A 110052-nucleotide genomic window follows, 5' to 3' on the forward strand; every position below is an offset into this window, starting at 1 on the left:
GGATGCGCGAACAGGACCGGCAGCTTTTCGTTCAGGCGGCTATTCCCGTTCTGGCTGAATTGATGCACCGTGAAGGGGCGGTGGCGATACTGGACCGCAGCAGCGTGTTCCTGTCCTTCGACCTGCTGGACGTGACGGATCGAGCCATACGCACGGTGGATGAAAAGCTGGGCGACGGTGCCACCATCTTCGAGCGTCCTGCCGCAGAACCCGGCACGCCCTGACGCTTGCTGCGGACGGAAGGCCTTGCTAACAAAAAACACGACATCTGAAGGAACGGGAATGACCGAAACCACAGTACCCACCGAAGCCGATATCCAGCTGATCCAGCGGATCATCCCGCATCGGTATCCGTTCCTGCTGGTGGACAAGGTGCGCGACATCGTTCCGATGAAATCTGCCGTCGGCATCAAGAACGTCACCTTTAACGAACCGCAGTTTACGGGGCACTTCCCGTCGATGCCGGTTTTCCCGGGCGTGCAGATCGTGGAAGCGATGGCGCAAACGGCAGCCGTTATGGTTGGCGTGTCCATGGGCCTCCAGGACAAGAACATGCTGGTTTACTTCATGGGCATCGATGCGTGCAAGTTCCGCCGCAAGGTGGGTCCGGGCGATCAGCTTGTGATGACCGTGACGACCAAGCGCGGCGGCGGCAAGGTCTGGAAATTCGCAGCCCGAGGCGAGGTTGACGGCGAACTGGCCGCCGAGGCCGAATTCAGCGCGATGATGGACTTCCCGAAAGGATAAGGCATGGCCATTCACCCCTCTGCGATCATCGAACCCGGTGCGAAGCTGGGGCAGGATTGCGAGATCGGCCCCTTTGTCGTGATCGGTCCGGACGTGACCCTGGGTGACCGGGTCGTGGTCCGCAGCCACGCCGTCGTGACAGGCTGGACAGAGGTTGGGGATGACACGGTCATCTTTCCCTTCGCTGTGGTTGGCGAGGTTCCGCAGGACCTGAAGTTCCGGGGCGAAAAGACGCGCCTGATCATCGGCAAGCGCAACCGCATCCGCGAAGGCGCGACCATGAACCTTGGGACCGAGGGCGGCGGCGGAATAACACGCGTCGGCGATGACTGCCTGTTCATGACAGGCAGCCATGTCGGCCATGACGCACAGGTCGGCAACCGCGTGATCCTGGCGAACCAGGTGGCCGTGGCAGGCCATTGCGTTCTTGGCGATGACGTGATCGTTGGCGGTCTTTCGGGCATTCACCAATGGGTGCGCGTTGGGCGCGGTGCGATCATCGGCGCCGTTACCATGGTGACCAACGACGTTCTGCCGCACGGTCTTGTTCAGGGTCCGCGGGGGGAACTTGACGGCCTGAATCTTGTCGGCCTCAAGCGGCGCGGTGTTGTCCGCAGCGAGATCACGGCGCTTCGGGCAGGATACCAGATGCTGGCGCAGGGCGAAGGAACGTTCCTTGACCGCGCCCGCCGGCTGCATGACGAAACCGAAAGCGATCATGTACGCGAGATGACGGACTTCATCCTTGCCGCGTCCGATCGTTCATTCCTGACCCCGAAATGAGCGTGACCGCCATCATAGCCGGCTCCGGCCGATTGCCGTCGCTGCTTGCCTCTGCGCTGGATAATCCCGTGGTTGCGGCAATGGACGGCTTCATGCCCGAGGGGGTGGAGCCGCAGGTGATCTTCCGGCTGGAACGGCTTGCCCCGCTGATGCGAGATCTGGCGGATCGCGGGGTGGAACGTGTGATCTTCGCAGGGGCTGTTCGCCGCCCGGCGCTGGACCCGTCGCTGTTCGATCCGGTTACGGCTGCGCTTGTTCCGCGCATTCTTGCGGCGATGAAGGGGGGGGATGACGGGCTGCTGCGCACCGTGATCGAGGTGTTCGAGGAAGCGGGCTTCACAGTCATCGGGGTTGAGGATATCGCCCCGCATCTGGTGCCCGCAGCCGGCGTGATCGGCGGGGATCCGTCGGATCGTGATCGCGCGGATGCAGGGCGTGCGGCGGATATCGTGCAGGCGCTTGGCCGCGTCGATGTCGGGCAAGGGGCCGTCGTTGCCGATGGGCTTTGCCTTGCGGTGGAAGCGTTGCCGGGAACCGATGCGATGCTGGACTGGGTGGCGATGACGCGGCAGGGCCGCGGCGGCGTGTTCTTCAAGGCCCCGAAGCCGGGACAGGACCGGCGTGTGGATCTTCCGGCCCTTGGCATCGGCACTGTTCATCGGGCGGCGAAAGCAGGTTTGTCCTGCATCGCATGGGAAGCGGGCGGCGTCATCCTTCTGGACAAGGAAAGCATGATCCGCGAGGCCGCCGCCGCAGGTATCACCCTTTGGGCAAGGGCGTCGTGAAGCTTTTCCTCATAGCGGGCGAGCCTTCGGGCGATCGCCTTGGCGCCGCACTCATGGCGGGGATGAAAATCCTTGTTCCGGACGTGCGGTTCGAGGGCGTTGGCGGGCCGCTGATGCATGCGGAGGGCCTCGAAAGCCTGTTCCCCATGGATGAACTTTCGGTCATGGGAATCGCCGAGGTTCTGCCGCGCTATGCCGCGCTGAAACGCCGGATCCGCCAATGCGCCGATGCCGTGATCGAGGGGGAGCCGACGGCGATGATCGGCATCGACTCCCCTGATTTCAACCTGCGCGTGGCGCGATTGGTGAAGCTGGCACGGCCTGAACAGAGGACGGTTCATTACGTTGCCCCTTCCGTCTGGGCATGGCGGCCGAAGCGGGCGGCGAAGATGGCGAAGTGGATCGACCACGTTCTTGCCCTTCTGCCGTTCGAACCGCCCTATATGACTGCCGCAGGCATGACCTGTGATTTCGTGGGCCATCCGGTCGTGGCAGAGCCCCGTGCGCCCCGCAGCGAAACACGCGCGTTCCGCGAGAATATCGGCCGCCACCCCATGCTTCTTGCGCTGCCAGGGTCGCGGCGCAGCGAGGTGCAGCGCCTTGCCCCGGTGATCGGCGAGGTTCTGGCGCGGGTGCGGGATGTGCATCCGAATGCCGGCGTCTTGTTGCCGACAGTCCCGTCGGTTGCCGATCTGGTGCATGACCTGACGCAGGATTGGCCGATCCGCCCGCAGATCATCCAGGATCCTTCGGGCAAGCGTATTGCGTTTCAGGCCGCGGATGTGGCGATTGCAGCCTCTGGCACCGTGTCGTTGGAACTGGCTGCGAACCGTGTGCCGATGGTGATCGCGTATGACATGTCGCCGCTCAGCATGTGGTTGATGCGACGCATGGCGCTGATCGACACGGTGACGCTGGTCAACCTTGTGTCCGATACCCGCGTCGTACCAGAGTTTCTGGGCAAGGACTGCCGCGCCGACCGCATCGCCCCCGCTTTGCTGGATCTTCTGGCCGACAGTCAGCGCACCGCCGCGCAACAGGCGGCGATGGAGCTTACGATGCAGCGCCTTGGCGAAGGCGGCGAACCGCCGGGCCTTCGTGCAGCCCGATCGGTTCTGAACTTTCTGGCTTAGCGGCCCCGCCAGATCCAGCCGCCACCGAAGATGCGGCTGCTGTCATTGGAATAGAAAACGCAGGCCTGTCCCGCGGAAACGCCATCTTCCGGTGACAAAAGCTCCACCTCCGCCTCGGTGGCGGAAAGGGGGCGGATGATCGCTGGGCGCGGCGCCCGGGTGGATCGGACCTTCACGCTGACATGCCATTCAGGCTGCGAGGTGAAAGGCGCATCCCCCAGCCAGTTTACCTCGCGCACGGGGATGACGCGGGTGGACAGCGCCTCTTTTGGCCCCACGATGACGTGGCGCAGGTCGGGATCCAGCCGGACCACGTAAAGCGGGTCCCCAAGGCCACCGATGCCAAGACCACGCCGCTGACCCACCGTATAGTGGATCACGCCGCGATGCTGGCCCAGAACGTTGCCGTCCATGTCCACGATATCGCCCGGATCGGCGGCACCGGGGCGCAGCTTCTCGATCACTGCGGCATAGTTGCCATTGGGCACGAAGCAGATGTCCTGACTGTCGGGCTTGTCCGCCACCGGAAGGCCATAGCGCGCGGCCAGTGCCCGCGTTTCCGCCTTCGAGGCAAGATGCCCCAGCGGGAAGCGCAGGTAATCCAACTGCTCTGGCGTGGTGGAGAACAGAAAATAGCTTTGATCGCGATTGGCATCGGTGGCGCAGTGAAGCTCGGCCCCCGTGGCACCCATCTTGCGCTGAATATAGTGGCCGGTTGCCATGCAATCGGCATCCAGATCCTTCGCCGTCTGCAGCAGATCCTTGAACTTCACGCGTTCGTTGCAGCGGATGCACGGAACGGGCGTTGCGCCGGCAAGATAGGCATCGGCGAATTCGTCGATCACCGCCTCTCGGAAGGTATTCTCATAATCAAGGACATAATGGGGGAAACCCATCTCCTCGGCCACCCGGCGGGCATCGTGGATATCACGCCCTGCACAGCAGGCACCCTTCTTGGCCAGGGCTGCGCCATGGTCGTAAAGCTGAAGGGTCACGCCGATGACGTCGTATCCTTCTTCCTTCAGCTGCGCGGCAACCACAGAGCTGTCCACGCCGCCCGACATGGCAACGACAACGCGCGTTGCGGCGGGGGGCTTGGCGAATCCCAGCGAATTGAGCGGATGGTCCAGCATGGCGGCCTCTTTGGTGAAGGCGGTAAAGATAGGGAAAATCCTAATCAATCTCAAGGGCCGCACTTACGGTTGCTTAATCGTGATGGCGCAGTCTTCGCTGATTGGAGGATTAAGCCATGTATCTGAAAAAAGTCTCCGGCCCACGGCAAGTTACGCTGCCAGATGGCACAATCCTGACCCGTGCCGATCTTCCGCCTGCCGAAACGCGCAGGTGGGTGGCCAGCAGGAAAGCCATTGTTGTGAAGGCCGTGCTTTACGGATTGATCCCGGAAGAGGAGGCGCTGGAACGTTATGATCTGTCGGAGGAAGAGTTCAACTTCTGGCGTGCCGCTGTCGAATTGCACGGAGAGAATGCCCTGAAAGTCACAGCCATACAGAAATATCGCCTGGCCGATTGATCCGGGCATACCGAACGTGACAGTAATGGGGAGTTAACCATTTGCCGTCAGTCTGGTGGTTAACGAAGATCTGTCATGGAACTGTTATGCGCATTTTGCTGGTCGAAGACGATCCCGCCACCTCACGCAGCATCGAACTGATGCTGACCCATGCAAGCTTGAACGTCTTCTGCACCGATATGGGCGAAGAGGGGATAGATCTGGCAAGGGTCTATGATTACGACCTGATCCTGCTGGACCTGAACCTGCCGGACATGAGCGGGCATGACGTGCTGCGACAGTTGCGGCTGGCACGGATCGAAACGCCGATCCTGATCCTTTCGGGATCGGACGACACCGACAGCAAGCTGAAGGGCTTCGGCTTCGGCGCGGATGATTACATGACCAAGCCCTTCCACCGGGAGGAGTTGATCGCGCGCATCCACGCGATCATCCGCCGGTCCAAGGGTCACGCGCAATCGGTGATCCGCACGGGCGCGGTGACGGTGAACCTTGATGCCAAGGTTGTCACGGTGAACGACCGCAGCGTGAACCTCACGGGCAAGGAATACCAGATCTTCGAGTTGTTGAGCCTGCGCAAAGGCACGACACTGACGAAAGAGATGTTCCTGAACCACCTTTACGGCGGCATGGACGAACCGGAGCTGAAGATCATCGACGTGTTCATCTGCAAGCTGCGCAAGAAGCTTGCCGAGGCGACGGGCGGCCACAACTATATCGAGACGGTGTGGGGCCGCGGTTACGTGCTGCGCGACCCGCAGGAAGAACAGACAGCTGGCGCGGCCTGAAAACTGGACTATCGCCCGCCGCGCCCGTAGATCGTGCCGAAAACGCAAGTGCCGGAGGATCGAGTGAAAGCGGTGGACGACCTGACACTGGAGGAGGCGCAGGCGGAGCTTGCGCGCCTCGCATCCGATCTGGCGGCCGCGAATACCGCCTATCACCGTGACGACGCGCCGACGATCACGGACGCCGATTACGATGCGCTGAAGGCCCGCAACCTCGCCATCGAAGTGCGCTATCCCGAGCTTAAGCGGACGGACAGCCCGACGGATGCCGTGGGCGCGGCGCCATCCGAAGCCTTCGGCAAGGTGCGGCACGAGATCCGGATGCTCAGCCTTGGCAACGCATTCGAGGATGAGGAGGTGGCCGAGTTCGAGAGCCGCATCCGCAAGTATCTGGGCCATACCGGTGATCTGGCCTTCACGGCAGAACCCAAGATCGACGGGCTTTCGCTTTCCCTGCGCTATGAAGACGGCGTCCTTGTGCGCGCCGCCACGCGCGGTGACGGCGAAACAGGCGAGGATGTGACCGCCAACGCCCGCACCATCGGCGACATCCCGCATACAGTGACCGGCGCGCCGCCAGTGATGGAGGTGCGGGGCGAGGTCTACATGTCGCATGCCGATTTCGAGGCGCTGAACCTGCGGCAGGCCGAACGCGGTGGGCGCACCTTCGCCAACCCCCGGAATGCCGCGGCCGGCAGCCTGCGCCAGCTTGATCCCGCGATCACGGCGGAACGCCCGCTGCGTTTTTTCGCCTATGCCTGGGGGGAGGTGTCGGAGCCTTTGGCCGAAACCCAGTGGGGCGTCATGGAACGGTTCCGCGAAATGGGTTTCGACGTGAACCCTTTCACCAAGCTTTGCCGCGGCACCGAGGAGATGCTGACCCATTACCGCATGATCGAGCAGCAGCGCGCCACGCTGGGCTATGACATCGACGGTGTGGTCTACAAGGTGAACGATCTTGCGCTGCAGCGGCGGCTTGGATTTCGCGCCGCCACTCCGCGTTGGGCGGTGGCGCACAAGTTTCCGGCGCAACTGGCATGGACGCGCCTTCTTGGCATCGACATCCAGGTTGGCCGGACGGGGGCGCTTTCGCCTGTGGCGCGGCTTCAGCCGGTGACGGTGGGTGGCGTGGTCGTGCAGAACGCCACGCTTCACAACGAAGATTACATTGCCGGGCGGGACTCCCGCGGTGGCACGATCCGCGACGGCAAGGATATCCGCGTGGGCGACTGGGTGCAGATCTATCGCGCGGGGGATGTGATCCCGAAGATCGCGGATGTCGATATCGCCAAGCGTCCCGAAGATGCCGAACCCTTCCGGTTTCCCGACCATTGCCCCCAATGTGGTTCCGTGGCGCTGCGGGAAGAAGGCGATGCCGTGCGCCGCTGCACAGGAGGCCTGATTTGCCCCGCGCAGGCGGTGGAACGCTTGCGCCACTTCGTGTCCCGCGATGCCTTCGATATCGAAGGGCTGGGTGCCAAGCAGGTGGAAGCTTTCCACCGCGACGGCTGGATCCGTCACCCCGCCGACATCTTCTTGCTGGAGGAGCGGTACGGCACCGGCCTTCAGCAGGTGAAGAACCGCGAAGGCTGGGGCGCGAAATCGGCCGAGAAGCTGTTCGCCGCCATCCGTGCCCGCAAGCGGATCGAATTGAACCGCCTTATCTTTGCCTTGGGCATCAGGCACGTGGGCGAAACCTCAGCGCAGCTTCTGGCGCGGCATTACAGCACGTGGGACGCGTTCGAAGGGGCAATGACCCGCGCCCGCATCGGCGAGGGTGCCGAGTGGGAGGAGTTGATCGCCATCGACGGCGTGGGTGCGGTGATGGCGGAATCCGTCATTACCACCTTCGCCAACCCGGCAGAGCGTGAAGCCATCGACGCGCTGACCCGGCATCTGGACGTGCAACCGGTGCAGCATCGCGTGGCCATGGGCAGTCCCGTCGCCGGCAAGACCGTTGTCTTCACCGGCTCGCTGGAGAAGATGTCGCGTGCCGAAGCCAAGGCGCGGGCCGAGGCGCTTGGCGCAAAGGTCTCCGGCTCCGTATCCGCCAAGACTGATCTTGTGGTTGCGGGTCCGGGGGCGGGCAGCAAGGCCAAGCAGGCCGAAAGCCTTGGCGTCGAGATGATCGACGAGGGTGCCTGGCTGGCGATGATCGGCGACGCATGAGCCGCCCGGAAGCGCTGTTTCCGCTGTTCGCGGAGCTGGAGACGCTGGAAGGCGTCGGCCCGAAAACCGCCCGCGCGATGGAAGCGGCGGGCATCCGCCGCCCGGCTGACCTGCTGTTTCTTCTGCCGCATTCCGCGATCGACAGGACACGCCGGGGGAGCGTTGGCGATGTTGTTCCGCCTGCCGTGGCAACGGTGGAGGTGACGGTTGGCGCGCATTATCCGCCGCGCAACCGCGGTGGCCGCTATCGCGTCGATCTGTTCGACGGGGAGGAACATTTTCAGGCTGTCTGGTTCCATGCAAAGGCCGATTACCTGACGCGCCTGCTGCCGCAGGGAGAGAAGCGGCTGGTTTCCGGCAAGGTGGAGATGTTCGACGGAACGACCCAGATGGTTCATCCCGACCATGTGCTGCATCCGGACGAGGCGCTGAACCTGCCACTTTGTGAACCGGTTTATCCCTTGGCGGCAGGGCTGACGCAAAAGGGCATGGCGAAGGCCGCCCGATCCGCCCTGTCGCGGGTGCCGGAGATGGGGGAGTGGATAGATCCTTCGGTCGTGGCGCGTGAAAGGTGGCCCGATTGGGCATCCGCGCTGGACCGTTTGCACCGGCCCGAAACGCCCGAAGATCTTTCGCCCCTGACACCCGCCCGTCAGCGCCTGTCCTATGACGAGCTTTTCGCCCATCAGCTTACGCTGGCCCTGGCCCGGGCCAGTCGGCAGCGGGTTCGGGGGCGTGCCTCCATCGGGGATGGAGGGCTGCAAAGGCGTGTTCTTGCCGCGCTGCCCTATGCACCCACAGGGGCGCAGACCCGTGCGGTGGCAGAGATCGCCGCGGATATGGCCGCCCCGCATCGCATGAACCGGTTGCTTCAGGGGGATGTCGGGGCGGGCAAGACGCTTGTCGGGTTTCTTGCCCTTCTGATCGCGGTGGAGGCAGGCGGGCAGGGCGTTCTGATGGCCCCGACCGAAATTCTGGCCCGGCAGCATCTGGAAAGCCTGGCGCCGCTTGCCGAAGCCGCCGGTATCCGCGTGGAGGTGCTGACAGGCCGCGACAAGGGGGCGGAACGGCGTGCCAAGCTGGAGGCGCTGGCGGATGGCCGCATTCATGTGCTGATCGGTACCCATGCCGTTTTCCAGCAGGATGTGGTTTTCCACGATCTGCGCCTTGCCATCGTAGATGAGCAGCATCGCTTCGGCGTCGCCCAGCGCATGCAGCTTGCCGCCAAGGGAATTGCCGACGTGCTGGTGATGACCGCCACGCCGATCCCGCGCAGCCTGTCGCTTGCCAGCTATGGCGACATGGACGTGTCGGTGCTGGATGAGAAACCTCCGGGGCGCAAGCCTGTCACCACGGCGCTAATGGCAACCTCTCGGCTGGAGGAGGTGGTGGCGACACTTGCCGCACGGATTGCCGAAGGGCGACAGGCCTATTGGGTTTGCCCGCTGGTGGAGGATAGCGAGGTGGTGGACTATGCCTCGGCGGAAAGCAGGTTCGCGCATCTGCGGTCGGTGATGGGGGATACCGTGGGGCTGGTCCATGCACGGATGCCGGCGGCGGAAAAGGACGCGGCCATGGCCCGTTTCGCTGCAGGGCAGACACGGGTGCTTGTGGCCACCACGGTGATCGAGGTGGGGGTGAACGTTCCCAATGCCTCGATCATGATTATCGAACGGGCCGAAAGCTTCGGCCTTGCCCAGCTTCACCAGCTTCGCGGGCGCGTCGGGCGGGGTGCTGCGCAATCCACCTGTTTGCTGCTGTATCAGGCGCCTTTGTCCGAAACCGGAAGGCGGCGCCTTCAGATCCTGCGCGAAACCGAAGACGGCTTCCGCATCGCCGAGGAGGATCTGGCCATCCGCGGTGCAGGCGATCTGATAGGAACGGCACAATCGGGCCTGCCGCGCTTTCGCATCGCCGATCTGGAACGGCAGGCCGGGCTTATGGCGCTGGCGCAATCGGATGCCCGGGCCCTGCTGACACGCGATCCGGACCTGACCGGCCCAAGGGGGCAGGCGGCGCGGATGCTTTTATGGCTTCTGGGGCGGGACGAAGCCATTCGCCTGCTAAGAGTTGGCTAAAGGTTGCTAATAAGTTCTTTACTTGTTCTCGTTACCATGAGAACAATCGGGCAACATCAACAGGAGATGCTCGATGCCGAAGCCCAACCGTGATATCCTGAACCGCCGCAACCGCATGCTTGTCGCGGATGCGGCCGGCGTGGCCATCCTGTTTACCGGCCTGTTCGTGGGCCTGCACCTGATCTGAGTTTCCCGCGCGGTCCTGCCTGACGCGCCGACTGCCGCCAACCTAGCGTTGGCGGCTTTTTTCCATCGCTTCGACGGCTGCACGCAAAGGCAGAAGGATTGCGGCATGGCGGGCAGCGTGTTCCCGTGCCGCTTGCAGCATCCGGTAACTGTCGAAGGGGGGCTGGGGCGCAGGGCCGCCTGTCAGCATCGCCTCAACATCTTTCAGCGCAGTTGTCAGGGCGTTCGCATCTGTTCCCATGATCGCCGCACCCATAAGCGAAGCAGAGGCCTGTCCCAGAAGGCATGTCCGCACCTCTTGCGCGAAACGGCTGACAAGGCCATCCCCTACTGCCACATCAACGGTGACCGTCGATCCACAGACGGGGGAGCGGCATGTCGCGCTGCCCGTCGCATCCGCAAGACGGCCCGTGTGCGGAATGTCGGCAGCCAGTGCAAGAAGCTCGGTGGAATATAGCGCGGACATCGTTCCAAACCTTGTGGTTTTCCCCTAGATAGGCGGCATCTCCCCACAAGGAAACCTCCATGTCTTTCGATCCAAGCACGCTGACCTATGACGCAAACGGCCTGATCCCGGTGATCGCGCAGGACCATTCCACGGGAGAGGTCCTTATGATGGCGTGGATGAATGCCGACGCGCTGGGCCGCACCCTTGAAACAGGGAGAATGACCTATTGGTCCCGCTCCCGTCAAAGCTTCTGGGCAAAGGGCGAAAGCTCGGGCCATGTCCAGCAGCTGATAGAGATGCGGGTGGACTGTGACCGCGACTGCCTGCTGGCGCTGGTGGATCAGACGGGACCGGCCTGCCACACGAACCGGCGTTCCTGTTTCTATACCGCCGTCCGCGACGGGGCAGAGGTTACGATCATGGAGCCGGAGGCATAAGATGGCGCGCGCACCGCTTTTGCAACTGAACGGTATCTCGCTGACATTTGGCGGGGACCCCGTCTTTGACGATCTGGCACTTGTTGTGCAGCCGGGGGACCGGGTCGCGCTTGTCGGGCGCAACGGCTCGGGCAAGTCCACGCTGATGAAGGTGATGGCGGGGCTGGTGGAGCCGGACAAGGGGGAGCGGACGCTCGCCCCCGGTGTGACCACCGGCTATATGGAGCAGGATCCGGACCTTTCGGGATACGAGACGCTGGGCGATTTCGCCGCTGCCGGATTGCCGGAGGGCGAGGAGTACCGTGTTGCCATGGTGGCCGAAGGGCTGAAGCTGAACCCCGAGACGCGCATCGATGCCGCATCCGGCGGGGAAAAGCGTCGTGCGGCGCTTGCGCGGCTTCTGGCCTCCGAGCCCGAGTTGATGCTGCTGGACGAACCGACCAACCACCTGGACATCCAGGCGATCCAGTGGCTGGAAGAACACCTCCGCTCCACCCGTGCGGGTTACGTTCTTATCAGCCACGACCGTGCGTTCCTGAAGGCGCTTACGCGTGCCACCCTGTGGATCGACCGCGGCGCGGTTCGCCGCCGCGAGCATGGTTTCGACGGGTTCGAGGAATGGCGCGAAACGGTCTGGGCCGAAGAGGACGAGGCCCGTCACAAGCTGGATCGCAAGATCAAGGCCGAAGCGCGCTGGGCGGTGGAGGGCATCAGCGCCCGCCGCAAGCGCAACCAAGGCCGGCTTCGCGCGCTGGCTGCGATGAAGGCCGACCGGGCCTCGCAGATCCGCCGTCAGGGCACCGCCGCGATGGAACTGGAAAGCGGCCCCACCTCGGGCAAGCGCATGATCGAGGCGAAGGGCATCAGCAAGACCTTCGGTGACCGCGTGATCCTGCGCCCCTTCGATCTGCGCGTCCAACGGGGGGAGCGCGTGGCTTTCGTCGGCCCGAACGGGGCAGGCAAGACCACGTTGCTTAAAATGCTGACCGGAGAGCTGGAGCCGGACACCGGCAGCGTCACGTTGGGATCGAGCCTGCAGATGGCGGTGTTCGATCAGACCCGCGCCCAGCTGGACGGAAATGCCAGCCTTTGGGAAAACCTGACCGGCGATCCGCTGCTGGGCGTTTCGGGGCAGGCCGACCAGGTGATGGTGCGTGGCACGCCGCGCCATGTGGTCGGTTACCTGAAGGACTTCCTGTTTGACGACGCGCAGGTGCGCGCGCCAGTCCGTTCGCTGTCGGGCGGGGAAAAGGCGCGTCTGCTGCTGGCCAGAATCATGGCGCGGGAGTCGAACCTTCTGGTTCTGGACGAACCGACGAACGATCTTGATGTCGAGACACTTGATCTGCTGCAGGACATTTTGGGCGATTATGATGGGACGGTGTTGCTTGTAAGCCACGACCGGGACTTCATCGACCGCGTTGCTACCACAACCATAGCGATAGAGGGCGAGGGTCACGCAACAACTTATGCGGGCGGATGGTCGGATTTCCAGGCGCAGAAGCGGCCCGAGGAAGCGGCGGTTCCCAAGCCCCCCGCCGCCGTTTCGGCAGCGCGGGAAAAGCCTGCGGCCAAGCCGGCTGCGGGAGGGCTGAGCTTCACCGAAAAGAAGCGTCTGGATGCGCTTCCGGCTTTGATGGAAAGGATGGAAGCCGAGATCGCGAAGCTTTCCGAGTTGCTGGCCACCCCCGATCTTTTCAGGGTGGAGCCTGTGAAATTTCGCAAGGCAACCGAGATGTTGTCGGAGCGTCAGGCGGCTTTGGCGGCGGCAGAGGAAGAGTGGATGTTGCTGGAGGACAAGGCCTCGGGCGGGTGAGGTTTCGTCAAGATTTCGTGAAACATTTACATCTGGCGCTTGTCGGGAAAAAGCACATTTTGTGCGCTGTACCGGACGCCAAGTTCGTTCGGACCAAGATGAATTGGAGTATACCATGAAACGCATTGCAGTTCTCGCCCTTGGCACCGCTGCTGTCCTCGCTGCCCCGGCATTCGCTGGCGGCCCGGTTGTTCCGGTTGAAGAGCCCATCGTTGCCGCCCCGGCACCCGTTGTTGTTGCACCGGTTTCGGGCGACTGGAACGGCGGCTACCTGGGTGCACAACTGGGTTATGCTGATGGCGGCGACGCTGACGGCGACGGCGCCCTGGGCGGCATCCACGGCGGCTACCGCTGGGACCTGGGCCGCACGGTTCTGGGCGCCGAACTGGCCTACAACTCGGCTGACGTTTCCGGTTCGAACGACGCCATCAAGCTGGACAACCTCGCCACGCTGAAAGGCCAAGTCGGCTACGACCTCGGCAAGACGCTGGTTTACGCTTCGGCTGGCGTTGCTTACGGCCAAGGCGATTTCGCCGGCAACGACGACGCTGACGACTACGGCTACACCGTCGGTCTGGGCGTTGACTACCAGGTCAGCCCGAACTGGACCGTCGGCGGCGAAGTTGCGACCTACAGCTTCGACAACTTCGACGACACGGGCGTGAAATACAACCCGACCTCGGTTCAGCTGAAAGCAGCTTACCAGTTCTGATCTCGGTCCCTTTCGGGAACGACGGGCGCGGGGGAAACTCCGCGCCCTTTTTCATTTCTGTGGCACATGTTATGGCGCAGGGGGAACGGAGGATGCTATGACCATCAGGCTGCACAACACGAAGACCCGCACGAAAGAGGTTTTTAAACCGATCGACCCGTCGAACGTGCGCATGTATGTCTGTGGCCCCACCGTGTATGACCGTGCCCACCTGGGCAATGCGCGCCCCGTCGTGGTGTTCGACACCCTGTTCCGGCTGCTGCGCGAGGTATATGGCACAGGTTGCGTGACTTATGCGCGCAACTTTACGGACGTGGATGACAAGATCAACGACCGCGCCGCCGCGACAGGCCGCACGATCCGCGACATCACGGATGAAACGATCGGCTGGTACCACGCCGACATGGATGCCCTTGGTGCGCTGCGCCCGACGCATGAACCTCGCGCCACGGATTTCATCGGCCAGATGATCGACATGATCGGCACGCTGATCGAACGTGGCCATGCCTATGCCGCCGAGGGTCACGTGATGTTCGAGGTGCGCAGCTTTGCCGAATACGGCGCGCTGTCAGGACGGTCGGTCGATGACATGATCGCCGGCGCGCGGGTGGAGGTTGCCCCCTTCAAGCGCGATCCGATGGATTTCGTGCTTTGGAAGCCATCGGATGCTGTGCAACCGGGGTGGGACAGCCCTTGGGGGCGGGGGCGTCCTGGCTGGCACATCGAATGCTCGGCCATGTCATACGAGTTGCTGGGCGCGGCGTTCGACATCCATGCTGGCGGCATCGACCTGCAATTCCCGCACCACGAGAACGAGATCGCGCAAAGCTGCTGCTCGCATCCCGAAGCAGGTTTCGCCAATATCTGGCTGCATAACGAGATGCTGATGGTCGAAGGGCGGAAGATGTCCAAGTCCCTTGGCAACTTCTTCACGGTTCGCGACCTGCTGGACAAGGGTGTGCCGGGCGAGGTGGTGCGTTTCGTTCTGCTGTCCACGCATTATGCCCGTCCGATGGACTGGACTGCCGAAAAGGCCGAACAGGCCAGTGCCACGCTGCGCAAGTGGCGGGCGCTGGCTGAAGGGGTGGAGCCTTCGGCGCCCGATGCGACATTTCTTTCCGTGCTGTCGGACGATCTGAACACCGCGGGGGCCATTGCCGAACTTCACCGGCTGGCTGCGGCAGGCGATGCGGCGGGGTTGGTGGCGTCGGCGCGGATTCTGGGGCTGCTGCTGCCGGATCTGGGGGATTGGGCCACCGTTGCCGGGCCGGATGCGGAAGTCTCGGCCCTGATCGAGGCCCTGCTGGAAGCACGGACAGAGGCACGTAAGGCCAGGGATTTCGCGCGTGCCGATGCATTGCGCGATGGTTTCGCGGCGGCGGGTGTTGTTGTTAAAGACACTGCGACGGGTGCGGAATGGTCCTTGGCCCCCGGCTTCGACGCCGAAAAGCTGAAGGCGCTGGTATGAGCCTTGATGCCTGCGCAGCCTTGGTGGCCAAGGGCGACCCGGACCGTTTCGCCACGCTGATGGCTGCGCCGGTTCCCATGCGGGCGCGGCTTCTGCCGCTTTACGCCTTCAACCTCGAGGTGGCGCGGGCCCCTTGGGTCACGTCCGAACCCATGATCGCCGAGATGCGCCTTCAATGGTGGGCCGATCTTGCCGAACAGATCGGGCAGGGCCGCGCTCCCGCGCATGAGGTGGCAACCCCGCTTGCCGCGCTTGTCACCGAAGCGCGGCTGCCGGTATCGCTGCTGGACGCGATGGTGGAGGCGCGACGCCGGGACATCTATAACGAACGCCCTAACAACGCGGAATTCGACAGCTATCTTGATGCGACGGCGGGCAACCTGATGTGGTTGTCGGCGCTGGCCCTTGGTGCCGGACCGGAGCTGGAGGCGCGGGTCCGGGCCGTCGCATGGGGGCAGGGGCTTGCCTCGTTGCTGCAGGCAGTGCCCGAACTGGTTGCGCGGGGGCGGCATCCCCTGCCGCATGATGATATTTCGGCGCTGGCACAGGACGGGCTGCGGCGGCTGCGGCAGGGGCGGTTCCCGCGCAAGATTGCCCCCGCGCTTTGGCCCGCATGGCAGGCGAAGGGCTTGCTGCGCCTTGCGCAGGCCGAACCGCAACGTGTGGCGGAAGGGCGCCTTGCCCTGCCGGAGATCCGCAAGCGGGGCACCTTGCTGCTGCGGTCGGTTCTGGGGTGACGGGCAGGGCGCCATCGCCTATCACAAGACCTGCACAACGCAAGGGGAGCAAGATGAGCCTGACCTTCGGACGCACGGCTGCCGCCTCGGGGCAGGCGGACAGCATGGTGATCTTCGTGCACGGCTATGGCGCGAATGGGGCGGACCTGCTGGATCTGGCAACCCCGCTGGCGCACCATCTGCCGAACACCGTTTTCATCGCACCGGACGCGCCGCAGCGCAGCCGGAACAATCCGATGGGCTTTCAGTGGTTTCCCATCCCGCGCCTTGACGGATCATCGCAGCGCGAGATGGAGGAAGGCTTTGCAAGCGCCGCCGAGGTGTTGCAGTTCTTCATCGACGAACGTCTGGCAGAGGAGCGGATCGCACCCGAACGGCTGGTTCTGGTGGGCTTTTCCCAAGGTACGATGATGAGCCTGCACGTCGCCCCGCGAAGGGTGGAGCCGATCGCGGGCGTGGTCGCCATTTCAGGGCGGCTGATCGCGCCGGAGCGGCTGGAGGCGGAGGCGCTTTCCAAGCCGCCCGTTCTGCTGGTGCATGGCGATCAGGATCCGATAGTCCCGTTCGAGGAGATGGGCCTTGCCGGCAATGCGCTGGTCGCCGCCGGATTCCAGACCTCTGGCCACGTGATGAAGAACACCGGGCACGGCATTGCACCCGACGGGGTGGGCGCGGTTCTGTCGTTCCTGCGCGAAACCTTGCGCTGACGTCACCAAACCGTCACCCTTCGCCACTATACCTAGTGGTGCACCTGCGCTGGAACATGGGGCTTGCAACATGGCCGACGCCATATATAGTTCCAGCGAAGGCGATGGGGCGGCTCCCCGCCCCTTGACCCTTGCGGGACGGGGCGAAGGAGGATGCAGATGGACGGGGATTTCAGAACTCATTTCGTGCGGGAGCCGGCGGCGCTGAAGCAGTTTCCCGCGCTTGTGCTGAACGCAGATTACCGCCCGCTTTCCTATTACCCGCTTTCCCTTTGGCCGTGGCAGGAAGCGATCAAGGCGGCCTTTCTGGATCGGGTGACGATCGTTGCCGAATACGACCAGACCGTTCGAAGCCAGCGGGCCGAGATACGGATCCCGTCGGTGGTGGTGCTTAAAGATTTCGTGAAACCTCAAAAGCGCGTGGCCTTCACGCGCTTTAATCTTTTCCTGAGGGACGAGTTCTGCTGCCAGTATTGTGGCGCCAAGGGTGATCTGACCTTCGATCACGTGCTGCCCAGGTGCCGCGGCGGCATCACCAGCTGGGAAAACGTCGTGGCGGCCTGTTCGCCCTGCAACCTGCGCAAGGGGTCCAAGACACTTCGGCAATCTGGCCTGCGGCTGGCCAAGGCTCCGGGTCGTCCCACCGCCGAAGAAATGCAGAACCACGGCCGCCGTTTTCCGCCGAACCATCTGCACGAAAGCTGGCTCGATTATCTGTACTGGGATACGGAGCTGGATGCCTGAGGCTGACATTTCCTCGGCGCGCGCTAGACTTGCCCTCGGGGCACGGGTAACACTTCGCCCGTTGCCATGACGATCACGAGGAGAGGATAGATGGTTTCGCGGACGATCCCGGTGGATCCCTTCGACCTTGTGATTTTCGGTGGGACCGGGGATCTGGCACGCCGCAAGATCCTGCCCAGCCTTTACCGCCGCTATGTCGCGGGGCAGATGCCGCCCGACAGCCGGGTAATCGGTGCCGCCCGCACCGAAGCGACAAGCGAGGAGTATCGCGACCAGATCCGGTCTGCGATGGAAGAATTCCTGTCGCCGGCCAAACGCGATGCCGCCTCGGTCGAGGATTTCCTGCGCCACGTCCATTACGTCCAGATCGATGCGACGGGGGATACGGGCTGGGATGACCTGAAGACGCTTGTGCGGCAGGACCGGATCAACGCCTTCTATTTCTCGGTTGCGCCGTCGCTGTTCGGCGCGATCGCGGAACGCCTTCACGATCGCGGGATCGCGAATGCCGAAAGCCGGATCGTGGTGGAAAAGCCGTTCGGCAAGGATCTGGAAACCGCGCGCAAGCTGAACGCGACGCTGGCCACGTATTTCACCGAGCAGCAGATCTATCGGATCGATCATTATCTGGGCAAGGAAACTGTCCAGAACCTGATGGCGATCCGCTTCGCGAACATTCTGTTCGAGCCGTTGTGGAAGACGGAGTATATCGATCACGTCCAGATCACGGTGGCCGAAACCGTCGGCGTGGACGGGCGAGGGGCGTATTACGACACGTCGGGTGCGATGCGCGACATGGTGCAGAACCACCTGATGCAGCTTTTGTGCCTGATCGCGATGGAGCCGCCCTATCATTTCGACCCGGATGCGGTGCGGGACGAAAAGCTGAAGGTCATCCGGGCGCTTGAACCGGTTCGTCCCGAAGATATCGTGCGGGGCCAGTATCTGGCGGGCGGTGGCAAGCAAGGCTATCGCGAGGATGCGGAAAACCCCGACAGCCGGACCGAAAGCTATATCGCGCTGAAGGCGGGCATTGCAAACTGGCGCTGGAAGAATACGCCGTTCTATCTGCGGACCGGCAAGCGCCTGCGTGCCCGCACCTCGGAAATTGCGGTCTTCTTCCGCAGGCCGCCGCATTCGATCTTCGACGATCCCGAAGGCGGGCGCGAGAATGTGCTGGTGATCCGCCTGCAACCGAACGAAGGGATCAACCTAAAGGTCATGATCAAGGAACCGGGGCCGGGCGGCATGCGCCTGACACAGGTGCCGCTGGACATGTCTTTTGCGCAGGCGCTTGGTCCCGATGGCTCGGACATTCCGGATGCCTATGAGCGGCTGGTGATGGACGTGATCCGTGGCAACCAGACGCTGTTCATGCGCGGCGATGAGGTGGAGGCGGCCTGGGCCTGGGCCGATCCGATCATCCAAGGATGGGAAGCGCGCGGCGATCGTCCGCATTCCTATGAACCTGCGACCTCGGGGCCGGAGGATGCGCTTATGCTGCTGCATCGTGACGGCCGCCGGTGGAGAGAGATCAAAGAATGAACTTCAACGAATATCCTGACCGGGAATTCCTTTTCCTGTCCCTTGCCAACAAGATCGCGAGCGAGCTTGGCGACTTCCTGCGCCGTGAAGGCCGGGCAAGCCTGTGCGTTCCCGGGGGAACGACGCCCGGCCCGATCTTCGACACCCTGTCGGGTGTTGATCTGGATTGGGGCAACGTGACTGTGTTCCTGAACGATGAACGCTGGGTGCCCGAGGATAGCGCGCGATCCAACACGCGCCTTCTGAAGGAACGTCTGCTGACCGGTCGCGCCGCCGCCGCCAATTATGTGCCGCTTTATGCGCCGACGGAAACACCGGAAGAATCGCTTGACGCACTGGCCGAGGGGCTGGAGCCGCATCTTCCCATTTCCGTCCTGCTGCTTGGCATGGGCACGGACATGCACACCGCGTCACTGTTCCCCGGTGCCGACCGTCTGGAAGAAGGGCTTTCCGACAAGGCGCCGCTGCTGCTTCCCATGCGTGCCGATGGCGCGGGGGAGCCGCGCATCACCTTGTCTGCGCGGCCGCTGAAGCAGGCAATGTCCTCGCACCTTCTGATCACGGGGCTGGAAAAGCGCGAGGCGCTGGAGCGTGCCGCGAAGCTGTCGCCTCTGGAAGCGCCCGTCCGCGCCTTCCTGAACGAAACGGTGGTCCACTGGGCCGAATAAGGAGGATTTCATGAACGACTGGCAGGCTCTGCGCGACCATCAACGGATGGTTGCGAACCGCCCCATACTGACCCTGTTCGACGAAGATCGCGCTGCCGGCTTCTCGGCACGGGCAGACGGGCTGCTGTTCGACTTTTCGAAGACGAACATCTGCCAGACCGGGCTGGACCTTCTGATCCGGCTGGCCGAGGGCGCAGATCTGCCGGTGAAGCGGGACGCGATGTTCAACGGCGCCCGCATCAACGAGACCGAGAACCGCGCCGTTCTTCACACCACCCTGCGCAACATGGATGCGCCCGTTCTGGTGAACGAACAGGATGTGACCGGCCCGCTGCGTCAGACCCATGGCCGGATGCAGGCCTTCGCGCGGGAGGTGCGGGATGGCACCTTTGCCGGGCAAGGCGGGCGCATCACGGATGTGGTGAATATCGGCATCGGCGGCTCCGACCTCGGCCCCGCGATGGCCTGCATCGCGCTGTCACCTTACGCCGACGGCCCGCGCTGCCATTTCGTGTCGAACGTGGACGGCGCGCATATCGCCGATGTTCTGGCAGGGCTGAATCCGGAAACGACACTGGTCATCGTCGCCTCCAAGACCTTCACGACCATTGAAACCATGACCAACGCCGAAACGGCGAAAGCATGGATGGCAAAGGCTGTGAAAGAACCGGCAGCGCAGTTTGCTGCCGTTTCCACCGCAGCCGACAAGACCGCCGCCTTCGGCATCGACGCCTCGCGCGTGTTCGGGTTCGAGGATTGGGTCGGTGGCCGCTATTCCATGTGGGGGCCGATCGGGCTGGCGTTGATGCTGGCCATCGGGCCAGAGGATTTCGACCAGTTCCTGGCGGGTGGTGCGGCAATGGATGCCCATTTCCGGCAGACGGACCTGCGCCAGAACCTTCCGGTTTTGCTGGCGCTGGTGGGCATCTGGCACAACCAGATCTGCGATTACGCCACCCGCGCGGTGCTTCCTTATGAACAGCGCCTGTCGCGCCTTCCGGCCTATCTTCAGCAGCTGGAGATGGAATCGAACGGCAAGCGCGTGTCGATGGATGGTGCCGATCTGGCGATCCATTCAGGTCCCGTCGTTTGGGGGGAGCCGGGAACCAATGGCCAGCACGCTTTCTATCAGCTGATCCATCAAGGCACCCGGGTGATCCCGTGCGAGTTCCTTGTTGGCCGCGAGGGGCACGAGCCGGATCTGGCGCATCAACACCGTCTGCTGGTTGCCAACTGCCTTGCCCAGTCCGAGGCGCTGCTGCGCGGCCGCACACTGGAGCAGGCAACCGACATCATGCGCAAGAAGGGGCTGGAGGGGGCCGAGCTGGAACGTCAGGCGCGCCACCGCGTCTTCCCCGGCAACCGTCCGTCCACCACGCTGTGCTATCCCAAGCTGACGCCGTTCGTGCTGGGGCAGATCATCGCGCTTTACGAACATCGCGTGTTCGTGGAAGGCGTGATCCTTGGCATCAACTCCTTCGATCAGTGGGGGGTGGAGCTTGGGAAGGAACTGGCGCTGGCCCTGCAGCCGATCCTTGAGGGTGCTTCGGCCGAGGGCAAGGACGGGTCCACCCGTCAGCTGGTCGATTACCTGCGCTGATCGGCTCCCTCGTCGCCGTCCAGCGGTGGCGAGGGGGGAAGCGATCCACGCGCGCGGGCCGCATAGGCGACGCATCCATCAACGATGGGTGCGCAGACACCATTGATCGTGCGCACGGTGTTGTTGTCACCGGAGAACTCCACCTGCGTGACACGCTCTCCTTCAAACCTGACCTGCGCACTGCAGGATCCGGCGGAATTGACGCCAATGGCGCCTGCGCTGCCTTGCAGCGGCCCCGTCGCAATTTGCGGCAGGTTCAGGTTGAAGTTGCCGCGGGCCCGCGCCAGATCGAATGTCCAGATCGTGCCACCGGGAACATCGGCCTCGTCCGTTGGAAAGCCGGCGCACATCAGGACATCTGCCTTGTCCATGCCAGTCATCGCCTCGCGTGCGCGGGAAACGGACCGGTTTTCCGATGCCCAGGGGCTCAGATCATCAGGGCGGGCACAGCTTAGCAGGGCCAGCGGCAGAAGGGTAAAGATCGCGCGCATGGTGCAGATGGTAAGCGCCTGCCGCGATGCGGCAAGCCGTAGCCGGTCACCTGCGCGTTATTGCGCCGCCTGCATGGCGGGCCGCAGCGTGTTCTGCAAGGCCGAGGATGTGACAGGCCCGGCAATGCGCGCAAGAATGGTGCCATCGCCATCCACCACGAAGGTTTCCGGCACGCCATAAAGGCCCCAGTTCAAGCCCATCCGGCCCGTTTCATCGGCACCCTTCACTGCGAACGGATCGCCCAGATCGTTCAGGAAGCCGAGCGCATTTGCCGCCTGGTCCTTGTAGTTGATGCCGACAATCGCCACCCCTTCATCGGCCAAGGCTTCAAGCATCGGGTGCTCCTGGCGGCAAGGGGCGCACCAGCTTGCCCAGAAGTTCACCAGCTTCACCTTGCCGTCGCGCAGCGTGGCATCCGTGGGCGGGGCATCCGGCCCAAGCTGCGTGGCGGTAACGGACGGCGCTGCCTTGCCCGCGAATGCCGTAGGAAGTGCGTCGGGATCCGTGCGCATCATGCCAAAATAGAACAGGACACCAAGACCGGCGAACAGCACCGGCGGTATCAGGATCAGCGGCTTCATTCCTTCACCCGCTCCTCCACATCCCGCAAGCGATCCCGCATCCGCGTCGCCTGCCGCAGTGACAGCACCACTAGGCCAACGATCAACAGGATCGCCAGGGCATATGCCCCCAGAACGGTGGCGGCATATTTTCCAAGCTCGGGCAGCATCAGGCCATCCTTTCCCGCAGCAGCAGCGCCTGAAGCCGCCGCGCCCGGATTTCCGTACGTGTGCGCAACAAAAGAAGCGCAACGAACAGCAGAACGAAGCCGCCCATGCAAACGATCAGCGGGAACCAGAACACGTTCGAGATGTGCTGCGTCTTGTCCATCGACAGGCTTGCACCCTGATGCAGCCCCTGGTTCCAGAACAACACGGCATAGCGTGACAGGATCGCGAAGACCGACCCGACCATGCAAAGAACTGACGTCAGATCGGCTGCCGTGTCCGGATCCTCGATCGCATGCCACAGGGCGATATAGCCCAGATAAAACAGGAACAGGATCATGAACGAGGTCAGCCGTGGGTCCCATGCCCACCACGTGCCCCACATCGGCTGCCCCCAGATCGCGCCGGTGACCAGCGCGATCAGCGTCATCGTCATGCCGATGGGCGCTGCAGCCTTTGCCGAAAGCGCCGAAACATGATGGCGGCGGATCAGCCAGATCAACGAGGCGACCAGCATCATCAGCCATCCATTGATCGCCATAAGCGCTGCGGGAACATGCAAGAAGATGATCTTGACCGTCGCACCCTGCCGGTAATCCGCGGGGGTGAAGAAGAAACCCCAGATCAGCCCGACAACCAGCGCGATAGCCGCCAGCCCGGTGACCCAAGGCAGCAGCAGGCCGGAGGTCTGCATGAACTTCTTCGGATTTGCATATTCCCAGATCGACATGCCGGTTGCTTCAGCCTTTTTCAAAAGATGTGCAAGTCATCTTAGATTGATCCGCAGGACGAGGGCCGAGGCAAAAGGAAGCAGGGCGATGCTTCCCATGGTGACCGCCAGAAGCAGTGCCAGCGGCACGCCAATGGCCAGATCTTCCGCGCCGCGCCGCGCAACCTCGGCGCCGAAAACAAGCGTCGGGATGTAAAGCGGCAGGACCAGCAAGCTCAGTAGCAGGCCGCCCCGTTTCAGGCCGACCGTCAGTGCCGCACCAAAGGTTCCGATCACCGAAAGCGCCGGCGTTCCCGCCAGAAGCGACAGGAAAAGCCACAGATACCCATCCGGGGGCAGGTTCAGCAGCACGCCAAGCGCAGGTGCCAGAACCGTCAGCGGCAGGCCTGTCACCAGCCAATGCGTCAGTGCCTTCACCGCGGCCACTCCCTCCAGCGGAATGGGCGAGGTAGCAAGAAGATCAAGCGAGCCGTCCTCGTGATCCAAGGCAAAGATCCGGTCCAGCGACAGAAGGCAGGACAGCAAGGCGCCAAGCCACAGGATGCCCGCGGCAATACGCGCATGCAGATCGGCCTGCGGCCCGACAGCCAATGGAACCAGAACTGCCACCAGCAGGAAAAAGGCCAAACCCAAACCGAAACCGCCGCCAGAACGGACGGCAAGGCGCAGATCGCGGATCAGCAGAACGATCACAGGAAGGCCTCTTCAAAACCGGCTTGCGGAACGCTGTGCTGCGCACGAAAGGGGCTGATATCCAGAACATCCGCCTTGATCCCCAAGTCGATATGCGTCGCGATCAGCGCCATGCCACCATCCGCCAGATGGCCCCGCAGCACATCGCCGAATAGCGCGACCGATGCTGCATCAAGCGAAACGGTCGGCTCGTCCAGCAGCCAGATCGGACGGCCAGTCACAAGAAGCCGCGCAAGGCCCAGACGGCGCTTCTGACCAGCTGAAAGCGACTGCGCCGGACGATCCGCCAAAACCTGCAAGTTCATGCGCTGCAACACGTCGCCCATGTGACGGCGGTAAATGCGCGCCCAGAACTGAAGATTTTCGCGCACGGTCAGCGTGGCCTTCAGCCCATCCTGATGCGCTGCGTAGGCGATGGAATCCTCGGGCGCGTCGATGGTTCCGGTGATGGGCTTCTGAAGATCCCCGATAGTTCGCAGCAACGTCGTCTTTCCGGCACCGTTCGGCCCGCGCAGAAGCAACGCCTGTCCCGCCCGCAGCTGCAGGCATACGTCCTGAAGGACGATCATGCCACCACGGGCACAGGCAAGATCCGTCACGCGAAGTTCCATGCCTTCGCGTAGCGCATCGACCGGCAGGGCGGAAGCCGGTTTCGAACCAATGTTCGGTGGGGGGCGGACGATAGGAAAAGGCCCCGGATCACTCCGGGGCCAGTCGTCTTAGTTCTTGGCGAGGTTGCGCAGCACGTAGTGCAGAACGCCGCCATTCTGGACGTATTCGATCTCGATCGCCGTATCGATCCGGCACTTCAGCTGGATCTCTTTCTTCGTGCCGTCTGCATAGGTGATGGTGCAGGGCACGTTGCTGAGCGGTTTCAAATCGCCGGCGAGGCCGTCGATGCTGACCGTTTCCTCGCCCGTCAGGCTCAGCGTCTTGCGTGTGTCACCGTTCGTGAACTCGAACGGGATGACGCCCATGCCGACGAGGTTGGAGCGGTGGATACGCTCGAACGACTCCGCGATCACGGCCTTCACGCCCAGAAGCGCAGTGCCCTTTGCCGCCCAGTCACGCGACGAACCCGCGCCGTATTCGATGCCACCGAAGATCACCAGCGGCGTGCCGGCTTCCTGATATTCCATCGAGGCGTCGAAGATCGACGTCTGTTCGCCGTTCGGACCCTTGGTATAGCCGCCCTCGACGCCGTCCAGCATCTCGTTCTTGATGCGGATGTTGGCGAAGGTGCCGCGCATCATGATCTCGTGGTTCCCGCGGCGCGACCCGTAGGAGTTGAAATCCTTCTGCGGAACCTGACGCTCGGTCAGGTACTTGCCGGCCGGAGTCGTCGGTTTGAACGAACCTGCAGGGCTGATGTGGTCGGTCGTGATCATGTCGCCCAGGATGGCCAGAACCTTGGCGTCCTTGATGTCGCTGATGACGCCCGGCTCCTTGTCCATGCCACGGAAATAGGGCGGATTCTGGATATAGGTGGAGGTCGGCGGCCAGTCGTAGGTTTCGCTGTCGGTCGTTTCGACCGCCTGCCAGCGCTCGTCTCCCTTGAACACGTCGGCATACTTGGACTGGAACGCTTCGCGCGTCACGGTCTTGTGGACCAGGTCGGCGATTTCATCATTCGACGGCCAGATGTCTTTCAGGAAGACGTCATTGCCGTTCTGGTCCTTGCCCAGCGGTTCCTTCGTCAGGTCGATGTTCATATCGCCCGCGATGGCATAGGCAACAACCAGCGGGGGCGAGGCAAGGTAGTTAGCTCGCACATCCGGAGAGATCCGGCCCTCGAAGTTGCGGTTGCCCGACAACACGGCCGTCGCGACCAGATCGTTTTCGTTGATCGCCTTGGAAATCGCGGGATCACCCAGCGGGCCGGAGTTGCCGATGCAGGTCGTGCAGCCGAAACCGACAAGGTTGAAGCCCACGTAATCAAGGTCTTCCTGAAGGTTCGCAGCCTCCAGATATTGCTGAACCACCTGCGATCCGGGTGCCAGCGAGGTTTTAACCCACGGCTTGCGCGTCAGCCCCAGTGCCCGTGCCTTGCGTGCCACCAGACCGGCGCCGATCATGACATAGGGGTTCGAGGTATTGGTGCAGGAGGTGATGGCCGCGATCACAACGGAACCGTCGTTGATCGTGTAATCCTTGCCTTCCACCGGAACTGACTTGACCAGATCCAGCACATCGCCTTCGACCTTGCGGTATTCGGCCAGCGTCTTGCGGAACCCTTCGACCGAGTCCGTCAGCGGGGTGTAATCCTGCGGGCGTTTCGGGCCCGAGATGGCGGGCACGATCTCGCCCATGTCGAGGTGCAGCGTGTCGGTATATACCGGCTCATAGTCGGAGCCGCGCCAGAAGCCGTTTTCCTTGGCATAGGCTTCGACAAGCGCGATGCGGTCCTTGTCGCGGCCCGTTTGTTCCAGATAGCGCAGCGTTTCGCCGTCGATCGGGAAGAAGCCGCAGGTCGCACCGTATTCCGGGGCCATGTTGGCGATCGTCGCGCGATCGGCCAGCGGCAGGTGATCAAGGCCTTCGCCGTAGAATTCGACGAACTTGCCGACCACGCCCTTCTTGCGCAGCATCTGCACGACCTTCAGCACGAGGTCGGTCGCGGTCGTGCCTTCCATCATCTTGCCGGTCAGCTTGAAGCCCACGACCTCGGGGATCAGCATCGATACGGGCTGGCCCAGCATCGCGGCCTCCGCCTCGATCCCGCCGACGCCCCAGCCCAGAACGGCCAGACCGTTGACCATGGTGGTGTGGCTGTCGGTGCCGACCAGCGTGTCGGGATATGCGACTTCCTCGCCGTTTTGGTCCTGGTCGGTCCAGACGGCCTGTGCCAGATATTCAAGGTTGACCTGGTGGCAGATGCCCGTGCCCGGCGGCACAACGCGGAAGTTGTTGAACGCCTTCTGGCCCCATTTCAGGAACGTGTAACGCTCCATGTTGCGCTCGTATTCCAGATCAACGTTCATCTGGAAGGCGCGCGGGTTGCCGAATTCGTCAATCATGACCGAATGGTCGATGACCAGATCGACCGGGTTCAGCGGGTTGATCTTCTGCGCGTCGCCGCCAAGGCCGATGATCCCGTCGCGCATTGCGGCAAGGTCCACCACGGCCGGAACGCCGGTGAAGTCCTGCATCAGAACGCGGGCAGGGCGATAAGCAATCTCGCGGGGGTTCTTGCCGCCTTGCTTGCCCCAGTCGGAGAAGGCCTTGATGTCATCCACCGTGACAGTCTTGCCGTCTTCGAACCGCAGCATGTTCTCCAGCACGACCTTCAGCGCGGCGGGGAGCTTGGAAAACTCGCCCAGTCCGGCAGCTTCGGCGGCGGGGATGGAGTAATACGCAACGTTCTGACCGTTTACGGTCAGCGTTTTGCGGGTTTTCTGGCTGTCATGGCCAACGGTGACGGTCATTTCGGGCCTCCTGGCACTGGCTCGGGTTGTGGCGCTGCATCCGTGATGCCAGTCGCGGCGGCACGGTGCAAGACTCGCCTGATACGGTATGCGAATGTATGCCGCAATGCCAGAGGGAAAGTGGGGCCGGCATCTCGCAAATCATTGATTGGCAGAGGGGCGCTTGCGTGTCTAAAACCTGTGGCGCAAGGGAAGGAAACGATCATGCAGCGAGTGTTCGGCACCATCTGCGGCCTTGGTATCGGGCTGGCCGGCGGCGCGTGGGCGCAGTCCACCCCCGTTGTGGTGGTGGAACTGTTCACCTCTCAGGGTTGTTCGGCCTGTCCGCCCGCCGACGGGCAGCTTGCGGAACTGGCTGACGACCCGCGCGTCATCGCGCTGGCCCTTCATGTGGATTACTGGGACTACATCGGGTGGAAAGACCGCTTCGGCCAGCCCGCCTTCACCCAACGGCAGAAGGCCTATGCCCGCGCTGCCGGAAGCCGGATGCTTTACACGCCGCAATTCATCATCGACGGAAGCGAGCGGGTTGAAGGAAACCAGCCCGACCGCGTTCGTTCGCTTGTGCGGGCCCATACGGCAGCGGTATCGTCGCCTCAGCTGACGCTGGACCGGATGGGGGAAGCGGTGACCATCAAGGCCCCTGCGGCGGCGCTTGCCGCGCCGGTGACCGTTCAGGTCGTTCGATATCACCCGAGCATGACGATTGATATCGAGACGGGCGAGAATGCCGGCCGGACCATCGCGTATCGCAACATCGTCACGTCATGGCAAACGCTTCAGGACTGGACGGGGGAGGAGCCACTGGAAATGACGGTTCCGGCCACGGGCGAGGATGAATTTGTGGTGATCCTTCAGGAGCCCGGACCGGGCAGTATCGTCGCGGCAGCGCAGCTGAACTAACGCCGCATCGCTGCCTTCCAGCGCCGGTGGATCCAGAACCACTGGTCAAGATGCTGGCGCACCAGCGCCTCCAACGAGTCGTTCAGGGCCTGCGTCATCGTTTCCGGGTCCGTATGCGGGATCGGATCTTCCATGATTATCTTGAAGTTGAGGCCGTCAGGTTGCCGGACCGCATAGGTCGGCACCAGAAGTGCATCGTATTTCAACGCAAGTTCGGCAGCCGAAAGGGCAGTCATTGCCGTTTCGCCGAAAAAGGTCAGCGGGGCGCCGTCATACATGTGCAGGTCGATCAGCATCCCCAGCATGCCGCCCGCGCGAAGGTGCCGCAGCATCCCGCCCAGCCCCTGCCGCCCGCGCGGAAAGGCAGGCTTGCCCAAAGCCTCCATCGCCGCCACGTAATGTTCGTTGAAGTAACGGTTGTTCATCGGGCGATACAGAACCCCGACGGTATAGCCACGGGCAGACATCGCTGCGCGGCTGGCCTCATAGTTTCCGAAGTGTCCCGTCAGGAAGATGACGGGGCGCTTGGTGGCGCGGGCCTCCTCCACCGTGGCCAGGCCGGGGCCGGTGACGGGGCTTTCACCCGCGCGGCGCAGGAACTCCTTGCCGGAATAGGCCTCGATCACGGTGCGACCAGCGTTGTCGGGCACTTTCATGACAAGCCGGCGGACCTCTTCCTCGGGCAGGTCGGGCAGGACCAGCGCAAGGTTGTCGCGGATGCGCTTCCGATATCCGGCCAGCGGCGCGATCACGCGGCTCATCACCCAGCCGCACAGCGGCACGCGGCGCTCATACGGCAGCAGGAGGAGCCCGCCGATCAGCGTACGCAGAACCGCATTTTCAACCCAATCCGCGACGCGGCTTCTATTCTTCTTCGCCATCAGCCCTTCCGTGTCTGCGTGCGCCTGACATAAAACTGCCGGGGCCCATTCACAAGCAGGCAGGATGCCTCAGCGTGAAACCGATCGGGCGATCTGGGCGGCAAGCTGCGCAACGGCGGCTGATTGCGCCGCGGCGATCTGGGCAGGATCCTCGCCTTCCAGCGGGACCGTAATCGCGAAATCGCGTGACGTGGCGCCAAGCTGCACGCCCTCGGCCCGGACATAGTAGATGCCGTCGAGGTGGAAGTTGCCGTCAGCGGCTGCAAGGATGCGGTCAACGCGTACGTCAATCTCTCCGTCCGGCAGGCCGGAAAGAGGCCAGGGTTCTGGCGCGACGGTGGCAGAAAGGCCCGCGTTCAGTTGTCGTGCCAGTGCCAGTGTTACCGCACGCGGCTGAAGATCGGCCCAGCGAACGCGCGACATCACCTGCACGGCGCCGCTTGCATCCTGCCGCGCCATTTCGTCGTCGGTGGCGTAATCGGGCATCGACACCTCGCGCACCATGATGCTGCGGGCATTGGTGGTCAGCTTCTGCGCCACCGGCTGCGTTTGAAGCTGATAGGCGGGCGAGGTGCCGCAGGCGGCCAGCGCCGCGACCAGAAGCAGGGGAAGGACGGGTTTCATCTGGCTGTCTCCTGATTAGCGGCCGAGGATGAGGGAGTTGGGGTTGCGCTGGATCGAACGTGCAAGCGAGCTGACGGCGTTAGACGCCTCTTGCAGGCTGCGCAGTGCGGTCACCAGTTCCACATTGAAGCGCGAGTCGCTTCCATAGCCCGATACGGTGGTGCCGGCCTGATCGACAAGGCGGGCGATACGACCGGCAAGATCGGGCAGGTCGCTGACAGCTTCGCTTACGCTGTTGGCAGCGGCCTGCGCGGCGGCAATGGCATCGTTGGCATTGCCGATGGCACCGCCTTCGCGAACTTCGGCCAGCACCTGCGCAACCTCGTCAAGGGCGTCGGATACTGCCCCGGGAACGCGCTGCGTGTCGGGGTTGGACAGCAGAACATCGGCGCTTTGCAGCAGGCTGTCGGCCGAATTCGCCAGCTCCTCGATCTGCAGGCGATTGGCCTTGGCCGAAAGCTCGCGCAGTTGCTGGGCGATCTGCGGGAATTCAGCGGCGGCGCCTTCGACGCCCGTAAGCGCGTTGTTGGCCTTTTCGATCGACGCAATCAGGTTGGAGACAGCCTGACCTTCCTCGATCTGCTCGCCGATCCGGCGCAGGCTGTCGGTCGTCTGGCGCAGGTTGTCGATGATGCCTGTCACATCCTCTCCCGACAGCAGGGACCGCGCATCCGCCAGAAGGCTTGCCGCCTCATAGGGAACGCGGCGGGTTTCGGGATCGCCCGCCAAGGCCTGAATGCTGTTCAGCGCACCGATGGCCGATCGCATCAGGTCTTCGATCGGCAGGCCGCCGATGCGGTTGATCACGCCCTGGGCCGTGGTCTGGAATTCGGTGATGGCAGGCGGGGCAATGGGCACCAGCGGGAAGGGCTGGTGCGTTTCATCCAGCGTTGCGCCGGGATCATCGGGCTGCTCCACGAATTCCACCATGAGGGAGCCTGTGAACAGTGACGCCGTGGCAAGGCGGGCCCGCAGGTTGTCGCGTTCGACAAGCTGCGCGAAAAAGTCCTGCGCATCCTGCACTGTCGATCCGTCGGGCAAGCCCAGCGATCCGACGTCGATCTGAAGGTTCGCCAGCATGCGGATCTCGGGGTGATCTTCATCCATGTCGGCAATCGCCCCGATATCGGTGACGCGTCCGATGGTTGCGCCACGATATCGCACATCTGCCCCTTCCGTCAGGCCTGCGATGGACCCGTCGAAGATGATCGACAGCGGAAGCTCTGCTTCCGAGGCCGAGGTGAAGACGGAGCTGCGGGCATCGGCCTCGTCCGGATAAACGAAGAAGCTTGCGCCCGGTTCGATCGCCTCGCCGCCCGAAACGACGGTGTCGAAATTGATGCCGCCCGCGATCAGTGCGGCAAGGGAACGGACATCAAGCTGGATGCCGCCGGTGCCAAGGCTTACATCGAAACCGGAGGCATCCCAGAAGCGGGAATTGGTGGTCATCATCTTGTCGTAAGGGGCTTCGATCACCGCATCCAGCAGAACCGTGTTGCCATCCTCGCCAAGGCGGGGGGCGCCGACACTGCCGACCTCGATCCCCTTGTGGAGGATGGGAGCGCCTGCCGAGATCTGGTTGCCGTCGCGCAGCCGCAACGTGATCTGCGTGCCGTTCTGCGACTGCAGGGGGGCAACCTCCAGCCCCTCGAACTTCGTCCGCTCTCCGGAGGGAATATTGTCCCATGTGCCCGAGATATACGCACCTGACAGCACCGTATCGAGGCCGCTGATCCCGCGAACCGAAATCTCGGGGCGGACCACCCAAAACTTCGCCTCGCCGTCGATATAGCGGGCAATGTCGCTGGCCACCCGCACGCCCACGACAACCTTGCCCAGATCGGGGGCGAAGTTCACCGTTTCCACCACGCCGATATTGACGTCCCGATAGCGCAGGGTCGTCTGGCCTGCCTCGATCCCGCTGGCGTTGGTGAAGGAGATGTGGATCAGCGTGCCCCGGTTGGCGTAGCTTTGAGCTGCAACGCCGACGGCCACGACCAGCGCAACCAGCGGCACCAGCCAGATGATCGAGATGCGCCGCCACCACCTGCGGCGAGGCGGGCGGATCTCCATTTCGGCGGGTCGGGGCGGAGGTGTGTCGGTCAACGGTCAGTCATCCCAGATGGTGCGCGGGTCGAAGGCGAGGGCCGCTTTCATGGTGAAGATCACGGAAAGCGCGAAGCAGATGGCGGCGATGCCGGGGTTGATGGATGCCACGAAGCTGAACTGCACCAGCGAGGCAAGGATTGCCACCACGAACACGTCGATCATGGACCATCGGCCGATGAATTCCACCACTTCGAACAGGCGGTGCTGCGCGTGTACGGACATGAAGCGGCGCTTGTTTATCGACATGGCCAGAAAGGCGATGGCAAGGAATTTCCCCACAGGGATCACGATCGAGGCTGCAAACACGATAAGCGCGACGGGCAGATCCCCATGTGCCCAAAGCTCCACCACGCCGCCAAGGATGGTGGAGCGTGTGCGCGTGCCGAGCGTGTTCGTCAGCAGCATCGGGTAAAGATTGGCCGGGATATAGACGATCAGGCCCGCGATCCACCATGCCCAGACGCGTTGCAGGCTGTGCCTGTCGCGGCTGACAAGCGGTGCACCGCAACGGGTGCAGTTTTGTGTTCGGGGTGTGTGGACAAGGCCGCAGCGGGTGCAGGCCACAAGGCCAGCCTCGCGCGCTGTCAGGATGCGCTCGCTCACGCGGTGTTCGCGGTGCGGCTGCCGCGATGCAGGGCCGACCAGACCTGTTCACGATCCACGAAGCTGTCTTGCCAGATCATCATGATCACGAGGATGCAGAAGCTCCAGAAGGCGATGCCCGGCGTGACCGAGGCCATGCCGGCGATCTTCACCAGCGCGACGGCAACGCCGATCACGAAAATCTCGGCCATGGACCAAGGGCGCAGGGCCTCGGCAAGGCGGAATGCGCCGGCGGCGTGGATGCCAGCGGGCCGTCCCCGCGCCAAAGGCACGAGGGTATAGACGATCAAGCCGAGCCGAAGCGCCGGGATCACGATGATGAAGGCCACGACGGCGATCGACAGCGGTGCCATCATGCCATCCGAGAACGCCATAGCGGTATCCCAGATCGAGGCATTGGAGTGCATGCCCGCCGCCGAAAGATCAAGAAACGGTGTAAAAAGCGCGATTGTCAGCAGGATCAGCGCAGCCACCGACAGGGCGATGATGCGGGTGAATGCGAACGCACGGGGGGCGATCAACACTGTTCCGCAGCGTTTGCAGGCCGCCCGTTCGCGCGGCTGGACAGGCTGAAGATGGTAAAGCGCATCACATTGCGGACATGCCCGCATCCGGTCCAGCGGAACCTCCACGAAATCATCCTGCATGTCGATGTCTTTCATCAGCGACATTTTAAGGCATCGTGAGGTGGCGTCAACGTGCGGGTGATGTTTACAATATTACTCGGATATGATGAATGACGGAAACTGTCGCATGCCAGCCGGGGCCAGCCTTGGCGACTCGTCATTGTGGGGAACAAGATGCGTGATGTAGTAAGACATTTGGTTTCGGGGATCTGCCTTGCTTCTGTGGCGGCGTTGTCGGCGGGCGCCCAGGAGGTGACGATCAAGCATCAGCAGGGCGAAGTGACGCTTCCTGCCACGCCCGAAAAGGTTCTGGTGCTTGACTGGGCCACTGTGGACACGCTGGATGCGATGGGTGTTTCCGTGGCAGGTGTGCCCGGCGCGAATGCCCCAAGCTATCTGGCGAAATATGAAAGCGACGATTACCTGAAGATCGGCTCACTGTTCGAGCCGGACGTGGAAGCCGTGGCTGCAGCCGATGCCGACCTGATGATCGTGGCCGCCCGTTCACGTGAGGCGCAGCCGCAACTGAATGGCATCCTGCCGACGATTGACCTGTCGATCGACAACGGCAACTTCATCGACAGCGTGGAGGCGAACATCGCCGAGCTTGGCCGCATCTTCGACAAGGAAGACCGCGCGGCCGAGATGACGGCGGAGCTGGATGCGAAGGTGGAACGCCTGCGCGAGGCTGCCCAAGGGCAGGGGCGTGCCCTTACGCTGGTGGTCAGCGGCAGCAAGATCGGTGTTTACGGGCCCGATTCCCGCACCGGATGGCTGCACAACGAAATCGGCTTCCCGTCAGTCATGGATGATGTGGATGACCGTTCGGACCGTGGCGATGCGGCCAGCTATGAATTCATTCTGGACAAGAACCCCGACTGGATGTTCGTGGTCGACCGTGATGCCGCCGTCGGCAACGAAGGTGCTTCGCCTGCCAAGGCTGTTCTGGACAACGAACTTGTCCGTCAGACGAACGCCTGGAAGAACGGCCAAGTCGTTTATCTGAACCCTGAGGAAGCCTATGTCGTCATGAACGGCTATCAGGCGCTGACGGGCCTTCTGGATCAGGTTTACGAAGCCGTGACGGCGGATAACTGAGACTGCAATGCGCCTGACGATCGGACTGTGCATCACCCTGGCTTTGGCGATGATCAGCCTGTTCGTCGGCGTGACCAGCATCTCACCCCTTGATCTGCTGCGCGGCAACGTGGATGCGCAGCAGCTTCAGATCATGATGGCCAGCCGCGTTCCGCGCACGCTTGCGCTTGTGCTTGCAGGCGCTTCGACCGCCGTCGCGGGCCTTGTGATGCAGATGATCGTCCGTAACCGCTTTGTCGAACCATCAACTGCCGGCACGATGGAGTCTGCCTCGCTTGGCCTTCTTCTTGTGACGCTTGTGGCGCCGGGAATGGCGCTGATGGGCAAGATGCTGGTGGCTGCCGCATTTGCGCTGGCGGGAACGGCGTTGTTCCTGCGCATCCTTCGGATGGTGCCGCTGCGCGATGTTCTGATGGTGCCGCTGGTCGGGATCATGCTGGGCGGGGTCATCGGGGCGGTAAGCACTTTCATCGCATATCGCTACGGCCTGATCGCCTCGCTGGGGGCGTGGTCGATGGGCGATTTTTCGGGGGTTCTGCGTGGCCGGTACGAACTTCTTTGGATCGTGGGGCTTCTGGCACTTGCCGCTTATCTTGCCGCCGACCGCCTGACGCTGGCGGCAATGGGCAAGGACTTCACGACCAATCTTGGCCTGAACTATCGTGCGACGGTGGCGCTTGGCCTGGTGATCGTGTCGCTTGTCAGTGCCGTGGTTCTGGTGACGGTCGGGTCGATCCCGTTCCTTGGGCTGATCGTGCCGAACGTGGTCAGCATGATGATCGGGGACAACCTGCGCCGTGCCGTTCCATGGGTCGCGCTGATGGGGGCTGGTTTCGTGCTGGCTTGCGACATCCTTGGGCGCACGTTGCGCGCCCCGTACGAGATCCCGATAGCCACCATGCTGGGGCTGATCGGCAGTGTCATCTTCCTGTATCTTCTTCTGCGGCAGAGGCATCATGCTGCAGCGTAACCGTCCTGCGATTGTTCTTATTATACTGGGCCTTATGGCTGTATCTTCAATCGTCGCATTCATGACACTTGGTGTGCGGGGGAATTGGGGCTTTGTGCTGGAATACCGCGGTCGCAAGGTGCTGGGGCTGTGCCTTGTCGCCTATTCCATTGCCGTATCGACCGTGCTGTTCCAGACCGTCACCGGCAACCGCATCCTGACGCCGTCGATCATGGGGTTCGACGCGCTGTTCATCCTGATCCGCACCACCATCGCATTCTTCTTCGGCTTCGGCTTTCTGGTGCAACTTCCCCTGCAGGCGCAGTTCGCGGCCGAGGTCATCGTCATGACGGGCTTTGCCGCGCTGCTGTTCAACTGGCTGTTCCTGCGCGGGCAGCGCAGCCTGCACCTGATGGTGCTGGTCGGGATCGTATTCGGAGTCCTGTTCCGCAACCTATCGGGCTTCATGCAGCGCATGATGGACCCGGTGGAGTTTCAAAGCCTTCAGGACAGCTTCTTCGCCCGGTTCGGACAAATCGATCCGGCCTTGCTTGGGATTTCCTGCGTTATCATCACAGTGGCCAGCATCGTTGCATGGCGGATATCGCACAGTTTCGACGTGCTGATCCTGGGGCGTAGCCAAGCCATCAGCCTTGGTGTTCCTTATCGCCGGCGCGTGGCGGTGATCCTTGGGATCATTGCCGTGCTGGTGTCGGTGTCCACGGCACTGGTGGGTCCGGTCACGTTCTTCGGCCTGCTGGTTGTCAGCCTTGCGCATGTGCTGTGTGGCGACGGGCGGCATCGTCATATCCTGCCGGCCTCGGTTCTTCTGGGCATCATCTGCCTTGTGGGCGGCCAGACCGTGCTGGAGCGGGTGTTCGCCTTCAACACGGCCCTGTCGATCATCATCGAGTTTCTGGGCGGGCTGATCTTCATCATTCTTCTGATACGCGGGGCCGCAAGATGATCGTTATCGAGAATCTCAGCAAGAAATATGCTGATTTCCCTTGCGTCGATAATGTCAGCCTGACCATCGCGGGGGGCGGTGTCACATCGATCATCGGGCCCAACGGGGCGGGAAAGTCCACGCTGTTGTCGCTGATCGCGCGGCTGCTGGATTTTGATCGCGGCAGCGTCAGCGTTGACGGGCTGGATGTGACAAAGACGAAAAGCGATGTGCTGGCGCAGCGACTTTCGATCCTGCGGCAGGACAACCATATCGCCTCGCGGCTGACGGTGCGCGATCTGGTCAGCTTCGGGCGCTATCCCTATTCGCGCGGGCGCCTGACGGACCATGATCATGCCAAGGTGGAAGAAGCCATCGGCTTCCTGCATCTGGATGACCTTGCCGAACGTTTCCTGGACGAGCTTTCGGGCGGCCAGCGCCAGCGCGCCTATATTGCGATGGTGCTGTGTCAGGACACGGATTATGTCCTGTTGGACGAACCGCTGAACAACCTCGACATGAAACACGCGCGGAACATGATGCAGCTCATCCGCCGCGCGGCGGATGAGCTGGGAAAGACCATCGTGCTGGTCATGCACGATATCAACTTCGCCTCGTGGTATTCTGACCATATCGTGGCCATGCGCGAAGGGCGGGTGGCCCATGCCGGTGCCTGCCATGACATCATGCAGCCCGAGGTCCTGTCGTCGGTCTATGATATGGAGATCGAGGTGCAGGAGATCGCGGGAAAACGTATCAGCCTGTTCTATGCCTAGGGCGCCCCGCAGGGCGCCCTTGCTGCTGTCTTAGAAGTTGGCTGTCAGGCCCAGCCACAGGCGGCGGCCTTCCTGAACGGTGTTGAATTCGGCTTCGGTGATTTCTTCGTCGAAGACGTTATAGATCGCGGCTTTCACCGTGGCCGTATCGTTGATGACATAGCTGCCACCGATATCGACAGTGGTATAAGGCGAATATTTCCGCCCGCTTGCGCCGTTGATCGTGACGGGCGATCCGTTGGTGCCGATACGAAGCCCCGACGCGATTTCGCTGCCGTGGTAGTTGGCGCTGACCCAGCTGTCGAGGCCGGTAACCGGCGTCTGCCAGTCAAAGCGCAGGCTGGCCATATGCTCGGGTGTGCGGGCAAGGGGGAAGCCTTCGAAGTCACCCGTGCGCTGTTCGCTGTCGGTATAGGTATAGGACGCGCGCATCGAGAGCGTGTTCGTCATGTCCCAGTTGCCCGTCAGCTCCACCCCCTGAACGACGGCTTCATCCACGTTGTAGTTGCGGAAGATGTCATAATACTGCGGATTGCCGTTGCTGTCGGTATATTGCGGGCCATCCAGCCACTTTTCGTCCGTGCGGATCTGCTGAAGCTTGTTCTTGAATTTCGTGTGGAAGATCGTCGCGCCAAGGGAGTATCCGAGGCCTTCATAGATCGCCCCAAGCTCCACATTCGTGGTTTCTTCCGGTTCCAGATCCGCATTGCCAAGGATCACCCCGCAGGATGGCGGGCTGTTGCTGGCGCATCCGCCGCCGCCGGTCGTATAGGCATAATTGGGCGTGATGGAGCGGATGTCGGGCGCGCGGAAACCGGTGGAAATGCCACCCTTGATCGTCAGGGCATCCGAAACGTCCCAAACGCCATAGATGCGGGGGGTGATGTGGCCGCCATATGCCTCATGCTCGTTATACCGCAGGCCCAGCGTCAGCGCGAAATCGTCACGCAGCTGCCATTCGTCTTCCGCAAAAAGTGCCCACTGGTACAGGCTGAACTTCTCGTCGAAGCGTTCCGCTGAGGGAAGCTGCGCCTGCGCTCCGGGGTTCTGGTCGCTCACTTCGGTTTTGAGGTACTGTCCGCCGAAGGTCAGCCGGTGTTGGCCATGAAAATCGACCGGCGTCGTAACCTTGGCGTCCAGGACCGAGTTCTTCACCTTGGGGGAACGCAGATCTTCGGTGAAGCCGCTGGCATCATCGATCCGGCTGTAATTCGTCCGCTCTCCTGTTTCCTGCGTAAAGCTCAGCTCGGTATTCGTCAGGCCGTATTGGCCATTATGGGTCAACGACCAGTGGTCGCGGTCATGGTCGCGATAGCTTTGATCGCCAAGCTCCTTTGCCGTGACGCGGGTGCGGCCGGCTTCGAACAGAATGTCGTTGTTCGGATCGACCTGCCATGACAGGCGCCCCGTCAGGTCGAAATCGTCCGAGCCGCTGGGGCCGCCTTCGACAGTGGAAGCATCCTGATCGAATTTCCGGCCCCAGACCTGCAGGCCAAGACGATCCTGAGTCAGCGGGCCGGACACATAGAAGGACTGCTGCTGGCTGTTTTCAAACCCCGCATCGTCCTGAAGCGTCGTCTCGACAGTGACAGAACCGCCCCATGTATCGGCGACGGGCTTCGTGATGACGTTGATGACCCCGCCCATCGCATCCGACCCGTAAAGCGATGACATCGGCCCGCGCACGACCTCGATCCGCTCGATCGCCTGGATCGGGGGAATGAAGCTTTGCTCATAACCGGAACTGCCATTGGTGCGCGAATCGCGCGTGTTCTGGCGTTTGCCATCCACGAGGATCAGCGTGTACTGGCCGGGAAGGCCACGGATGAAGATATCCTGCTCATCCGCGATACCCGTTACCGACACGCCCTGAACTTCGCGCAGCGCATCGGTCAGGTTGGTGAAGCTGCCCTTCTCCAGCTCCTCGGACGTGATGACGGTAACGCTGGCCGGTGCTTCGCGGACGGTTTGTTCGAAACCAGAGGCTGTGACGACGATTTCTGGAAGTGCCATAACATCTTGCGCCATCGCCGGACTGGTCAGTGCCGCTGTTGCCATCAACATTGCCATGGTGGCGCTGCGGCGCCTTGGTTTCATCTTCATTCTGTGTGCCCCAAATTCATACCTATTCACTCGGGTATTATTGGAGACAAAAGTTGTCAACTTTAAGCGAGCAATTCAGGTGATATGGACATTCGTTCATGTTTCGTTCATTTTGTTGGTATGGACGAGCTTCAGGATATCGATGCACTGCAACCCGGCTTCCGCCTTGCAAGGGGTGTGGCGCGGCATCTGCGCAGTCATGACTTCGTCAGCGTGACGGAGTTGGTGCCATGCGCAGGATTACGGGTTGATGTGATGGCCCTTGGCCCGAGGGGAGAGATCTGGATCGTGGAATGCAAGTCCGGGCGGGCTGATTTCCTGTCGGACCGGAAGTGGCACAACTACCTGGAATGGTGCGACCGTTTCTTTTGGGCAGTCGATGCGGATTTTCCCGTTGATCTGTTGCCCGAGGATACCGGCCTGATCCTTGCCGATGCCTATGATGCCGAGATCATGCGAATGGCGCCGGAGTCCAAGCTTCCTCCGGCGCGGCGCAAGTCGATGGTGCAATGTTTTGCGCGCCATGCCGCACAGCGCCTGCAAGGGCTGCGCGATCCTGACTTTCTGCGCGGAAGGTCCTAGCGCTTCTTCTTGCCTGTGGGTGCGGGGGCAGGAGTGTCGGCCATCAGCCGCGCCCGTTCGGCTGCGGCGCGCAGTTCTTCGGCAATTTCGTCCGCTTCGTCCGGATCGAAATCGAGGGGCAGATCCACGCCCTCCGCTTCGATATAGATGCGGACCATGCCAAGCGTGGTCGGCCCGATCTGCAGATTGGCGGCAATGTCGCTTTGTTTGTCGATGCTCATGGCATGTGCTCCTTCTTGCGGAGGGGGTAGTGCCGCAAACAAAATGATGCAAGAGCTTGAAGGGGGTTGCAATCCCCAGAACGTGGGGGTAAATGCCCCCCAGTGCCGGCTTAGCTCAGTAGGTTAGAGCACCAGATTGTGGATCTGGGGGTCCCCCGTTCGAGCCGGGGAGTCGGTACCATCATTATCAGGAAGATAACGGACTTTTAGTCACACGGCTTTCCGAAGCTGCTTGTAAGTTGTGTGATGTTGCGCGGCAGGATCGACCGTGACCGGGCAGCATTTTTCCTGGCTATCAGCTACCGGTCTTTTCACGATCTGCGCGAACATGGCAGGAATGGCGGGCGGCGACTTGGTCCCGCGCCGCATGCAAGGTGGATCAGCACGAACACTTCTCGACATGATTGCGTGAAGCATAGTTTTGATGATCGGCCTATCGCATAGCGCATATCAGGGCGACGAAGGCGGTGCGGGCCTGCTCTTGCGGTCCCAGCCCCGTAACCGCGCTGAAGACGTGGATATATGCAGCGTTACGCTCCTTGACGGGAAGCGATCTCCACTTGCTTTCGATGAAGTCCAGCGCGTCCTTGGCATTTCTGATGGTGCAGGCCTGTTGTGATCCGACACCTACGGGTTCCCATGACATGATGCTCTCTGCCCCTTTTTTTGGTTCTTATCTGGAACAGACGACTGAGCTGAAAAGCTGTTCCAGATGATGTCGGACAGTGACGCCACGTCATCAGGAACGCTGTTCGGAATGCAACGCCGGCAATGGGAACCGGCGCAGCCAGCTTTGCATGATCGCGACCCTCCAACGGTCGGAATATCGGCGGAGAAGGATTCAGCGCTTGCTGCGCGGCGTTTCGACCGGAACCGGGGCAGGAACGAAAGGCACCGGAGGCATGGATGGCCCCTGCTTCCACCGCTCGACGATGAGGGCAGGGACGAACAGCAGCGCGAACACGGTGATGATAGCCAGATCGCTCGGCCACCCTTCAAGCGGCAGAATTGCCCGGTCGACATATCGCAGCGAGTAAATCAGCAGAACGTGCCAGATATACGTCAGCAGCGAATGCCGCCCCAGACACACGATAAGCGGAAGCGAAACGAGGTGGTGCAGGCCGGCCGTCACCATGCCCAACGCTCTCGAGGAGATTTCGGGCCCGCGTGTCAGCAGCCAGCCAAGAAGCCAGGCTGCCGCGATGAAGTTCAGCAGATATACCGGGCCGAAATTGGACCGTCTCTCCATCACCACGAAGGTTTTGATTACCTCATTGTCCATCCAGCCATGAGCGGTGATTACTCGCAGCGGAATGAAGAACATAAGAACCGCAAGCGCGGCGATGGGCCACGCAGCGCCGGGGGGAAATAGCGACGCGGTTCGAAGATCACCCCGCCGCCACAAGGCGCCGAAGATCACGCCCGACAGGAACAGCAACTGCCAGCCCATCGGGTCGAACGCCATCCGCAGGCCTTGCCTGTCCGTCGTGGTGAACAGCTGGTCAACGATCCGAGACACGGGCGTCATCAAGCCAAGCTGCGCCGCCATCCAGCAGATAACGGCCAAAGCCGCCACCACCGGCCACCACCCCTTCCTGATGAAGATCAGAACGGCGGGTGCCAGCAGAAGGTAAAGGATGTATTGCGGCAGGATATCCAGGAATGTCGGTTGAAAAGTGAGCAGGATAACCGCTGCCACCCGCGTCAGGTCATGCAGGCCGGTGACGCCCAGCCAGTTCCGGAACACGTCCATCCCGAACGGCAGAACGTCCCGGCACGCCAGCAGGAAGAAGGTAAGCGACACCGTCGCGACCCACAGCGTCGCGGCACGCCGCAAGGAAGAGCGCCAGACAAACGGCATGCCTTTCGTCTCGATGCGCCTGAACTGGACGATTCCGAAAAGCAGGCCCGAGATGAAGATGAATCCTTGGGCACTTTCGACGAACATGATGTGCCGAAAATGAACCTTGGAAATCCAGTGATCTTGCCGAAGCACCAGATGACTCAGAGTCATGGTGATGAGAAACCAGCCGCGCAGGCCGTCGAGAGATGATATTCGCGACATCGGCGTTCTCTATGCTGACCAGAGTGGGCGCGTCGAGAGACATCTTTCACCGGTTGAAGCGATGAGCGATTTTCTGACAGGCCGGCTGCACGCTGCATGTCGGCTTGAACTGGCCCTTCGGGACGCCCCGGCAAGAGAGGATCGAGATTAACCCGCCTTCGGCTGCCTTGGCAAAGCGAGGCAATCAGCCTTTTCGCCGGGCGCTTTGCGTCACGGCGACGACGCTTGCGAAGATAAGAACGGCGCCGATCCAGGTCGATAGTCCCGCAACCTCGCCGAAGCAGGCCCAGGCCAGCAGCGCCACCGCCGGCAGGCGCATAAAGTCCAGCGGGCCGACAAAGCTTGCATGCGAAATCCTCATCGCCTTTGTGATCAGTGCCTGATTGGCGACGCCAAGGACGCCTTGAAGAAGAAGAAACGCCAGTTGCAGCATCGTGGGCGCTTTCCAAACGAGAACCGCAAGAATCGCGCTGAGAATCGACATGGCAAAAAGGTTCCATGCCACGAGCCGATCTGCTGCATCATGCGCCGCCATGCGCTTCAACATCAACTGGATTACCGCCGTCAGGACAGCTCCGGCCAACGCATAGAAAAGGGCAGGATCAAACCCATCGCGTCCCGGCTGGATGATCACCAACATCCCGACCAGCCCCGCGAGAAGCGCGACGACATGAGCGCCGCCTATCGCCTCGCCCAGGAACACCCACGCGCCAATCATGACGAACAGCGGCAAGGAAAACACGATCGCAGTTGCATCCGGCAGCGATGCCCGTTGATAGGCGATGAACAATGCGATCAACGATGCAAGCTTCAACGCGGCCCGAAGGAAGTGCATCCAGAAATAGGGCGAGGCCCCCATTGTCACCCGTCGCAGGATCCACGGAAGCATGAACAGGAACCCGAACAGCGCGCGAAAGAAGGCAATGATGAAGGCATGAACCTCGCCGGCAAGAAGGCGCACGATCACAGCATCAACAGCATTCAGCAATGCCACGACAGCCATCATCAGCACAGTCAGAACCGCGTTGGACGGCAGCGTCTTGCCCATGTGAATCCCTCATCCCGAAGGCAATAGAGCCGACGGGGCGGGCGGCTGCAACCACAACCGCAAACCGAGTTCAAGCGATCTGCTTGTGCCTTTGGGGCAGGGCCCGAACGTACGTCCGGGCCCCCACTCGTAACCCATGACACTCGTTAAGGTTGTATTCTACGACGTCTCCCGGGCATGTATTCGATTACTTCTGTGCAGAGGCTGGTAGATGACTGTGCAGCAGGCGCGGAGTCGAGAGGCATGATGACCGACGCTGATCAGCGTTTTGCGGTTCCAACTGGTTGCACAATCTTGGATCGTGCCGATACGGCGCACGTTTGGAAAGCTGAAGGGGAGCGCAAGGTTTTGACGATCCACCTCGTGTTGAAACGTAAAAATGCTTCTTTACCGGAAGCTTACGACGATGCACCACAACGCCAACGGTCATGATCCTTGTTGCGGCATCGTGCGGGGATGTTTTCCCAATCACTCAACACTGACCATAAAACAGCGGTCGCATTAACCATTTATTAACCATTTGACATTAGTTCTTAGAGAAAGAACGCTTAGTAAATTACGCGGTTACCGAAACTTACGGTCAGTTAAATGCGTCGTGGAAAATCTGCGACATGCTATCATTCACAGTCATGACCGAAGGTACGGCCACCAATGGTATGGTCGCAACCGAGGTCCATAGGACATCTACCATGGCTATTTGGACCATTGCGCTGCTCGTATACCTTTCTCTGTCGGTTATTGCCTTTGCAGTCACCATGTGCATGCTCATACTAAGCGCGCGGTCCGATCAGGGGGCTGCAGCATCTGAACCGGAGGCTGCAGCGCAGCCTTTGTCAGAGCCGGATGGTCAGAAATATCAATTGGCAACCGCCTGATCATAACGAGCTTCGCCTGATGCATTGCCACGCCCAGTGTGGTGTTTGCTGGAATCTCTTCAGAATCATGCCATGCGGAAGGCGGCCCCGGACCGAAGCCGCTGCACCAACTCTCTTCAACTTCATCGTTTCGACCGTAAAGATTATCCGCCGAAGGCCCTTCAGCGTGACGGATAATCTTCAAAGCGCGGGTGAGTGGATCATCCCGCGCTTTTCGGTTCAACGGCCCTTCGAGATCGCCTTGGACACTGCGTCCTTGGTGCTGGGTGCCGCGGCGATAACCTTCGGCACTTCCTTCTTGGGCTTCTTCTCGTCGCGCTTACGCTTGTTCATGCCCTTGGCCATGGTCTGGCTCCTGTATGGTCCGCCGAATATCGACGGGTTACACAACCTACGCTTTTTGCAATACAATAGATAGACAATTCACATGGGTGGAAGCTGGTTCCGCCTTGGTTGCCCTTTGGTCGGTGCTGTAGGGGATGGGGCTTCTTGTCGGGCCATAAGCGTTAGGCGCTACATGGCGTACAGCATTCTCCCGAGCGCAGACGCGCTCGTGACTCCTGTAGAAGAACCGACGCGATATCGGCCTGGTGGAGTTGATCCCCACCGCCACGCTCATATGAAGCGCGGTCCTCCCGTGGCGAACCGGAGGTGCCGAGGGTTCAGCCTTCCGGCCGTTCGTTCCAAAACAAGTATCGTCCGAGAGACGTTGGAGCGGGTGAAGGGAATCGAACCCTCGTCGTAAGCTTGGGAAGCTTCTGCTCTACCATTGAGCTACACCCGCATGCGCATCGGATTACGCCAGCACTGTCCCTTCGTCAATAGGCGGGATAGATCACCGAACCGACGGCGTGAACAACACCATTTGACTGCATGATATCGGTGCGGGTCAGTCGGTGCTGACGTCCTGCATCATCGCGCACCACGATCCCGTCCGCTGTTCTGCGCACCCAAAGGCGGCATCCGCCAACGGGGCGCACGACGGCCTCGGTGCCAGGGGAAAGCGTACTGGTCAGCACGCGCGATGGGGTCATGTGGCAGGTTAGAATCTGCACCAGTTTCTCCCGGTCGAGCCCTTGGGGCAGGGAGGTTAGGGCCGCATCATCCGGCGCGAAGATGGTATAAGGGCCGCGGTTGCCGAGCGCCTTGTCAATGCCCGTCTGCTGCATGAGAGAGGCAAAACGACCATAGCCGGGCGTTTCTTCTGCGAATTCGTATACATTGGCCGCCATCGCCGGTGTCGACATGAGGCAGGCGATGCAAAAAGCGATCCAGCGCATGGCACCCTCCATGGTAACGACGAGGTAACGCTGTAATGACGCGCAGGTTCCCCCACCTTGCGCTTCACCTGCATGCATCTTATTGTGGGATTAACCGAATTGGAGGGCGATTCAATGGCGCCCGAGCGTCCCAGGGGTGCGGACGCGATCTCCGCAGAACCTCTGCGGATCGAACCTTCCGTCACCTCGCCCGGGCCGGCGCTTTATGCGGCGCTGGACCTTGGCACGAACAGTTGTCGCATGCTGATTGCCGAGCCGAGGGGCAGTCACTTTCAGGTCGTGGACAGTTTTTCCAAGACCGTGCAGCTTGGCCTTGGGCTGGAGGCATCCGGCCGGCTTTCGCGTGCCTCGATGGGGCGCACGGTGCAGGCATTGCGCATTTGCCAGAAGAAGATCGAACAGCATCGCGTTCGCCGGATGCGGCTGGTTGCGACCGAGGCGTGTCGCCGTGCCCGCAATTCGCGTGATTTCATCCGGATGGTGCGGCGCGAAACGGGGCTTCAGCTAGAAATCATCAAGCCCGAGGAAGAAGCCCGGCTTGCCGTGATCTCGTGCGCGCCTCTGGTCAGCCCTAAGACGGAACAGCTGCTGGTGATCGATATCGGCGGCGGCTCCACGGAATTGGTCTGGATCGACCTGTCGGATGTGGCACCGGAAAACCGCGCCCGGTCGATCATGGCGCTGCATACCGGGTTCAAGCCGCGCAAGGGCGCGGCGCGGGTGGTGGATTGGATTTCCGTTCCGCTGGGTGTTGCCACGCTGAAAGACCAGTTCATGGACGTGGAGGACGATGCCGCACGTTTCGCCCTGATGAGCTGGTTCTTCGAGGAGAACCTGTCGAGCTTCTCCCCCTACAGTGCCGTGAACAAGCGCGAAGGGTTCCAGATCGTCGGCACCTCTGGCACCATCACGACAGTGGCCGCATCCTTTCTTGGGCTGCGGCGATATGACCGGACGAAGGTGGACGGGTTGCACATGACCTCGGACCAGATCGATCAGGTGATCCGCGACTATCTGGCGCTTGGGCCGGACGGGCGGCGGCTGGACCCCCAGATCGGGCGGGACCGGCACAGTCTGATCATGTCGGGTGCGGCCATCTTGCAGGCGCTGATGCGGATCTGGCCGACCGACAGGCTTTCCGTAGCTGATCGCGGCCTGCGTGAAGGGCTGCTTTATCAACAAATGAACGCGGATGGCGTTCTGGAAGACGGACCACTGAAATGACAGAAAAGAAGACCTCCGGCCGTGGCCAGCGCGACCTGCGCGTGCGGGTGAAAACGGCAAAGGGGCGCAAGCTGTCCTCGACGCTTTGGCTGGAGCGGCAGCTGAACGACCCTTACGTGCAGCGCGCCAAGCGCGAGGGCTTTCGCGGACGTGCGGCATTCAAGATCCTGGAACTGGATGACAAGTTCGGTTTCCTGAAACCTGGCGCACGGGTGGTCGATCTTGGCTGCGCCCCTGGCGGCTGGTGCCAGGTGGCGGTTCAACGCGTGAACGCGCTTGGCCAGAGAGAGGGCAAGCCCATCGGAACGGTTCTGGGCGTGGATCTTCAGGAAGTCGAACCGATCTCGGGCGCCGAGGTTCACCAGCTTGATTTTCTTGACGAAGACGCCGATGCAAAGGTTAAGGAGTGGCTTGGCGGCGCTGCGGATGTCGTGATGAGTGACATGGCCGCTTCCGCCTCGGGGCACAAAGGCACGGACCACCTGCGCATCATCACCTTGTGCGAAGCGGCGGCCGAGTTTGCTTTCGATGTGCTGGAAGAAGGGGGAACCTTCGTTGCCAAGGTTCTTGCCGGCGGGGCCGAGAATGAGCTTCAAACGATCCTGAAGCGCAACTTCACGAAGGTGGCAAACGTCAAGCCGCCAGCTTCGCGTGCAGATTCGTCGGAGAAATTCGTGGTGGCGATGGGGTTCCGCGGCCGCCGTGCGTAGGGTGCCTCAGGCACCCCAATGACGAACGGGACCGCAATCCATGTGTACGAAGTTGGAGCCGGAATAGCGTCCGACGCCGCCAGAGGAGCAAGCCTCCGCTGCCCGTGCCATCTGCGAGACCGAGCGCGACTTCAGCCGCACATCGGCTGCCTTGCCGGTCATGTGAAGCGAGTTGCGCGCGACGCCACCCGAACGGGCGCGCAGCATCGCGTTCGTCTTGGGTGAACGATAGCCGGACAGCAGCATGTACGGTTCCGTCACATCCATCAGGCGGTGCGATGCGGCAAGAATATCAAGCGTGCGGGCATCGAACTGGATCATCTCGTTCGTGCGCCAGTCGCGGGTGAAGCGGTTCACGTCCTGCAGCGCTTCGGGAATGTATTCGCCTTCGATCCAATAGATCGTATCCAACGATTCACCCGTACGGCCGTTATACATGCGGATGCGGCGGATATCACCTGCGCCCCGCAGGAAGCCAAACGCATTGGAGGCGGTAGGGGCCGCCGCGACCACCGTTGCCGCAAAAATACCCAGCATGCCACGCCGAGTTACTGCCGGAAGCTGTCCTGCCATCAGTCTGCCTGTCCACTTTCTGTCACTGCCGCCATTTTTATCTGCGGCTTTGTGTTCGACAGGTTAATGTATGGCCCAGCGGATCCAAAAAATCCAAAGGAAAATGCCGCAAAGTTCCCGCCGCAGGTTTCCGGTCGGCGCGAATTTGCGCATGAAGCGGATGCGCAACATGGTGTGGCTTCTGCGCTTCAGGGTGGAAATCCAGAAAAGCTTTGGCTACATGGGCACAAAGACGGAGGGCGACATGCCACACACCATCCGCGACATCGCCGACGCCATTGGGGCGCAGGCCGAGGGCGATCTTGATATCATCATCAATGGCGTAGCCGAACCTGCATCCGCCGGGGCGGAGGATCTGGCGCTTGCGATGGATCCGAAATACGCAGGTGGCCTGGCAAAGGGTACGGCGCGCGCCGCCATGGTCTGGAAGGGCGCTGAATGGCGGGAAATGGGGCTTCAGGCCGCAATTTTCGCGCCGCGCGGACGCCTCGCGATGGCGGGCTTGTCAAAGATGATGGATCCGGGACCGATGATCGGGCCTGGTATCCATCCGATGACGGTGATCGATCCGTCCGCCACCATCGGCGAAGGCGCAGCCATTGGTCCGTTCGTGACCATCGGCCCGGATGTCGTGATCGGGAACCGGGCGCGGATCGCCTCGCATGTGTCCATTGCGGAAGGCGCGCAGATCGGGGATGACGCCCTCATCCTCAACCATGCGACCATCGGCGCACGGGTCGTGATCGGTGATCGCTTCATCGCACAACCCGGCTGCGCCATCGGCAATGACGGGCTCAGCTTTGTGACGCCGGAAAAATCCGGCATCGAGGAAATCCGCGAAACGCTTGGCAAACGGGACGAGATCCGCAAGCAGCAATGGGTGCGCATCCACTCGCTCGGCTCCGTCACGATCGGTGACGATGTGGAGGTGGGCGCAAACACCACCATCGACCGCGGCACCATCCGAGACACACAGGTCGGGTCGGGTACCAAGCTCGATAACCTTGTGCACCTGGCGCATAACGTGATCGTTGGGCGTGATTGCCTGATGGCCGCGCTGGTCGGCATCGCGGGATCGACCCGCATCGGTGACCGCGTTGTTCTGGGCGGGCAGGTGGGCGTGTCCGACAACATCTTCATCGGCGATGACGTGATCGCCGGCGGTGGCACCAAGATCCTGACCAATGCGCCCGCAGGCCGCGTGCTTCTCGGCTATCCCGCCGTAAAGATGGAAACGCATATCGAGATGCAGAAGGCGCTGCGCCGTTTGCCGCGCCTTTCGGCCACTGTTGCGGAAATTCAAAAATCTGTTTCAAAGTCAGGGCAGGAAGGCTAGACCTTTCGCAGGACAGACAGGAGGCGGCATGGACGCCGTTCAAGACAGGGTCATCCGGATCATCGCCGAACAAGCGCTGCTTGATCCGGCCGACGTGACCCCGCAATCGACGTTGGAGGAGTTGGGCATCGACAGCCTTGGGCTGGTGGAATCCATCTTTGCCATCGAAGAAGCGTTCGACATCTCGATTCCGTTCAACGCCAACGATCCATCGGCCAGCAACTTCGACATCTCTTCCGTTGGCAGCATCACGGCTGCGATCGAGGATCTGGTGGCGCAGAAGACGGCATGAAGCGCGTCGTGATTACCGGGGCCGGCACGATCAACGCGCTGGCCCACGATGTGAAGGGCACGTTCGAGGCGTTTCGCGAAGGACGCTCGGGCATTACCGATCTTGTGATCCGCGACAGGGACCGGCTTGGAATCCAGATCGGCGGCCAGGTGCATGACTGGGATCCCGAAACGCGATTCAACCGTCAGCAGATCGCATTGTATGACAAGTTCACCCAATTCACGCTTCTGGCCGCGCGCGAAGCGGTTGCCCAATCCGGCCTGAATTTCGACGGGCGCCTAGGATATGAGGCGGGCGTTGTTCTTGGAACGGCCGCGGGTGGCGTGAACACCTGGGATGAAAACTATCGCACGGTTTACGAGGAGGGGAAGAACCGCGTTCATCCCTTTGTTGTGCCCAAGCTGATGAACAATGCCGCTGCCAGCCATCTTTCGGTGGAGTTCAACCTGAAAGGCCCTGCCTTCACGGTGGCGACGGCTTGCGCCAGTTCCAACCACGCGATGGGGCAGGCGTTCCACATGATCCGTTCGGGCATGACGCAGGTCATGCTGACGGGGGGATCGGAATCGATGCTGTGCTTTGGCGGGATCAAGGCGTGGGAAGGACTGCGCGTGATGTCCCGCGACGCCTGCCGCCCATTCAGTCTGAACCGCAACGGAATGGTGCAGGGTGAAGGCGCAGCCGTTTTCGTGTTCGAGGAGTATGAACACGCCCGCCAGCGCGGGGCCGAGATTTTGGCAGAAGTGTCAGGTTTCGCCATGACATCTGACGCCTCGGACATCGTCATGCCGAACAAGCAGGGTGCCGCGCGGGCAATCTCCGGTGCGCTGCGCGATGCGCGCCTGAACGGCGAGGAAGTGGGGTACATCAACGCCCACGGCACTGGCACGGCGGCCAACGACAAGACCGAATGCGCGGCCGTGGCGGATGTTTTCGGCCATCACGCCGACAGTCTGATGATCTCCTCCACCAAGTCGATGCATGGCCACCTGATCGGCGGCACCGGCGCGGTGGAGCTTCTGGCATGCATCATGGCGCTGCGCGACGGCGTGATCGCACCCACGATCGGGTATGAAGAGCCGGATCCGGAATGCGCGCTTGACGTGGTGCCGAATACGGCACGGGATGCGAAGGTGGATGTCGTCTTGTCAAACGCATTCGCCTTCGGCGGGCTGAACGCCGTTCTGGCGCTTCGCAAGGTTTGAAGAAAGCCCCGGCAGCGATGCCGGGGCCTTTTCGTCAATCGGCGTTCGCGGCCACGACAGCATCGTATCCTGCGGTGAAGCCAGCCAGCGAAAGATCAAGGGTCACCTTTTCGTCCGGCGCGACAACCGGCACGATCGTCAGTTCGGCCTTGGAGCCGCCCTTCAGCGCATCCACTTCAGCTTGCGTGAAACCGACACGGGCAACGCAGCCAACGGTGCTGCACCATGTGAAGGGATACACCTTGGCCTGCGCGCTATCGACCTTCATCGACAGGTTGGCGGTCAGAAGCGTTTCCAGCGGAACGATGATCGTGGCGCCGGCGGCGGCCTGTTGGCCTTCGGGCAGGTTGAACAGGCTGAACTCGGCAACGTTGTTGCCCTCATCGTCCTGAAGCAGCTGGTACAGCTGGCAACGGTCGTTGCCCTGCTGGTCGTTGATGCAGCGCTGCTCCCACTGCTCGAACTCCGCCTCCACGCGCATGGCGCCGGGTGCATTCGGATCCTGCTCGGCCTCGCCCATGCTGAGGCCCTGCGTCGTTGCATCATCGGCTTGCGGGGCGGCGGGGGCATCCTGCGCCAGAACGGGCTGGGCAAGCGCCAGGCCAAGGGTCAGGGCAAGAAGGCTGGAAAAGGTCTTGGACATTCGTATGGGTCCTCAAGTGGTTCCGAAACCGGGCTTAGCATGACGCAAAGCGGCTGTCAGGACAATTTTCCGGCTGGGTTAAAAAGCGAAAGGACCGATGTTGCCATCGGCCCTTTCTTTTGCCCCCTGTCGGACCGGCCGACTTATTTGATCTGAGCGTATGGCCCGCAGCCACCTGCGTCAACTGCCAAATGTGACGGGAAGTTGAACAAGTTAGTCCTGCGCAAGTGGATGATGTTTCAGCACCAGATCCTTCAATTTTTCATCCAGCACGTGGGTATATATTTCCACGGTGCCAATATCGGCGTGGCCCAGCATCATCTGGATCGCCCGCAGATCCGCCCCGCCAGCAAGCAGATGGGTGGCAAAGGCATGGCGCAGCTTGTGCGGCGTCACGCGCGAAGGCGGAATGCCCGCGTCGACGCCGATGGACTGCACGAGCCGGAAGAAATATTCACGCGTCAGATGGCCCAGCTTGCCGTTGCCGGGGAACAGAAAGCGCGAGGCAGACTTCCCGCGCTTTTCATTTTCCGCTTCCCCGGCATCGCGAATTTTCAGCCAGTTTGCCAAAGCTTCCCGCGCGGGCGGGGAAAGGGGAACCAGCCGTTCCTTTCCACCCTTTCCGCGCACCAGAAGCATCTGCGGGTCACCCCGCGCTGCCGCCACGGGCAGGCCCACCAGTTCCGAAACACGCATTCCGGTGGCGTAAAGCAGCTCCAGCAGGCAGCGGTTTCGCACCTGTATCTCATCGTTGCGGCCCCGGTCGCGGGCGCTTTCCAGCAGGCGATCCACATCCTCGATGGAAAGGGCGTCGGGCAGGCGGCGGTCATGCCCCGGACCCTTGATACGGATGGCCGGATTGTCGGCGCGCAACCCTTCTTCGTGCAGGAAGCGATAGAATTGGCGAACCGAAACCAGGCGGCGCGCCCGCGTTGCTTTCGATAGGCCCTGCGCGTCGCAGAAGATCAGGTAATCCTCGACCGTCGTGCGGGTGGCGCGGGTGAAATCACTGTCATGCCGTGCAAGCCAGGCGGCGAAATCCTTCAGGTCCCGGCCATAGGCCAGCAAGGTGTTTCGTGCCGCGCCCACATCGGCAGCCTGGGCATCGAGGAAAAGCGATATCCACCTTTCGGACATGATCAGCCCTGCCGTTCCAGTATCATCAGTTGAAGCGCCACGCGGCGCGCCGCCGTTTGCAGCCCCACAACCCTTAACGTGGCCAGCCCTTCGGTCACGGCCCGCAGATCGCCGCTTGCACCGCGCGAAAGATGGTCCATCGCCAGCATCACCGCCTCGCCCGTCCGTTGCTGTGCCAACAGGGGCTCAACCTCGGATGGGGCGGCGTGATCACGGAAACCTTCGGCGATGGCGCGCGACAGCGCATCGCCCGCCGTGGCGTGAACCGGATCGCCCTGCGCCAGCGCCAGCAGAAAATCATCCTCCGCATTGGGGGCGGTGCGTTCTGCGGCCGCTTCGGCATAAAGGCCCGCGACAAGGCCAAGGCGGAACGCCAGCCGCGCCGCATCCCCCGTAAGCGGCAGGGCCAGAAGCTGGGAGGCATATATGCGGGCGAATGGCACCTCGATTTCGGCATGGGTCATCCGGTCCCACGCGATGGGAAGCGCTTGTTCAACAGCCTGCACATCAGCGGCGCTTACGGCCTGATCCAGTGCCTGCACGGCGGCAACCCGGTCCCATACCCCACCCGACGCGGCAGGCCTTTGCAACGTGTAAAGGCCAAGCAGCTGGTTCGGATCCAGAACGCCCGCGCGGGCAAGCCGTTCGGCCGCATCAAGCTGCGCTTTCCATCCCGAAGAAACACGCAGCTCTGCATGGGCGAAGGCAAGGGGCAGGGTATAGGTTGGCAAGGGCTGGCCGATCGCCTCGAACATGCGCCATTCCAGCGGGGTCGGGCGGGCAGGCGGCGGCAGGGGCGGCTCCCCCTCGAACAGGTCGGGATCAAGGAAGCGGGAAATCAGCGCATCCTCTTCCGGCGTCACAAGGGAAAGTGCCTGCGCCGTATGCAGCACCACCACCGCCGCCGGCCAATCGCCCGACCGTGCAAGGCAGAAGATGCGCGCAGGATAAGTGGGGGCAAGCTGCGGCGCTGCATCCAGCACTTCGCAGGCGCGATCCTCGGTTCCCTGCAGCAGCGCGATGTCGAACTGGCGGCGGAACGCCTGCAAACCGGAAGCACCGGCCGCATCCAGCAGCGCCTGCGCCTGATCCAGCGCCCCAAGGGCCAGAAGCTTGTCCATCCGCGCAAAGAACACCAGCCCGTCATCGCCGCCCCCTGGCGGGCGCGATTCCGTCAGCAGCAGGTTCATCGACAATTCTTCCAGCGCCGGGATGGAATTCGCCTGCATCGCGGTGATCTGTGCCGCGATCTCGTGCGGGTCCCCATTTCCCCAAAGGTTTCGGGGCAGGCCGGTCTGGCGCGGCGTCAGCAAACCTGCGGCATCGACGATTGGCGCATCGGGCAGCGGCGCGCTTGTCCCGCCTTCAGGCCTCTCCGGCGGCGAGGCAGGCGCAACCGGCGCCGTGATGGAGCGCGAAAGCCAGTCGATCGCAGAAAGCGGCGCCTCGGCCAAAGCCGGCGCCGGCATGATCACAAGCGCAAGCGCAAGAAGCCGCCTAGTTGCCATCCAGCGTCACCGGCGCCGTCACTTCTGCCTGCGGGGGCGTCAGGTCGCCCAGATACGCATAACCCGCCAGCCCGATGAAGATCAGCACCGCCAGCACCAGCACCGCCTTGACAATAAGACCCATCATCCCGTCCTTCTGCCCCTGTGCCGCTTCGGCATCTTTCGCATTTATGTATGGCAATCGCCCATCTATCACGCCATTACCGCATAAAGACGCGCACGACCAGCGCGCGATGAGGCAAACCGGCGGAGATGGCAGGAACGTGACGCGACTGAAGAAGACGGTGGTTCTGGTGGGTATGATGGGCGCCGGCAAAACGGCCGTCGGCACGCAGTTGGCCCGTCAGATAGGCGTGCCCTTCATCGATACCGATCACGAGATCGAACGCGCAGCGGCCCGCACCATCCCCGAGATCTTCGCCCGTGATGGAGAAGCGTTCTTTCGCGGCAAGGAAACGCAGGTGCTGGAACGGTTGCTGCAAGGCCCGCCGGCCATTCTTTCCACGGGCGGCGGCGCGTTTCTTTCTGAGATCAACCGCGAGACGATTTCCCGGCACGGCATTTCCGTCTGGTTGCGCGCGGATGCCGATACGCTTTGGCAGCGCGTGAAGTCGCGCGGCAACCGCCCGCTTTTGCAAACCACCGATCCTCGCCGTACGTTGGCCGATATTCTTGCCGCACGCGAAGGCACCTATGCCCTGGCGCATCTGACCGTGGACAGCCATCCCGGCCTTTCGGTGGAACGGATGGCCTATCAGGTGCATCAGGCGCTGGCAGCCTTTCCCGACATTCTGGAGGAGTGAGATGAAAACCGTATCCGTCGCCCTTGGTGCGCGCAGCTATGACGTACGGATCGGACAAGGGCTGATCGCCGGCGCTGCCGAACAGATCAAGCCCCTGCTGCGCCGCCCGCGCATCGTTGTCATCACCGATGAGAATGTCGCCGGGACGCAGCTTCCGGCACTTCAGGCATCGCTTGAGGCTGAAGGCATTGCGGTGGAAGCGCTGATCCTGCCCGCGGGCGAGGGCACAAAGGGCTGGCCGCAGTTCACCCGCACTGTCGAATGGCTGCTGGACCGGAAGGTGGAGCGTCGGGATATCGTCATCGCGCTTGGCGGCGGCGTGATCGGCGATCTGGCGGGCTTTGCCTCGGCCGTTCTGCGGCGCGGGGTGCGCTTCGTGCAGATCCCGACCTCGCTTCTGGCGATGGTGGACAGTTCTGTCGGCGGCAAGACGGGCATCAACACGGCGCAGGGCAAGAACCTTGTGGGGGCGTTCCATCAGCCGTCCCTTGTGCTGGCCGATATCTGGGCGCTTGCAACCCTGCCAGAGCGGGAATTTCTGGCCGGCTATGGCGAGGTTGTGAAATACGGGCTTCTGGGCGATGCGACGTTCTTTGAATGGCTTGAAAAGAACGCACCCGCAATGGCCGAAGGCGATGATGCCCTGCGGCTGGAGGCTGTTGCCCATTCCGTTGCCATGAAAGCCGCCATCGTCGAACGTGATGAAACCGAGGAGGGGGAGCGCGCGCTCCTCAATCTTGGTCATACCTTCTGTCATGCGCTGGAAAAGGCGACCGGATATTCGGACCGGCTGTTGCACGGCGAAGGCGTGGCGATCGGCTGCCTCATGGCGATGGAGCTGAGCCGGAAGCTGAACCTCGTGCCGCAAGAAGCGCCGTCACGCCTTGCTGCGCATCTGCGCGGGATGGGAATGAAAACAACCCTTCAGGACATTCCCGGGGGGCTGCCCGACGCTGCGGCGCTGCTGCACCTGATGGGGCAGGACAAGAAGGTTCAGGATGGCCAGCTGCGCTTCATCCTGATGAAGGATATCGGCGACGCCTTCATCGCCGATGATGTGCCATCGGATCTGGTGATCGAGGTTCTTGAAGGCCGCTGAGGCGGCCTTCAATGTGCAACCGGTGCCGCGGTCTTCGCAGCCTGACGCAGATCATAATCGCAGGCTGCCAGTACAGCTGACGGGGTGGCGATCAGGCGGCGCGCCGACATGTGGATGGCAGGGGCGTTGATCGTTTCCACCGCCGCAAGGCATCCTTCCTTGAACAGCAGAATGACAGGCTCTCCCGTTGGTTGGGGAAGGACGATGCAGTCATCGGCATCGGTCGCAAGTCCCGCGATCTGCAACTTGTGCTTGCCCTGGTCGGACCAGAACCACGGAACCGAGGCATAGGGCTGCGGCGCGGGTCTCATCAGCCGGCGGGCAATGTGACGGGCGTGATCCACGGCTGCCTGAACGGATTCCAGCCTGACATGCCGACCAAGCGGGCCCGGGAATGCCGCAACATCCCCAAGGGCGGAAATGGCCGGATCATCCGTCAGAAGCGATCCGTCCACCACGATGCCGTTCCGGCAGGTCAGCCCCGCCTCGGCAGCCAATTCGACATTGGGGCGAACGCCGGTTGCGATCAGTACAAGATCGCCCGCAACCTCCCGCCCATCGGCGAGGGTGATGCCCGCGGCATTTCCATCCGCATCCGTCATCACGGCGGCGGCCATCGTGCCCAGCAAGATTTCAGTCCCCATCGACCAGTGAAGCTTCAGGAACAGGTCCGACATCTGCGGCGACACCGCTCGCGCCATCAGCCGGGGCGCGGCCTCGATCACTGTTACGCTAACATTCGCGGCACGGGCCATCGCGGCGAATTCCAGCCCGATGAACCCGCCGCCCACCACCACGGCGTGGCGGGTGTGCGCAAGCCGGCGGCGGATGCTTTCGGCATCGGCAAGCGTCCGAAGCTCTGCCACCCCCGGCGCATCAAGGTTGGGCAGGGGCGGGCGGAAGTTGCGTGCCCCCGTCGCAAGGATCAGGTGGTCATAGCCGTGGCGGGCGCCATCTTCCGTCTCCACCTCTTGCGCGGTGCGGTCGATGCGTGCGGCGCGGGTGCCATCGCGCAGGATGATCGACGACCGTTCATAGAAGGCGGCAGGCTTCAGCAGAAGCGCATCGGCATCGCCGCTGGCCATATAGGCCTTGGAAAGCGGCGGGCGCTGGTAGGGCAAGCCCGGCTCGTCCCCGATCATGAGGATTTCCCCCGCGAACCCTTCCTGACGCAGGCTTGTTGCGGCCTGTTGCCCGCCTTGGCCGGTTCCGATGATGACAATGCGCTGCATGTCCGCTCCTTCAAAGCTGGGATTCGGGCAGGTGGATGACGACACCCTCCAGTTCGGCGCTCATCCTGATTTGGCAGGACAGCCTGCTGGTCGGTCGCACTTCCGAGGCGGCGCAATCCAGCAGATCGCTTTCCCCATCCTCCTGCTGGCCGGTGGCGTCGGCCCATGCCTCATCGACATAGCAGTGGCAGGTCGCGCACATCATCGATCCCCCACATTCGCCGATGATCCCGTCCACGTCGTTGCGCACGGCCGCACGCATGATGCTCTCGCCTTCGGCCGCGTCCACGGCAGTTTCGGTGCCATCTGCGGCGATGAACGTGATTTTCATGATGCTCTCCTTGCTTTTGCTGGGTCAGCCGAGTTTCACGGGCAGGTTGATCGGGCCGCGGAAACCGAAGCCGCGCCACAGCACGGCCTGCGGATCGGGAAGGGTCATGTTCGGAAACCGTTCGAACAACGCCTCCAGCATGATGGCGCCGACGGTGCGGCGGGCGATATGGGCGCCGCCGCAGTGATGCGGACCGGACCCGAACGACTGGTGCGGGTTCTTCGTGCGGAACACGTCGAAGCGTTCGGGATGGTCGAACAGATCCTCGTCATGGTTGGCCGAGGCCTGGATGGTCATGACCGTATCGCCCTTGGGGATGCGGAAGCCGCGGATCTCCACATCCTCCAGCACGAGGCGCGACGAGGCCTGGATGGGCGCCACCCAGCGCACGCCTTCCTCGAATGCCTGTCCCCACTTGCCGGTCCGCCGGGTTTCCTCCAGCTGTTCAGGTTCGGTCAGGAAGCCGTAGATGATGGTGGACAGCGCGTCGCGCGGCTCGTTGATGCCGCCGCCGATCGCGATCTTGATGTTGGCCACGATCTGGCTCATCGCGATCGGGTTTTCGGAATTGACCATGACCGACAGCGCGGATCGGTCAGGCTGTGCGCGCACCCTTTCCACGGCGCGGGCCAGCATCGCATCCATCTCGGCATTGGCACGGTCCGAGATTTCGAAAAGGTCGGGCCGCCAGCCGAAATTGCCGGCCCCGTCGATCAGCGCCTGCGACCAGAAGCTCATCTGCGCATCCGTCGCTTCGGGGATGCCAAGAATATGGGCAAGGATGCGGGCGGCGATGGGTTCGGACAGCAGGACGTGCAGATCCACAACCTCCCCCTTCGGCAGACGGTCGAGGTATTCGTCAACGAACTGCCGGTATAGCGGGGCCCATACCTCCTGTATCGTCTTGGGCATAAGGGCGGGGGCCATTGCCATGCGTTCGGCCATATGTTCCGGGCCGTCCTTGCGCATCAGGGTATGGGCAAGGAAGGCACGCTTCATCGGCGTGTTCGGATCGTTGGAGGAAAAGATCTCCGGCGTGTCCTTGACGTATTTGCAGTCCTCCGCCTTTGTCAGGAACGTCCGGCCTACCGATTTCACACGCAGCACGGGCGCTTCGGCCCGCAGCCGCCGATAGATGGGATAGGGCGCAACGGTCAGATCGTCGATGCTGATCGTGTCGTCCAACGGTGCAAGTCTGTGATCCAGCATGGCGGTATCCTCAGATCAGTCGCATGGGCAGGGAGGCCAGTCCCCGCAGTGTATTGTTGTAGGAACGGACAGGATCGCCCGTGATTTCCAGCCGCGTCACGTGGCGGGCCAGTGCATGCAGCACGGCCTCCCCCTCCAGCCGCGCCAGAAGCTGGCCGACGCACATGTGGATGCCTGCGCCAAAGCCCACATGTCCGCTGGTTTTGCGGGTGATGTCATAATCATCGGGCCGGTCCCATCGGCGCGGGTCGCGATTGGCCGCGGCAAGGAACATCAGCACCTTCGCACCTTCGGGAATGGCGGCGCCGCCCAGTTCCGCGTCGCAGGTCGTGGTGCGGAAGAAGGTCTGCACCGGGCTTTCGAAACGCACCGCCTCCTCGAACGCGTTGCGGGCAAGGGACGGATCGGCACGAAGCGCGGCGAACTGGTCGGGAAAGCGACCAAGGCAGTAGAGTGCAGCGCCGATGCCGTTCACCGTCGTGTCGATGCCCGCTGTCAGAAGGGAACGGACAAGCAGCGTTGCTTCGTCGCCCGTCACCTCGCCCGTGACGGCAGCGGCATGGACGCGCGCGCCCAACCCGTCCGGCGACAGGTTTTCCCGGCGGCATTGCTCGTTGACCCATGCGATATGGGGGGCGGCCCGTTCCATCGCCGTGCGGCGCAGCTCGTTATCAGGGCCGAAGGCGTTGAAGGCCAGGCCCGCATAGGGAAGCAGATGCTCTCGCCCCTCGTGCCGCAGGCCGATCCGGTCAGGAAACACCGACAGGGGGAAGGCCTGCGCCAGATCCGCCACCCCGTCGATCTCCCTCCCGACAAGGCTGCGGATCAGCCTGTCTGCGGCCTCCATGAAGCCGTCGCGCAGATCCCGCATCGTGACGGGGGACAGAACGCGGGCCAGCACCTTGCGGGCGCGGTCATGTTCCGGCGGATCGGTTTCCAGCACGAGGCTGGGCGGACGCCAAGGCTTTTCGCGGCTGAAATCCTGCAGGCCCACCCCGCGCGAGGAGCAGAAGGTGCGCCAGTCGTTCAGAACGTGATGCACCTCGTCATAGCGGGCGACACCATAGACGCCGTAGCGTTCGATCCAGACGACAGGGCCGGCCTGCCGCAGCCGTTCATGTTCGGGATAGGGGTTGTCGAAAAAGGCGGTGCCGAACGGGTCCAGATCGGAGGGCGGGATCGGGGGAAGATCAAGGCTCATGCGGCGGCTCCTTTCGCGATGGCGCCGAGGTGTTGTTCCAGCGGGCGCGGGTCGGCCAGCAGGCTGGCACTGGCGGCGTCATGGACCACCTCGCCCCGATCAAGGATGATGGCGCGGTCGGTCACCTTCAGGATCTTGCGGGCGTGCTGCTCGACGATGATCGTGGCGATCCCTTCTTCGCGGATGATCCTGCGGATCTGCGCCAGAAGCTGTTCGACGATGATCGGGGCCAGCCCCTCGGTCGGTTCGTCCAGCAGAAGGATGCGCGGGTTCAGCATCAGGGCACGCCCGATGGCCAGCATCTGCTGTTCGCCCCCCGAAAGCTGGCTGCCCATGTTGGTGCGGCGTTCCTCCAGCCGCGGAAACATCTCGTAGACGCGGCGCAGCGTGCAGGGGCCGGGACGGGCGGTGGCGGTCAGGTTCTCCTCCACGGTGAGGGACCGGAAGATGTCGCGCTGCTGGGGCACCCAGCCGATGCCGGCGGCCGCGCGCCCTTCGGGCGACAGGGCGCTGATGTCGCGCCCGTCCACCGCCAGCCGGCCGCCGAAGCGGCGGGTGACGCCGATGATGCTGTCCAGCAGCGTCGTCTTGCCCACGCCGTTGCGGCCCAGCACGGCCAGCGCCTCGCCGCTGGCAATCCGCAGCGACAGGTCTGGGATCACCACCGCCTCGCCATAACCGGCACGCAGGTTCTCGATCGTCAGAAGATCAGGCATGTTCCTCGCTCCCCAGGTAAACCTGCTGCACGCTGGGATCGGACATGATCTGCTGCGGGCTGCCTTCGGCGAAATGCGCACCGTTAACCAGAACGGTGATCCGGTCCGCGAAAGAAAAGACCAGGTCCATGTCGTGTTCGATCAGCAGGATCGACACGTCGCGCGGCAGTTCGGCCAGCGTTTGCAGAAGCTCCGCGCGTTCCGCTTCGGGCACGCCGGCTGCAGGTTCGTCCAGCAGCAGAACGCGCGGATTGGAGGCCAGCGCCAGCGCAATTTCCAGCAGACGCTGCTTGCCATATGGCAGCAGGTGCGTCGGCTGGTCCATCACCTCGGTCAGGCGGAAACGGTCGATCAGGCCCGCAATCTCGTTCATGATATCGGCGCGGGTGCCGATGCCGCGCCAGAAATCGCCCCCGCCGCCCATCCGCTCGGACACGGCGAGGCCGATGCTTTCCACCGGCGTCATGGCTCCGAAAAGCTGGTTGATCTGGAAGGTGCGGCCAAGCCCCATGCGGGCGCGCTGGATCTGGCTTTTGCGGGTGATGTCGACGCCGTCCAGCAGGATCTGGCCGCCATTCGTGGGCAGAACACCTGTCAGAAGGTTCACGAAGGTGGTCTTCCCCGCGCCGTTGGGACCGATCAGCGCGTGGCGCGCGCCATGCGCCAGTGTCAGTGAAACCTTGTCGGTGGCCACAAGCCCGCCGAACCGCTTTTCCAGCGCGATGGTTTGCAAGGCTGCGGTCATGTCCGGCCCTCCTTGCGGAAGCGGGCCAGCAGGGTGCGGGGCAGGGCGTTCAGGTTCTCGCGCCCGATCAGCACGACGACCAGAAGAACAAGGCCCATCCAGAACATCCAGTATTGCGGCGTGATGGCGGAAAACCAGTCCTGAAGCAGCTTGAACCCGATTGCGCCCAGCAGTCCGCCGTAAAGATAGCCGACGCCTCCCAGAACGAGGATCAGCAGCACATCCGCCGAACGGTGAAAGGCCAGCACGTCAAGCGACACGAACATCGTGGTCTGTGTCAGAAGCGCCCCGGCAGCGCCGGCTATCAAAGCCGAAAAGGCATAAAGCCCCAGGATGCGCCGCCCCACCGGGATGCCCATGCTGCGGGCGCGCAGCGGGTTGTCGCGGATCGCGCGCAGCGACAGCCCATAGGGCGAGGTCACGACGCGCCGCGCAATAAGAAAGAAGGCAAAGGTGACGATCAGGCAATAGGCATAGCCGGTGGTGCCGAAAAGATCGAATTCGAACCGGCCCAGCAGCGGGTCGATCATCACGCCCGTCAGCCCGTCGGCGCCGCCTGTCAGCCACGCCGCTTGGTTTGCGCCTTCAAGCACCAGCATCGCCACGCCCAGCGTCACCATCAGCCGCGTCAGGTCCGAAGCGCGCAGAAGCAGAAGCGGCCCCGTCGCCAGTCCCAGCAGCCCTGCCGCCAGCGCCGCAAGAACAAGGCCGGTCAGTGGCTCCCCCGTCAGGTGGATGGAGGTGAGGCCCGCGACATAGGCCCCCAGCCCGAAGAACGCGCCATGCCCCAGCGACACCACACCGGCATAGCCGATGATCAGGTCCAGAGAGAGGGCGAAGAGCCCGAGGATCGCGATCTCGGACAGCAGCAGGTGGCGGTCCGGCAGGAAGAAAAAGCTTGCGGCCACGATCAGCCAGAAGACGAATTCTGCAGGCTTCCAGCGGCCCCGGCGCAAAAGGTCGCGGCTGACCCGTTCATTCGGACGGGGGGAGGCAAGAAGAGGCGACAGGCTTGTATCGGTCATCATTGGCATCCTTTAGCGTGCGGGGGCGATCAGGCCCTGCGGGCGCAGGATCAGAAGGACGATCATCAGCAGATAGATGAGGAAGGCCCCAAGCTCGGGGACGTAGTACTTGCCCGCCACATCGGCGGTTCCGATGATCAGGGCGGCAAGGAAGGGGCCGGTCAGGCTGGCCGTGCCGCCGATGGTCACCACGATCAGCACGTAAACGAGGATCTTCAGCGGGAAGGTGGGATCAAGGCCCATGATCTCGATCCCCAGCGCCCCGCCGAGGCCGGCAAGGCCAGATCCGGTGGCAAATGTCAGCGCGAAGATGCGGTTCACGTTGATGCCAAGGCCCCGCGCCGCCCGCTGATCATCGACCGAGGCGCGAAGCCGTGCGCCGAACCGGGTTCCGGCCAAAACCATCTGAAGCACGATGACCAGCGCGGCACATACGACGATCAGGAACGCGCGGTATCGACCGATACCCACACCCAGAACCTCGAACCGGCCCTGAAGCCACGGGGGCAGGGTGATCAGCATCTGGCTGGACCCAAGAAGCCAATCCGCCCCCGCGATGGACATGAAGACCAGCGCGATGGAAAACAGCACGTGGTCCAGGTGGCTGCGCCGGTACATCCGCACGTAAAGCGTGCGTTCCGCCACCAATCCCACCAGCGCGGGGATCAGGAAGGCGAAGGGCAGAGTCAGCAGGAACGGAACGCCCAGCCGGTTCATCGCCAAGGCGGTGACATAGCCGCCAATCATGGCAAATGCACCATGGGCAAGGTTCACGAAGTTCATCAGCCCCAGCGTCACCGCCAGCCCAAGGGCCATGACGAAGAGCAGCATTCCATAGGCGATCCCGTCGATCAGGATGGTCAGCATGGTGTTTCCCGGCATGAGGGTTCCGGCCCCGCGCCGAAGGTCCGGCGCAGGTCACTGTCCGTTGCGATGGCTGGGGTGGTTACGATCCGGTCTTGCCGGGATCCTTCACCGCCTCAAACGTCTGAAACTCGATATTCCAGAGCTGGTCGTCCTGACGTTCCACCCGTCGCAGATAGACGTTCTGCACGATGTCGCGGGTTTCGGGGTCGATGCTGACAGGGCCGCGGGGGCTTTCCCATGACATGCCCTTCATCGCGTCCATCATCGCCTCGCCGCCCTCGCCGCCGGTTTCCTCCAGTGCGGCATAGATCAGGTGCATCCCGTCATAGCCGCCAACGGCCATGAAGTTCGGGCGCATCCCGTTCGTCGCTTCCTGGAACGCCTGCACGAATTCGTCGTTTTTGGCGCTGTCATGCGCAGCAGAATAGTGGAAGCCCGTGATGGCGGCCAAAGCCGGATCGCCCATGCCGTTCAGGATGTCGTCATCCGTGATCCCGCCATCGGCCAGCAGCTTGATGCCGGATTTATCAAGCCCCCGTTCGACATATTGCTTCATGAACTGGGCGCCCACGCCCGAAGGCACGAAGACGAAGATCGCGTCGGGCTGCGCGTCGGCCACCTTTTGGAGGAAGGGGGAGAAGTCAGGGTTTTGCAGCGGGACGCGCAAGGTGTCCGTCACCTCGCCGCCCGCATTGCCGAAGGTGGAAACGAAGGTCTTCTCCGCATCGATGCCGGGGCCATAGTCCGACACGACGGTCACGACCTTGGTCATCCCTTCAGAGGCGGCCCATTCGGCGATCTTCGAGGTCACCTGCGGTGTGGTATAGCTGGTGCGGACGATGAACGGCGATTGTTCGGTGATCGAGGATGTGGCGGCGGCCATCACCACGGTGGGTGTCTGGCCGCGGGTGGAAAGCGGTGCCGTTGCCATTGCCAGCGGCGTCAGGCCGAAGCCGGCCAGTGCGCCGACCTTATCCCGCACGATCAGTTCCTGCGCCAGGCGCTTGGTGGTGTCGGCGACACCGGCATCGTCTTTCAGGATAAGCTCGATCTTCTGACCGCCTGCCTCATCCCCGTGCTGGGCCATGTACAGCCGCGCCGCAGCCTCGATCTGCCGACCGGTCGACGCGAAGGGCCCCGTCATCGGCAGGATCAGCCCGATCTTGAACGTGCCGTCCTGTGCCAGTGCCGGTACACCCGCGATCGCGGTCGAGAGCCCCAAAGCAGCGCCCATAAGCATGTGTCTTCTTTTCATCGGGTCTCCTCCCCCGTTTTTGGCTGGCGGCAGCCTCCCCGCTGCCGCTGACTTTCACGTCTCGCTGACCTCCTCCTGCGGTTGCAGGATCAGGCTTGCCCCTCGGAACCCTTCGGGCAGGCTGCCCAGCCCAAGGGCGCGATCCAGATTGCGTTGCGACAGGCGGGCATGTTCGCGCATGATGGCCTCGGCCCGCGTTCCCTGCCGCCCGGCAATGGATTCCAGTACGGCGCGGTGATGCTCCTGTCCAATCAGCAGATGATCGTGCGCGTCGCGATCATGTTCGTACATCCCGACCAGGGCGCTGGACGACGCGAAGGGGCGATTGTTTGCCCGCGCGATCTCCTGGCAGAGAAGGGCGCTTCCGGTGGCGGCGGTCAACCCGTCATGGAACTGCGCGTTCAGTCGTTCGTATCGCGGAAGATCGGATCGGGCGAAACTGTCCGCATTCAGCAGGGCATGAATCCGGTCAGAGATTTGCACAAGATCCTGCAGGGCCTTCCGGTCGATGCCACGTTCCGCAAGCCAGCGCGCGGCCAGACCTTCAAGCGTGCCGCGCAATTCGATGGTATCGGCAATCTCGCTTGGAAGAAGGCGGCGGATGGCATAGCCGCCCCCCGGCATCGGCATCAGCAACCCTTCATCGGTCAGCCGCTGAAGCGCGGCCCGGATCGGGGTGCGCGACATCGACAGCATCTCGGCCAGTTGCACTTCGGTATAGCGGGTGTCGGATGTCAGCTGGTTGCCGACGATCATGTCACGCAAGGTCATTGCCGCGCGTGCGGTTTGCGTCTGTCCGTTTCTAATGATGCTGTCATCATTCATAGCAGAGCGCTCCTCTGCAGTCAGTGTATACACACAAAACGATTCGGTGACATTTTTTTGTCGAACTTTGAAGTTTTCCTGCATTGCGCTCGTCGTATTGTATACCCACGCCTTTCGGCATATGGGGCTGCGGCGAGGCGATATGCGCGTTGCGTGGATAAGGCTTCAACTTCTTCGGGAAACGGATCAAGAAAGCCGCCGAAGCTCTGCAGCGAAAAAGGAAGACGCCTCATGATCCGGTCCGCCCGTCTTGTACTATGTATGGTGACTGCCGCAGCCGTATGCGGTTGTGGTGCCGTGGCGCTGCCACTCCGGGCAACCAGCGCCGTGGTGAAGGTGGTTCCAGTGGCTGGTAACGTGGTGGCGGCCCCGCTGGATGTAACAGCAGGCGTTATCGACTGATCCATCCCGGCGATGGGGCCAGCATCATACCGCTTTCCGAACGCCAGCAGGCAGCCCCGCCTTCATGCGAAGCTTGCACGGCAGCCCGAGTGCGACCAGCGGCTGTTCTAGCGTGCCGTTGATGTCGCATATGTGGCAGCGTTCTGACAGCGGAACTGCAAGGCCGCGCGTATCGATGCCTGTCCTTCATAAAGGGACCATCACCATAGGCCGAGGGTGGAGACGCTTTCATGCCCTTCTCGCGACGAAAGAGGCGTCGCTTCAGCATTGACGCCCATGTCATATCGCTGAACAAGGGTGGTTGAATCGAGGGGGAGGACATCATGATCGGCAACTTCAAACATATCGGCATCGCAACCGTTGCCGCGACACTTCTTGCGCAGGGTGCAGCGCATGCGCAGGACTGGCCGTCCGAACCGGTCCATGTTTTTGTCGGCTTTCCCGCCGGCTCGTCGCCTGACACCATTGCGCGCCTTGTGGCCGAGCCGCTTTCCCAAGCTTTGGGTCAGCCCGTCGTGGTCGAAAACAAGCCGGGCGCGGGCGGCGTCATCGGCGTTCAGCAGATGCTTTCGCAGGCGGACACCGGTCACAGCTTCGGCGTTACGATCAACGGGCCGCTGACCACATCTCAACGGCTGGTGCCGGATCTGAGCTATGAGACGGCAAGCGACATCGCACCTGTCGCGCTGATCGCGACCAGCCCGCTTGCGCTGACGGTGCCCGCCGATTTTCCGGCCGATGACGCCGCCGCTTTCATCGAGGAGGCGAAGGCCAATCCCGGCGATATTGCCTACGGTTCAGTCGGGCAGGGTTCCGGTGCACATCTGACGGCAGAGCTTTTCGCCGACGCCGCGGGGATCGAGCTGTTCCACATCCCGTTCCAAAGCTATGCCGAGGTGACGACCTCCATGCTGGCCGGAGAGATCGATGCAGGCTTCATGGCCCCCTCTGCCGCGCTGCCTTTCGTGGAGGCGGGGCAGCTGAAGATGCTTGGCCTTACTTCGGCAAAGCCGTTCCCGCAGGCACCCGATGTGCCGGTGCTGGCAGGTCAGGCCGGTATTCCGGATGATTTCCGCGCTGAACTGTGGAACGCCTTCATCGCTCCGGCTGGAACCGATCCCGCGATCATCGAGCGGCTGAACACCGAGATCAACACGATCCTTGCCGATGAGGCGTTGCAGCAGAAACTGCTGGCAACGGGCTGGAACGTCGCGCCCGGAACGACCGCTGATCTGGCGGCACGGATCGAGGCCGATACCGCCCTTTGGGGCAAGGCCATCGACCTAGTCGAGGCGAAGGACCAGTAAGCGTCCATGCAGCGCGATCACGACGACATCATGTGGGGCGCGATCCTTGCCCTGCTGGGGCTTGGGGTCGCGGCCTATGCCGCTGCCTGCTATGACATGGGCAGCCTGAGGCGGATGGGGCCGGGCTTCTTCCCGGTCATGCTGGGGATCGTTCTTGCGGTTCTGGGCGCGGCCATCGCCGTTCCCGCATGGTGGCGCAAGGGCGTCGCGCGTCCTCTTTACTGGCGGGAGGCATTGGGCGTGACCGCTTCGCTGATGCTGTTCAGCGTGCTGATGGGAACGGCGGGGATCGTGGTGGCGACCGTGGTCACGACGCTGGTGGCCAGTTCCGTCGCGCCGCGTGGCGGCACCCTGTGGCGCGTGGTTCTGGCCGTTGTGGTGGCTGCGCTGACATGGCTGATCTTCATCGCCGGCCTTTCCATGTCGATCCCCGTCTGGCCGTGGAGCTGAAATGACAACGCTTGAAGGCCTTGCGCACGGGCTGTTGGTTGCGCTGCAACCTTCGATCCTGATCTACAGCCTGCTGGGCGCTGTTCTGGGCACGCTGGTGGGCGTTCTGCCGGGCATCGGGGCGATGGCGGCAATCACGCTGCTTCTGCCGATCACCTACCACATTTCGTCCGAGGCGGCGCTGGTCATGCTGGCGGGGGTTTATTACGGCGCGCAATATGGCGGGGCCGTGGCTTCGATCCTGCTGCGGCTGCCCGGAACCCCGCAATCGGCAGTTACCACGCTTGATGGTTATCCGATGGCGCAGCAGGGCAGGGCAGGCGTTGCGCTGTTTACCTCGATGGTGTCGTCCTTCGCAGGGGCGATGCTGGGCATTCTGATCCTTGTGGTGCTTTCCGGCTGGCTGGCTGGAATGGCAACATCATTCGGCGCGGCCGATTATGCGGCGATGATGGTCATGGGGCTGGTCGCAGCCTCGACCATCGGCAACAGCCGCCCCGTGAAAAGCCTTGCGATGGTCGTGGTGGGGCTGATCGCAGGCTGCATCGGCACCGACGTGAATTCGGGCGTGCAGCGGCTGACCTTCGGGCAAACCCAACTTCTTGACGGCATCAACCTTGTCGCGCTGGCAATGGGCCTGTTCGGCGTGGCTGAGGTGATCGCCAATATACAAGGGGCGGATCGCCACGGCCCACCCAGCCGTGTAAGTTTGCGCCAGTTGATCCCGACCCGCGACGATGTGCGCCGGATGGTTGGCCCGATCCTGCGCGGCACGGGCCTTGGCGGTCTGTTCGGCGCCTTGCCCGGAACCGGTTCCACGATCTCGTCCTTCCTCGCCTATGGGTTGGAGCGGCGGATCGCACGAAAGCCCGAACGCTTCGGCAATGGGGCGATCGAGGGGGTCGCAGCGCCGGAATCCGCTAACAATTCCGCCTCCATCACCGCTTTCGTGCCGACGCTGACGCTGGGCATTCCAGGCGATCCCATCATGGCCCTGATGTTGGGCGCGCTGGTGATCCACGGCATCCAGCCGGGACCAACGCTGCTGACAAGCCATCCGGACATGTTCTGGGGCCTCGTGGTCAGCTTCGGTATCGGCAACCTGTTCCTTCTGGTGCTGAACCTGCCGCTGATCGGCATTTGGGTGTCGATCCTGCGGATCCCGTTTCGCTGGCTGTATCCGGCGATCATCGTGTTCATCTGCCTTGGTGTCTATTCCGTGCGCGGGTCGACCTTCGACATCTTCATGGTCGGTGGCATCGGCATCACCGGCTATGCCCTGACAAGGGCCGCCTTCAGTCCTGCGCTGCTGCTTCTGGGCTTCGTTCTTGGACCGCTGATCGAGACGAACCTGCGCCGTGCCATGCTTGTTTCGCGCGGCGACGCGATGATCTTCCTCGAGCGGCCCGTCGCCTGTGCCTTCGTTGTCGCGACCGTGTTGCTGCTGATCTGGCCAGTTGTGAAGCGGATCATCCCCAAGCGCTGACGTTCCTGACAGGCTGCTGAAGAAGTGGGTGTCCAAGACCATTCATCGCTTCGTTGGACGGATGCGATTGCGAGTGATCCTCGCTTTCGTGACCCACCACCTCGCCCGGCTTAAGGCCGCGGTCTGCAGGACGATGAGAAACGACGGCCTCCCGCATCGGGCGACGCGACGTAGGACGCCGACAGCGCGAGGGAAACCGCTCCGGACTGCAGACTTCTTCAGCAGCCCGTCAAAGAACGAGGACTGCCCGGAAATCGTTGACGTTGGTAAGCGTGGGGCCAGTTTGGACAAGATCGCCCACAGCTTGAAAGAAGCTGTAGCTGTCATTCCGCCGCAGTGCGTCCGACGGGTCAAGGCCGGCAGCAATTGCGCGGGTCAGCGTACTGGGCGTGACAATCGCGCCGGCCGCGTCTTCCGTTCCATCAATGCCGTCAGTGTCCGCGGCCAGCGCGAACCCTCCCTCCATGCCTTCCAGCGCACGTGCCATTGCCAGCGCGAATTCTGTGTTGCGCCCGCCACGACCGCTGGCATCTGCACGCAAGGTGACAGTGGTTTCACCGCCGGAAAGAAGAACCACCGGCGCGGGATGCGGCAGGCCATGGGTCAAGCAACTGCGGGCAATGCCAGCCATCGTGCGGCCCATCTCCCTCGCTTCTCCTTCCAGGGCGTCGCCCAGGATCAACGGATGGATACCGGCCTGTTCGGCAACCCGTGCTGCAGCAGCAAGTGCCATCATCGGCGTGGCGATAAGCCGATAATCGGCAGCGAATGGCGGGATCTTCTGGGGGCGTGCTTCCAGTAATGTTCGGGCAGCGGCTGGAAGCTGATCGCCAAGGGCCTTCACCACGTCCGAAAGATCCACATCGGCCAGCGGATCGAATATCGTCGGGCCCGAGGCAATGGTCTGCGGGTCATCCCCCGGCACGTCCGAGATGGCAAGAGTGACAACCCGTGCCGGTGCCGCCGCCGCAAGTTTGCCGCCCTTGATCCCCGAAAGCCGTCTGCGCACCTGGTTCATCATCGAAATCGGCAATCCAGAGGCCAGCAACAGCCGGTTCACCTCGATCTTGTCCTGCAGCGTGATCCCGGGTGCGGGCATGGTCATCAAGGATGATCCCCCGCCGGAGATCAGCGCCAACACAAGATCATCCGGCCCCGCAGACCGGACGGCGCCAAGAATGCGGCCGGCTGCACGTTCGTTTTGGGCATCCGGCACGGGGTGAGATGCTTCGATAACCTCGATCCGGTCCGTAGGGACTGCGTGACCATATCTGGTCACGACAACGCCGCCCAGATCCACATCCGGCCATGCCAGTTCCACCGCTCGCGCCATTGATGCAGAAGCCTTGCCGGCCCCGACCACTACGACACGCCCCTTCGGTTTTTCCGGCAGATGCTGCGCCAATACCTGAAGCGGATCCGCGCTTCGGACGGCCGCATGGAACATGTCGATCAGCAGTTGCCGTGCGTTCGTTTCATCCATCCCATCCCCCGCCGCATGGATGCTTTACGATGAACCCAAGGCGCCGTGGCGGCAAGGCTTGAACGCAAGTCGCAGCGTGAATCCGGATGCCAAAGGACCAGAGAACTATTCCCCGGGCTTCCCCTTGATCGCACGTAGCGGAACGTCCGTGGTCGCCTTGGAATGGCCGTCATCGCGCGTGTTATACTTGGACGATGCTGCGCTTGCATCGTTGTCACCGGCAGGCATGCTTCCGGGTTGCTTTGACTGATCGTCGGGACGTTCATCCTTGAAGCTGGTTTGTTTAGAGGCCGGATCATGCCGGATCTGGCGTTGGTCGATCTTGTTGGTCATGGCTTCCTCCGTTTCCTGACCAACGAACGGCGGCGCGATATTGTTTCCTTCGCGCCGGTGTCCCCCTCGCTCAACCGGTGATCAGCTTGCCAAAGCGCCCCGTGCGGTTCCAGATGCCCATGATAAAGGCGAAGCACAGGATCGGAACGCAGAGCCAGATGACAAGATAGGCGGCGGGAAACTGAAGAAACTCCACGTCCGCATAAAGCGCCCCGACATAGTAGAACATGATCCCGTGGGACAGGAAAAACGGGAAGGCGAAGCGGTCAAGGTTCGAGAGCCTTGCAGCCCGTTCCGCCAGTATGAGCGCAATTGCCCAGAACCCGAGGGAGGTGACCGGCCTGCGGATCAGGTTGTCGAAGTAGTCGTTCAGGGTCAGTTGCGGGAAACTCGCGATCAGAATGCACAAGGCGGCCAACGCTGCGATGGCAAATACTTTCCAGCCTGCGGGCATTTTGATCGGGTTCACGGCGATCAGAACGCCCATGCAGTAAAAGAACAGGATCTGCGGTCGCAGAACCAGAATGGACGAGATGTCCGCAACGTAAACCACTGCCGCCCCAGCAAACAGCAATGCAGGCAGCTTGCGGGCGAGGAACAGGAGAAGCGGCGTCATGAGAGACATGACGAACAGGTCCCGCAGGAAAGTGAGGTAGATCAGCTTGCTCGTTTCTGTCAGGCCCAGAATGTCGTTCAGACCCGACCAGCCCCATAACATCACCGCGATGCTGTTCCAGATGATCATCGGAACGATCAATGCCCGCGCCCTTTGCGTCGCCGCTTCACGATAATCGCGCTTGCTGAAAAAGCCGACCATGAGAAAGCCCGAAATCACCGAAAGAAGCGGCACGCTCGACCGGCCAAGCGTATCTACGACGATCGCGCGTATGGCCGTGAAATCAGTGCCCGGCAGGTCGAAGAAATGCAGGTGAACATAGCTCATGCAGAGGATGCAGAGGACGCGGGTAATACGGATGGCATCGGACGTTACGCGATCCATGAAAGCTTACAACCTGGTTCTTGTTTTGGCAGTCTTCGGGCGAAGGGGTGCAATGGCAGTACGGACGGTTCCGCCCCAAGATGTTCGACGGTCAGGGACTGACACGGCTGTCCGGAATCCACAACCCAGAGGGATAGTAAAATGCGGCGTTTACTTCCACGTGCGTACAGGAACGGCATGAATGTTGCTTGAGTGCGGGCCATCTGAACCGGCCTGCAGCGACCTTGAGCAGTCCTTTTACATGAAACTGCATTCCATTTTATCAGGATTGGCGTTTTATTGGATTCGCCGCAGGGAGAGCGGCGGGTTTGGGAGGAAACATCATGAACAAGCGGCAATTCATGGGACTGGGCTTGGCGACCGGCATCGGGGCCATGGCCGCGCCGGGCCTGCTTCGGCAGGCCAGTGCGGCGACGGACGGTATTCCCACTGACTGGCGGGATGGAGAAACTGGCTATCGCATCGTTCGCCTGTCCCGGCAGGACGATTCCCGTTCCTTGTATTTTCACGACAATGCCTTCACGGCAGACGGCCGCTGGATGGTGTTCGAACGTCACGACGGTCTGTCCCTGATCGATTTCACCACGATGAAACCGCAGCCCCTGATCGAGGGGCAGTTCAAGGTGCTGATGGTCTCGCGCACGAAACCTGTGCTTTATGCCGAACGCCTGAAGGGCGAGGGGGTTGAAGGGGGGCGGGATTATGTTTCGATCACGATCCCTGATGGCAGCGTCACCGATATCGCAACGAACGTGGACGGCCGCATCTATTCCGTGAATGCCGACGATACGCTTCTGCTGGGCACGTGGGCCGAACGGCATTACGAACTTCAGCCGGGGCCGAAGGTTGCCAATACCGATGGCGGTTACAATGCCGTCGGGCCGGATGGAAAGCCGCTAACCTTTCAGGCGGCGAAGGAGGTGCGTCTGGCAGAACGCCTGAACCAGCGCATCCCGATGGAGATCTTTACCCTGAACATGCAGGGACAGGACCGGCAGGTCATCACCGGATCGACGGACTGGCTGAATCACGTGCAATTCTCACCCGCCGATCCGAAGCAGATTATGTATTGCCACGAAGGGCCGTGGCACGGTGTCGACCGCATCTGGATCGCGCGAACGGATGGGGGCGAGCCGCAGCGCGTTCATCAGCGAATGATGAACATGGAAATCGCGGGACACGAGTTCTTTTCCTATGACGGAAAGACGATCTGGTACGACCTTCAAACCCCGCGGGGGGAGGATTTCTGGCTGTCGAGCTATGACCTTGCCTCGGGCAAGCGCATCTGGCGCCACATGGACCGTGACGCGTGGTCGGTGCACTTCCAGATCTCGCGCGATGGATCGCTGCTGGCAGGCGATGGCGGGGACGAGACGATGGTGGCCCGCGCCAAGAACGGTAAGTGGCTGTATCTGTATGACGAGGAGATCATCGAGGATCTTGGTGTTTCCGCGCCGAATGCCAATGACCTTGTCCGGCCGGCCGTGTTGCATCCCAAACGGATCGCGGATCTTCGCAATCATGATTATCGTGTGGAACCGAACATCCAGTTTTCCCCCGACAACCGCTGGCTGGTTTTCCGTTCGAACATGCACGGGCCGATCCACGTCTATGCGGTGGACCTGACCTCGGTGTAGCCCGATCAGTTCATTCCGACGCTGATCGTGCCGTCGCTTTCAAGGATCATGTACGATACGTCCGAGATGTCGCGCGCGCCAGAGGCGCGGGCGGCGCTCAATGCTTCATCCTCGGTGATGCGTTCCTGCTTCATTGCCGCATGGCATAACTGGCCGTCGCGGGCCAGAAGCTTGGGTTCCGACCGCACGGTTCGCGCAAACCAGTTGGAGCGGACAGAGAGGAACGTCACCACGAACTGCAGCATCACCAGAAGCAGGAACGCGGTGGCGCCTTCCGCCAGCGCAACGGATTCCTGCAGCAGGGTGGAGGCAAGCGTCGACCCCAGCGCAACCGTAACGACAAGGTCGAAGGCATTCAGCTTGGCCAGTGTTCGTTTTCCCGAGACACGCAGGAAAAACACCAGAAGTATGTAAGCTAGTGTGCCAACGATGATGGTCCGGACAATGCCTTGCCAGTTTTGAAAGAACATGTCGGCCCAGTTCATCAGGGCTCCTTGCTTCAAGATGGGGGGCGCGCACCGGCAAAGCCGATGCGCGTAACATGGATCAGTTCAGGCTTTGGCTGATGCCGCGCAGCATGGCGAGGTGCGTATTGATCGAGGGCACCCCGACCATTGAAGCGCCGCGCGCCATCGGGTCGCTGCCATTTTCGGCATAATCCGAATGGATTGCACGCAGTTCTTCATGGCCGGCGATCTGGCCGTCGATATACATGCGATCGAATTCGGGACCGGCCGGTGCAGCCTGAAGTTCTTCCAGCATCGTCGCATGTTTCTGGGAAACCCCGCCTGCGCCAGGCTCTGCGCCGAAGGCCATGGCCGTTGCTTCCTGTTCGGCCACTTCCAGCGTTGCAAAGGTGCGAACGCTTTCATTGGTGGCTTTTTCCTGCGCGATGCGGCTGCTCAGCAGGGCAAAGTTGCCGCCAAGCAGGGCAGGCTGTTTCTGCGGGTCTTCCGCAACAGCAGCGGGCGCCGCGGCGGGCGTCTGTGCATAGCTTGCGATGGGCATTGCGGCCATAAGGGCGGCACTTGCGGCAAAGATCATTCTGCGGTTCATGTCATTCTCCTGGTAATGATGTTCCGCCAACCATTCGCCGCAGCAATGGTTCCAGCCGGCTCTTCTATCCGGCGGATTACTGCAGCGGCTGCTCTTGCTGCGGTTCGCCCGAGGGGGTTTGCCCCTGTTCCTGCGCCTCTTCCATTTCCGAGCCGTGCCAGATGTTCCGGCCGACGAAAAAGAACGCGGCGAGAGCGAACATAAGTGCAGCAAGGATGATGACGACGATTGGAGGCCTTTTGGGTCCCATTCTCCGGAAGTTGGCCATGTCTCTCTCCGATCCGCTGGTTGTCGCGAAGGCGGTGACGCCGCCTTATACAACCAAACGGTCAGTAACGGGGCAAGGTTCCGTCCCGCTGCTTCGAGCGCGCGGCCAAGGGGTGGCTCTTGGACCGCATTCTGACGATCAGTGTTTCAGGAGCGAACGGGAACACCGTGTTCAACCTGATGCTGATCTTATAGGCTAGTCACCATCAGCGGGGGCTCCATCTACCGATCTGAGATGCGGAGCTGGAAACTTGGCCGCGCTGGACGACTTGATCGCCGCGCAGGAACGCGATACCTGCGCGAAATGGCCGCGTTTTGTGCGGATACCCAACCTTGAACTGAGAACCGCCTGAACTGAACCCTGCTACGATCCGCATCGGCAGGCGCTACGGAGCAGAACGTCTCGCTGATGGCGGAGGACCTCGATGAAGGGGCCGGCTTCGCGGTCCGTGCTCACGGATCTGCCATCGGTGGTGGCGTCGCCATGGAGGGGGCCAGGATGTGGGGCTGGCAGACCTGATGATGAAAGAGAAAGCCGCAGTTTCGGCTGCTGAGTGCTCTCGACGACTACAACGGTGAGGGTCCGGCCATCGAAGTCGGCGTCATGATCTGGTTCGTGTGGTCCATGACCTGAACCAGATCATCGACTGGCGCAGCAAGCCTAGGTCGACATGGCCATCTACACCCTGCGCAACAGGGTCGAGCGCTGTTTCAACAAGCTGAAGAACAGCCGTCGGCTGGCCACACGCTATGACAAAACCGCAAGCAGTTTCCTGGGCTTCGTCGATATCTCATGCATCAGGCTATGGCTGCGCTATTTGTCAACATGACCTAGTGCGACTGGTCGCGGTGCCGAACGGCTGGCCAAGCGAATACAGGTGGTCTTGGGGCCGTTGGTGTCTCTGGTGGATCGGGGGGGCGGCGGCGCGGGCGGCGCTGGTGGAAATGGGACAGAAACAACCGCAGGGGTCGCAGGTCTTGGCGTTCTTCTGGGCTGGATCGCCACTTCTCACGCTTCTTGCCCCATGCGTCTGCGGCCTTCTTGCTGGTGAAGGTGCGGGACGCCTGCTAGACGACCGCGCCCTTGGCGCATTTGATGATCTGAGCAACGTAGGATATGGTGCCATCCTTACGTTCACGGGCGACGATGGATGCCATGTATGACCCGCTTCCGAGTATGATTGTCGAGGCACACACCATTCGGAAACGGGCGAAAATGGACCGAAAGCACACCAAAATGGGCAGGATTGCAGGGCGCTGAAATGGAAGAAAAGATAGCTACAACAACAACATCCGATCTTCCCAAGCTTGCCGTGGCCCCGATGATCGATTGGACGGATCGTCACTGCCGGTTCTTCCATCGCCAGATAACCCGGCGCAGCATGGTGTATACGGAAATGATCGTGGACCGCGCGATCATCCACGGGCCCCGGGCACGGCTGCTGCGCCGTGACGCGGCAGAGCATCCGGTGGCGCTGCAAGTTGGCGGGTCCGACCCGGCCACGCTGGCGCAGGCGGTGCAATTGGCAGCACCGTTCGGCTATGACCAGATCAACCTGAACGTGGGGTGCCCGTCCGACAGGGTGCAGTTGGGATGTTTCGGTGCCGTCTTGATGAAGGACCCGGCACTTGTTGCGCGGTGCCTATCATCAATGATCGAGGTGGCCGAAGTTCCTGTAACTGTCAAATGCCGCATCGGTGTCGACGATCAGGACCCCGAGGTGATACTGCCGGATTTCCTGTCTCGGGTTCAGGATGCAGGGGTAACGCAGGTCACGATCCATGCGCGCAAAGCCTGGCTGCAAGGCCTGTCACCGAAGGAAAATCGCGACATCCCGCCGCTGGACTATGACCTCGTGCTGCGGATGAAGGCGCGCTTTCCCGATATCCAGATCGCGTTGAACGGGGGCGTCAAGACGCTGGCTGAGGCGCAGGATTTGCTGGGGCAGGGGCTTGACGGCGTCATGGTGGGACGTGCCGCTTATCACGAGCCGATGGCGGTGCTGGGCGGGGCGGATGCCCTTTGGGGTGAGGATCATGCACCCGATGCCTTCGGCGTCGTTCAGGCGATGCGCCCCTATATCGCGGCCCATCTGGCGGATGGCGGGAAGCTCAACCAGATCACGCGCCACATGCTTGGCCTCTTTGCGGGGCGGCCCGGAGCGCGCACATGGCGGCGGATGCTTTCCGAAGGCGCGGCACGCCCCGGTGCGGATCTTGACCTTCTGGATGCCGCGCTGGAGGAGATGACGGCGGCGGCCTAAAGATGCCGCATCCGATCGAGCGCGCCTTGCAGGATATATGCCGCCGCAACATGGTCGATCACTTCGGACCGGCGGCGGCGCGAAACATCTGCCTCCAATAGGGCGCGTTCTGCGGCGACGGTGGAAAGCCGCTCGTCCCAGAAGGTCATGGGCAGCGGCGTCAGGCGCGACAGGTTACGCGCGAAAGCCCGCGTCTTCTGCACGCGCGGTCCTTCGGTTCCGTCCATGTTCAGGGGCAGGCCGAATACCATCCCGACAACGCCTCGCTTGGACAGCAGGTCCATCAGCGCCGCTGCATCCAGCGTGAACTTCACGCGCCGGATCGTCTGGATAGGCGTGGCAACGCCGCGAAAGGTGTCGGACAGCGCGACACCGATGGTCTTGTCACCCAGGTCCAGACCCGCAATCGGCCCGTGCTGGGGCAGGGCACCAGCAAAATCTTCGATCATTCCATCACCCCAGCATCGATCGCGGCCTGCCTTACCACGGAAAGGTCCGGCTGCCCATCCAACACCACCTGTGCTTTCTGCCATGCCATTCTTGCATCATTAGCGCGGTTCAGAACACCATAGGCAGTGATGAGCCTTGCCCATTCCGCCGCACTGCCGCCCTGCGCCTCAAGCCGCCCGGCAAGACCCTCGACCAACTCCTGAGTTGCTTCGGCGCGATCTGCGGCCGGCAGATCTGAAATGGCGCCCATAACCGTAGGGGCGGTCCACCGGGCGCCGGCACGCATTGCAATTTCGGGCATTGCCTGAAGAACTGACTGCTGCCACGGCGCCGCTGCAGGCGAGACGTCGAGTGCCTTTTTCCAGTAGTGGAAAGCAAGATCCTCACGTCCGCCCTGTGCCATCATCAACCCCGAAAGATACAGTGCAAGCGGCTGATCGGCATCATGCGCCAGCGCCTGTTCCAGCGCCGCTTCCCCTTCGGGAGAAACGTAGCCACCGGCAGAAATGGCCAGAAGTTCGGCCAGATGGGCATATTCTGTGGCTGATGGGCTGTCCTGCAAAGCGATGACCTGCTTTTGCGCAGCGGCAGCTTGCCTGAAGTTGCCAAGCGCGGCCTCGTTGCGGGCAAGCAACTGCTGGCCGCGCAAATCGTCGGGATTCCGTGAAACCGCATCGCGAAGCTGGTCCACCAATTCTATGAAATCGGCGTCCGCCGCCGGGGCAGGTGGGGCAGGTGAAAGACCTTCGGCTTCGGCCTGTGATGGCCGGGCAGCCCGTGCTTCTTCCAGTGCCGCGATCCGGGCCTTCGCCGGAAGATCATCATATCCGGGCGCCCCGAGGCGCGAGTAAAACAAATATGCGGCGGCGATGGCAGTAGCGATGATCGCCGCAGCCGCGATGGTGCTGCCACGGGCTGGGCTGTCGGCGCGACTTGCGTTGCGGTCGGCATCCAGAAGGCGGCGCGACACTTCAATCCGCAGGCGCTCGGCTTCATCAGGGTCGAGGGTGCCACGAACAAGATCGCGTTCCACCTCGGCCAGCTGGTCACGGTAGATCTCAAGGTCCTGCGACGCAGCTTGCGCGGGTGCTGCCCGGCTTGCGCGGGCCAGCGTCAGGGCGACAACAAGCCCCATGAAACCCGAGACTGTCCAGAAAATCCAGTTGTCCATCACCACCTCGCTTCCCTTGTCCATACGCTTATGCTGCGCACGGATAAAGCCCGCCCCGCGCCGGAAACACGGCATCGTGCGTGCGGCGGCGGGGAACCTCGACAGGGGCAGAGGTGTTTGTGTCTGCCCATTGCACAGGAGAATGGTCATGACGGAAAAGAAATCGGGCAAGGACGCACGCGGCGGTCCGATGCGGATCCTTTACACGATCATCATCGTCGGCATCATTGCCATCGTCGGCATCTCTGTCCTGTTCAACCGGGGTCCACAGGACACCGAAACGCCTGAGGCAACGCAACCTGCCAATTAGCAGGCCGCTGAAGAAGTCGCCGGGGCGGAACGGTTTTCTTCGGATGGGCCCGGCTGCATCGAGCTTCCGGCCTATCGGGGCGAAGGGTGTGCGCGGCTGATACCGCTTTTGGCTTCATGCGGTCAGCAATCGGGGCAGCCGTGCAAGGTTGTTGGCCGCCATCGTCAAAACGAAGCGGGAGCGCACTCGTTCGACGCCGCGATAAACAGTCTGAGCCATGCCGCCGACCGTCTTGGCCCACCCGAACGCCTCCTCGATCCGCTTCCGATGCTTGAGGGACAGGGCATAACCCTTGTGCCGGGTGGTTCGCCTATCAATCGCTGAACAACGCGATTTCTGCGCGACATGCGGTGTCACGCAGGCCTGTCGCAGATCAGCGACAAACGTGGCGGCGTCATATCCCTTGTCCGCCCCAAGGGTCAGCCTGCGGGTCGATCCGGGAGAGTGGCGATGCACCATGTCGAGCGCGGCACGCCGTTCGGCTCGGCCGTCCGCTTCGGTCAGATCGCCCTGCACGATCAGGCCCGAGCGGTTCTCCATCAGAGCATGGCCGATGAAGCACAGTATCGCCCCGGTGCCGGGCGATTTCTTGTAGAGGCGGGCGTCCGGATCGGTGGTCGAGGCATGGGTGGCGTTCGAACGCTTCTCGCCCCGGAAGTTGATCTCAGCGTTGCGGTGCTGGCGGGTGGGGCGGGGCATCGCGTCTGTCCCTGTCTGGACCTGTTCAGGTTGGTCGGCGGCGGTCGTGGCTGGTGAAGGCGGGTCGCTCGGTCCCTCGTCATCAGGCCGGGAGATGTCCGGCTTGAGCTGGAAGCTCTTCATCGAGGCCCAGGCCTTGACCAGCGTGCCGTCAACCGAAAAATGTTCGTCCGACAGAAGCGGCGCGACCTCCCGGTGCGCCAGGATCGCGGCCATCACCTTGCGCGACATCTCGGTCGTCAGCAGCCGGTCGCGGTTCTTCGTGAACACCGTCGGAACCCAGATCTGGTCGTCGATGCCGAGCCCCACGAACCACCGGAACAGCAGGTTATACTGCATCTGCTCCATCAGCTGCCGTTCAGAGCGGACCGAGAACAGGATCTGGAGCAGGCAGGCCCTGATCAGCCGCTCCGGTGCGATCGAGGGGCGACCGAAATCGGTATAGAGCGCTGCGAACTCGGCATCCAGGCTGGCCAGCGCCTCGTTCACCACCTGCCTGATCTTGCGCAGCGGATGCCGTGCCGGAATGCGCGCATCGAGATCAACATAGCTGAACAGCGACCCGCTCGTGTCGTCAGTGCCGCGCATCATCACCCCCGCCTTGGTCCCCCGACGGTGAATCATGTTCCTCGGAGAAGGCCAAGGATCGACTTCTTCAGCGGCCTGTTAAAGCAGTGCGGCTTCGGCCGCCATGCGGATTGCGCGGATATTGTCGCCATAAGCCTGCGGCTGCTGCGCAGACCCACCTTTGAAAACGGCTGAACCTGCCACCAGAACATCTGCGCCAGCAGCGGCCACCAGCGGCGCCGTTTCTGCCGTCACGCCGCCATCAATCTCGATATGGACGGGGCGATCGCCGATCAGCTTCCGAAGTGCCTCGATTTTCGCGATTTGCGAGTGAATGAACTTCTGGCCGCCAAAGCCTGGGTTTACCGTCATCACGCAAACCAGATCGATCATGTCAAGAAGGTGCGCCACCGCATCAAGACCCGTTCCGGGATTGAGGGCGAGGCCTGCCTTGCAACCCGCACCGCGAATGGCCTGAAGCGTCCGGTGGATATGAGGGCCAGCTTCGACATGTGCCGTGATCACGTCAGCGCCAGCAGATGCGAAAGCCTCGATATAGGAATCCACAGGGGCAATCATCAGATGAACATCCATGACGCCCTTGATGTGCGGGCGGATGGCTGCACAGGTTGCGGGGCCGAACGTGATGTTCGGCACGAAGTGACCGTCCATCACGTCGACATGCACCCAATCGGCACCTTGCGCTTCAATGGCGCGGCACTCGGCGCCAAAGTCAGCGAAGTCCGCGGCAAGAATGGACGGTGCGATCTTGATGGCGCGGCTGAACGTCATGGCAATCTCCTTTGTGATGCGGTCTGATAAACGAGCTATCAATGCGATGGAAGGCTGTATTATGTCACATAATATTGCCTATTGGACTGGGGTGTTGCGGGTGGGCGGGTTCACTTTCATGCGTCACACGCCCCTACCTTAGTCACTTTTGCGGCTGTGGAAAATCCGACAGCTCATCTGGCGCTTTAGGAAAAAATCAGATGGCCTGTCCCGCAGCCCATCCTGACGACCACGCCCATTGGAAGTTGTAGCCGCCCAGCCAGCCCGTAACATCCACAACCTCGCCGATCATGTGGAGGCCCGGAACTCGGCGGGATTCCAGGGTTCGCGCGTCCAGCTCGTCCGTATCGACGCCGCCAAGGGTCACTTCAGCCGTGCGGTATCCTTCGGTTCCGACCGGCTTCATCTGCCACGCGTGCACCTGTGCCTCGACCGCTTCCAGTGCCGCGTTCGACATGGCACCCAATGTGCCGCCGCCACATACCTCCTCCATCAGTCGCGCCAACTTATCAGGCAAGTGACGTGACAGCGCGGTTCGTAAGGCCAGCTTTGGCTGGTTGGCTCGCAAATCCCGCAGGTCACCTGCAATCTGCTTCCCTGGAAGAAGATCAACGACAACAGGTTCGCCTTCGCGCCAATAGCTGGAGGCCTGCAGGATCGCCGGCCCAGACAGGCCGCGATGCGTGAACAGCAAGGCTTCGTCAAAGCTGGCGCGGCTGCTGACACGGGCCTGAAGGGCAATGCCTGCCAGTTGGCGCAGCTTCTCCAGCTCCTGTTCGGCGAAGGTCAACGGAACAAGGGCCGGTCGGGGTTCGATCACCTCCAACCCGAACTGGGTGGCAAGCTGATAACCGAAACCCGTGGCACCCATCTTGGGGATGGATTTGCCCCCCGTCGCCACCACCAGTTTTTCCGCCTCCACGATCCCGCGCGAGGTAACGACGCGGAAGCCGGCTTCCACCTTCTCGATCCGCGTGTCCAGCCACAGCGTCACGCCTGCCTCTCGCATCTGGTCCGTCAGCATCCGGACGATCTGCGTGGACGGACCATCGCAGAAAAGCTGCCCAAGGGTTTTTTCGTGCCAGGCGATGCCGGCCTCATCCACCCGTGCGATGAAATCCCACTGCGTATAACGCTTCAGGGCCGACAGTGCGAAACGCGGATTGCGTGACAGGAACCTGTCCGCCGCAATGCCGGTATTGGTGAAGTTGCACCTGCCCCCGCCCGAGATACGGATCTTCTCGCCCGCAGCGCGCGCATGATCGACAACCAGCACACGGCGACCGCGCCGGGCCGCCTCAATCGCGCAGAACATGCCGGCAGCGCCGGCGCCAAGGATAGCCACGTCTGTTTTCATGCTCTGTCCCTAGCTGCGGGCAAGTATTTCGACAATCCACGATTTTTTCTTCGATACCCTCTTGCAGCCACTCAACGGTCCCGCTAAAAGCCGCTTCACACGAGTTGGGGCGTCGCCAAGTGGTAAGGCAGCGGTTTTTGGTACCGCCATTCGCAGGTTCGAATCCTGCCGCCCCAGCCAGTGTAATCTTCCTTACATAGCAGACCGTTGAAGCTGGCGACCTTCAGCGTGCCGCCCACATCAGGGGCATCTTCGCGTGGCTTCCGCTGCTCCAGCTCTGTCTCGGGCCGGTAGGTGCGGTATTAGGCTCTTCGCTGGATGCAGCACCATCTTCCGAGAAGCTGACAACGCCGGTGATGTTCGTGTATACATCGCCCATGCGGAACTGGTCGCCCGCATTCAGCGTGTCATCTTCGCCAAACCCGGCACCAGGATTTCGTCTGGGTTCTGCGCGATGGAGCCGTCATCCAGAACGATAGACCGCGCCGCCGTGTCCTTCAGATGCTGCTGGTAGCTTTCGACGCTGGGTACATTCACCTGCGTGAAGGTGTCGATCCGCCCATCGGGCGACACGCGGATCGTGCCGAAGCGGTCAGTCTGGAACAGCTCGCCCACGGTCATTCGTGCTATACCGTGACAAGCATGCCCTCATAGGCTTCAAGGTTGGCAACGTAATCGCCCGCAGTACTGTCGCGGTCGGGAACGTGACCAGCGTTGCCTTGGGCAATTCGGCAACGCCGTCCACAGTTGCCCTTGCGGCAGTGATGCTCGTTTCGCCGCCAACTTCGCTCACGCGCCCTTCCACGGTTACCAGACCACCCGCATCAATACCTTCAAACGGCCCACGAACGAAGATGCCTTCCCAGCTCGAGGCATCCGCGTCGGCATCGGCGCCCTCTTCCTGAACGTAATATCCGCCCAGAGTGGGCATCACCTGCGTGACACCGGCCTGAATGCGAACATCTTGACCCAGCATCGGGCTTTCATCGGCACCGCCAAGCACGCCCAGCGGCAAGGCGGGTGTATTGATCGGGAGGGGCTTCGAAGTGCTGTCGTTGTTGTCCTGCCCGTCATTCGCGTCCAGGCCCGAAAACGTCCATTGCGCGGCATTGAAGATCGGGTTGGGTACAGCACCGGGTTTGCGGACCGCCCAGCCATCAAGATAATCCCATGCGGTGCTGGTGCCGTCCTCATTAAGCTTTTGTCCCCCCCCCATCTACGGGTCATTGGTGTTTATGGTGACTTCCAAACGAAGCAGAAGTCACAAATCTGAGATAAACGCCGCAAAGTCTGCGGCACCCGCATCATCCACGCATCGCCTTGGAAAAATATACCATGAGCGGCTGCGTCAGATAGGCAAGAGGCGTCTGTTCACCCGTGCGGATATACGTTTCCACAGGCATGCCCGGAACAAGCTGCAACCCCTCAAGCTTGGCAAGCTCCTCCGGGCGCGGCTGCACCTCGACCCGATAATATTGCTGGCCCGTTTCCTGGTTCTGCAACGCATCGGCCGAGACTGTGACGACCTCCGCCTCCAGGTGCGGCGTGGTGCGCGTCGGGAAAGCGGAAAACACAAGCTGCACACCCTGCCCCGGCCGAACCTCGTCCACGTCACTGGTGGACACTTGGGCCATGATGATCAGGGGCCGGTCCTGCGGCACCAAGTAAAGCGCGGGGTCGGCCGCCCTCAGCACCGAACGCGGTGTCGTGGTGGCAAGATCCAGCACCACGCCCGCCACAGGGGCACGAATATCTAGCCTTGAAAGTTTCTGGTTCAGCGCGCGCCGACGCTCGATCAGTTCCAGTTCCTGATAACCGAACTCGCGCAGCTGGGTGATGGCCTCCTCGCGGCGCGTCTTCTGCAGGCGCAGAACTTCCAGCTCATTCTCGGTACGGCGGCTTTCGGCTTCGGCCCGCTGCGCGGTCAATTCGCCGACTTCACCCGCCAAGCGCGCTTCTTCGCGTTCCAGCGACAGAACCCGGCTAAGCTGGGTCAGGCCTTTTTCCAGCAGGATTTTCTGCACATCCAGTTCCTGCACGATCAGCTCCCGCTGCGTGACAAGCGCAGCCAACTGGGCATCGACCCCCTCGATCTGGCTGGTCACCTGCCCGCTTCGGCGGCGGATCTGCTCGATCTCCTGCTCCAGCGTTTCGCGGCGGGCATCGAACAGGTTCTGCTGCCCGGTCATCAGGGAAATGACATCAGGGCGGGACGCAGCCTCGGCCACCAGCAACTCTGGGAACGTCACGCTGCCCGTGTTGTCGCGCTCGGCCTGCAGGCGTCCGCGGCGGGCCAGAAGCTCGAACAACTGCCCTTCCACGATGGCCAGTTCCGAACGAAGATCCGATCCGTCAAGCCGCAGCAGCAGATCGCCCGCCGCCACGCTGGTGCCCTCCTTCACAAGGATCTCCTCGACGACGCCACCATCGGGATGCTGAACGATCTGGCGGCGGTCCTGCACCTGCACCTGCCCCGCTGCGATGACTGCCCCGTCCAGCTTGGCTGCAACCGACCACACGCCAAAGCCGCCGAACAATACGGCGATTGTCAGGAATCCCAGCATCAGGGGTGTCTTCGTTCCGGTCATCATGCGGCCCCCACTTTGCCAAGAAGGCTTGTATGATTCTGAACAGTTTCACGCAGCACCAGATCGCGCGGTCCGAAGGCACGGCGGGCGCCCCCTTCCAACATCAGCAGCGTGTCGCATTCCTGGATCGCGGCCGGACGGTGCGCCATGATGAACACCACGCCGCGACGTTCCTTGATGCCGCGGATCGCCGTGTTCAGCGCCAGCGTTCCCTGACTGTCGAGATTGGAGTTCGGCTCGTCCAGCACCAGAAACACTGGATCGCCGTAAAGCGCGCGCGCAAGTCCTACCCGCTGGACCTGCCCGCCAGAAAGCTTGCCGCCAAGCGCGGACACCTGCGTGTCATAGCCGTCGGCCAGCTTGAGGATCATCTCGTGCGCCCCGGCCTTTTTCGCGGCCTCCACCACCTTCGCGGGATCGGCATCCTTCGAAAGCCGCGCGATATTTTCGGCCAGCGTGCCCTGAAACAGGCTGACGCGTTGCGGAAGATAGCCGATCATCCCGCCAAGCACGTCCGGATCGTATTGATCCAACGTGGCACCAGCCAAGCGGATCTCTCCGGCGGCCGGAACCCACAGGCCCGTCAGGGCCCGCGCAAGTGAGGTTTTTCCCGAACCCGATGGCCCGATCACCCCCACGGCCTGCCCCGGTTCGGCCCGGAAAGAGATGCCACGCAACAGAGGCGTCTGCTCTCCCGGCGCGCGCAGAACAAGGCCGGTAACCTCAAGCCGTGCCTCGGGGCGGGGCAACGGCGTGCGCGGTTCTTCGGGCGGCGTCTGTTCCAGAAGCTGCGCCAGACGTCCCCAGCCCTGATACGCGCGGGCGGCAAGCCCCCACTGGCCGATCGCCGTTTCGATCGGCGCCAGCGCGCGCCCCAGCAGGATGGAGCTGGCGATCATTGCCCCCGCCCCCAGTTCCCCCCGGATCACAAGCCAGGCACCCATGCCAAGCATGGCAGATTGCAGAAACATCCGCAGTGTCTTGGTCGAAACGCTGAACGCCCCCGTGCGGTCGGAGGCGCGAAGTCCCAGATCCGTCGCATCCGACCTGACGCGCAGCCAGCGCGAGAAGGCTGCGCTTTCCATGCCCAGGCTTCGGATGGTTTCCACTTCTGCCTTCAGGCTGTTGGCAATCTGGTCGGCCTCCATTCCTGCAACGTCGGACCGGCGTGAGGCTTCGCGCGTGGTGTATTGGTTGACAAGTGCCAGCGCGACCAGAACAACGCCGCCGCCAAGGGCAAGCCATCCCATCAGCGGGTGAAACACGAAGATCAGCGCGATGAAGAACGGCGTCCACGGCAAATCGCAAAATGCCAGCACCACAGGCGAGGCAAGCGCACGCTGCACCGCCCCAAGGTCGGCCTGCGCGGCCCGCGCGTTCACATCCGCAGGCGCGATCAGGCCCCGCCGCAGGCTGGCGCGGAACACCCGAAGCTCCAGCGCCTTCTGGAAGCCGGCACCGATCCGCGCCGTAAGGCGGCCCCGCGCGTGATCCAGAAGACCCATCCCGATGAACATCATCGCCAGCAACAGCGACAACGCAACCAGCGTGGGTACGGAACGTGCGGGAAGAACCCGGTCATACACCTGCAGCATGTAAAGCGGGCCGGCCAGCATCAGCAGGTTCGCCACCACTGAAAACACAAAGATCGCGGCCCAAATACCGCGAAATTGTCCGTTGGCGGCGCGTAGTTCCGCTGCACCGGGGGTGGGGGTGGTTCTGGTCATGTGATCTCTCTGGCCGTCGTATCGGAAAAGGCGGCGCAGGGTTCCTGCTCCGCGGATATGCCGGATCGCATGAAATCAGAGGCCTATTCGGTCCGGTTGTTCCGGCAAATTCCTCTGATTTAAAGATCGTCTTGTTGCGTCCCGATGACAGAAACTGAAATTTCTGCTGTTGCGCGGCACATCATACGAAAATCACCCGCTCTGCAAGGCATTTCGGCACACGGGATCAGGTGCCGCACTGGCCACGAAGCCGGTCTGGCAGCCGCGCCCGAAGGCCGGATCGTAACTCAAGCTGCCTGCTGGCGCCACTATTTCTGCCGCCGCCGCGTCGATAGCCTACCTTCGGGTGCGACCCCGACGCAGTCATTATGTTCGGGGAAGTCGTAGGCGGCGTTTAGGTTTCCTGCCTCACGGCGTCCGAAGCCGTGCGCGGGCTGTTCCATCGCGCCATTGTTCAGTCGGTCGGCCTCGCCGTTCCGATGCACGACCGCGGGAAAGCCACCCGCATCGGGCAATGCGTGTCTACGGATCTGCGATTTTCCGAGGCCACGGCAAAGGGCCTTCGCGCCTTCCGGCAAAGAGCCTGCGCGATGCCCCCTGTGCCGCAGTCGGCTTCATGCCCATACGGGACGATCAACTCAACCAATCTTGGCCTTACTTGTTGATTTATCGTTGGCGCGGAGCAATTATCTCTTTTTGCGAATGGACCACTTGTTCTTGCCAAGTTTTGATACGGCTTTTGTCACCCAGTTCAGTATAGTACTCGCAGCGTTGCTCGTGGCCATCGTCGTGACCTTCGGCCCGGCGCGCCTTGCAGATGCCTTCGATGACGGCTTCAGAAGGGTCGAGGTGGGCGTTACGTGGATCTCTCGGTCCGGATGGCGCGCAGTTTCTGCCATCATGGCGATCGAGATCGTCTTGCGGGTCACGCTGCTGCCGCTTGTGGGCGTTCCTCTCCCGTTCGTTCACGACGAATACAGTTCGATCCTTCAGGCGCAGATGATGGTGCAAGGCCGTTTGGCGTGGCCGACGCCGGAACTTTGGGAAGCGTTCGAAACCTTCCACGTCAACATGATCCCGAACTATGCGTCGATCTACTTTCCGGGCCGGGGTGCGCCGATGGCGCTTGGATTGCTGTTGACTGGCCAACCTTGGCCCGGAGTTCTGATTGTGATGGCCCTGCTGGCAGGTGCCACCGTCTGGGCGTTGCGCGGCTGGATGGGGCCAAGGCTCGCGTTCGGAGGGGGGCTTCTTGTCGTGCTCTCCTATGGCACCGCAAGCTATTGGATCAATTCGTATTGGGGCGGAGCGTTCACGGCACTAGGCGGGGCGCTGCTACTGGGGGCATACCCGCGCCTGATGCGGGCCCCGCAGTGGCGCGACGGATTGATGATGGGGGTTGGCCTCCTGGTCCTTACGATCTCCCGTCCTTTCGAAGGGTTTTTTCTGGCATTGCCGGTCGCAGCCGCGTGCCTCTTCTGGTTCGTCAGGCGTCTGCGCCAAGGGCATTTCACCAAGGCGGCGCGCCTTGCCGTTCCGGCCGCGGTGTTTCTGGGACTTGCCGGATTGATCATGATATCCGCAAACCTTGCCGCCACCGGCGAGGCTGGTCAGACCGCCTACGGCATCAACCGCGACACTTATGCGCTCGCTCCGGCACTGCTCTCCGCGCCGCCGCTGGACGGACCCAAGCGTGGTGATGCGCGCTTCCGGGCCTTCTACGAGTGGGAGGCGTCATCCTATGCATGGCGAGATTCTCTGGCCAGCCATCTGCGGTCGATCGTCAACAAGACCGAAGTGATATGGTCGTTCTACGTGACCGCCCTCTTCACGATCCCCTTCATGTTCGGAATATGGAGAATGGTGCGGCGACGGCGCTTCGCAATGCCACTTTTGTCGGGCATCGCCGTCACGCTCGCGTTCTACAACGAGAGTTGGGATTTCTCGCATTACGTCTCTCCTGCATTCATCGTTGCTATATTGGCGATCATGCTTGGTTTCGAAGCGATGGTGCAGGCCGGCCCCCTGTTTCGCCGCATGGCATGGACGCTGGCGGTGGCGGCGCTTCCTGCGCTGCTGGTGCCACTCGGCCACGGCCTTCTTGTTCCGCCGCAGCCGCAGGCGCAGACGGCGACACCGTGCTGTCAATTTGTCGTTCGTTCCTACCGCGCCGATCTGCTCGAACGGCTTCAAGGGATGCCGGGCAGGCACCTTGTCCTCGTCAGCTACGCTCCGGGTGCGACACCACATGACGAACTGGTATGGAACGAGCCAGACATCGACGCCGCGACGATCATCTGGGCCCGCGATCTCGGTCCGGAGATGAACAAAAAACTCCTCGCACGGTATCCGGACCGAACGGTCTGGCATGTCACAGGCCATCTCAGAAACGCGGATGGCGGGGTGGTCCTGACGCGGTCGGATTACCCCTGATCCCCGCTCTGTCAGGCGGGGCCAGCAAAGGTCGCCCCCCGCGCGGCGGGGAGGGAACCGTTGGAGGTAGCCCAACCGGACCTGATCGCCGATGGTTGCCCTGTGCAAGCCTGGTCAGGTGCGGATGCAGGATAACAGGCTTGAAATGGCGCACCCATGACCACTGGAATCGTAGACTTCAGCCTTCGGGGGCGGTTTGGGAATCAAACCGAACGCACCTCGTGCGACCCAGGGGCATATCAATAATATCAAGTGGTGCCCGAGGCGAGACTCGAACTCGCACACCCGCTAGGGCGGAGGATTTTGAATCCCCTGCGTCTACCATTCCACCACTCGGGCACAGGCTTCATCTAGCCATAAGACCGGACATGGTCAATGTGCTATGCAGTATGAATATCACCAATCCGTGGCTTTTGCCCATCATGAACCGCCGCTATGGTCCGCCCACGAAAGTGGGGAAACGGAATGACAGGCAAGGTTCTGGCGGCGATCGCGGCGGCGGGTTCGGCTGCCCTTCTTCTGGGGGCGTTGGGCTTCCAGTACATCGGCGGCCTCGCCCCCTGTCATCTGTGCATGTACCAGCGTTATCCGCATGTCGCGGCCGTGGTTCTGGGTCTTCTGGTTCTGCTTCTGCCGCGCCGGTGGATCATGGCGCTGGGGGCATTGGCCGCCGGGGCAAGTGCCGCTGTGGGCATCTTCCACACGGGGGTGGAGCGCGGCTGGTGGCAAGGCCCCACCAGTTGCACGGGTTCGGGCGGCGGGCTTGGTGGCCTGTCGGGCAGCGATCTGCTGTCAACCGATACGCCTGTGAACCTGGTGATGTGCGATCAGGTTGCGTGGTCGATGGGGGGGCTGTCGATGGCGTCCTGGAACGCCATCGCCTCGCTGGTCCTCGTAGCCCTCTGGATCATGGCATGGCGGTCAGCAAAGACGCGCAAATTCCTGTAGGGCGTAACGGTCGGTCATGCCGGCCACATAATCGGCTACATGGCGCGCCAGCTGCGCCTCGTCGCTGTCACGCAGTCCTGCCCGCCATTCGTCCGGCAACCGCGAGGGGTCGTTCATGAACGTGTTGAACAGCCCATCCACAGCTTCGGTCACCCTCGCCCGCTCTTTCATAACGGAAGGTGCGCGGTACATCCGGTTGAACAGGAAGCTGCGGATCGCCTTCAACTCCTGATACAGTGGCTTGGAGAAACGGATTACCGTCTGCTCCATCGCGCGGATATCGTCCACCGATTGCGGATTGGCCGCTTCCAGGCGGATCTGCGCGACATGGATGACATCTTCCACCATGCGGCCGAACACGCGCCGCAGCGCCTCGTGACGCCGCCGCATCGGCTCCAGCCCCGGATAAAGCTTGTCCACCGCCTCGAAGGCCGGCGCGGTAATCGGAAGCTCCATCAGGTCGTTTTCATCGAACAGGCCCGAGCGGAGGCCGTCATGCAGATCGTGATGCGAATAGGCCACGTCATCGGCAATGGCGGCCACCTGTGCCTCGGCGCTGGCAAAGGTATGCAGCTCCAGATCCCACTGGGCATTCGCCTCGGCCAGCACATAGGGCAGCTCGCCCGTGACGGGACCGTTATGCTTGGCGATGCCTTCCAGTGCCTCCCATGTCAGGTTCAGCCCGTCGAATTCGGCATAGTGCCGTTCAAGCTTCGTGACGATCCGCATCGCCTGGGCATTGTGATCGAACCCGCCATAGGGCGCCATCAGGCGCTGCATCGCATCCTCGCCCGTATGGCCGAAGGGCGTGTGGCCAAGGTCATGCGCGAGTGCGATTGCCTCAGCCAGATCAGTATTCAGGCCAAGCACGCCCGAGATGGTTCGCGCCACCTGCGCCACCTCGATGGAGTGGGTGAGGCGCGTGCGGTAATAATCGCCCTCATGCTCGATGAACACCTGCGTCTTGTGCTTCAGGCGCCGGAAGGCCGAGGAATGGATGATGCGATCCCGGTCACGCTGAAAGGGCGACCGGAAAGAGGAGAGATCTTCGCCATACAGCCGCCCGCGCGATTGGGCCGGCTGGCAGGCATAGGGGGCCAACATGTTTCCGCCTGTTCTTGTTCGTCGTTTTCCTTCACCCTATATGGGCTCTACGACAGATATTACACGGAATTTTCCGATGGAACTGACACTGCCCCCCCGCGTGACCGACCGCGCCTTCGCCCGTCTGGCCGAAATCGCCGAGGATAGCGGCGAATCCCGCGCCCTCCGCGTGGCGGTGGAAGGTGGCGGCTGCTCGGGCTTTCAATACGATATCAAGCTTGACGATCCGACCGATGATGATCTGGTGATCGAGAAGGACGGCCAGAAGGTGCTGGTGGACAGCGTCTCCCTGCCCTTCCTGACCAATGCCGTGATCGACTTCACCGAGGAACTGATCGGCGCCCGCTTCGTGATCCAGAACCCTAACGCCTCCAGCTCTTGCGGGTGCGGAATCAGCTTCTCGATGTGATTGCATCACGCGCCCGCCCGCCTTAGGGATGGCGAAAAGGGGGCCGCCATATGAAGATCGCGACGTTCAACATCAACGGCGTCAAGGCGCGGATCGGGGCGCTGCTGTCCTGGCTGGACGAGGCGAAGCCAGATGTCGTCCTGCTGCAAGAGATCAAGTCCACCGACGAAACCTTCCCCCGAGAACTAATGGAGGACAAGGGTTATCGCGTGGAAACGCATGGCCAGAAGGGTTTCAACGGCGTCGCCATCCTGTCGCGCCTGCCTTTGGAGGATGTGGTCCGCGGTCTTCCCGGTGACGACACGGACGAGCAGAGCCGCTGGATCGAGGCGACTGTGATCGGTGATCGTGCCGTGCGCGTTTGCGGCCTTTATCTTCCCAACGGCAACCCGGTTCCGGGCCCGAAATACGATTACAAGCTGGCCTGGATGGGCCGCATGGAGACCCGCGTGGCCGAACTTCTGGCCACTGAAGAGCCGTTGGTCTTTGGTGGCGATTACAACGTCATCCCGCAGGCCGAGGATGCCGCGAAGCCAGAGGCATGGCGCGAGGATGCCCTGTTCCTGCCTGAAACCCGCGCCGCGTTTCGCCGCATCATGAACCTTGGCCTGACGGACGCCTTTCGCGCACGGGTGCAGGGTCCGGGGCACTATTCCTTCTGGGATTATCAGGCGCAGGCATGGCCGCGGAACAACGGCATCCGGATCGATCACCTGCTGCTGTCACCCCAAGCGGCCGACCTGATGACCGAGGTGGCGATCGACCGCGATGTTCGCGCCGGCGAAAAACCTTCGGATCACGTGCCCGTCTGGATCGAACTGGCCGCCTGAACGGCATCATAATCATAAATCCAGTCGAACCGTTTCAGCGGCGCATCCGGGGCGATGCGCCCGCCAATCCGCATGCCGGCATGAACGATCCGCGCAGCCGCGCCGCCGAGGTGATAAATCCGCGCATTCGTGGCCGCGGCCGCAACCAGACGGCGCGCCCGGTCCTGCCGCAGGGCTTGATATTGATGTCCGCGATCCCCCGCAATCAGGCGCTTTGCCAAGATCCAGGCATCCTCAAGCGCCATGTTCGCGCCTTGCGCCATGAAAGGAAGCGTCGGATGCGCGGCATCCCCCACAAGGATCTTGCCGTCGCCATACCACCTTTGAGCCACCGGATGCAGGAACAGCCCCCAGATCCAGGGCCGGTCAACCTGCGCAAGCCAGCCGCGCACACGCGGGCTAAAGTCGTGAAAAGCCCGCTGAAGCGCGTCGGTTTCGTCGCGCTGGGTCCAGCCTTCCTCCGTCCATGCATCCCGCTCCTCGACGGCGACGATGTTGCGGAACCTGCCGCCGCGCAGGGGATAGGAAACCAGATGGCGTTTCGGGCCCATGTGGATTTCGGCCACCGCGTCAGACTCCTCGGCCGGAATCACCGCCCGCCATGCCACATGGCCGGTGAATTTTGCAGCAACCTGCCCGTTCAAAGCCATCCGCGTGCGGGAGTGCAGCCCGTCGGCACCGATCACCAACCCATCGCCCGCCGGATCGCCGCGATCACCAAAGCGGATGATAACGCCCGCCTCCTGTGCCCCGCGCGCCAGAAGCGACACAAGATCCGCCCGGTGGATCATGTGATAATCGCGCCCGGCCATTTCCATCCGCAGAACCGGATCGCCGGATCTGGTCCGCAGCTCCACCGCCTGCCCACGCAGTGACGCTGCTTCCAGTTCCTTGCCCAAACCCAAGGCCAGCAGCACCCGCGCCCCGTTCGGGGCGATCTGCAACCCTGCCCCCACATCTTCCAGCGCGGACGCCTGTTCGCGCAGCGTGACATGCCATCCCGCAAGGGCAAGGGCGCGGGCGGTGGCCAGTCCGGCCACCCCCGCGCCAAGGATCGTAACCTTCATGCGCCGATCAGTCGTCGCGGTGAACCCGCTCTCGTCGTTCGTGCTTTTCCTGTGCTTCCAGCGTCATCGTGGCGATAGGGCGTGCATCCAGACGGCGCAGAGAGATAGGCTCTCCCGTCATCTCGCAATACCCGTATTCGCCGTTCTCGATCCGGCGCAGCGCCGCATCGATCTTGGACACCAGCTTGCGCTGACGATCGCGGGTGCGCAGTTCCAGCGAACGGTCGGTTTCCTCCGAGGCGCGATCGGCAATATCGGGGACGTTGCGGCCGGAGTCCTGCAGGCCTTCAATCGTCTCGGCGCTCTGCTCCAGCAGCTCCGCCTTCCAGTTCAGCAACTTGCGGCGGAAATATTCAACCTGCCGCGCGTTCATGAAGGGTTCCGTCTCGGCCGGACGGTAATCATCGGTAAGAAAGATTTCTGCTCTCATGGCTGCCTTTCCGTGGTCCGGGCCAAACTGGGCTGAGGTCGCGGCCCGGCGCTCCCTTTCCCGCGTCCGCATACCCTTTAATCATCACGGTGTCGATATTGCAGGACGTTCCCTGCCCGGATTGCGGCGCGTAGCCTCATCTAGAGGCGTCGCTGCACAAATCCATTGCATTTTTGTGACACGCGGATGAATGCACTCAACATTTGGACGCGTTGCATGATTTGCCGCCAACATCTCGCCCCTTGGCTGTTGCGCATAAACCTTTATTCTTGGGGCACAGCGCGCGCTCCGCCTGTCCACTTGCCGCAGAAGGGCCGTTTCATGCGCTCCCCCCTTGTTGTCTTTTGCCTGGCCCTCGCGGCCTGCGCTTCGCCTGCGCCCAAGGTGGAGATGCCGACCATCGCACCGCTTAGCGATACGCTGCCGCCGATGCGCACTTTCGGGGCACCTCAGCCCCTGCCCGCCCGGCGCAGCAACGCCGAGATGGCCCGCGATTTCCTTGATCTTTCCTTCGCGATGGAAAGCGGCGAACCGCTGCGGGTGATGAGCCGCTTCGAAGGCCCGATCACCGTTGCCCTTCGTGGTTCTGTTCCGAAGACAGGCAAGCAGGATCTTGACCGGGTCCTTGCGCGGATGCGCAATGAGGCCGAGCTGGACATCCGGCGGACCACCGAACCTGCCGATGTGACGGTGGAATTCGTTCCCGCGCGCCAGCTTCGCGACCTCGCCCCCGAGGCTGCCTGCTTCGTAGTGCCGCGCGTGTCGTCCTTCGCCGAGTACAGCCAGAACCTGACCAGCCGCGATCTGGACTGGACGACGCTGACGCAGCGCGAAAAAGCCGCTGTCTTCATTCCCGCCGATGAAAGCCCGCAGGAAATCCGCGATTGCCTGAACGAGGAACTCGCGCAGTCCATCGGCCCGCTGAACGATCTTTACCGGATACCCGACACGATCTTCAACGATGACAACTTCGTCAACGTGCTGACCGGCTTCGATATGCTGATGCTGCGCATCTATAACGCGCCCGAAATGCGAAGCGGCATGACACGGGAGGAAGCCGCGCAGATCGTCCCGCAACTTCTGCGCCGCTTCAATCCATCGGGCGAATTCTCGGCCCCTGCCACGGCACCAGAAACGCCGCGCAAATGGGTGCGTGCGATCGAAACCGCCTTCGGGCCCAATGCGGATGACAGCGGTCGCCTGCGCGCTGCACAGCGCGCCCTGCGCATCGCCCAATCTGAAGGATGGACGGACAGCCGCCTCGGGTTCAGCTGGTTTGCCGTGGCGCGACTCAGCCTCGACACCGACATTCCGGCGGCGCTGGAAGGGTTCATCAACGCCGCCCGCGTGTTCCGCACCCTGCCCGACGGCGATATTCATGCGGCACATGTGGACATGCAGATGGCCGCCTTCGCGCTGTCCACGGGCCAGGTGGATGGGGCGCTTTTGCTTACGGATGCGGCTATTCCCGTGGCACGCGCGTCCGAAAATGCCGGCCTGCTGTCCACGCTGCTGATGATACGGTCTGAGGCGCTGCGCCTGCAAGGCGACGACGCCGGCTCCAAGGCTGCGCGTCTTGAAAGCCTTGGCCGGGGCCGCTATGGCTTCCGCGACGATGACGACCTGCGCACCCGGCTGGCGGAGGTGGAGGCGCTGGCGCCGCTGTTCTAGGCCGTCACCGCCTTTGCCAGCCGCGGCAGGCGTGCCCGCTTCAGCATCGCGCGCAGGGATACCTCTGCGCCCGAAAGCTCCTCCGCCCGTGCATGGGCGCGGGCAACGGCGCCTGCGACGGCTTCGGGATGATGCGACCATATCTCCCACAGCAGGCCATCGGGTTCGCGCCGCTCCACCCCTTCTGCACGCAGAAGATGCTGTGGAAAATCGGCAGCGTTCATGGTGATGATGATGTCGGCGCTGCCCGTTATGGCCGTGGCAAGCACGTGGATGTCATTGGGATCGGGAAGGTGCAGCCTTCCTTCCAGCCCCGACCGGGCTGGCACCATTGCATCCGCGAACTGTGCGTTCATGGCTGCGGCCACCGCCCGCGCCTCGTCTTCCGATCCGTGGCGGCGGGCGGCACGCGCCCATTCCTCCAGAATGCGTGCGGACCAAAGCGGCTGGTACAGACCCTGCGCCGCCACACCCAGCAGAATATCCCGAAGGATCGGCGGGAAGATGACGCAAGTGTCAAGTACCGCCCGCATCATCCATCCAGTCGGAAGAACAGCGACTTGAGGTATCCGCTTTCGGCCAGTTGCGGCAGCATAGGGTGGTCCGGTCCGGCAAAGCCGGTGTGGATCAACTGACCGCGCCGCCCACCCCGCCCGATCCCGCGGGCGCTTGCATTGCGGAAGCTGGACAGATCCGCCGCATGAGAGCAGGAACAGAGGACAAGATATCCCCCCGGCGCAACCAGCGGCGCCGCAAGGCGCGCGATGCGTTCATAGGCCCGAAGGCCAGCCTCCAGCGCCGGCTTGGCAGGCGCGAAAGCCGGCGGGTCACAGATAACAAGATCGAACTGCGCACCTTCGCCGCCCAGTGCTTCCAGCACCTCGAACGCGTCGCCGCGGCGGGTCTGGAAGCGATCAGCTGTTCCACCCGCCTTGGCGCCGGCCTCGGCCAGCGCCAACGCAGGGGCCGAAGCGTCCACAGCCAGTGCCGAACGCGCCCCGCCCGCCAGCGCGGCCAAGGCGAAGCCGCCCACGTGGGTGAAAACGTCCAGCACCCGCGCATCCCGCGCAAGGCCTGCAGCAAAGGCATGGTTGGGGCGCTGGTCATAGAACAGGCCGGTTTTCTGCCCGCCCGTGAGGTCCGCCAGATAGGTGGCACCGTTCATCGGGACTGCAATCGGGGCATCGATGCTGCCCCGCAGCACGACCGTCTCCTCAGCCAGCCCTTCGAGCGTGCGGGCACGCCCCGACCCGTTCTTGACAATCGAGGTTACGCCCGCGACATCGGACAGGGCATCGGCCAGCATGTCCACATGCGCCTCGGCCCAAGCGGCATTCGGCTGGATCACGGCGGCATCGCCGAACCGGTCGATGATGATGCCGGGAAGACCATCCGCCTCGGCGTGAACAAGGCGATAGAAAGGTGCCTGAAAGATGCGTTCCCGCATCGACAGCGCACGCGTAAGCCGCGCGCGAAACCAGTCGGTGTCGATCTTCGCTTCCGGATCGCGATCAAGCATCCGCGCAATGATGCGGGATCCGGTATTGACCGTTACAAGCCCAAGGGGCTTACGTTCCGCGTCTTCAAGAACGGCCAGCGCCCCGATGGGAAGCGCCTGCGTACGGCGGTCGGTCACAAGTTCATCGGCATAGACCCAAGGAAAACCGTGCCGGATCGCGCGGGCTTCGGCCTTGGGACGCAAACGAACGACGGGGCGGGATGTGTGATCAGCTTGGGTCATCCCGCTGATCTATCCCCTTCCGCGTCCGTGCGGAAGGGTTCAGGCGTGCTTGGCGTTGCCTTTGCGCGTGAAAGCGGCCGCGATGAAGCGGAACAGGCGGCTGATCTGGGCGGCCACGAAAGCGTCGCGGTCCATCTCGGCGCGGCGGATGATCTCGGCTTGTTGTTGCATGTTCATGGTATGCATTCCTGTGTTCGTGTTCGTAGCAAGAGTTAAGGCATGTCGAGAAATTCTGCACCGCAGAATTCAGCAGTCCCGCCATGCACCTGATGCAACGCTCTTCCATACAACCTGGGTTACCGCTAACATCTGGACAAACCCGGCCCAGACCCCATCTTAGCCGGAGCAAGCCAGAGGTGGTTCCCCCATGACCCTGAACAGCACGCTCGACCGAGTGACTGACCGCATCCGCGAAAGATCGCACCAGACCCGCAGCGCCTATTTGCGTCGCATGGCGGAAGCCGCAAGTGACGGCCCGCGTCGCGCGCATCTAAGCTGCGGCAACCAAGCCCATGCCTATGCCGCGATGGATGTGGACAAGCCTGATCTTGTGGGGGACCGCGCGCCGAATATCGGGATCGTCACCGCCTATAACGACATGCTGTCCGCACACAGCGTTTACGAGCACTACCCCGAGCAAATCCGCGCCGCTGCCCGCCGCGTGGGCGCCACGGCGCAGGTTGCCGGCGGCGTGCCCGCGATGTGCGACGGTGTGACCCAAGGCCAAACGGGGATGGAGCTTTCGCTTTTCTCTCGTGATGTCATTGCTTTGGCGGCTGGTGTTGCCATGTCGCACAATGTTTTCGATGCGTCTCTGTATCTGGGGATCTGCGACAAGATCGTTCCGGGCTTGGTGATGGCGGCTTCCACCTTCGGGCATATCCCAGCCGTGTTCGTTCCGGGCGGTCCGATGACCTCGGGCCTGCCGAACGATGAGAAGTCAAAGGTCCGCAACCGCTTCGCCGCAGGCGAGATCGGGCGCGACGAACTGATGGCGGCCGAAATGGCCTCCTATCACGGGCCAGGCACCTGCACCTTCTATGGCACCGCCAACTCCAACCAGATGCTGATGGAGTTCATGGGCCTGCACCTTCCCGGATCGAGTTTCGTTAACCCTTACACGCCCTTGCGCGACGCACTTACCACAGCGGCAGTGGAACGTGCGGCAGCGATCAGCGCCCTTGGCAACGATTATCGCCCCGTATCCGAGATCCTTGACGAACGGGCCTATGTGAACGGCATCGTTGGCCTGATGGCCACGGGTGGATCCACGAACCTTGTTCTGCACCTGCCTGCAATGGCCCGCGCCTCAGGAGTGATCCTTGATCTAGAGGATTTCGAGGAGATCTCCTCGACCGTCCCGTTGATGGCGAAGGTCTATCCTAACGGTCTGGCCGACGTGAACCATTTCCACGCTGCGGGTGGCCTCGGCTATATGATCGGGCAGCTTCTGGATAACGGCCTTCTGCACGAAGATGCCCGGACGGTCATGGGAGAAGGGCTGCACGCCTATCGCACCGAACCCAAGATCGTGGACGGAGAATTGAAGTGGGTCGAAGGCCCGGCTGAAAGCAGCAACGACAAGATCCTTCGCCCGGCCTCTGATCCGTTCCAGAAAACCGGCGGGCTGAAGCAGCTTTCGGGCAATGTCGGCCGCGGTGTCATGAAGATTTCTGCCGTGGCACCCGAACGTCATGTCATCGAAGGCAAGGCTCGCGTCTTCAAGGACCAGAACGAGGTCAAGACCGCCTTCCGCAACAACGAGTTCACCGAGGATACGGTCGTCGTTGTCCGTTTCCAAGGGCCGCGCGCCAACGGGATGCCCGAGTTGCACTCGCTGACGCCGATGCTTTCGGTGCTGCAGGATCGCGGTCTGAAGATCGCGCTGGTCACGGATGGACGGATGTCGGGCGCGTCTGGCAAGGTTCCGGCCGCGATCCACGTCTCGCCCGAGGCGGCGCAGGGCGGTCCGCTGGCGCGGGTGCGCGACGGCGACCGGATGCGGGTTGACGCGATCGCAGGCATCATCGACGTTCTGGAACCGGACTTCGAAACACGCGAAGCAGTGATCGAGGATCTGACCGCCAACCGCTTCGGCATCGGCCGCGAGCTGTTCGAAACCTTCCGCCAGACGGTGGGCAATGCCACCGAAGGCGCTGCCGTCGTTGTATGAGGAAAGCATGACCCCTGCCGAACAAAGCCGCCGCGCTGCCGAGATCTGCGATCTCGCCCCTGTTGTCCCCGTTCTTGTGATCGATGATCTGGCCCATGCCGCACCGCTTGCGCGGGCCCTCGTGGCTGGCGGCCTGCCTGCGCTGGAGGTGACGCTGCGCACGCCCGTGGCGCTGGATGCGATCCGCGCCATGTCCGAGGTAGAGGGCGGCATCGTGGGTGCAGGCACCTTGCTGACCGCAGCGGATGTGAAGGCCGCCAAGGCTGCCGGTGCCAGGTTCGGCGTTTCGCCCGGCGCCACGAACAGCATCCTTGCCGCCTGCGAGGATGAGGATCTTCCCCTTCTGCCGGGTGCGGCCACGGCCACTGAAGTCATGGCCTTGCTGGAGCGGGGATACACCGTGCAGAAGTTCTTCCCGGCAGAAAGCTCGGGCGGGGCACCGGCGGTGAAATCCATCGGCGCACCGATCCCGCAGGTGTCCTTCTGCCCGACGGGCGGCATCTCGTTGAAGAACGCCCGCGACTACCTTGGCCTTTCCAACGTACGCTGCGTCGGCGGAAGCTGGGTTGCGCCGAAGGACAAGATGCTTAAGGGCGACTGGGAAGGCATCACGGCGCTGGCGCGTGAGGCTGCTGCCCTTCGCTGAGCAAGGCATCGAACGCGCCTGCGATCACCTTCGCCCGGCGCGTTATCTCTGTTGCAAGATCGTCGGGGGAACCGGCTTCCCGCATGATGAATGCGCAGGCGCCTTCACCAAGGCTGGCCGGATCAAGGGTATCTGATGACAACAGACGGCTGGCCGCCTGAATGCGCCAAAGCACCGCCTGCGCCTGTTTGACATCGTCATGGGCGCCCAGCTGCGCCTCCACCTGTTGCTGCTCAGAGCCGCGGCGCAAGGCAAGGAACTGCGCCAGAAGTTCTGCATCCATCAGCCGCCCATCCCCGTTCCGCGCATCCCAATCGGACTGCGCGGGCTTGGCTGCCCGCAGGCGCCGCCGCATGTCGGCCACATCGGCGGGCACTTTAGGATCGCGTCCACGGGTTGCCAATATCTCGAGCCGGAGCGCCTCCACATCCGCCAGAAGCTCCGGCTCGCCAGCCAAGGGCCGTGCACGCGTCAGGGCCAGATGCTCCCACGTCCAGGCTTCTTCCATCTGATATCGGCGGAAGGCGGAAAGCGAGGTTGCCAGTGGCCCTTGGCGGCCCGAGGGGCGCAGCCGCATATCCGCCGAATACAGCGCGCCCTCTGCCGTTTGTGCCGTCAGTGCCGTCAGAAGGGATTGCGTTAGCCGGGAGTAATAAGTACGCGCTGCCAATGGTTTGGTTCCGGAACTTAATGCATCGCCTTCAGCATCATAGATGACGATCAGATCAATATCCGATCGTGCATGCATCCGCCCTGCACCAAGACTGCCCATCCCGACAACAACGGCGCCGCGCCCCGGCAGCGGGCCGTGCTTCTTTGAAAACTCCTCAACCACCACTGGCCAAAGGCTTTGGATCACGGCTTGTGCCAGATCGGCATATTCGCGCCCCACCTGCGCCGCATCTGACAGGCCGCGCAGATGGTGTACACCGATGCGGAAGTGCCAGTCCTTCATCCAGCGACGGGCCAGATCCAGCTTCGCCTCATAATCCCGCCCTTGGGCAAGCTGGGCGGCCATCTCGTCCCGCAGCGCCAACGAACCCGGCCATGGGGCAAAGAAGCGTCCCCCGATCACGGCATCCAGAACGCCGGAATTGCGCGACAGATAAACCGCCAGATCGGGCGCAACCGAGGCGACATCTACGATCAGATCAACCAGCGGCGGATTCGCTTCGAACAGCGAGAAGATCTGCACCCCTGCAGGAAGCCCGCGCAGAAAGCCGTCCAGCGCCAGAAGCGCCTCATCAGGCTGCCGCGCACGTTGCAGGCGCGCCAGAAGCTGCGGACGCAGGCGGCGGAATATCCCTTGTGCGCGACCCGACCGCAGCGCGGGATAACTCTGCCAGCCGGCCACGATGTCGCGGGCACGCTCGGAAAGCTCCGGTTCGGGCGGCGCGTCAGAGGGTGCGAAGAAAGCCTCCGTCAGTTCTGCCGTCCGCTCCAGCCGCTGCAGCAGATGCTCGGCAAAAACCTCCGGCTCCTCGCAATACAGCCGGGCGACGCGGGCGAAAGGTTCGGGTTCCGCCGGCACCCGGTGGGTCTGCTGATCCCCCACCATCTGCAGCCGGTGTTCAACCTCGCGGTGGCTGCGGTAAAGCTGCGTCAGTTCCATGGCCACGTCGGGGCCGATCCATCCTGCTTCGGCAAGCGAGGAAAGGCCGCCCACCGTCGTCCGCCCGCGAAGGGAAGGATCACGGCCGCCCGCGATCAGCTGCCGTGTCTGGGTGAAGAACTCGATCTCCCGTATGCCGCCCTGACCCAGCTTGAGGTCATGGCCCTCAACCTTCAGCGGACCGTGAAGCCCGCGATGGTCGCGGATGCGGGACCGCATGTCATGCGTATCCTCGATCGTCGCGAAATCCAGATGCTTGCGCCAGACGAACGGCGTCAGATCGCGCAGGAACCGTTCCCCCGCGTCCAGATCGCCGCCGCAAGGGCGCGCCTTGATGAAGGCGGCCCTTTCCCACGTGCGGCCCACGCTTTCATAATAGGATTCTGCCGCACCCATCGAGATACAGACAGGCGTGACCGCCGCATCCGGCCGCAGCCGCAGATCCGTCCGGAATACATAGCCTTCCGAGGTGACATCCGAAAGAATCGCCATTATCCGCCGCGTGGTTCGAATGAAGGACATGCGTGCTTCCTGCCAGTCGGGATGGCGGGTTTCGTCAAACAGGCAGATCAGATCGATGTCGGAAGAGTAATTTAGCTCTCCCGCACCCATCTTGCCCATCGCCAGCACCACCATGCCGCTGGCCGGGCCCGCATCCGCCAGCTTTCCGCGGCGCACCTCCGCCTCCACCAGCCGGCGCACCGAGAGATCAACAGCACGGTCGGCAAGGGCTGTCAGTGCGCCCGTCACCCGCTCCAGCGGCCAATGCCCGGCAAGATCGGCAAGTGCCGTCAACAGCGCCACGCGGCGCTTGGCCTGCCTCAGCATGACCGGCAGGCCCGCCAGATCCGCATCGCGCGCAAGTTCTGCGGCCAGTGCGGCATCCGGATCATCCAGCGCTGCGGGAAGCCACTCCCCCTCCCGCCGCATCAGATCGCGCAAATACGGGCTGGCACTTCCAGTGGCCGCCAAAAGCTCCACGCGGGCAGAAGGAAGCGCCGCGAACTGGTCTGCAAGATCGCGGGCGACTGCGGCGTCATGAACAAGGGGCATACGTTTGATCTGCATGACACGACTATTGAACGGCACCGGGCAAAGGGCAATGATGTAAATATCTTTAACATCCCTCTTGATGAGCGCGCATCCACCCCCAACATCATAAATGTGAAAGCGCTTCACATCACATAAACCGGAGACGCTCGGATGACCTTTTCCTCTACGGCCGCCCCCGGCGGTATTCTTGGCTGGACCAGACGGACCGAAGGCTGGCTCGACGCGCGGGGCAAGCCCGCATGGATCGCCGCCATGGTTCTTGGTTTCATCGTCTTCTGGCCTTTCGGCTTGGGACTTCTCGCCTATATGATCTGGAGCAATCGGATGTTTACCCGTAAAGGATGCGGCCGCCGCGCCGCAAACATCATCAACGCCACGAAATCCACCGGCAACGCCGCGTTCGACGCCTACAAGGCTGACACGCTGCAGCGGCTGGAAGAAGAACAGACTGCCTTCGAAGGTTTCCTGAAGCGCCTGCGCGAGGCGAAGGACAAACAGGAATTCGACGCCTTCATGGACGAACGTGCGAAGAACCGCGACCTGCCCGCGCAGGCCGACTGACCGCTTCCCCGGGTGGCCCCAGCGGCCACCCTCCCTTTCCTTCTGCCGGAGCCAAGATGACCGACGCAACCATCATGGATCACCTGCCCGACCCAGAGCGTCATGCCGAATTCTATGACGGCGTGCCGATGAAGCGCGGTCTGGCATGGCTGGTCGACATCACGCTGATCTTCATCGCCACGATGATCATCGTACCGCTGACCGCCTTCACGGCGCTGTTCTTCTATCCCCTGCTGTTCGTGGCTGTCGGCTTCGTTTACCGCTGGTGGAGCCTGTCGCGCCGGTCCGCAACGCCCGGCATGCGCCTGTTCGGGATCGAGTTTCTGAACCGCGACGGCCAGCGGCTGGATGGCGGCGAGGCGCTGCTGCACGTTCTGGGCTACATGCTGTCGATGGGAACGCTGCTGGTGCAGCTTCTGTCGGTCGTCCTCATGCTGACGACGCGCCGTGGCCAGGGTCTGACGGACCTGGTTCTTGGAACCGTGGCCATCAACCGCGCGGCCTGAGGTCACAAGATCGCAATCGGTGCTTGGCGGATGCCGGTTGCCTTGTTACCTTTCCGTCATCCTGTCTTGTTGAGCGATCATGCGCCACACTCTTCCGATTGCCCCCCAGTTCTATGTCACCGCGCCGCAACCCTGCCCTTATCTTGAAGGGCGGATGGAACGTAAGCTGTTCACGGCACTTCAGGGGGAACAGGCGCAAAGGCTGAACGACGCGCTGTCAAAGCAGGGGTTCCGCCGGTCGCAGAACGTTCTGTATCGCCCCTCTTGTGCCGATTGCTGCGCCTGCCTGTCGGCGCGCATCCGCGTTGCTGATTTCAAGCCGAACCGCACGCAAAGGCGGGTGATCAAACGCAATGCCCATCTGCGCCACAATCCGACGGCCCCTTGGGCCACAGAAGACCAGTATGCCCTTTTCCGCCGCTATCTTGATGCACGCCATGCCGATGGCGGCATGTCCGACATGGATATCTTCGAATTTGCCGCGATGATCGAGGAGACGCCGATCCGCAGCCGCGTCATCGAATATGCGACCGGGGGCGAATTGGCTGCGGTGGCCCTGACGGATGTTTTCGATGACGGGCTCAGCATGGTCTATTCGTTCTATGATCCGGATCTGCAGGATAACAGCCTTGGCACCTACCTGATCCTTGATCACATCGCCATCGCCCGAGAGGCGGGCCTGCCCTATGTCTATCTGGGATACTGGGTGCCGGGCAGCCGCAAGATGGGCTACAAGGCGAACTTCAACGCGATCGACATATACAAGGACGGGCGCTGGCAGGACATGGGCATCCCTGCAGAGCATGAGGAGGTGCGCAGCCCCGCCACCGTGGAGCCCATCGCCGAACAGGTGGCGAGGATCGATCTTCCCGAAGCCCGTCGCGTCTGACCTTGTCGGGCACCGCGCCGCACGCTAAATGACTGTGAGGGCCCTGCACGGGGCTTCACGGTGACCGGGCCCCTCTGGCGTCAGTAATGCGGCAACTACGTGATGTCGGCACCGCAAGCACGTTCCTGCCGCATGGACGTATGAATCATGAGCCATCTGCTGTTTTCCACAGCCGTGGCGGGGGGGGCTGCATGACAACTTCCTCCGCACCGAAATCCACACTCTCCTACCTGACATGGGCCTTTGCGGCGACCGTAATTGGCCTTGCCCTTGGCGCGTGGCTGGGGTGGAGCACGACCGGCACGCTTGGCGGGACAGCTTCGGTCTTCTTCATTTGCGCGGTTCTGGCCGTGCTGGAGATTTCGCTTTCCTTCGACAACGCAATCGTCAACGCCAACAAGCTGAAAACGATGGACCCTGTCTGGCAGCGCCGCTTCCTGACATGGGGCATCCTGATCGCCGTTTTCGGCATGCGGATCATCTTCCCCCTGCTGATCGTGGTGATCGCGGCGAATGTCGGGCCATGGGCCGCCATCGTCATGGCCGCGGCCGAGCCGGAGCAGTATGCCGCCATCATGCATGACGCCCATATGCCCATCGCAGCGTTCGGCGGTACCTTCCTGATGATGGTCGCGCTCAGCTTCTTCTTCGATCATGAAAAGGACATCCACTGGGTTCCCGGCGTCGAGGCCTGGGCACAGCGCTACTCCTCCATCAAGGGGCTGGAGATCGCGTTCGTGCTGGTCGTCTCGCTCCTGATCTCGCGCCTGCTGCCCGAAGGGGCCGACCGCTACACCTTCGTTCTGTGCTGCGTCTATGGCCTGCTGACCTTCCTTCTGGTGGAGGTTCTGGGGGCGTTTCTTGACAAGTCGCAGGAAACGGCGAATGCGGCGGCCAAGGGCGGTCTGGGCGCGTTCCTGTATCTGGAGGTGCTGGACGCATCCTTCTCGTTCGATGGGGTGATCGGGGCCTTCGCGCTGTCGCAGAACCTGTTCATCATCGCAATCGGTCTGGGTATCGGCGCGATGTATGTGCGTTCGATGACCATCATGCTGGTGGAACGCGGTACGCTGGCCCAGTACCGGTATCTGGAACACGGCGCCTTCTATGCCATCCTGATCCTGTCGATCATCATGTATGTGCAAGCCATTCCCGGCGTCCACATCCCCGAGGTCTTCACCGGCCTTGGCGGCGCCTGCCTGATCGGGATCGCGCTTTGGTCGTCGATCCGGTGGAACCGGTCCAATCCGGATGCCGAACCGCAAGCGCACTAAAATAAAAAGGCCCGCATCACGCGGGCCTTTTGCTTATTCCTCGACAGTGACCTGAACCATCCGGTCGGGGTTCTGCGGCGGTTCCCCCTTCGTGATGGCATCCACCACGTCCATGCCCTCGATGACATGACCGATGACGGTGTATTGCCCGTTCAGGAAATCGCCCGGCGCAAACATGATGAAGAACTGGCTGTCGGCCGAGTTCGGATCCTGCGTGCGGGCCATGCCCACGGTGCCACGCGCGAACGGCTCGTCCGAGAATTCGGCCGGAAGGTCGGGCATGTCCGAACCGCCGGTGCCAGAGCGGCCAGATGCCTCCCCCTTGCCGAACTGCACATCGCCCGTCTGGGCCATGAACCCGTCGATCACGCGGTGAAACACCACGTCGTCATATTCACCGGCCTTGGCCAGCGCCACGACCTGCGCGACGTTCTTGGGCGCGAGTTCGGGAAGAAGGTCGATCACGACCTGACCGTTCGCACCCTGCCCCGCAATGTCGATCACGAGGTTCGGGCCCGGGCCATCCTCTTGCGCGAATGCCCCGCCGGCAGCCAGCGAAAGGCCGGCAGCAAGAACAAACTTACGCATCGGCGGCCACGCGAACGCGGATCATGCGGTCGGGGTTTTGCGGCGGCTCGCCGCGGACGATCTTGTCCACGTGTTCCATCCCCGAAACAACCTGGCCGTAAACGGTGTATTGGCCGTTCAGGAAGCTGTTGTCGTTGAAGTTGATGAAGAACTGGCTGTTGGCCGAGTTCGGGTTCATCGACCGTGCCGCACCAAGGCTGCCGCGGGCATGCGGAACCTTGGAGAATTCCGCCGGAAGATCGGGCTTGTCCGAACCGCCCGTGCCTGCACGGCGCAGGTCGAAGTTGTTTTCGGCATTGCCGTTCGCCACATCGCCCGTCTGGGCCATGAAGCCTTCAATCACACGGTGGAAGACAACGTTGTCATAGGCGCCGGCGCGGGCCAGTTCCTTCATCCGCTCCACATGCTTGGGTGCCACGTCGGGCAGAAGCTGGATGATCACGTCGCCATCCTTCAGCGTCATGATGATCGTGTTTTCGGGATCCTTGATCTCGGCCATCGGCCTCTCCTTTGTGGTTCGGGGCAAACCTAATGTGCCGGGCGCCCGCTGAAAAGGCACCGTTGACGGATGAGCGGCCGGGTGCAACTTGTTTCGCAGCCAAGAGGAGGTTCGCATGGCCTGGAAAACGCTGGACGACGTGCAGATGCAGGACAAGACGGTGCTGGTGCGCGTCGATATCAACGTGCCGATGGAAGACGGCGTCGTGACCGACGCAACGCGGATCGAGAAGATCGTTCCCACGGTGCGCGATATCGTGCAGGCGGGCGGCAAGCCGGTGCTGCTGGCGCATTTCGGCCGCCCCAAGGGCAAGATCGTTGAGGGGATGAGCCTGAAGCCGCTGGTTCCCACGCTGGAACAGGCGCTTGGGATGCGCGTGATCTTCGGCAGCGACTGCGTGGGCGATGTTGCAAAGGACATCATCGACCAGACCAGCGAGGGCGAGGTCGTCCTGCTGGAAAACACCCGTTTTCATGAGGGTGAGGAAAAGAACGATCCCGAACTCGCCAAGGCCATGGCGGCACTGGGCGACATCTATGTCAACGATGCGTTTTCGGCCGCGCACCGTGCCCACGCCTCGACCGAGGGACTCGCGCATCACCTGCCGCCGGTTGCAGGCCGGCTGATGGAAGCGGAACTGAAGGCGCTGGAAGCGGCACTTGGCCAGCCGAAGCGTCCAGTGGTTGCCGTCGTGGGCGGCGCGAAGGTTTCCACGAAGCTGGACCTTCTGGGCAACCTCGTTTCCCGCGTGGACCATCTGGTGATCGGTGGCGGCATGGCCAACACCTTCCTTGTGGCGCAGGGGATCGAGGTGGGCAAAAGCCTTGCCGAGCGCGATATGGCGGGCACCGTGCGCGAAATCCTGGAAAAGGCGCAAAAAGCTGGCTGCCAGGTCATCCTGCCGATCGACGTCGTCGTCGCGCGGGAGTTCAAGGCGGGCGCGGCTTGCGAAACAGTCACGGCAGAAGCTTGCCCTGCCGACGCCATGATCCTTGATGCCGGCCCCGAAAGCGTGGCCCATATCGCCATGGTGTTCGAACAGGCTGAAACGCTGATCTGGAACGGCCCCCTCGGCGCGTTCGAGATCGAGCCCTTCGACGCCGCCACCAATGCCGCCGCGAAAAAGGCCGCAGACCTGACGGCTGCGGGCAGGCTCGTATCGGTCGCGGGTGGCGGTGACACGGTCGCTGCGCTGAACAAGGCCGGCGCTGCCGGGAAGTTCAGCTACATCTCCACCGCGGGCGGGGCGTTTCTGGAGTGGATGGAGGGCAAAACGCTGCCCGGCGTCGCCGCACTCGGCTGAGTTTTGCAAAAAGATCATGGTTGCGCGGCATGTTAGCGCGACCAAGATTGCGTAGTCCCTACCCGCCTCCTACACCTGCAAGGCGGATATTTTTCAAGGAGATGACGATGCGTGCATCCAGAACCGTTCAGCGTATTCTGGCCAACTACGAAGGCGAGAACGCCGGCGTGAAAGGCAACCTCTGCCGCATGCTGATGGAAGGCAAGCTGGGCGGAACCGGCAAGATGGTCATCCTGCCGGTGGATCAGGGTTTCGAACATGGCCCGGCGCGCAGCTTTGCGCCGAATCCCGAAGGCTACGATCCGCACTACCACTACAAGCTGGCGATCGATGCAGGCCTTTCGGCCTATGCCGCACCGCTGGGCCCGTTGGAAGCAGGCGCCGACACCTTCGCTGGCCAGATCCCGACGATCCTGAAGGTAAACTCTGCCAACTCGTTGATGTCGGACACGGCAGGCAAGAACCAGGCGGTCACGGCTTCGGTCGATGACGCGCTGCGGCTAGGCTGCGCCGCCATCGGCTTCACGATCTATCCGGGTTCGGACATGGCGCTCGACATGTTCGAAGAGATCGTGGAGATGCGCAAGGAAGCGGCCTCCAAGGGCATCGCGACCGTGATCTGGTCCTATCCGCGCGGCGAAGCCGTGACGAAGGAAGGCGAAACCGCGATCGACGTGTCCGCCTATGCGGCGCATGTTGCGGCGCTGCTGGGCGCACACATCATCAAGATCAAGCTGTCCACCGATCACATCATGCAGCCCGAGGCCAAGAAGGTCTATGACGCGCAGCAGATCGACGTGTCGGACATGGCCGCGCGCGTGAAGCATTGCGTTCAGGCCAGCTTTGCCGGTCGTCGTCTGATTGTCTTCTCGGGCGGTGCGACCAAGGGCGAGGATGCGGTTTACGACGACGCGCGCGCCATTCTGGCCGGCGGCGGCAACGGCTCCATCATCGGGCGCAACTCGTTCCAGCGCTCGCGCGAGGATGCGCTGGCAATGCTTGGCAAGCTGATCGCGATCTACAAGGGTCAGGCCTGATCCCAGGGGTTTCCCGCCTTACGCGGGAAACCCTTTGCCTGCCGCCTGCCCCTGTGGCATTGTGCCGCCGCAGGCACGAGGCAGAAGATGACGAACCGTCCGGCGCTTGGCGCGACGATCTATTTCATGATCCTGGCCACCCTTGGCCTTTATTTCACCTTCGCCGCCGTTCAGGGCGATTACGGCGTGTTCCAGCAGGTGCAGATCCGCGCACAGACCGAACAGCTTCAGGCCGAACGGGACAAGCTGCAGGCGCAGCTGGATGACGTGCAGAACCGCACGCGCCGGATGTCGGACGCGTACCTTGATCTTGACCTTCTGGACCAGCAGGCCCGCGAGATTCTGGGATACGTTCGCCCGGATGAAATCGTCATTCGCTGATCGCGCGCTATATCCCGCACCGACCGTATTTCATTTTGCGCTACCGCCCCGCAAGATGATACGCTATGGATAGTTTAAGGCTAAACTATTTCCGCTTTGGTGTGGAGGAGGACGCGATGGCCAAGAACCCGGCCGATATTCCCAACGTCTCCAAGGACGAGCTTCTTGGCTATTACCGTGACATGCTGCTTATCCGGCGATTCGAAGAAAAGGCCGGCCAGCTTTATGGCATGGGCCTGATCGGCGGCTTCTGCCACCTTTACATCGGGCAGGAAGCAGTCGTCGTGGGCCTTGAGGCCGCGGCGAAGGAAGGCGACAAGCGCGTCACCTCCTACCGCGATCATGGCCATATGCTGGCCTGCGGAATGAGCGCCAATGGCGTGATGGCAGAACTGACCGGTCGCGAGGGGGGGTACTCCAAGGGCAAGGGCGGCTCCATGCACATGTTCAGCCGCGAAAAGCACTTCTATGGCGGCCACGGGATCGTGGGTGCGCAGGTTCCGATCGGTGCCGGGCTTGCCTTTGCCGACAAGTATGCCGGCAATGACAACGTCACCTTCGCCTATTTCGGCGATGGCGCGGCGAACCAAGGCCAGGTTTACGAAACCTACAACATGGCGCAGCTGTGGGATCTTCCGGTCATCTTCGTGATCGAGAACAACCAGTACGCCATGGGCACCAGCGTCAAACGCTCCACCAAGTCGCCCTCCTACTGGGAACGTGGTGTGGCTTACGGCATCGCTGGCGAAGCGGTTGACGGGATGGACGTGCTGGCG

At 62.3% G+C, this 110052-nt stretch carries 116 protein-coding genes, 4 tRNA genes and 1 pseudogene (2 of these 121 cut by a window edge); 59 read left to right on the plus strand and 62 right to left on the minus strand.

The window, feature by feature from the left end:
* The 5 genes in view from JX25_RS05075 to lpxB are tightly spaced (at most 58 nt apart) and all read left to right on the plus strand, a layout consistent with a single transcriptional unit that may run on beyond the window.
* Positions 1-224 carry the final stretch of an OmpH/Skp family outer membrane protein gene (locus JX25_RS05075; protein ID WP_128253988.1) on the plus strand. 343 nt of this gene lie to the left of the window's left edge, so the window shows 224 of its 567 coding nt (coding positions 344-567); its start codon lies off the left edge, out of view; the stop codon is at positions 222-224.
* Positions 225-282: 58 nt separating this feature from the next.
* The gene (gene fabZ, locus JX25_RS05080; protein WP_128253989.1) at positions 283-747 is read left to right on the plus strand and encodes a 3-hydroxyacyl-ACP dehydratase FabZ; all 465 of its coding nucleotides are present in this window, start codon (positions 283-285) and stop codon (positions 745-747) included.
* 3 nt (positions 748-750) lie between these two features.
* A complete protein-coding gene (lpxA, locus tag JX25_RS05085) occupies positions 751-1530 on the plus strand; it encodes an acyl-ACP--UDP-N-acetylglucosamine O-acyltransferase (RefSeq protein WP_128253990.1) in 780 nt (259 codons plus the stop codon).
* Positions 1527-2315, plus strand: a complete 789-nt coding sequence (locus JX25_RS05090) for an LpxI family protein (protein WP_128253991.1) — start codon at positions 1527-1529, stop codon at positions 2313-2315. The genes lpxA and JX25_RS05090 overlap by 4 nt, the downstream gene beginning before the upstream one ends.
* Positions 2312-3448, plus strand: a complete 1137-nt coding sequence (gene lpxB / locus JX25_RS05095) for a lipid-A-disaccharide synthase (protein ID WP_128253992.1) — start codon at positions 2312-2314, stop codon at positions 3446-3448. Before JX25_RS05090 ends, lpxB begins: the two co-directional genes overlap by 4 nt.
* On the opposite strand, the gene mnmA is transcribed toward lpxB, so the two are convergent.
* On the minus strand, positions 3445-4581 hold the full coding sequence (mnmA, locus tag JX25_RS05100) for a tRNA 2-thiouridine(34) synthase MnmA (RefSeq protein ID WP_128253993.1): 1137 nt from the start codon (positions 4579-4581) through the stop codon (positions 3445-3447). The genes lpxB and mnmA overlap by 4 nt on opposite strands.
* Before the next feature lie 116 nt (positions 4582-4697).
* On the opposite strand from mnmA, the gene sciP reads away from it, so the two are divergent.
* The 4 genes from sciP to recG all read left to right on the plus strand — a co-directional run bounded on the left by sciP (position 4698) and on the right by recG (position 10014).
* Positions 4698-4979 carry a CtrA inhibitor SciP gene (sciP, locus tag JX25_RS05105; protein WP_128253994.1) on the plus strand — a complete coding sequence of 94 codons (282 nt, stop codon included), beginning with the start codon at positions 4698-4700 and terminating at the stop codon, positions 4977-4979.
* An 86-nt stretch (positions 4980-5065) separates the two neighbouring features.
* Entirely contained in the window at positions 5066-5767 is a 702-nt protein-coding gene (ctrA, locus tag JX25_RS05110; RefSeq protein ID WP_128253995.1) for a response regulator transcription factor CtrA, read from the plus strand.
* A gap of 63 nt (positions 5768-5830) precedes the next feature.
* Positions 5831-7936 carry an NAD-dependent DNA ligase LigA gene (gene ligA, locus JX25_RS05115; RefSeq protein ID WP_421780224.1) on the plus strand — a complete coding sequence of 702 codons (2106 nt, stop codon included), beginning with the start codon at positions 5831-5833 and terminating at the stop codon, positions 7934-7936.
* Positions 7933-10014 (plus strand): ATP-dependent DNA helicase RecG, encoded by a 2082-nt coding sequence (gene recG, locus JX25_RS05120; RefSeq protein WP_128253996.1) that lies wholly within the window; start codon positions 7933-7935, stop codon positions 10012-10014. The genes ligA and recG overlap by 4 nt, the downstream gene beginning before the upstream one ends.
* A 229-nt stretch (positions 10015-10243) precedes the next feature.
* Here recG and JX25_RS05125 read toward each other — a convergent pair whose 3' ends face one another.
* Complete coding sequence (locus JX25_RS05125) at positions 10244-10666, minus strand: iron-sulfur cluster assembly scaffold protein (RefSeq protein WP_128253997.1); 423 nt, start codon at positions 10664-10666, stop codon at positions 10244-10246.
* A 59-nt stretch (positions 10667-10725) separates the two neighbouring features.
* On the opposite strand from JX25_RS05125, the gene hisI reads away from it, so the two are divergent.
* The 10 genes from hisI (at position 10726) to pgi (ending at position 21082) form a co-directional block, all read left to right on the plus strand.
* On the plus strand, positions 10726-11085 hold the full coding sequence (gene hisI / locus JX25_RS05130; RefSeq protein WP_128253998.1) for a phosphoribosyl-AMP cyclohydrolase: 360 nt from the start codon (positions 10726-10728) through the stop codon (positions 11083-11085).
* 1 nt (position 11086) lies between these two features.
* Positions 11087-12901 carry an ABC-F family ATP-binding cassette domain-containing protein gene (locus tag JX25_RS05135; protein ID WP_128253999.1) on the plus strand — a complete coding sequence of 605 codons (1815 nt, stop codon included), beginning with the start codon at positions 11087-11089 and terminating at the stop codon, positions 12899-12901.
* 115 nt (positions 12902-13016) lie between these two features.
* Positions 13017-13613 carry an outer membrane protein gene (locus JX25_RS05140; RefSeq protein WP_128254000.1) on the plus strand — a complete coding sequence of 199 codons (597 nt, stop codon included), beginning with the start codon at positions 13017-13019 and terminating at the stop codon, positions 13611-13613.
* A gap of 97 nt (positions 13614-13710) precedes the next feature.
* Complete coding sequence (gene cysS, locus JX25_RS05145) at positions 13711-15081, plus strand: cysteine--tRNA ligase (protein WP_128254001.1); 1371 nt, start codon at positions 13711-13713, stop codon at positions 15079-15081.
* Positions 15078-15818: a phytoene/squalene synthase family protein gene (locus JX25_RS05150; protein ID WP_128254002.1), complete on the plus strand. Its 741-nt coding sequence runs from the start codon at positions 15078-15080 to the stop codon at positions 15816-15818. The genes cysS and JX25_RS05150 overlap by 4 nt, the downstream gene beginning before the upstream one ends.
* Positions 15819-15871: 53 nt before the next feature.
* A complete protein-coding gene (locus JX25_RS05155) occupies positions 15872-16525 on the plus strand; it encodes an alpha/beta hydrolase (RefSeq protein WP_128254003.1) in 654 nt (217 codons plus the stop codon).
* A gap of 159 nt (positions 16526-16684) precedes the next feature.
* Positions 16685-17269 (plus strand): HNH endonuclease, encoded by a 585-nt coding sequence (locus tag JX25_RS05160; RefSeq protein ID WP_128254004.1) that lies wholly within the window; start codon positions 16685-16687, stop codon positions 17267-17269.
* 90 nt (positions 17270-17359) lie between these two features.
* Complete coding sequence (zwf, locus tag JX25_RS05165; RefSeq protein WP_128254005.1) at positions 17360-18814, plus strand: glucose-6-phosphate dehydrogenase; 1455 nt, start codon at positions 17360-17362, stop codon at positions 18812-18814.
* The gene (pgl, locus tag JX25_RS05170) at positions 18811-19482 is read left to right on the plus strand and encodes a 6-phosphogluconolactonase (RefSeq protein ID WP_128254006.1); all 672 of its coding nucleotides are present in this window, start codon (positions 18811-18813) and stop codon (positions 19480-19482) included. The genes zwf and pgl overlap by 4 nt, the downstream gene beginning before the upstream one ends.
* Before the next feature lie 10 nt (positions 19483-19492).
* A complete protein-coding gene (gene pgi / locus JX25_RS05175) occupies positions 19493-21082 on the plus strand; it encodes a glucose-6-phosphate isomerase (protein ID WP_128254007.1) in 1590 nt (529 codons plus the stop codon).
* Here pgi and JX25_RS05180 read toward each other — a convergent pair.
* The 7 genes from JX25_RS05180 to acnA all read right to left on the minus strand — a co-directional run bounded on the left by JX25_RS05180 (position 21070) and on the right by acnA (position 27150).
* The gene (locus tag JX25_RS05180) at positions 21070-21573 is read right to left on the minus strand and encodes a hypothetical protein (protein ID WP_128254008.1); all 504 of its coding nucleotides are present in this window, start codon (positions 21571-21573) and stop codon (positions 21070-21072) included. The two genes, pgi and JX25_RS05180, sit on opposite strands and share 13 nt — an antisense overlap.
* A gap of 57 nt (positions 21574-21630) precedes the next feature.
* On the minus strand, positions 21631-22155 hold the full coding sequence (locus tag JX25_RS05185) for a DsbE family thiol:disulfide interchange protein (protein WP_128254009.1): 525 nt from the start codon (positions 22153-22155) through the stop codon (positions 21631-21633).
* Entirely contained in the window at positions 22152-22304 is a 153-nt protein-coding gene (ccmD, locus tag JX25_RS05190; RefSeq protein WP_128254010.1) for a heme exporter protein CcmD, read from the minus strand. Before ccmD ends, JX25_RS05185 begins: the two co-directional genes overlap by 4 nt.
* Positions 22304-23032, minus strand: coding sequence for a heme ABC transporter permease (locus JX25_RS05195; RefSeq protein WP_128254011.1), 729 nt, complete (start codon positions 23030-23032; stop codon positions 22304-22306). Before JX25_RS05195 ends, ccmD begins: the two co-directional genes overlap by 1 nt.
* A 36-nt stretch (positions 23033-23068) precedes the next feature.
* Positions 23069-23725 (minus strand): heme exporter protein CcmB, encoded by a 657-nt coding sequence (gene ccmB, locus JX25_RS05200; protein ID WP_128254012.1) that lies wholly within the window; start codon positions 23723-23725, stop codon positions 23069-23071.
* On the minus strand, positions 23722-24336 hold the full coding sequence (ccmA, locus tag JX25_RS05205; protein WP_128254013.1) for a heme ABC exporter ATP-binding protein CcmA: 615 nt from the start codon (positions 24334-24336) through the stop codon (positions 23722-23724). Before ccmA ends, ccmB begins: the two co-directional genes overlap by 4 nt.
* Before the next feature lie 108 nt (positions 24337-24444).
* Entirely contained in the window at positions 24445-27150 is a 2706-nt protein-coding gene (gene acnA / locus JX25_RS05210) for an aconitate hydratase AcnA (RefSeq protein WP_128254014.1), read from the minus strand.
* Positions 27151-27354: 204 nt separating this feature from the next.
* Here acnA and JX25_RS05215 point away from each other — a divergent pair, with 204 nt between their 5' ends.
* Entirely contained in the window at positions 27355-28053 is a 699-nt protein-coding gene (locus JX25_RS05215; protein ID WP_128254015.1) for a DUF1223 domain-containing protein, read from the plus strand.
* Here the strand turns inward: JX25_RS05215 and JX25_RS05220 are convergent.
* The 5 genes from JX25_RS05220 to JX25_RS05240 form a co-directional block, all read right to left on the minus strand.
* Positions 28050-28934, minus strand: coding sequence for a lysophospholipid acyltransferase family protein (locus JX25_RS05220; RefSeq protein ID WP_128254016.1), 885 nt, complete (start codon positions 28932-28934; stop codon positions 28050-28052). The genes JX25_RS05215 and JX25_RS05220 overlap by 4 nt on opposite strands.
* Positions 28935-29003: 69 nt before the next feature.
* Positions 29004-29558, minus strand: coding sequence for a PqiC family protein (locus JX25_RS05225; protein WP_128254017.1), 555 nt, complete (start codon positions 29556-29558; stop codon positions 29004-29006).
* Positions 29559-29573: 15 nt separating this feature from the next.
* On the minus strand, positions 29574-31664 hold the full coding sequence (locus JX25_RS05230) for a PqiB family protein (protein ID WP_128254018.1): 2091 nt from the start codon (positions 31662-31664) through the stop codon (positions 29574-29576).
* A 3-nt stretch (positions 31665-31667) separates the two neighbouring features.
* Positions 31668-32270 carry a paraquat-inducible protein A gene (locus JX25_RS05235; protein WP_128254019.1) on the minus strand — a complete coding sequence of 201 codons (603 nt, stop codon included), beginning with the start codon at positions 32268-32270 and terminating at the stop codon, positions 31668-31670.
* Positions 32267-32932: a paraquat-inducible protein A gene (locus tag JX25_RS05240; RefSeq protein ID WP_241557854.1), complete on the minus strand. Its 666-nt coding sequence runs from the start codon at positions 32930-32932 to the stop codon at positions 32267-32269. Before JX25_RS05240 ends, JX25_RS05235 begins: the two co-directional genes overlap by 4 nt.
* A 216-nt stretch (positions 32933-33148) precedes the next feature.
* On the opposite strand from JX25_RS05240, the gene JX25_RS05245 reads away from it, so the two are divergent.
* From JX25_RS05245 to JX25_RS05260, 4 genes are read left to right on the plus strand one after another with little or no spacing between them, the layout of a single operon-like run.
* Complete coding sequence (locus JX25_RS05245) at positions 33149-33994, plus strand: siderophore ABC transporter substrate-binding protein (protein ID WP_241557855.1); 846 nt, start codon at positions 33149-33151, stop codon at positions 33992-33994.
* Positions 33995-34001: 7 nt separating this feature from the next.
* On the plus strand, positions 34002-34964 hold the full coding sequence (locus JX25_RS05250) for an ABC transporter permease (RefSeq protein ID WP_128254021.1): 963 nt from the start codon (positions 34002-34004) through the stop codon (positions 34962-34964).
* On the plus strand, positions 34951-35910 hold the full coding sequence (locus JX25_RS05255) for an iron chelate uptake ABC transporter family permease subunit (protein WP_128254022.1): 960 nt from the start codon (positions 34951-34953) through the stop codon (positions 35908-35910). Before JX25_RS05250 ends, JX25_RS05255 begins: the two co-directional genes overlap by 14 nt.
* The gene (locus tag JX25_RS05260) at positions 35907-36665 is read left to right on the plus strand and encodes an iron ABC transporter ATP-binding protein (protein WP_128254023.1); all 759 of its coding nucleotides are present in this window, start codon (positions 35907-35909) and stop codon (positions 36663-36665) included. The genes JX25_RS05255 and JX25_RS05260 overlap by 4 nt, the downstream gene beginning before the upstream one ends.
* 30 nt (positions 36666-36695) lie before the next feature.
* On the opposite strand, the gene JX25_RS05265 is transcribed toward JX25_RS05260, so the two are convergent.
* The gene (locus tag JX25_RS05265) at positions 36696-38678 is read right to left on the minus strand and encodes a TonB-dependent receptor domain-containing protein (protein ID WP_241557856.1); all 1983 of its coding nucleotides are present in this window, start codon (positions 38676-38678) and stop codon (positions 36696-36698) included.
* 210 nt (positions 38679-38888) lie between these two features.
* Here JX25_RS05265 and JX25_RS05270 point away from each other — a divergent pair, with 210 nt between their 5' ends.
* The gene (locus JX25_RS05270) at positions 38889-39350 is read left to right on the plus strand and encodes an MmcB family DNA repair protein (RefSeq protein ID WP_128254025.1); all 462 of its coding nucleotides are present in this window, start codon (positions 38889-38891) and stop codon (positions 39348-39350) included.
* Here JX25_RS05270 and JX25_RS05275 read toward each other — a convergent pair.
* Positions 39347-39571 carry a DUF6324 family protein gene (locus JX25_RS05275; protein ID WP_128254026.1) on the minus strand — a complete coding sequence of 75 codons (225 nt, stop codon included), beginning with the start codon at positions 39569-39571 and terminating at the stop codon, positions 39347-39349. The two genes, JX25_RS05270 and JX25_RS05275, sit on opposite strands and share 4 nt — an antisense overlap.
* A 104-nt stretch (positions 39572-39675) precedes the next feature.
* Between JX25_RS05275 and JX25_RS05280 the strand changes: the two genes are divergently transcribed.
* Positions 39676-39752: transfer RNA gene (locus JX25_RS05280), tRNA-His, on the plus strand.
* Between the two features lie 252 nt (positions 39753-40004).
* Here JX25_RS05280 and JX25_RS15340 read toward each other — a convergent pair.
* From JX25_RS15340 to JX25_RS05295, 3 genes are all read right to left on the minus strand, one after another.
* Complete coding sequence (locus tag JX25_RS15340; protein WP_128254027.1) at positions 40005-40217, minus strand: DUF982 domain-containing protein; 213 nt, start codon at positions 40215-40217, stop codon at positions 40005-40007.
* Between the two features lie 195 nt (positions 40218-40412).
* Positions 40413-41636, minus strand: coding sequence for an OpgC domain-containing protein (opgC, locus tag JX25_RS05290; protein WP_128254028.1), 1224 nt, complete (start codon positions 41634-41636; stop codon positions 40413-40415).
* 184 nt (positions 41637-41820) lie between these two features.
* Positions 41821-42684 (minus strand): DMT family transporter, encoded by an 864-nt coding sequence (locus JX25_RS05295; RefSeq protein ID WP_206611519.1) that lies wholly within the window; start codon positions 42682-42684, stop codon positions 41821-41823.
* 246 nt (positions 42685-42930) lie between these two features.
* Between JX25_RS05295 and JX25_RS05300 the strand changes: the two genes are divergently transcribed.
* Together JX25_RS05300 and JX25_RS05305 are read left to right on the plus strand one after the other, a co-directional pair.
* Positions 42931-43116 (plus strand): hypothetical protein, encoded by a 186-nt coding sequence (locus JX25_RS05300; RefSeq protein WP_164876064.1) that lies wholly within the window; start codon positions 42931-42933, stop codon positions 43114-43116.
* A 257-nt stretch (positions 43117-43373) separates the two neighbouring features.
* A complete protein-coding gene (locus tag JX25_RS05305; RefSeq protein ID WP_128254030.1) occupies positions 43374-43559 on the plus strand; it encodes a hypothetical protein in 186 nt (61 codons plus the stop codon).
* 219 nt (positions 43560-43778) lie between these two features.
* On the opposite strand, the gene JX25_RS15240 is transcribed toward JX25_RS05305, so the two are convergent.
* The 3 genes from JX25_RS15240 to JX25_RS05315 form a co-directional block, all read right to left on the minus strand.
* Entirely contained in the window at positions 43779-43904 is a 126-nt protein-coding gene (locus JX25_RS15240; RefSeq protein ID WP_277750071.1) for a hypothetical protein, read from the minus strand.
* Positions 43905-44269: 365 nt separating this feature from the next.
* Positions 44270-44343: transfer RNA gene (locus JX25_RS05310), tRNA-Gly, on the minus strand.
* 34 nt (positions 44344-44377) lie between these two features.
* Positions 44378-44839 (minus strand): fasciclin domain-containing protein, encoded by a 462-nt coding sequence (locus JX25_RS05315; protein ID WP_164876065.1) that lies wholly within the window; start codon positions 44837-44839, stop codon positions 44378-44380.
* Positions 44840-44953: 114 nt separating this feature from the next.
* Between JX25_RS05315 and JX25_RS05320 the strand changes: the two genes are divergently transcribed.
* Both JX25_RS05320 and JX25_RS05325 read left to right on the plus strand, forming a co-directional pair.
* Positions 44954-46063, plus strand: a complete 1110-nt coding sequence (locus JX25_RS05320; RefSeq protein ID WP_128254032.1) for a Ppx/GppA phosphatase family protein — start codon at positions 44954-44956, stop codon at positions 46061-46063.
* Positions 46060-46773, plus strand: coding sequence for an RlmE family RNA methyltransferase (locus JX25_RS05325; RefSeq protein WP_128254033.1), 714 nt, complete (start codon positions 46060-46062; stop codon positions 46771-46773). The genes JX25_RS05320 and JX25_RS05325 overlap by 4 nt, the downstream gene beginning before the upstream one ends.
* A 6-nt stretch (positions 46774-46779) precedes the next feature.
* Here the strand turns inward: JX25_RS05325 and mepK are convergent, their stop codons facing one another.
* Entirely contained in the window at positions 46780-47346 is a 567-nt protein-coding gene (gene mepK, locus JX25_RS05330; protein ID WP_128254034.1) for a peptidoglycan L,D-endopeptidase MepK, read from the minus strand.
* A 244-nt stretch (positions 47347-47590) separates the two neighbouring features.
* Between mepK and JX25_RS05335 the strand changes: the two genes are divergently transcribed.
* From JX25_RS05335 to JX25_RS05345, 3 genes are read left to right on the plus strand one after another with little or no spacing between them, the layout of a single operon-like run.
* A complete protein-coding gene (locus tag JX25_RS05335; protein WP_128255186.1) occupies positions 47591-48682 on the plus strand; it encodes a UDP-3-O-(3-hydroxymyristoyl)glucosamine N-acyltransferase in 1092 nt (363 codons plus the stop codon).
* Positions 48683-48710: 28 nt separating this feature from the next.
* Positions 48711-48974 carry an acyl carrier protein gene (locus tag JX25_RS05340; RefSeq protein WP_128254035.1) on the plus strand — a complete coding sequence of 88 codons (264 nt, stop codon included), beginning with the start codon at positions 48711-48713 and terminating at the stop codon, positions 48972-48974.
* Positions 48971-50179, plus strand: a complete 1209-nt coding sequence (locus JX25_RS05345; RefSeq protein WP_128254036.1) for a beta-ketoacyl-[acyl-carrier-protein] synthase family protein — start codon at positions 48971-48973, stop codon at positions 50177-50179. Before JX25_RS05340 ends, JX25_RS05345 begins: the two co-directional genes overlap by 4 nt.
* Positions 50180-50213: 34 nt before the next feature.
* Here the strand turns inward: JX25_RS05345 and JX25_RS05350 are convergent, their stop codons facing one another.
* The 4 genes from JX25_RS05350 to JX25_RS15245 all read right to left on the minus strand — a co-directional run bounded on the left by JX25_RS05350 (position 50214) and on the right by JX25_RS15245 (position 53591).
* A complete protein-coding gene (locus JX25_RS05350) occupies positions 50214-50822 on the minus strand; it encodes an invasion associated locus B family protein (protein WP_128254037.1) in 609 nt (202 codons plus the stop codon).
* A gap of 213 nt (positions 50823-51035) precedes the next feature.
* Positions 51036-51959, minus strand: coding sequence for a site-specific tyrosine recombinase XerD (locus JX25_RS05355; RefSeq protein ID WP_128254038.1), 924 nt, complete (start codon positions 51957-51959; stop codon positions 51036-51038).
* Positions 51960-51961: 2 nt separating this feature from the next.
* Entirely contained in the window at positions 51962-53467 is a 1506-nt protein-coding gene (locus JX25_RS05360; protein WP_128254039.1) for a hypothetical protein, read from the minus strand.
* Positions 53457-53591, minus strand: a complete 135-nt coding sequence (locus tag JX25_RS15245; protein WP_277750072.1) for a hypothetical protein — start codon at positions 53589-53591, stop codon at positions 53457-53459. Before JX25_RS15245 ends, JX25_RS05360 begins: the two co-directional genes overlap by 11 nt.
* 109 nt (positions 53592-53700) lie before the next feature.
* On the opposite strand from JX25_RS15245, the gene JX25_RS05365 reads away from it, so the two are divergent.
* Positions 53701-54270, plus strand: a complete 570-nt coding sequence (locus JX25_RS05365) for a shikimate kinase (protein ID WP_128254040.1) — start codon at positions 53701-53703, stop codon at positions 54268-54270.
* A 1-nt stretch (position 54271) separates the two neighbouring features.
* On the plus strand, positions 54272-55369 hold the full coding sequence (gene aroB, locus JX25_RS05370) for a 3-dehydroquinate synthase (protein ID WP_128254041.1): 1098 nt from the start codon (positions 54272-54274) through the stop codon (positions 55367-55369).
* Positions 55370-55377: 8 nt separating this feature from the next.
* Here the strand turns inward: aroB and JX25_RS05375 are convergent, their stop codons facing one another.
* From JX25_RS05375 to JX25_RS05420, 10 genes are all read right to left on the minus strand, one after another.
* Positions 55378-56601 carry an NAD(P)/FAD-dependent oxidoreductase gene (locus JX25_RS05375; RefSeq protein WP_128254042.1) on the minus strand — a complete coding sequence of 408 codons (1224 nt, stop codon included), beginning with the start codon at positions 56599-56601 and terminating at the stop codon, positions 55378-55380.
* A 10-nt stretch (positions 56602-56611) separates the two neighbouring features.
* Positions 56612-56932: a 2Fe-2S iron-sulfur cluster-binding protein gene (locus JX25_RS05380; RefSeq protein WP_338323023.1), complete on the minus strand. Its 321-nt coding sequence runs from the start codon at positions 56930-56932 to the stop codon at positions 56612-56614.
* A 24-nt stretch (positions 56933-56956) separates the two neighbouring features.
* Positions 56957-58141: a cytochrome P450 gene (locus JX25_RS05385; protein ID WP_128254044.1), complete on the minus strand. Its 1185-nt coding sequence runs from the start codon at positions 58139-58141 to the stop codon at positions 56957-56959.
* A 10-nt stretch (positions 58142-58151) separates the two neighbouring features.
* Complete coding sequence (locus JX25_RS05390; RefSeq protein ID WP_128254045.1) at positions 58152-59342, minus strand: cytochrome P450; 1191 nt, start codon at positions 59340-59342, stop codon at positions 58152-58154.
* Positions 59339-60058 carry an ABC transporter ATP-binding protein gene (locus tag JX25_RS05395; protein WP_128254046.1) on the minus strand — a complete coding sequence of 240 codons (720 nt, stop codon included), beginning with the start codon at positions 60056-60058 and terminating at the stop codon, positions 59339-59341. The genes JX25_RS05390 and JX25_RS05395 overlap by 4 nt, the downstream gene beginning before the upstream one ends.
* Positions 60051-60803, minus strand: a complete 753-nt coding sequence (locus JX25_RS05400) for an ABC transporter ATP-binding protein (protein ID WP_128254047.1) — start codon at positions 60801-60803, stop codon at positions 60051-60053. The genes JX25_RS05395 and JX25_RS05400 overlap by 8 nt, the downstream gene beginning before the upstream one ends.
* Positions 60800-61828, minus strand: a complete 1029-nt coding sequence (locus JX25_RS05405; protein ID WP_128254048.1) for a branched-chain amino acid ABC transporter permease — start codon at positions 61826-61828, stop codon at positions 60800-60802. Before JX25_RS05405 ends, JX25_RS05400 begins: the two co-directional genes overlap by 4 nt.
* A gap of 12 nt (positions 61829-61840) precedes the next feature.
* Positions 61841-62710, minus strand: coding sequence for a branched-chain amino acid ABC transporter permease (locus tag JX25_RS05410; protein ID WP_241557857.1), 870 nt, complete (start codon positions 62708-62710; stop codon positions 61841-61843).
* A gap of 64 nt (positions 62711-62774) precedes the next feature.
* Complete coding sequence (locus JX25_RS05415; RefSeq protein WP_128254049.1) at positions 62775-63950, minus strand: ABC transporter substrate-binding protein; 1176 nt, start codon at positions 63948-63950, stop codon at positions 62775-62777.
* Positions 63951-64004: 54 nt separating this feature from the next.
* The gene (locus JX25_RS05420; protein WP_164876066.1) at positions 64005-64775 is read right to left on the minus strand and encodes a GntR family transcriptional regulator; all 771 of its coding nucleotides are present in this window, start codon (positions 64773-64775) and stop codon (positions 64005-64007) included.
* Positions 64776-65006: 231 nt separating this feature from the next.
* On the opposite strand from JX25_RS05420, the gene JX25_RS15345 reads away from it, so the two are divergent.
* From JX25_RS15345 to JX25_RS05435, 4 genes are all read left to right on the plus strand, one after another.
* Positions 65007-65177 carry a DUF6726 family protein gene (locus JX25_RS15345; protein ID WP_421780252.1) on the plus strand — a complete coding sequence of 57 codons (171 nt, stop codon included), beginning with the start codon at positions 65007-65009 and terminating at the stop codon, positions 65175-65177.
* Positions 65178-65500: 323 nt separating this feature from the next.
* Positions 65501-66484, plus strand: a complete 984-nt coding sequence (locus JX25_RS05425) for a Bug family tripartite tricarboxylate transporter substrate binding protein (protein WP_128254051.1) — start codon at positions 65501-65503, stop codon at positions 66482-66484.
* A 6-nt stretch (positions 66485-66490) separates the two neighbouring features.
* Entirely contained in the window at positions 66491-66934 is a 444-nt protein-coding gene (locus JX25_RS05430) for a tripartite tricarboxylate transporter TctB family protein (protein WP_128254052.1), read from the plus strand.
* Position 66935: 1 nt separating this feature from the next.
* Entirely contained in the window at positions 66936-68420 is a 1485-nt protein-coding gene (locus JX25_RS05435) for a tripartite tricarboxylate transporter permease (RefSeq protein WP_128254053.1), read from the plus strand.
* Positions 68421-68649: 229 nt separating this feature from the next.
* On the opposite strand, the gene JX25_RS05440 is transcribed toward JX25_RS05435, so the two are convergent.
* The 3 genes from JX25_RS05440 to JX25_RS05450 all read right to left on the minus strand — a co-directional run bounded on the left by JX25_RS05440 (position 68650) and on the right by JX25_RS05450 (position 71236).
* A complete protein-coding gene (locus JX25_RS05440; protein WP_128254054.1) occupies positions 68650-69903 on the minus strand; it encodes a glycerate kinase type-2 family protein in 1254 nt (417 codons plus the stop codon).
* Positions 69904-70008: 105 nt separating this feature from the next.
* Positions 70009-70236, minus strand: coding sequence for a hypothetical protein (locus JX25_RS05445; protein ID WP_128254055.1), 228 nt, complete (start codon positions 70234-70236; stop codon positions 70009-70011).
* Positions 70237-70306: 70 nt separating this feature from the next.
* Positions 70307-71236 (minus strand): acyltransferase family protein, encoded by a 930-nt coding sequence (locus JX25_RS05450; RefSeq protein ID WP_128254056.1) that lies wholly within the window; start codon positions 71234-71236, stop codon positions 70307-70309.
* A 323-nt stretch (positions 71237-71559) separates the two neighbouring features.
* Between JX25_RS05450 and JX25_RS05455 the strand changes: the two genes are divergently transcribed.
* Positions 71560-72873: an oligogalacturonate lyase family protein gene (locus tag JX25_RS05455; protein WP_128254057.1), complete on the plus strand. Its 1314-nt coding sequence runs from the start codon at positions 71560-71562 to the stop codon at positions 72871-72873.
* 5 nt (positions 72874-72878) lie between these two features.
* Here the strand turns inward: JX25_RS05455 and JX25_RS05460 are convergent, their stop codons facing one another.
* From JX25_RS05460 to JX25_RS14775, 3 genes are all read right to left on the minus strand, one after another.
* Entirely contained in the window at positions 72879-73358 is a 480-nt protein-coding gene (locus JX25_RS05460; protein WP_128254058.1) for a DUF421 domain-containing protein, read from the minus strand.
* Between the two features lie 61 nt (positions 73359-73419).
* The gene (locus JX25_RS05465) at positions 73420-73929 is read right to left on the minus strand and encodes a DUF4142 domain-containing protein (RefSeq protein ID WP_128254059.1); all 510 of its coding nucleotides are present in this window, start codon (positions 73927-73929) and stop codon (positions 73420-73422) included.
* A gap of 76 nt (positions 73930-74005) precedes the next feature.
* Positions 74006-74179, minus strand: a complete 174-nt coding sequence (locus tag JX25_RS14775) for a hypothetical protein (RefSeq protein WP_164876068.1) — start codon at positions 74177-74179, stop codon at positions 74006-74008.
* 682 nt (positions 74180-74861) lie between these two features.
* Here JX25_RS14775 and JX25_RS05470 point away from each other — a divergent pair.
* Together JX25_RS05470 and dusA are read left to right on the plus strand one after the other, a co-directional pair.
* Positions 74862-75026 (plus strand): annotated as a pseudogene (locus JX25_RS05470) (transposase); the annotation flags it as partial.
* Between the two features lie 432 nt (positions 75027-75458).
* A complete protein-coding gene (gene dusA, locus JX25_RS05475) occupies positions 75459-76460 on the plus strand; it encodes a tRNA dihydrouridine(20/20a) synthase DusA (protein ID WP_128254060.1) in 1002 nt (333 codons plus the stop codon).
* On the opposite strand, the gene ruvX is transcribed toward dusA, so the two are convergent.
* Together ruvX and ccmI are read right to left on the minus strand one after the other, a co-directional pair.
* Positions 76457-76909: a Holliday junction resolvase RuvX gene (gene ruvX, locus JX25_RS05480; protein ID WP_128254061.1), complete on the minus strand. Its 453-nt coding sequence runs from the start codon at positions 76907-76909 to the stop codon at positions 76457-76459. The genes dusA and ruvX overlap by 4 nt on opposite strands.
* Positions 76906-78105: a c-type cytochrome biogenesis protein CcmI gene (gene ccmI / locus JX25_RS05485; RefSeq protein WP_241557858.1), complete on the minus strand. Its 1200-nt coding sequence runs from the start codon at positions 78103-78105 to the stop codon at positions 76906-76908. The genes ruvX and ccmI overlap by 4 nt, the downstream gene beginning before the upstream one ends.
* A gap of 124 nt (positions 78106-78229) precedes the next feature.
* On the opposite strand from ccmI, the gene JX25_RS14780 reads away from it, so the two are divergent.
* Positions 78230-78391, plus strand: a complete 162-nt coding sequence (locus tag JX25_RS14780; protein ID WP_164876069.1) for a hypothetical protein — start codon at positions 78230-78232, stop codon at positions 78389-78391.
* A gap of 114 nt (positions 78392-78505) precedes the next feature.
* Here the strand turns inward: JX25_RS14780 and JX25_RS05490 are convergent, their stop codons facing one another.
* The 3 genes from JX25_RS05490 to JX25_RS05500 all read right to left on the minus strand — a co-directional run bounded on the left by JX25_RS05490 (position 78506) and on the right by JX25_RS05500 (position 81806).
* On the minus strand, positions 78506-79678 hold the full coding sequence (locus JX25_RS05490; RefSeq protein ID WP_128255138.1) for an IS5 family transposase: 1173 nt from the start codon (positions 79676-79678) through the stop codon (positions 78506-78508).
* Between the two features lie 78 nt (positions 79679-79756).
* A complete protein-coding gene (gene rpe / locus JX25_RS05495) occupies positions 79757-80449 on the minus strand; it encodes a ribulose-phosphate 3-epimerase (protein WP_128254062.1) in 693 nt (230 codons plus the stop codon).
* Positions 80450-80645: 196 nt separating this feature from the next.
* On the minus strand, positions 80646-81806 hold the full coding sequence (locus tag JX25_RS05500) for a BaiN/RdsA family NAD(P)/FAD-dependent oxidoreductase (protein WP_128254063.1): 1161 nt from the start codon (positions 81804-81806) through the stop codon (positions 80646-80648).
* A gap of 105 nt (positions 81807-81911) precedes the next feature.
* On the opposite strand from JX25_RS05500, the gene JX25_RS05505 reads away from it, so the two are divergent.
* A tRNA-Gln gene (locus JX25_RS05505) sits at positions 81912-81986 on the plus strand.
* Positions 81987-82205: 219 nt separating this feature from the next.
* Here JX25_RS05505 and JX25_RS05510 read toward each other — a convergent pair.
* From JX25_RS05510 to JX25_RS05525, 4 genes are all read right to left on the minus strand, one after another.
* A complete protein-coding gene (locus JX25_RS05510; RefSeq protein WP_128254064.1) occupies positions 82206-82427 on the minus strand; it encodes a hypothetical protein in 222 nt (73 codons plus the stop codon).
* Positions 82399-83022: a single stranded DNA-binding domain-containing protein gene (locus JX25_RS05515; protein ID WP_128254065.1), complete on the minus strand. Its 624-nt coding sequence runs from the start codon at positions 83020-83022 to the stop codon at positions 82399-82401. Before JX25_RS05515 ends, JX25_RS05510 begins: the two co-directional genes overlap by 29 nt.
* Before the next feature lie 88 nt (positions 83023-83110).
* Positions 83111-84394, minus strand: a complete 1284-nt coding sequence (locus JX25_RS05520; protein ID WP_241557859.1) for an HlyD family type I secretion periplasmic adaptor subunit — start codon at positions 84392-84394, stop codon at positions 83111-83113.
* On the minus strand, positions 84394-86121 hold the full coding sequence (locus tag JX25_RS05525) for a type I secretion system permease/ATPase (protein WP_128254067.1): 1728 nt from the start codon (positions 86119-86121) through the stop codon (positions 84394-84396). Before JX25_RS05525 ends, JX25_RS05520 begins: the two co-directional genes overlap by 1 nt.
* A gap of 702 nt (positions 86122-86823) precedes the next feature.
* Between JX25_RS05525 and JX25_RS05530 the strand changes: the two genes are divergently transcribed.
* Positions 86824-88554, plus strand: a complete 1731-nt coding sequence (locus tag JX25_RS05530; protein ID WP_128254068.1) for a hypothetical protein — start codon at positions 86824-86826, stop codon at positions 88552-88554.
* 253 nt (positions 88555-88807) lie between these two features.
* On the opposite strand, the gene JX25_RS05535 is transcribed toward JX25_RS05530, so the two are convergent.
* Positions 88808-88893: transfer RNA gene (locus JX25_RS05535), tRNA-Leu, on the minus strand.
* A gap of 126 nt (positions 88894-89019) precedes the next feature.
* Between JX25_RS05535 and JX25_RS05540 the strand changes: the two genes are divergently transcribed.
* A complete protein-coding gene (locus JX25_RS05540; protein ID WP_128254069.1) occupies positions 89020-89502 on the plus strand; it encodes a disulfide bond formation protein B in 483 nt (160 codons plus the stop codon).
* Here the strand turns inward: JX25_RS05540 and JX25_RS05545 are convergent.
* Positions 89476-90606: a deoxyguanosinetriphosphate triphosphohydrolase gene (locus JX25_RS05545; protein ID WP_128254070.1), complete on the minus strand. Its 1131-nt coding sequence runs from the start codon at positions 90604-90606 to the stop codon at positions 89476-89478. The two genes, JX25_RS05540 and JX25_RS05545, sit on opposite strands and share 27 nt — an antisense overlap.
* A gap of 76 nt (positions 90607-90682) precedes the next feature.
* On the opposite strand from JX25_RS05545, the gene erpA reads away from it, so the two are divergent.
* Both erpA and xth read left to right on the plus strand, forming a co-directional pair.
* The gene (gene erpA, locus JX25_RS05550) at positions 90683-91015 is read left to right on the plus strand and encodes an iron-sulfur cluster insertion protein ErpA (protein ID WP_164876070.1); all 333 of its coding nucleotides are present in this window, start codon (positions 90683-90685) and stop codon (positions 91013-91015) included.
* 50 nt (positions 91016-91065) lie between these two features.
* Positions 91066-91845: an exodeoxyribonuclease III gene (gene xth, locus JX25_RS05555; RefSeq protein ID WP_128254071.1), complete on the plus strand. Its 780-nt coding sequence runs from the start codon at positions 91066-91068 to the stop codon at positions 91843-91845.
* On the opposite strand, the gene JX25_RS05560 is transcribed toward xth, so the two are convergent.
* Both JX25_RS05560 and dksA read right to left on the minus strand, forming a co-directional pair.
* Positions 91812-92912: an FAD-dependent monooxygenase gene (locus JX25_RS05560; RefSeq protein ID WP_128254072.1), complete on the minus strand. Its 1101-nt coding sequence runs from the start codon at positions 92910-92912 to the stop codon at positions 91812-91814. The two genes, xth and JX25_RS05560, sit on opposite strands and share 34 nt — an antisense overlap.
* Before the next feature lie 7 nt (positions 92913-92919).
* Positions 92920-93342 carry an RNA polymerase-binding protein DksA gene (gene dksA / locus JX25_RS05565; protein WP_128254073.1) on the minus strand — a complete coding sequence of 141 codons (423 nt, stop codon included), beginning with the start codon at positions 93340-93342 and terminating at the stop codon, positions 92920-92922.
* Positions 93343-93663: 321 nt separating this feature from the next.
* Here dksA and JX25_RS05570 point away from each other — a divergent pair, with 321 nt between their 5' ends.
* Positions 93664-95013, plus strand: coding sequence for a DUF2927 domain-containing protein (locus JX25_RS05570; protein WP_128254074.1), 1350 nt, complete (start codon positions 93664-93666; stop codon positions 95011-95013).
* Here JX25_RS05570 and JX25_RS05575 read toward each other — a convergent pair.
* The 3 genes from JX25_RS05575 to JX25_RS14785 are packed head-to-tail and all read right to left on the minus strand — an operon-like array spanning position 95010 to position 96931.
* The gene (locus tag JX25_RS05575) at positions 95010-95546 is read right to left on the minus strand and encodes an RSP_2648 family PIN domain-containing protein (RefSeq protein WP_128254075.1); all 537 of its coding nucleotides are present in this window, start codon (positions 95544-95546) and stop codon (positions 95010-95012) included. The genes JX25_RS05570 and JX25_RS05575 overlap by 4 nt on opposite strands.
* Positions 95546-96754, minus strand: coding sequence for an RSP_2647 family RNA methyltransferase (locus tag JX25_RS05580; RefSeq protein ID WP_128254076.1), 1209 nt, complete (start codon positions 96752-96754; stop codon positions 95546-95548). The genes JX25_RS05575 and JX25_RS05580 overlap by 1 nt, the downstream gene beginning before the upstream one ends.
* Before the next feature lie 39 nt (positions 96755-96793).
* Positions 96794-96931, minus strand: coding sequence for a hypothetical protein (locus JX25_RS14785; RefSeq protein WP_164876071.1), 138 nt, complete (start codon positions 96929-96931; stop codon positions 96794-96796).
* A gap of 190 nt (positions 96932-97121) precedes the next feature.
* Here JX25_RS14785 and edd point away from each other — a divergent pair, with 190 nt between their 5' ends.
* Both edd and eda read left to right on the plus strand, forming a co-directional pair.
* On the plus strand, positions 97122-98927 hold the full coding sequence (gene edd / locus JX25_RS05585) for a phosphogluconate dehydratase (protein ID WP_128254077.1): 1806 nt from the start codon (positions 97122-97124) through the stop codon (positions 98925-98927).
* 7 nt (positions 98928-98934) lie between these two features.
* Positions 98935-99573: a bifunctional 4-hydroxy-2-oxoglutarate aldolase/2-dehydro-3-deoxy-phosphogluconate aldolase gene (gene eda / locus JX25_RS05590; protein ID WP_128254078.1), complete on the plus strand. Its 639-nt coding sequence runs from the start codon at positions 98935-98937 to the stop codon at positions 99571-99573.
* Here eda and JX25_RS05595 read toward each other — a convergent pair.
* Positions 99536-102253, minus strand: coding sequence for a [protein-PII] uridylyltransferase family protein (locus tag JX25_RS05595; protein ID WP_128254079.1), 2718 nt, complete (start codon positions 102251-102253; stop codon positions 99536-99538). The genes eda and JX25_RS05595 overlap by 38 nt on opposite strands.
* A gap of 135 nt (positions 102254-102388) precedes the next feature.
* Here JX25_RS05595 and JX25_RS05600 point away from each other — a divergent pair, with 135 nt between their 5' ends.
* The 4 genes from JX25_RS05600 (at position 102389) to JX25_RS05615 (ending at position 105468) form a co-directional block, all read left to right on the plus strand.
* Entirely contained in the window at positions 102389-102799 is a 411-nt protein-coding gene (locus JX25_RS05600) for a DUF2852 domain-containing protein (RefSeq protein WP_128254080.1), read from the plus strand.
* A gap of 56 nt (positions 102800-102855) precedes the next feature.
* On the plus strand, positions 102856-103305 hold the full coding sequence (locus tag JX25_RS05605; RefSeq protein ID WP_128254081.1) for an RDD family protein: 450 nt from the start codon (positions 102856-102858) through the stop codon (positions 103303-103305).
* Between the two features lie 79 nt (positions 103306-103384).
* Entirely contained in the window at positions 103385-104194 is an 810-nt protein-coding gene (locus JX25_RS05610) for an arginyltransferase (RefSeq protein WP_128254082.1), read from the plus strand.
* 191 nt (positions 104195-104385) lie between these two features.
* Positions 104386-105468 (plus strand): DUF475 domain-containing protein, encoded by a 1083-nt coding sequence (locus tag JX25_RS05615; protein ID WP_128254083.1) that lies wholly within the window; start codon positions 104386-104388, stop codon positions 105466-105468.
* Positions 105469-105501: 33 nt separating this feature from the next.
* Here the strand turns inward: JX25_RS05615 and JX25_RS05620 are convergent, their stop codons facing one another.
* Positions 105502-106056: a peptidylprolyl isomerase gene (locus tag JX25_RS05620; RefSeq protein WP_128254084.1), complete on the minus strand. Its 555-nt coding sequence runs from the start codon at positions 106054-106056 to the stop codon at positions 105502-105504.
* A complete protein-coding gene (locus JX25_RS05625; RefSeq protein ID WP_128254085.1) occupies positions 106049-106555 on the minus strand; it encodes a peptidylprolyl isomerase in 507 nt (168 codons plus the stop codon). The genes JX25_RS05620 and JX25_RS05625 overlap by 8 nt, the downstream gene beginning before the upstream one ends.
* 115 nt (positions 106556-106670) lie before the next feature.
* Between JX25_RS05625 and JX25_RS05630 the strand changes: the two genes are divergently transcribed.
* The 4 genes from JX25_RS05630 to pdhA all read left to right on the plus strand — a co-directional run.
* Positions 106671-107858, plus strand: a complete 1188-nt coding sequence (locus JX25_RS05630; protein ID WP_128254086.1) for a phosphoglycerate kinase — start codon at positions 106671-106673, stop codon at positions 107856-107858.
* 107 nt (positions 107859-107965) lie between these two features.
* Entirely contained in the window at positions 107966-108895 is a 930-nt protein-coding gene (locus JX25_RS05635) for a class I fructose-bisphosphate aldolase (RefSeq protein WP_128254087.1), read from the plus strand.
* Between the two features lie 87 nt (positions 108896-108982).
* Entirely contained in the window at positions 108983-109276 is a 294-nt protein-coding gene (locus JX25_RS05640; RefSeq protein WP_128254088.1) for an FtsB family cell division protein, read from the plus strand.
* Between the two features lie 116 nt (positions 109277-109392).
* On the plus strand, positions 109393-110052 hold the 5' portion of the coding sequence (gene pdhA, locus JX25_RS05645; protein ID WP_128254089.1) for a pyruvate dehydrogenase (acetyl-transferring) E1 component subunit alpha. 327 nt of this gene lie beyond the right edge of the window; 660 of the gene's 987 nt are visible here — the first part of the coding sequence; it begins with the start codon at positions 109393-109395; the stop codon falls past the right edge of the window.

This window comes from Falsirhodobacter deserti (genome assembly GCF_004015795.1).
GTDB lineage: Bacteria > Pseudomonadota > Alphaproteobacteria > Rhodobacterales > Rhodobacteraceae > Falsirhodobacter > Falsirhodobacter deserti.

Bases quoted from the DNA above. Each gene is read 5' to 3' on its own strand.
- fabZ (WP_128253989.1), top strand. From the start codon at position 283: ATGACCGAAACCACAGTACCCACCGAAGCCGATATCCAGCTGATCCAG.
- lpxA (WP_128253990.1), top strand. From the start codon at position 751: ATGGCCATTCACCCCTCTGCGATCATCGAACCCGGTGCGAAGCTGGGG.
- JX25_RS05090 (WP_128253991.1), top strand. From the start codon at position 1,527: ATGAGCGTGACCGCCATCATAGCCGGCTCCGGCCGATTGCCGTCGCTG.
- mnmA (WP_128253993.1), bottom strand. From the start codon at position 4,581: ATGCTGGACCATCCGCTCAATTCGCTGGGATTCGCCAAGCCCCCCGCC.
- sciP (WP_128253994.1), top strand. From the start codon at position 4,698: ATGTATCTGAAAAAAGTCTCCGGCCCACGGCAAGTTACGCTGCCAGAT.
- ctrA (WP_128253995.1), top strand. From the start codon at position 5,066: ATGCGCATTTTGCTGGTCGAAGACGATCCCGCCACCTCACGCAGCATC.
- recG (WP_128253996.1), top strand. From the start codon at position 7,933: ATGAGCCGCCCGGAAGCGCTGTTTCCGCTGTTCGCGGAGCTGGAGACG.
- JX25_RS05125 (WP_128253997.1), bottom strand. From the start codon at position 10,666: ATGTCCGCGCTATATTCCACCGAGCTTCTTGCACTGGCTGCCGACATT.
- hisI (WP_128253998.1), top strand. From the start codon at position 10,726: ATGTCTTTCGATCCAAGCACGCTGACCTATGACGCAAACGGCCTGATC.
- JX25_RS05135 (WP_128253999.1), top strand. From the start codon at position 11,087: ATGGCGCGCGCACCGCTTTTGCAACTGAACGGTATCTCGCTGACATTT.
- JX25_RS05140 (WP_128254000.1), top strand. From the start codon at position 13,017: ATGAAACGCATTGCAGTTCTCGCCCTTGGCACCGCTGCTGTCCTCGCT.
- cysS (WP_128254001.1), top strand. From the start codon at position 13,711: ATGACCATCAGGCTGCACAACACGAAGACCCGCACGAAAGAGGTTTTT.
- JX25_RS05150 (WP_128254002.1), top strand. From the start codon at position 15,078: ATGAGCCTTGATGCCTGCGCAGCCTTGGTGGCCAAGGGCGACCCGGAC.
- JX25_RS05155 (WP_128254003.1), top strand. From the start codon at position 15,872: ATGAGCCTGACCTTCGGACGCACGGCTGCCGCCTCGGGGCAGGCGGAC.
- JX25_RS05160 (WP_128254004.1), top strand. From the start codon at position 16,685: ATGGACGGGGATTTCAGAACTCATTTCGTGCGGGAGCCGGCGGCGCTG.
- zwf (WP_128254005.1), top strand. From the start codon at position 17,360: ATGGTTTCGCGGACGATCCCGGTGGATCCCTTCGACCTTGTGATTTTC.
- pgl (WP_128254006.1), top strand. From the start codon at position 18,811: ATGAACTTCAACGAATATCCTGACCGGGAATTCCTTTTCCTGTCCCTT.
- pgi (WP_128254007.1), top strand. From the start codon at position 19,493: ATGAACGACTGGCAGGCTCTGCGCGACCATCAACGGATGGTTGCGAAC.
- JX25_RS05180 (WP_128254008.1), bottom strand. From the start codon at position 21,573: ATGCGCGCGATCTTTACCCTTCTGCCGCTGGCCCTGCTAAGCTGTGCC.
- JX25_RS05185 (WP_128254009.1), bottom strand. From the start codon at position 22,155: ATGAAGCCGCTGATCCTGATACCGCCGGTGCTGTTCGCCGGTCTTGGT.
- ccmD (WP_128254010.1), bottom strand. From the start codon at position 22,304: ATGCTGCCCGAGCTTGGAAAATATGCCGCCACCGTTCTGGGGGCATAT.
- JX25_RS05195 (WP_128254011.1), bottom strand. From the start codon at position 23,032: ATGTCGATCTGGGAATATGCAAATCCGAAGAAGTTCATGCAGACCTCC.
- ccmA (WP_128254013.1), bottom strand. From the start codon at position 24,336: ATGGAACTTCGCGTGACGGATCTTGCCTGTGCCCGTGGTGGCATGATC.
- acnA (WP_128254014.1), bottom strand. From the start codon at position 27,150: ATGACCGTCACCGTTGGCCATGACAGCCAGAAAACCCGCAAAACGCTG.
- JX25_RS05215 (WP_128254015.1), top strand. From the start codon at position 27,355: ATGCAGCGAGTGTTCGGCACCATCTGCGGCCTTGGTATCGGGCTGGCC.
- JX25_RS05220 (WP_128254016.1), bottom strand. From the start codon at position 28,934: ATGGCGAAGAAGAATAGAAGCCGCGTCGCGGATTGGGTTGAAAATGCG.
- JX25_RS05225 (WP_128254017.1), bottom strand. From the start codon at position 29,558: ATGAAACCCGTCCTTCCCCTGCTTCTGGTCGCGGCGCTGGCCGCCTGC.
- JX25_RS05240 (WP_241557854.1), bottom strand. From the start codon at position 32,932: ATGAAAGACATCGACATGCAGGATGATTTCGTGGAGGTTCCGCTGGAC.
- JX25_RS05250 (WP_128254021.1), top strand. From the start codon at position 34,002: ATGCGCCTGACGATCGGACTGTGCATCACCCTGGCTTTGGCGATGATC.
- JX25_RS05255 (WP_128254022.1), top strand. From the start codon at position 34,951: ATGCTGCAGCGTAACCGTCCTGCGATTGTTCTTATTATACTGGGCCTT.
- JX25_RS05260 (WP_128254023.1), top strand. From the start codon at position 35,907: ATGATCGTTATCGAGAATCTCAGCAAGAAATATGCTGATTTCCCTTGC.
- JX25_RS05265 (WP_241557856.1), bottom strand. From the start codon at position 38,678: ATGGCACTTCCAGAAATCGTCGTCACAGCCTCTGGTTTCGAACAAACC.
- JX25_RS05270 (WP_128254025.1), top strand. From the start codon at position 38,889: ATGGACGAGCTTCAGGATATCGATGCACTGCAACCCGGCTTCCGCCTT.
- JX25_RS05275 (WP_128254026.1), bottom strand. From the start codon at position 39,571: ATGAGCATCGACAAACAAAGCGACATTGCCGCCAATCTGCAGATCGGG.
- JX25_RS15340 (WP_128254027.1), bottom strand. From the start codon at position 40,217: ATGTCATGGGAACCCGTAGGTGTCGGATCACAACAGGCCTGCACCATC.
- opgC (WP_128254028.1), bottom strand. From the start codon at position 41,636: ATGTCGCGAATATCATCTCTCGACGGCCTGCGCGGCTGGTTTCTCATC.
- JX25_RS05295 (WP_206611519.1), bottom strand. From the start codon at position 42,684: ATGGGCAAGACGCTGCCGTCCAACGCGGTTCTGACTGTGCTGATGATG.
- JX25_RS05300 (WP_164876064.1), top strand. From the start codon at position 42,931: ATGACCGACGCTGATCAGCGTTTTGCGGTTCCAACTGGTTGCACAATC.
- JX25_RS05305 (WP_128254030.1), top strand. From the start codon at position 43,374: ATGGCTATTTGGACCATTGCGCTGCTCGTATACCTTTCTCTGTCGGTT.
- JX25_RS15240 (WP_277750071.1), bottom strand. From the start codon at position 43,904: ATGGCCAAGGGCATGAACAAGCGTAAGCGCGACGAGAAGAAGCCCAAG.
- JX25_RS05315 (WP_164876065.1), bottom strand. From the start codon at position 44,839: ATGCGCTGGATCGCTTTTTGCATCGCCTGCCTCATGTCGACACCGGCG.
- JX25_RS05320 (WP_128254032.1), top strand. From the start codon at position 44,954: ATGGCGCCCGAGCGTCCCAGGGGTGCGGACGCGATCTCCGCAGAACCT.
- JX25_RS05325 (WP_128254033.1), top strand. From the start codon at position 46,060: ATGACAGAAAAGAAGACCTCCGGCCGTGGCCAGCGCGACCTGCGCGTG.
- mepK (WP_128254034.1), bottom strand. From the start codon at position 47,346: ATGGCAGGACAGCTTCCGGCAGTAACTCGGCGTGGCATGCTGGGTATT.
- JX25_RS05335 (WP_128255186.1), top strand. From the start codon at position 47,591: ATGCCACACACCATCCGCGACATCGCCGACGCCATTGGGGCGCAGGCC.
- JX25_RS05340 (WP_128254035.1), top strand. From the start codon at position 48,711: ATGGACGCCGTTCAAGACAGGGTCATCCGGATCATCGCCGAACAAGCG.
- JX25_RS05345 (WP_128254036.1), top strand. From the start codon at position 48,971: ATGAAGCGCGTCGTGATTACCGGGGCCGGCACGATCAACGCGCTGGCC.
- JX25_RS05350 (WP_128254037.1), bottom strand. From the start codon at position 50,822: ATGTCCAAGACCTTTTCCAGCCTTCTTGCCCTGACCCTTGGCCTGGCG.
- JX25_RS05355 (WP_128254038.1), bottom strand. From the start codon at position 51,959: ATGTCCGAAAGGTGGATATCGCTTTTCCTCGATGCCCAGGCTGCCGAT.
- JX25_RS05360 (WP_128254039.1), bottom strand. From the start codon at position 53,467: ATGGCAACTAGGCGGCTTCTTGCGCTTGCGCTTGTGATCATGCCGGCG.
- JX25_RS15245 (WP_277750072.1), bottom strand. From the start codon at position 53,591: ATGGGTCTTATTGTCAAGGCGGTGCTGGTGCTGGCGGTGCTGATCTTC.
- JX25_RS05365 (WP_128254040.1), top strand. From the start codon at position 53,701: ATGAGGCAAACCGGCGGAGATGGCAGGAACGTGACGCGACTGAAGAAG.
- aroB (WP_128254041.1), top strand. From the start codon at position 54,272: ATGAAAACCGTATCCGTCGCCCTTGGTGCGCGCAGCTATGACGTACGG.
- JX25_RS05375 (WP_128254042.1), bottom strand. From the start codon at position 56,601: ATGCAGCGCATTGTCATCATCGGAACCGGCCAAGGCGGGCAACAGGCC.
- JX25_RS05380 (WP_338323023.1), bottom strand. From the start codon at position 56,932: ATGAAAATCACGTTCATCGCCGCAGATGGCACCGAAACTGCCGTGGAC.
- JX25_RS05385 (WP_128254044.1), bottom strand. From the start codon at position 58,141: ATGCTGGATCACAGACTTGCACCGTTGGACGACACGATCAGCATCGAC.
- JX25_RS05390 (WP_128254045.1), bottom strand. From the start codon at position 59,342: ATGAGCCTTGATCTTCCCCCGATCCCGCCCTCCGATCTGGACCCGTTC.
- JX25_RS05395 (WP_128254046.1), bottom strand. From the start codon at position 60,058: ATGCCTGATCTTCTGACGATCGAGAACCTGCGTGCCGGTTATGGCGAG.
- JX25_RS05400 (WP_128254047.1), bottom strand. From the start codon at position 60,803: ATGACCGCAGCCTTGCAAACCATCGCGCTGGAAAAGCGGTTCGGCGGG.
- JX25_RS05405 (WP_128254048.1), bottom strand. From the start codon at position 61,828: ATGACCGATACAAGCCTGTCGCCTCTTCTTGCCTCCCCCCGTCCGAAT.
- JX25_RS05410 (WP_241557857.1), bottom strand. From the start codon at position 62,710: ATGCCGGGAAACACCATGCTGACCATCCTGATCGACGGGATCGCCTAT.
- JX25_RS05415 (WP_128254049.1), bottom strand. From the start codon at position 63,950: ATGAAAAGAAGACACATGCTTATGGGCGCTGCTTTGGGGCTCTCGACC.
- JX25_RS05420 (WP_164876066.1), bottom strand. From the start codon at position 64,775: ATGAATGATGACAGCATCATTAGAAACGGACAGACGCAAACCGCACGC.
- JX25_RS15345 (WP_421780252.1), top strand. From the start codon at position 65,007: ATGATCCGGTCCGCCCGTCTTGTACTATGTATGGTGACTGCCGCAGCC.
- JX25_RS05425 (WP_128254051.1), top strand. From the start codon at position 65,501: ATGATCGGCAACTTCAAACATATCGGCATCGCAACCGTTGCCGCGACA.
- JX25_RS05430 (WP_128254052.1), top strand. From the start codon at position 66,491: ATGCAGCGCGATCACGACGACATCATGTGGGGCGCGATCCTTGCCCTG.
- JX25_RS05435 (WP_128254053.1), top strand. From the start codon at position 66,936: ATGACAACGCTTGAAGGCCTTGCGCACGGGCTGTTGGTTGCGCTGCAA.
- JX25_RS05440 (WP_128254054.1), bottom strand. From the start codon at position 69,903: ATGGATGAAACGAACGCACGGCAACTGCTGATCGACATGTTCCATGCG.
- JX25_RS05445 (WP_128254055.1), bottom strand. From the start codon at position 70,236: ATGACCAACAAGATCGACCAACGCCAGATCCGGCATGATCCGGCCTCT.
- JX25_RS05450 (WP_128254056.1), bottom strand. From the start codon at position 71,236: ATGGATCGCGTAACGTCCGATGCCATCCGTATTACCCGCGTCCTCTGC.
- JX25_RS05455 (WP_128254057.1), top strand. From the start codon at position 71,560: ATGAACAAGCGGCAATTCATGGGACTGGGCTTGGCGACCGGCATCGGG.
- JX25_RS05460 (WP_128254058.1), bottom strand. From the start codon at position 73,358: ATGAACTGGGCCGACATGTTCTTTCAAAACTGGCAAGGCATTGTCCGG.
- JX25_RS05465 (WP_128254059.1), bottom strand. From the start codon at position 73,929: ATGAACCGCAGAATGATCTTTGCCGCAAGTGCCGCCCTTATGGCCGCA.
- JX25_RS14775 (WP_164876068.1), bottom strand. From the start codon at position 74,179: ATGGGACCCAAAAGGCCTCCAATCGTCGTCATCATCCTTGCTGCACTT.
- dusA (WP_128254060.1), top strand. From the start codon at position 75,459: ATGGAAGAAAAGATAGCTACAACAACAACATCCGATCTTCCCAAGCTT.
- ruvX (WP_128254061.1), bottom strand. From the start codon at position 76,909: ATGATCGAAGATTTTGCTGGTGCCCTGCCCCAGCACGGGCCGATTGCG.
- ccmI (WP_241557858.1), bottom strand. From the start codon at position 78,105: ATGGACAAGGGAAGCGAGGTGGTGATGGACAACTGGATTTTCTGGACA.
- JX25_RS14780 (WP_164876069.1), top strand. From the start codon at position 78,230: ATGACGGAAAAGAAATCGGGCAAGGACGCACGCGGCGGTCCGATGCGG.
- JX25_RS05490 (WP_128255138.1), bottom strand. From the start codon at position 79,678: ATGCGCGGCACTGACGACACGAGCGGGTCGCTGTTCAGCTATGTTGAT.
- rpe (WP_128254062.1), bottom strand. From the start codon at position 80,449: ATGACGTTCAGCCGCGCCATCAAGATCGCACCGTCCATTCTTGCCGCG.
- JX25_RS05500 (WP_128254063.1), bottom strand. From the start codon at position 81,806: ATGAAAACAGACGTGGCTATCCTTGGCGCCGGCGCTGCCGGCATGTTC.
- JX25_RS05510 (WP_128254064.1), bottom strand. From the start codon at position 82,427: ATGACCGTGGGCGAGCTGTTCCAGACTGACCGCTTCGGCACGATCCGC.
- JX25_RS05515 (WP_128254065.1), bottom strand. From the start codon at position 83,022: ATGGGGGGGGGACAAAAGCTTAATGAGGACGGCACCAGCACCGCATGG.
- JX25_RS05520 (WP_241557859.1), bottom strand. From the start codon at position 84,394: ATGACCGGAACGAAGACACCCCTGATGCTGGGATTCCTGACAATCGCC.
- JX25_RS05525 (WP_128254067.1), bottom strand. From the start codon at position 86,121: ATGACCAGAACCACCCCCACCCCCGGTGCAGCGGAACTACGCGCCGCC.
- JX25_RS05530 (WP_128254068.1), top strand. From the start codon at position 86,824: ATGGACCACTTGTTCTTGCCAAGTTTTGATACGGCTTTTGTCACCCAG.
- JX25_RS05540 (WP_128254069.1), top strand. From the start codon at position 89,020: ATGACAGGCAAGGTTCTGGCGGCGATCGCGGCGGCGGGTTCGGCTGCC.
- JX25_RS05545 (WP_128254070.1), bottom strand. From the start codon at position 90,606: ATGTTGGCCCCCTATGCCTGCCAGCCGGCCCAATCGCGCGGGCGGCTG.
- erpA (WP_164876070.1), top strand. From the start codon at position 90,683: ATGGAACTGACACTGCCCCCCCGCGTGACCGACCGCGCCTTCGCCCGT.
- xth (WP_128254071.1), top strand. From the start codon at position 91,066: ATGAAGATCGCGACGTTCAACATCAACGGCGTCAAGGCGCGGATCGGG.
- JX25_RS05560 (WP_128254072.1), bottom strand. From the start codon at position 92,912: ATGAAGGTTACGATCCTTGGCGCGGGGGTGGCCGGACTGGCCACCGCC.
- dksA (WP_128254073.1), bottom strand. From the start codon at position 93,342: ATGAGAGCAGAAATCTTTCTTACCGATGATTACCGTCCGGCCGAGACG.
- JX25_RS05570 (WP_128254074.1), top strand. From the start codon at position 93,664: ATGCGCTCCCCCCTTGTTGTCTTTTGCCTGGCCCTCGCGGCCTGCGCT.
- JX25_RS05575 (WP_128254075.1), bottom strand. From the start codon at position 95,546: ATGCGGGCGGTACTTGACACTTGCGTCATCTTCCCGCCGATCCTTCGG.
- JX25_RS05580 (WP_128254076.1), bottom strand. From the start codon at position 96,754: ATGACCCAAGCTGATCACACATCCCGCCCCGTCGTTCGTTTGCGTCCC.
- JX25_RS14785 (WP_164876071.1), bottom strand. From the start codon at position 96,931: ATGAACATGCAACAACAAGCCGAGATCATCCGCCGCGCCGAGATGGAC.
- edd (WP_128254077.1), top strand. From the start codon at position 97,122: ATGACCCTGAACAGCACGCTCGACCGAGTGACTGACCGCATCCGCGAA.
- eda (WP_128254078.1), top strand. From the start codon at position 98,935: ATGACCCCTGCCGAACAAAGCCGCCGCGCTGCCGAGATCTGCGATCTC.
- JX25_RS05595 (WP_128254079.1), bottom strand. From the start codon at position 102,253: ATGCAGATCAAACGTATGCCCCTTGTTCATGACGCCGCAGTCGCCCGC.
- JX25_RS05600 (WP_128254080.1), top strand. From the start codon at position 102,389: ATGACCTTTTCCTCTACGGCCGCCCCCGGCGGTATTCTTGGCTGGACC.
- JX25_RS05605 (WP_128254081.1), top strand. From the start codon at position 102,856: ATGACCGACGCAACCATCATGGATCACCTGCCCGACCCAGAGCGTCAT.
- JX25_RS05610 (WP_128254082.1), top strand. From the start codon at position 103,385: ATGCGCCACACTCTTCCGATTGCCCCCCAGTTCTATGTCACCGCGCCG.
- JX25_RS05615 (WP_128254083.1), top strand. From the start codon at position 104,386: ATGACAACTTCCTCCGCACCGAAATCCACACTCTCCTACCTGACATGG.
- JX25_RS05620 (WP_128254084.1), bottom strand. From the start codon at position 106,056: ATGCGTAAGTTTGTTCTTGCTGCCGGCCTTTCGCTGGCTGCCGGCGGG.
- JX25_RS05625 (WP_128254085.1), bottom strand. From the start codon at position 106,555: ATGGCCGAGATCAAGGATCCCGAAAACACGATCATCATGACGCTGAAG.
- JX25_RS05630 (WP_128254086.1), top strand. From the start codon at position 106,671: ATGGCCTGGAAAACGCTGGACGACGTGCAGATGCAGGACAAGACGGTG.
- JX25_RS05635 (WP_128254087.1), top strand. From the start codon at position 107,966: ATGCGTGCATCCAGAACCGTTCAGCGTATTCTGGCCAACTACGAAGGC.
- JX25_RS05640 (WP_128254088.1), top strand. From the start codon at position 108,983: ATGACGAACCGTCCGGCGCTTGGCGCGACGATCTATTTCATGATCCTG.